The sequence below is a fragment of the Rhizobium sp. BK602 genome, from assembly GCF_014195095.1.
Classification (GTDB): domain Bacteria; phylum Pseudomonadota; class Alphaproteobacteria; order Rhizobiales; family Rhizobiaceae; genus Rhizobium.
Genome location: NZ_JACIBC010000005.1, coordinates 169,368 through 284,710, shown reverse-complemented (window position 1 = coordinate 284,710; position 115,343 = coordinate 169,368). Strand labels below are relative to the sequence as shown.

Below are 115,343 nucleotides of genomic sequence, written 5' to 3'. Positions count from 1 at the left end.
GCTCTTCAGCTCGGCCACCGTGCAAAAGACTCGCAGACTCGTCAAACTATCCATCAATCATCAACATATAGGAAATGTTACTTCAATGTAAGGCGCATTGATCAACATTCACGAAAGGCTAACTTTGCCGGCAAGAAGGCGGGCAAGGATCGTTTCCCCGCGACTTCGCACCCGTGACCGGTGCGGCTCAACAAGGATGCAGCAAGGTGAACAAGTTTCGGCTCCCGACTTATTTCGTCAGTCACGGCGGCGGTCCCTGGCCCTATATCACCGACGGATTTCGTCGCAACTTCGATAAGCTCGAACAATCGCTGGTCGAGATGCGTGCCGAACTCGGCAATATGCCCAAGGCGGTGCTGGTGATCTCAGGCCATTGGGAAGAGCAGGGTTTCGCCATCTCCTCCGGCGTCAGGCCGGGGATGGTCTACGACTATCACGGCTTTCCCGAGTACCTCTATCATATCAAATATGGCGCGCCGGGCTCGCCGGAGCTTGCCCGGCGCGTTCAGGATCTCCTGCAGGCACGCGGAATCGACGCCAAGCTCGATCCGACACGCGGCTTCGATCATGGCACGTTCAGTATCATGAAGCCGCTTTACCCGGACGAGGACATCCCGCTGGTGCAGCTTTCCCTGGATATCGGGTACGATCCGGCCTTGCATCTCGAGGTCGGGCGGGCCTTGGCACCGCTGCGCGACGAGGGCGTGCTGATCATCGGCAGCGGCCTCAGCTATCATAACCTGCGGGAGATGCGGGGCACCAGCGGCCATGAGCCGTCGCGTCAGTTCGACGCCTGGCTCCAGCAGACGCTGGTCCACTCGTCTCCCTATGATCGCGCCGAGCGGCTGCTTGAGTGGGAGCAAGCGCCCTGCGCCCGTGCCGCACATCCGCGCGAGGATCATCTCATCCCGCTGATGGTGGTGGTCGGCGCGGCGAGGGACGAACCCGGCGCCGTCACCTACCATCAGACCGACTTCGCCGGCGGCCTCACCGCATCCAGTTTCCGCTTCGGCAATGTGCCCGAAACCGTTTGATCCAAGGAAGATCCGTGCTTTTCGGGCGGCAAAGGCGGGCTGCGCGTACGCCCAAGCCGATGATGACGTTCACGAAAGAAGATTTCGCTCTCAAGGCAGCAAGGCCGCTTGAGCGCATCAACAGTCAATCAGGAGAAATGCCATGCCGAACATAACCAAATGGACACCTCATGTCCTCGCCATTCTGCGGATCGTAACCGCGCTGCTGTTCCTCGAACATGCCACGATGAAATTCTTCCAGTTCCCGGCGGCGATCCCGGGCGTGCCCTATCCGCTGCCCACCATCATCTTCATCGCCGGTGCGATCGAGGTTGTGACCGGGCTGCTGATAGCGGCCGGGTTCTACACACGCATCGCCGCCTTCGTCGCGTCCGGCGAGATGGCTGCCGCCTATTGGATGGCCCATGCGCCGCAGGGCTTCTGGCCGACACTCAACATGGGCGAATCCGCCATCATGTTCTGCTTCATCTTCCTCTATCTCGCCTTTGCCGGGGCTGGCAGCTGGGCTCTCGACAATGTCCTGCGCCCGTCCACGAAGCAGGTGCCGTCTACCCAGGGCGCATAAAGCAGATCGTCCCCTCCCGCGGCGAGACGGCTGGGCCTTCTCGCCGATCGATCCAACATGCAAACCTTTAAAGGAAGAACCATGAAACTTCTGCATATCGATTCCAGCGTTCTCGGAGACGACTCCGTTAGCCGCAGTCTGTCGGCGGAGATCGTGGCGAAACTGAAAGCCCTGCACCCTTCGATCGACATCGTCTACCGCGACCTCGCCTCGGATGTCGTTGACCATCTGTCCATCGGTCACATTGCCGCCCGATACGGCGCACCGGTCGAAGAGAAAGGCTTGCTGGGCGACATCGCGAAAGGAGAGGAATATCTTGCCGAATTGGCCGATGCCGACATCATTGTCATCGGTGCTCCGATGTATAATTTCTCGGTCTCGTCGCAATTGAAGGTTTGGATAGATCGCATCGTCGTGGCGGGCCGTACCTTCAAATACAGCGAGACCGGCGAGGTTCAGACCCTGCTCCCGGCGGCGAAGAAGATCTTCATCGCCTCCACGCGCGGCAGCGCCTACGCTTCCGGTTCCCCTTACGCCGCATTCGAACACCATGAAAGCTATCTGAAGGGTGTCTTCGCCTTCCTCGGCCTGCACGATGTTACGATCGTCCGCGCCGAAGGGCTGGCCTACGGCCCCGATGCAAGATCGGCCGCGATTTCTCAGGCCCGGGGCGAGATATCCGCGATCTCGGCATAGTGCCAGATCAAGGACAAGCATAAGCGAGAGGCCGCGCCAAACGCGCGGCCTGCATCTTTACTTGGGAAGGTTTCGAGCAGCCGGCCGCTGTCAAGTGGCAATCGGCGCAGGAATGCTCCTGTTGCACTCAGTGGTGCAAGTCGATCGGTGCCTTGTGGAAGATGTCGTCGGAGGGAGGAATGGCCTGGCGTTCGATCATGCGATGGACATGCGGTGGTTCGTCGCCGCCATGGAGCGCCCGCAGTCGGTCGGTATTGTCCGCATCCGCCTGGGTTCGTCGTTGATTGTGGCGGATATATTCCACCCAGGTCGGCGTGTGGTAGGTTTCCGTCCAGATACCCGGATTTTCCAGATCGCGCATCAGCGCCCAGTTTCTGGCGCCGTCGCGGATACGGATTCTCCGGCGCTCGGCCATCAGCTTCAGGAATTCCGGCAGGTCCGCATCGCTGATCTGATAATCGACGAGGATGACGATCGGGCCGCTGCGCGGTGTGATGTCCAGGCCAAGGGCCGGTTCGATGAAGCGGTTGAGCGGATCGAGATTGAGCGAGGCGAAGGCCGGCATGGCGAACCGCAGGCCGACGACGATGCCGATCAGCATAACGGCGGCTGAGCCGTAGAGCGCATTGGAAACGCCGAACCGATCGGCCGCGACGCCCCAGAGCCAGCTGCCGCCGGCGATGCCGCCAAACGTCACGGTCTGATAGAGCGATAGGGCACGGCCGACGACCCAGCGCGGCGTCGAGAGTTGGACGATCGTGTTGAAGAGCGAAAGCGCCAGCACCCAGCAGGCCCCCGACACGAGCAGGCCGGCGCAAGTGAGGGACACGAAGGGGCTTGAAGCGGTCAGCGCCATGCTGCCCGCAAATCCCGTAAAGGCATAGCGGATGATCAGCTCACTGCTCAGCGCCTCGCGAAGCCGGGCATTGAGCGCGGCGCCGCCGATCGCCCCGATGCCGAAGGAACCCAGCATGAAGCCATAGGTCAGCGGTCCGCCGGAAACGAGATTGATCGCGACGATCGGCAGCAGGGCGAGTACCGAACTCGCTCCGATCCCGAATATGAAACCGCGGACGAGCACTTTTTCGAGGTTGGGCGACATCGAGATGTACCGCAGCCCGGCAAAGATCGCGCTGCCCAGATTTTCACGTGGCAGCGTTGATATGGGCAAGGCCGGTTTCCAGCGCATCAGCGCGTGGATGAGTGCGAAATAGCTGACGGTATTGACCGCAAAGGCGGCCGCGGCGCCGGCAGCCGCAACGATGATGCCGCCGATGGCCGGACCGACGCTTCGGGTCATGTTGAAGCCCATGCTGTTCAGCGTCACGGCATTGGGCAGATCCTCACGGGGCACCATGTCGCCGACCGATGCCTGCCAGGACGGATTGTTGAGCGCCGTGCCGCAGCCGATCAGGAAGGTGAAGAGGAGAAGCAGCCAGGGTGTGACCCAGCCAAGCAGCGCGCATAATGTCAGGATCGCCGAGACGGTCAGCATAAGACATTGTGCGGTCAGCATCACGCGGCGGCGATCGAAATTGTCGGCAAGGGCGCCGGAAACCAGCGAAAACAGCATGATCGGCAGGGCGGTCGAGGTTTGCACCAACGCTACCATGTCTTCCGACGCCGTGATGGTGGTCATCATCCAGGCGGCACCGACGGCCTGGACCAGCCCGCCGAAATTGGACGCAAGGCTCGCGAACCAGATCCTGCGATAGGTCTCGTGCTGGAGCGGCGCGAGCGTTGGTGAATATGATGACAAGGTTCCCCCCGCATGTCTTGTTCTCCCTCCGCTCCAATATATGACGAAGCTTTCGGGTGGCTAGGCGGAATTGACAGGGACCTGCCATACCGTGAGTTACGAGAGGAGGCGCGACCAATCCGCCCGGCATGTTCTTCCGGGCATCGCAGCTCTTCAGTATGAAAATGAAATGATCGGTAGTGCTGACGAAGTTCTTGCGCATTTGATGCGACGCGCGACAAGATCCGCTGCCAGCGTTGGGGTAGGGGACCTCGGCTGGATATCGGTTGCGAGACAGGACAATCGATTGGCGAGGCGGTCCTGTTCGATGCGCGCGTGGATCATCACCGCTTGCGAGGGGGCAGGATAGCCCATGGGTTGCCCGCGCTCTATGACACGCGGGCCCCCATGGATCGGACGTCATTCGCCGGATTTATGCCCTACTGGCTGTTCGGAGACGTCACCATCTGTTCGGGCTGGATGGTGATCTCGAGAATGTCGTCCGGCCGGATCGGCGTATCCTCCTGGGCGGTGATCTGCATCGTTTGCTCGCCGTTCTTGCGGTAGATGACAAGCGAGGGACCGCCCTGGCCGCCGCGCAACTGGGCCTTGATCGCGCCCGTATAGAGCAGCTTTTCACTCGAAGCGCGAATCCGGCCTGCAAGCTTCTCGATCTCGATCGAGGTATCGCGCAGGGAGTCGTTCAACTGCGTATTGTGTTGCTCGTCCTGGACTTCGATGTTGCGGGCGAGTTCGTCCCTGTCGTGCCGGGCCTGCACGAGCCTTGCCTCGGTGTCGCCCTGCTGGCTGCGAATTTCGGCGAGCGAGCGGCGCTCGTCATCGACGCGGTTTGCCATGACGAGCCCCTTGGTGGCGGAAATGTTCATCCGGTCGACCGCGTCCTGCTGAAGCCTGATGCTTTCCTCGTTGCGCGCCTGCCTGTCCTCCAGGGACTTCACGGTGTTTTCGGCGTTTTTCAGCGCAATCTGCAGGAATGTGCGCTGCTTCGCATAATTGTCGAGCCGCATGCGCAGATCGCTTTCCTCGAAGGCGGCGATTTCGTCCAGCGTCTTGCGCTGCAGAGGCGCCGCGTAAAGGCTGTTGAGATCGATCTCGGGCCGCTTGTTCAGCTCCGCCTTCAGGCTGATGGCGCGGGCCTTCTGCCGGGCGAGGTCGATCCACAGACCCTCGTTCTCGCTCTTGAGATCCGGAGCGGCCATCAGGGGGTTTTCGGTTCGAAAGCGCAAGGCATCATAGCCGCCGGCAAGGGCAATCGCATGCCTGACGGTCAATCCGGGCCGATAGGGCACAGCGCCTGGACGCGATACGTCACCGGAAATGTAAAAGGGCCGGAGTTCGACCATTTCGACGGAAACATCGGCCGACTGTATCCGCCCGTCCTTCGTCAGGCCGTCGGTCAGCGCCGCGCGCAGATCCCGGATCGTCAAGCCTTCGCCATGCAGTTCCCCGAGGAATGGGACGGAGATGTTGCCGTCGATATTGACGGTCACGCGGCGCGTGAAGTCGGCGACGCCGAACACGCTGATCTGCAAGATATCACCGGGACCGAGCTTGTAGGCATCCTGCTCGTCGCAGAAACCCTTTTGCGGCAACAACGAAAGTGCGGCGACAAGGCTGAACGCCGAAAGGCTGATGATCTTCATTGTGTGATCCCCTTTTCTTGTACTGCGTTACTCAACTCGGGCTGTTCAACCCGTATCCAATCGACGAAGAGATTTGCGGGCAGACGTGTCGATTCATCCGGCGATCCAGGCCAAGAGCCTCCGACGGCCAGATTGACGAGGAGGTACATCGGCTTGTGCATGTCCGGCGGCGTTGGGGCCGAGAAGACCGTCTGGCCGTCCAGAGACCAGACGAGGCTCTCCTTCGTCCAGGTGACGCCATAGACGTGGAAGTCGCGGGACAGATCCGTGGTGGCGATCTCCGCGCTTTTTTGCGCCGATCTCGCGCCGTTCGGAACGTCGATGCCGCTATGGGCGGTCACATGCAGCTTGCGCGTATCGTGACCGAGCACTTCGAGCACGTCGATTTCCGGCGGCCAGCTCCTGTCGGCGGGCAGCAGCCAGAAGGCCGGCCACAGGCCCTTTCCGCTTGGCATCCGGGCACGGATCTCCACCCGGCCATAGGTGAACGAAAAGCGGCCGGCCGTGGTCAGCATGCCCGAGGCATAGGCGAACCCTCCCGCGTGGATACGGAGGTTTTCGGGAATTTTCGACGCCCGGATGGCGAGGATGCCGTCGTCGATCGTGAAGGGCGCCAGGGCTTGCAAGCCGGCATGGTCGCCGTTCGGTCGCGGATCGACGTAATATTCCATCTCCGCGTTGCTGGCATTGCTGCGTGCGCCCCATGGATAGAAAGGTTTCCAGGTCCCCTTGCCGTTCGCCTGAAGATCCAGCGTCGAGAAATTGTCGGTGAAGATCGTTTTCCAGCCAGTGGCCGAGGCTTGCGCCGGGTCCTGCTTGACGGTGGCCGCCTGTGCCGAGCCCAGGAAAGCGAGACACGCCAGCGTGGCCGCCAAAACGCCTTGCAGGCCGACGATGCGCCATGACGCGGTCGTCGTCAGCATGCCCAAGCGGCGCATCAGCGCGACCATCGCGGCCAGCATCAGCAGGCCGGCGGCGACATTGCCCCAGGCCTGCCCGTCGATACCAGCCAAACTGTTGCCGATTGTCATTGCGATCAACAGCGTGCCCAAACCGACACCCAGCAATTTCATCGAATCCAGGCCCGGCGATTGCGAGCGCACGATGATCATCGGCACGATCCAGACCATCGCGCCCAGGGATACGCAGGAGACGGCCAGGGCGATCGTCGCCGGCACGGCCTCCATATAGGCCGGAAAGATCGTGGCGATCGTGCGATCGCTGACGAAGACCGCGCAGCAGGCAACGAGACCCAGTGCCAGCGTGACGACGACGACCTCCTTCTCGACGACGGCTGAATCCTTATGGAGGGACTGGCCGCTCATTTTCGCCAGCATCTTGGGATAGCGAACCTGTGCGACGGCGGCCATGATACCCAGGCCGATCATGGCCAGGCTTGCGCCGAACGACAGCAGCCCGAGATCGTGCGGCGAAGACAGGACGGACGATATCCATCGGTTGGCGCTTAGATAGAAAGTCCACGAGGCGTTGAAGGCGAAAAGCGGCAGCGCGGCTTTTGCCATCGAGGCAAGCGGCGGCCGTTTCTTCAGGTGCGGCAGTGGACGGGCCAGCAGCAGCGCACAGAGCGTGTAATAAATCGCGACCGCGGCAAAGGAACCATCGACGCCGCCCAGAAGCAGCCCAGCAAGGCGTGGCACCGTCATGGCCAACTGCAAGACAAGGGCGAGGACGGTGAACTCCCAGATCCGCGACGCGGCGCGGAACAGGGTGACCGGCCCGTTGGCAATCATGCCCGTGATGCCGCCGATGATGGCAAACGTCGCCCCCATGACCGGCAGGTCCACCCCGAACCCGTCGATGAGCAGCACGATGGACAGACTGCCCGCCAAGGCGATCGCGCCGACGAGCCAGAGCGTGACGAGGATTTCGAGACCGGCATGGGCGGCAACGTCGTTCGATCGCCCCGGAATGCGCTTGTCGGCCAGTTGCGACATGCCGAGATCGGCTCGGCTGGCATAGGTAAACAGGCTTGTGAGAAGGGCGAAAGTTCCGAACTGCACAGGATCGAGCAACCGGGCTGCCATCAACGTCGTGCCGCTGCCGAGCATGGTCAGCAGCAAGGTGCCGACGGCGTATGTAATCGGCCAGCCGAACCAGGCGAGATGACGGGACACGCGCAGCCGGTAGAATATGGCCGGCACGCGGCTGGTGGCGAAGCCGGAAATCTCCGGCGTGGAGTTCGTGTCGAAGGCGGTCGTCATGACGTCACCGCATCGTGTAACGAGCCGGCAGCGCAAGACGATCCACAACCATGCGCGAATAAAAAGATCATGGGCTGGCAGCCTCCCGGGAAGCGGCGGTATGGCCGGGAAGTATGGCGGGTTTCGGCGAAGCGCGGATTTCGCCGGCCAGCACCATGAAAAAGGCAAGTGTCAGAAGACCGGGAGTGGCAAACAGGCCGACTTCGGCAATGCCGATGATCAACACCAGCAGGACGACCTGATCCCGGATGGCGTCGGGCCTTGTCACCATCCGCTTGAGGGCGATGCCGAGAAAGGCGAATGCAGGGAGCGATCCCAGGAAGCCCATGCAAAGAAGCGTCTGGACGTACATGTTGTGGGCATTGACGGGATCGCCGGCGAAGTTGCGTCCGACGCTACCCACCATCAGTGCTTCCGTGCCGTTGAACCCCCAGCCCAGGAGCGGTTTGCGTGCGATGAGATCGGATGCCACCGCCCAGAGTTCCGTGCGTCCGGTCAGCGTCATGATCTCCGTGGCGGAGCCGGAACGTGACAGCGAGCCCAGGAACGACGCCATGCTCGGGAGCCCCGCGATCGCAATGAACGGAAGCGCGATGGCGCCGGCGACGAGGGCGATCGCCGCCATTGGCCGGAGGTAGTGCCTCTCGCGCAGTTCAATGATGATGCCGGCAGCGATGGCGGCGGCCGCGCTTGTGCGGCTGTCGGCGGCGATCAGCGTTCCGAAGCCTGTGATCAGCATCGCGATGAAAACCCAGCGGCTGAGGATGCCGCGGCGATGGCAGATGATCGCGAAGGTCACCAGTACCGCCGCCTGCTCGCCCAAGACGTTGGGATGTCCGGAAAGACCACGAAGCCGGAAGCTGGCCTCAAAAGCCGATGGCGGCAGCCAGGCGGCACCCGGCAGGACGATTGCCGCCGCCAGTCCCAAGACGACAAAGGCCAGCAGCGTCAGCGTTGCCAGGCGCAACGTAGCGGCAAGCCCAAGGACGGAAACGGAGAGGCATGCCAGCATCAGATAGGCGACAAACCCCAGGGCGTTGGCGACGGTATAGGCTGGCGTCAGCGACCAGACGCCCGAGGCGATCGCCAGCAGGCCGTAGAGGGCGCCGAGAACGATGGTCGGCTCGCGGATATAGGCAAACAGGCGCTGGAAATTGGCAAGGCAGACGAGCGGGATCAGCATCCAGGTGACAAGCTTCAGTCCGTTCTGCCAATCCAGTCCCGTCTCGCCCGAGGCGCGTTGGCGCAGGCTGAGGTTCAGGCCGAAAATGACGAAGACCAGCAATGCGGCCACGGCCCAGCGCCTGCCAAGGGCGGCGGCGACGATAACCAGCGCAAATCCGGCGGCGCCGATAATGCCGAAGGGCAGCATAGCGGCAGCCGGACTTTGCGGCATGGCAAAGCACAAGCCGAGCCAGGCCAAGCCAATCGCAAGCGGGATGGCAAGCGCAAGACCCGGCCCGGCCCGGCGGGCGACTGAACTGTCTGCGGGCGCAGTCATATTTTCAACAGCCGTTTTGCATCGCGACGGATCGCGGATGCATTCATGCCGGCGCCTGCGAGAAACGCCATGCCGAGAGAGCCCGCTACATAGAGAGGCAGGATCGGGAAGACCGGCTTGACGGGAACCGTTGCCGGCGAGAGCACCTCGGCATCAGGTTTCAGGGCCTCCAGCGTCGGCGCCCGCGTCTTCAGCCGGGTCTGGGCGTCCGCCAGAACCTGGGCATCGTTTTCGGCTTCGCGGCGCAATTGATCGAGCTGCAGGCTCGCCTTGCGCCGCTCGATCATATCCTGCCGGATCTTGTCGATCTCGGCGGAGAGAAGTTGTTCGCGCCTATCCCAATTGTCGGCTTCCACCCGAACGCTGGCAACGATCCGGTCGCGCTCGACCTGAGCCTGCTCCATGATGTTGCGCGATTCCGTCGACATGACCGCAAGCCGCGACATGCTTTCGGTAAGGCTTTGGTTCAGGCGCTGTATCGTTGGGGATGCCAGAACTTCGGGCGCGCTGTCCAATGTGCCTTTCGACTTCATCAGTTCGAGATTGTCCGCGCGGGTTCGTGCGTCGATGGCATGCGCCCGCGCCGTTGCCAGCTCCGTGCTGAGGGCGCTCAGCTGGCTTTCGAGCGAGATCTGGGCGCCCTGATCGATGAGACCCGATTTTTCGAGGAAAGCCTCCATCTCGGCGGCCGATCTGTCCGCCCGGTCGCGGGCTTGGCGTACATGATCCTCGAGAAGCCGGTTCATGCCGTCGACATTCTCGGCCTTGCGCCTGACCTGGGTGTCGAGGTAGGCCGACACCAGCGACCTGGTGAGCATGGCCGCCTTTAGCGGATCGTTGGAGCGGAAGCCGACATTGACCGTGTAGGACAGGCGGTTCCGGTTGACGACCAGCTTGGCCCATAGATTGTTCCTCAGCTTGGCGGCGTCGGGTGCATCCTCGGGGGACGCATTGCCCGCCATCAGGTCCTTCGCGGAGGGGGCGGGCGTATCGCGTGCCAGGGTTTGCGGCAGTACGCCGTCCAGCATGGTGACGATCGCATTGTGAACCCTGCCGGTCAGCCCCTGCTTCACCTTGAATTCGTCGTCCATGGCGAGCTGGTTGGCGTCGATCACGCTCTGGGCAAGCGCGACGGAGCCGAAGGCGTCGAGAGCGGAGACGATGGAGTTTTCGTCCAGGGGCTGCCGCATGGCCTGGGCGTAGTCGGTCTGGCCTTCATTATCGGTTGGACGCAGCACCAGGGTGGCAGTCGATTCATAGACGCGAGGAAGCATCGGCCAGGCAAACAGGGCGAGCGCGATAACCGCTGTTCCACCGAGGAGAAACCGGCGAAGCGAGTAGCGAGCCTCGCGGTCTCCCGCCGCGGCCTGGATCGCATCGGCGCCAACCGAATGGTTCTCGGTTGCGGGAGTAAGAAGCGCGATCGAAGAGATGGGATCGACTGAGTTTTGTTTGGTCATTGCGTTTCATTGCCTCCCTCAATTGTTTCAGTTGCGAACGAAGGCATACATTCTGCCGCGCAGAGGCCCGGAGATCATGCGGAAGCCGGTGTAGAGTGTCGTCACGACCAGAAACTGGCTGAAGGACAGGAAGCCCGCCTTCAGGAAATGCAGCCTGAAACGCACTTCGTTGGTGACATAGCGCCACCCGCCGCGGCGCTCGTTCAGTCCCATGCCGGTGCGGGCTTTGATCAGCACCTTCGGGATCACGTGAAAGCGCACGCCTGCCAGCACCAGCCTTATCCAGAGGTCGTAGTCTTCCAGAAGGCCGAATTTCGAATTGTAGCCTTCGGCCGATCGCAGGAAATGCGCCCTCATCGCCACCGATGGATGCACGATGACGTTGCGCCAGCGCAGGGCCTGCACGACGGCATCATGCGTTGTCGGCGCCACGCGCAAACGCGTCGATTGGGGATTCTCATGATAGAATTCTTCGGCCCAGCTTGCGACGAGACCGATCTCCGGATGGGTTTCGAGGAAGTCGACCTCGACTTCGATCCTGTCCGAAAGGCAGATGTCGTCACTGTCCATGCGCATGATCACCGATCGCGTGCAGACGCCAAGCCCGGCATTGAGCGCGCGGGCGAGCCCCCCGTTCTTTTGCAGCCGCAACACGGTGAACTCCCAGGGTGCGTCCAGGGCGGCAAAATTCGCGATGACCTTTTCCTGGGCCTCGTCTATCGCACCGTCGATGACGAGCACGATCTGATCGGCGGGTCGCGTCTGGACGCGCAGGCTTTCGAGGCTTGCATAGAGATTGGCCGCTTCTTCCCGTGCGTAGGTTGCCATGAGAACCGATACGCCGGCTGTTTCTGTGCGGGTGCCATCATCGGTGGCAGCGGCATCGGACGTAACGACGGTCTCCATGGCTATCGAGCTCCCTTGCGGGAGAGAAGAACGCCGGCGGTCCGTATCAGGATTTTGAAATCCATCAGGAATGTGTGTCGCCGCACATATTCGCAATCGAGTTCGACACGCCGCTGATAGGAGAGATCATTGCGTCCGCTCACCTGCCATAGGCCGGTAATGCCAGGCAGCACGCTGGCATATTCGCTGACATGCCGGTTGTAGTGGCTGAGCTCCGCGCTGGTGACCGGGCGCGGCCCGACCAGGCTCATATCCCCGCGCAGTACATTGATCAGCTGGGGAAGTTCGTCGAGGCTGGTTGCACGCAGAAATTTTCCCGTCGGCGTGACGCGCGGATCGAAGAGGAGTTTCTGATCGCGCACCCATTCGGCCCTGGCCTGCGGGTGGTACGACAGATATTCTTGCAGGCAGCCGTCCGCATCGAGCATCATCGTACGGAACTTGAGGCAATTGAACGGCACGAAGCCCTTGCCGACCCGCGCATGTCTATAGATGACGGGGCCGCCATCAAGAGCGACCAGAAGGCCGATGATGGCGAATAGCGGCGCGCTGAGCACGAGCAGGGCAAGCGAGGCGGAGATATCGAAAGCCCGCTTCATATGCGCGCTGAACACTCCTTGTCGCGGCGTGTATCTCGTCACCGGTATTGTCTGCGGCGATCTGATGTCTTGACCGAGTTTCGGCAGCTGGTTCACGGGACGCTCCTCTATGGGTGTGGTTACGGCAGAGATTGTCGGCCGATCCGTGTTTCCTCGGGCAAAGCACACCATTTGTGGCGTCAGGTTTGCAAGGAAACAGAGGGGGTAACTCCAAGGGGCATCGTTCGAACGAACTAATACGAGTTATGACGCGAATATTGTTTCTAATGAAATAGGTATAAATACAATATAATAGCGTGGTTTTTGATCATTTTTGGGTTGTTTTGAGGATATTCAATGTTTCTGTTTTATAAAAGTATTTGACAACACCGATAAACTATTTATTAATTCAGATGCGCGTAATCGTTGCATGGCGGGCTCAAATAAGATCGAAAATTGGGATTGTTCGTCTTTCTTGTCGGGAAAGGGGGGTATATCTATGCTCAGCCCGGCCTATATATTTGATTCCAGCCGCTTATTCCGGGAGGGTGCGCGGCTAATTCTCAGACTGTCATCCTTCGATGTCGTCGGAATGGGGGAAACCCTGGAGGATCTCCATGAGCTGCCAAGGATGGAGCCTCTTGCGGTATGCGTGATCGGAACGGTTGTCGATGTGGCGGTCCTGGATTTTGTGACAGCCGTGCTGGCAATCAATCCAAATGCGCGCGTCGTGGTGCTTGCCGATGTCTATAACCATGACGAGGCGGCCGCTATTCTTGATCGCGGTGCGAAAGGCTATCTTCACAAAGGGCTTTCGTCGGAGAGTTTTGTGAAAGCTTTGCAATTGATCTCCGAGGAATGTTCGGTGATCTCCGGCTGGTCCGTTTCGCACGGGAGCAGTCGGGAGGATTCGCGGACGGCCGCGTTGTCTGATGACAAGCCGGGTTCGCGAAGTCTGACGTTCGATGCTGCGGCTTCCTTTGCCGAGAAACAACTTGCGCCCGGTGACGTGGTCGTCTGCCCGGATGCCGGCTCGGGTGTTTTCGACGTTCATGAGCATGACACGCGGATGGCTGCGGCAGCCGTTCAGGTGACGAAGGTCGCCAACGGCGTTCGCAATCTCTCCCCTCGGGAAAAATCGATCCTGAAACTGGTCATGGGCGGAGAATCGAACAAGCAGATCGCGCGCAGGCTGGAAATCACCGAAAGTACCGTCAAGGTCCACATCAAGACCATATTGCGCAAGATCGACGCCAGAAACCGCACTCAGGCGGCGATATGGGCAATGGCGGATCCGGATTTTCTGGAGTTCCGTCAGCACAGCTAAACGGCAAGCCCTGCTCGGGTGGTCGGTTCATGCATCCTGCAATCTCTTCTCATGCATCGGATGACTCTACTGACCACCCGCCAGCTTGACGGCAATCGCTACGCGCGGAATGCCCGATGGATCGAGAATGAACTGAACGGGCGCATAGGCGCGTGTCCGTGCGAGCAGCACCGCGGCCTGTCGCTCCTGTCCTTCGCCAAATTCGAAAGCCAGGCAGCCGCCAGGCTTCAGGAATAGCAAAGCATCCCGGATGAGGCGCTGCTGGATCGAAATTCCGTATGGGCCGCCATCGAAAGCCTCGCGCGGTTCGTTTTCCAGGAGATGCGCGCGATCCGCCTCCAGACGGCTGGTCGAAATATAGGGCGGGTTGCAGACGACAAGATCGACCCGACCTTCCAGCCCGATCCCGCTGATGTTCTCGAACATGTCGCCCTGGACGACGCTCATCCTGTCCTGCAGGCCAAAGCGTATGACATTGCGCCAGGCGACCTCGACCGTCGCCGATGTCAGATCGCAGGACCAGACCTGCGCGTCGGCTATCTTCATCGCAATGGCAATTCCCAGATTGCCGCAGCCGCAGCACATGTCGACGACGGTCGGCGTGACGACGCCCTGACTGAGGCGATCGACGCAGACCGCCCCCAGGAGTTCCGTCTCCTGGCGCGGCACGAGAACGTCCGGTCCCAGCTCGAACTCGAGATTCATGAAGGTCGCGGTGGCTTCTTTTCCTGTCGGCATGATGGGAAAATCCTCGGTCTGTCCAGTGAAGTGAGGTTTGACGTTCGCCGTCCGCGTATGGTTCGCTCTCGCATCGTCTGTCACGGTTTTTATCCTTCTTGTCCTGTGCGCTGGACGAGCCCTTCGCCCCATCCGAATGTCGGTTGAGCGGATGTTCCCACCGCAGGCCGGGTGCGTAAAGGCGATGGGGCCGGGGCATGCGGGTTACCTACCTTCGGCCGAGCACGCTTATGTCTACTCCCGCCAGTCGGGGTAGTCCGATTGCGCCATTGCTTCCCCCCGCTCACACCGACACTCTTATGGCCGACGGGAGCGTTGCATGGGGCGTTTTTCAATGCCTCAGTTCCAGCGGGGAAACTGTATGTGCGGCATTCTGGGATATTTCGGACATGGCATGGCGGCGGATGATGCCGTGGGCCTGCTGAGGCGAATGGCCGGGTCGCTAGAGCACCGTGGCCCCGATGACGCTGGCGTATTCACCGGTGCCGGCATTGGATTCGGGCATCGTCGCCTTTCCATCGTCGGTCTGGCCGATGGTCAGCAGCCGATGTCGAATGCCGACGGCTCCATTTCGATCAGTTTCAACGGTGAGATTTTCAACCATGTGGAACTGCGCCGCTCCCTGGAAGCCAGGGGATACGTCTTCCGCACCGCCTCTGATACCGAAGTCATCATTCATCTCTATCGGGATTTGGGTGCCGATTGCGTCCATCTGCTGAACGGCGATTTCGCCTTCGCGATCTGGGACGCCAACAAGCAGCAGATGTTGATCGCACGCGACCGCATGGGCGTGCGTCCGGTTTTCTATACCGAACATGCGCGGATGTTGTTCTTCGCCTCCGAGGTCAAGGCGCTCCTGAAGGTGCCGGGGATCGATGCGGAAATCGATCCGTTCGCATTGGATCAGGTGTTCACCATGTGGGCACCGGTGCCGCCGCGCACCATGTTCAAGGGTATCTCGGAATTGCCCGCCGGCCATCTCATGATCGTCGATAGCAAGGGTGTGGCGATCCGCCAATATTGGGATGTCGCCTTCCCGGATGCCGGGGAGAGGGTGGATCGGCGCGAGGAAGCGGATGTCGCCGAGGAGTTGCTTAGCCTGCTCGGCGACGCCACGGCAATTCGCATGCGGGCCGATGTTCCGGTGGGCGCCTATCTCTCCGGCGGGCTTGATTCATCGATCACCTGCGCCCTGGCCAAGCCGCATGCGACCGCGGGCCTGAGGACCTTTTCCGTCACCTTCGACAGCGCCGAATACGATGAGAGCCCTTTTCAGAACGAGATGGTCCGGGCGCTCGGTACGCGCCATTCGGCTGTCGCCTGCGGGCCGGAGGAGATATCCGGCATCTTTCCCGCCGTCATCGCCCAGACGGAAAAGCCGATCATCCGAACGGCACCCGCGCCGCTCTATCTGCTGTCGCGTCATGTGCGCGAGGAGGGCATGAAGGTCGTGCTGACCGGCGAGGGGGCCGATGAGGTGTTCGCGGGCTATGATATTTTCAAGGAGACCCGCGTTCGCAGCTTCTGCGCCAGGCAGCCGGCCTCGTCCCGCCGGCCGCTGCTGTTCCGGCGACTTTACCCCTATCTGCCCGGTCTGAACCAGCAGACGCCGGAAGCGCTCGCCGCCTTCTTCGGCGCTGGCAGTGCCGACGTCGACGATCCGCTGGTCTCGCATCATCCGCGCTATCGCAGCACGGCGGCGGCGAAGATCTTCTTTTCCGCGGGCCTCAAGGCGATGCTCGCCGGCTATGATGCGACGGAGGAGGTGCGCTCTCGCCTACCCAAGGATTTTGCGCGTTGGCATTGGCTGCACCGGGCGCAGTACCTGGAAACGAAGTTCCTGCTTCCTGATTATATTCTGTCCAGCCAGGGCGATCGCATGTCGATGGCCCATGGCGTCGAAGGGCGGTTTCCATTTCTGGACCATCGCCTGGTGGAGTTTGCATCGCGGATTCCGCCGGGAATGAAACTCAAGGGCTTCGTCGAGAAGCATATCCTGCGCAGGGCGACCGCCGCTCTTCTGCCGCCATCGATCGGAAACCGGACCAAGCAGCCCTACCGCGCACCCGACAGCCGTTCCTTCTTCGCCCGGCAGGAGCCGGCCTATGTCGACCGCCTGTTTTCACAGCGGGCGCTGCAGGAGACGGGCCTGTTCAATCCGGCCGCCGCCGAAAAGCTGCTCGCAAAATGCAGGCGGCAAACCGATGGCTTTCGGGACAATGCGGCCTTCGTCGGCATCCTGTCGACGCAGCTATGGAACGAAACATTCGCAACGCGATCGGCCGGGCAAAGGGGTGATCGCGGAATGGCAGCCGTGATCTGAAGGGAGAAACATTATGATTCCGCTGAAAGAGCAAATCAGAGCCTTCGTCATCGAGAGCTTTCTGTTTGGAGACACGACGAGGCCGATCCCCGACGATGCGTCGCTGATCGAGAACGATATCGTCGATTCCACCGGCATTCTCGAGCTGGTCGCCTTCGTCGAAGACAATTTCGGCATCACTGTCGGCGACGCGGAAATCCTGCCAGCCAACTTCGATTCGATCTCCAAGGTCGCGGCTTTCATCGTGAGCAAGCGATCGGCAACCGATCCGATCGTCGCGGTCGCCTGAGAAACATGGATTGGAGGGGACAATGCGCGTCGAAAATTTCCTGCGATGCAGTGCCAGACGGTGGGGAGACAAGGTAGCGCTTGTGGCGGGCGATATCCGGCTGAGCTTCGGCGATCTCGACGCGCTTTCGGATCATCTGGCGGCGGATCTGCAGAACAAGGGCCTGCAGCCCGGTGACCGCACGATGATCTTCATGGACAATTGCTGGGAAGCGGTCGTCTCGATCTTTGCGGTTCTGAAGGCCGGCGGCGTCTTCAGTCCGGTCAACCCCTCGACCAAGGCGGACAAGCTCGCCTTCGTACTGCGCAATTGCCGCGCCCGCGCGGTGATCACGCAGGCGCGGCTCGCCGGTGTCCTCGATCAGGCTCTGGCGGAAAAGACCAATGTGGAAGTGGCGATCATATCAGGCGATTCCGCATCGCTTCCGCCCGGCGCTTCGCGCTTTTGCGACAGTATTGCCGGATTGGCGCAACCGGTTGCCAGCGGGATCGATATGGATCTTGCCATGCTGATCTACACATCGGGCTCGACCGGACGGCCGAAGGGCGTGATGATGACGCATCGGAATATCGAAGCGGCGGCGACATCGATCACCACCTATCTGAAGAATACCCCCGACGATGTGATCCTGAACGTGCTGCCGATCGCCTTCGACTACGGGCTTTACCAGATCCTGATGGCGATGAAGGTCGGCGCGACGCTCGTTCTGGAGAAATCCTTCGCCTTTCCGCAGGCCATTTTCGATGTCATGCGCCGCGAGAAGGTCACGGGATTCCCGCTGGTTCCAACCATGGCCGCGCTGATCTTGAACCTGCGCGACATGCATCCCGGCTCCTTGCCCGCACTTCGTTACATCACCAACACCGCCGCCGCGCTGCCGACCGAGCATATCGAACGTCTGCGCAAGCTGTTTCCGGGTGTGACGCTGTTTTCGATGTACGGCCTGACCGAATGCAAGCGCTGCACCTGGCTGCCGCCGTCGCAACTCGACGTTCGCCCCGGTTCGGTCGGCATCGCCATCCCGAATACGCAGGCCTATGTGGTGGACGATCAGGGCCGAAAGGTCGCGCACGGCATCATCGGCGAGCTCGTCATTCGCGGCCCGCACGTCATGCAGGGCTATTGGGAGAATGAAGAGGCGACGGCGAAAGTGCTGCGGCCCGGACCGAACCCGTGGGAGCGCGTCCTCTACACGGGCGACCTGTTTCGCACCGATGTCGATGGCTTCCTTTATTTCGTCGGCCGCAAGGACGACATCATCAAGACACGCGGCGAGAAGGTCGCGCCGAAAGAGGTCGAGGCTGCCATTCACGCCTGCCCGGGCGTGGCCGAAGTCGTCGTCTTCGGCAGGCAGGACCCAATTCTGGGAGAGGCAATTCATGCCGTGGTCGTTGCCTGCGATCCGGCTTTGGACGAGCAGGCGGTCATTCGTCACTGCCAGAAGAACCTTGAGGATTTCATGGTGCCGCGTTCCGTTTCTTTCCGTGCGGCACTGCCGAAGACCGATACCGGGAAGGTAAGCCGCAGGCTTGCCGCCGAGGAATTCGAGCATTCAACGGAGGCTGCAGAATGAAACCAACGTCTCTCTCCGTCCGCCGCACGCTGTCCGCGAATTCCTTGCGCATAAATGCCGCTGCCGAGGTCAATCGTATCGTGGAGGCCATGCGCGATCAGGTGCATAACAAAATGCGCCGCCGCGGTTTGGTCGTCGGCCTGTCCGGAGGCGTGGATTCCAGCGTCTGTGCGGCGCTTGCAGCCCATGCGCTCGGCGCGCGCAATGTCTTTGCCATCTTCATGCCGGAAAACGATTCCGATCCGGAAAGCCTGGCGCTTGGCCAGAAGGTTGCCGAGACCTTCTCGCTTGACGGAACGATCGAGGATATCGGCCCCGCTCTTGCGGCGATGGGCTGTTACGAGCGGCGCGACGGCTTCATCCGGCAAATCGAACCCGCCTATGGTCCCGGATGGTCGTGCAAGGTGGCGATTTCCAGTCCGCTGGCCGGCGAGGGATATGCCATCTCGACCTTGGTGCTTCAGGCACCGGATGGATCGCAGACGCGGCACCGCATGCCGGCATCCGTCTATCTCGGCATTGTTGCGGCGACCAACATGAAGCAGCGAACCCGCAAGCAGATGGAATATTATCATGCGGATCGCCTGAACTACGCGGTTTTGGGAACGCCGAACCGGCTCGAATATGATCAGGGTTTCTTCGTGAAGAATGGCGATGGGGCCGCCGACCTGAAGCCGATCGCGCATCTCTACAAGTCGCAGGTCTACCAGATCGCCGAATATCTCGGCGTGCCCGACGAGGTCCGCCGCAGGCCGCCGACGACCGATACATGGTCGCTCGCCCAGACCCAGGAAGAATTCTATTTCGCATTGCCCTACGACCGCATGGATCTCTGCCTCCATGCCTTGAACGAGGGGCTGGGAGTGGAAGAAACCGCGAGGGCGACGCAGTTGACGACCGATCAGGTAGAGCGGGTGTGGCAGGATATCCATTCCAAGCGAAAGGCCACGCGGCCGCTGCATCTGGCGCCGCTCTTGGTGCAGCCGGTGTTCTGAAGCGCGCCGCGATCTCTCGGATTCGCTACCCGCGCTTTAGGTTCTAGATTTTGCGCATGTCGTGGTCGCAAAACCGCTCCACACTGTTGCGCGACGTGCTTTAGAGCGGGTGACGGGGGGAAACATGAATGACGAAGACAGGGTAAAAGACGACATCAGGGGCCGTCGTCTTGAAAAATTGAGATTCTGGCGCAGAGCCTGCGCGCAGGAAAGTGAAACGCTCAAACTCTACAATGCCGAGATGGCGGGCAACCCGCTGATCTTCCTGCATGGTGATTTCGAGATGGGCGGATTTTATGTTCGCCGCCTGGCCGCCGAGTGCCGCTATCCCATTGCGGCGCTTGCACCGCACGGACTTGACGATCCGGGCTTGCACCCGAGCATCGAATGGATGGCAAGGGAGCGCGTTAAGGACATTCTCGCCTACCGCCCCGCTGGGCCCTACAGGCTCGGCGGTTATTGCAACGGCGCGCTGGTCGCCTATGAATGCGCCAGGCTGCTCAAGCAACAGGGCGGGGAGGTCGAGTTCGTCTTGATGATCGAGCCGCCGGCGCTGAACACATGGCCCTTCTACAGGCGCCTGCATGAAGCGATCGGCGTGACTCTTGCCACGGTGGAAAGGCGCTCGCCCGCGGTGCAGAAGGTCTTCGGCCACCTGATGAATGCGTTCTGGAATATCGGCCGAACTCTCCACCTGCCGCGGGACGAGATCGTGCGGCTCATACGCACGCTTGCAAGGCAATATTTGAAGCGCGCCGCCAGGACCGCGGAGACGGCGCCGACCGAGGAGCGCCGTATCCGGGAAACGAGCGCGGCGTTGCGCAGTGTCTATCTGGCTGCCAGCGCGGCCTATCTGCCACCGCCGACGACAACGCCGATCGTCGTTCTTTCGACCGGGCTCGATCACAGCGGGCGGCGATGCGGGCTTTATGACGGAATGCAGTGGCAGCGCCTGGCCAGCAGCTTTCGCCATGTCCAGCTGCCGGGCCATCATTTGACATGTCTGTCTGATCATGCCGGCGCGCTGGCGGCAAATCTCGCCGAGCTTCTGCGCGATCCGGTGCGCGTATCGGCGCAAATGCCTGCCTTCAGGGATCGGCTGAATCTTACGGTCGTGCATCGAGCGTAAGGGAATGGCGTTGCGAGCCGTGACCGTGTCACCGTCTGATTGTCGATGGCGGTGACGCGGTTTGTTTCGCTCTTACTCTCTGGCCAGGATGCGGCAGACGCTGTCGGTGAATTCCGCCGCCGATCCTGCGATCGTGAGCAAGCCGTGCGGGGGGATGCCTTCCGCGCCGACAGGCGTTGTAATCGTTGGAATGCCGGCCGCGATCGTCTCGATTACTTTGATCTTGACGCCCGAACCGAGCCTCAGCGGAACGACGGCGACCTCGGCCTGGGCAAACAGTTCCATCGGCGATTCGACGAATCCCGTCACCTGGATCGATGGCCCTGACAGCGCCAATACCTCTTCCGATGGATGCGCGCCGATGATCCAGAGATGGGCTTGCGGATGGCGCTTGCGAATGGCCGGCAGGATGTCGCTCGCCATCCAGACGACGGCGTCGATGTTTTCCTGGCGTGACATGTTTCCGAAGAAAATCATGCGTCCGGGCACGATCGTCGCCGCGGTGCGCATTTGAGGGTTGAGCGCTACGGTCGTCATCGGCGGCACGCATTTCACCGGCGTCGACGGATGCGCATGGCGGATGAGTGCCGCGTCCTCCTCCGAAAGAGTTTCGATCCCGGCGACGCTCGCCCACATGCCGCGCTCCCATGCCCGGGTCTTTGCCTTTTCGATCCGGTAGAAGAGTTTCTTCAGCCGGCCGGCATTGTCGGCCTGCCGTGCGTAAAGCTTCGAGACGACGTCATGCTGCCGAACGGTGAAGCGCGCCAGCTGCCGGCGCGACAGCACGGCCGCGCCTTGAGAGAAATCGCTATAGAAATCCGTGTAGGCGGGATCGGACAGGCGCCGCGCGATTTCCCGTCTTGCTGCGAACCGGCGCACCGACACGAACATCGGCAGATGCGGCATCAGCAGGCCGGCCGCGATCCGCATGCCTTTCGTGATCGGTATCGCGATCTTGTCAGCGACATTGGCGGGCCAGGGAGGGGAGGCACGACCGGCGTCAAGTTCTTCCAGCTCATTGATGAAATACAGGACATCGATCCTGGCGAAGGATCTGGAAAATTCCTCGATCTTCGCAAAGGCAATTTTCTGTCCCGAGGAGCTCGAATTGGGATGGGGTGCGAAGCCGCAAATATAGAGGAGCCGGCGCTCTGTCTTCGGTGCAGCCTCATCTCGTGACCGGCCTGCGGAAGAATAGGTTTGGTATTCGCGCAAGGGTATGCTCAGTATTTTGTGAATACGAGCGGAAACGCTGGGTGAGTTCGAAATATTGCTCATCGCTATCCTTCAAATCCACATATTGCGTTTTCTGATATCGAGAACAGTCGGAAGAGAACTTAATGCATCGTCAGTCAGAGGATCAAGCCGGGGAGTGGCGACGGCGGAATATTATTTTAGAGGAGTTGGTTTTCTACTGGATGTATCCCTCGCGTTCGCCTGCGACGTTTCCAGGGCCGCTGACGATCCATTCGTCGGGATCGTGGCCCCTTGCGTCCTCTGCCTCGAACCGTCTATTGAAATTCGCCATGATGGAGATATTTACGGCGGCCGGCCTGACGGCACTATTGCAGGTCATTGCGATCGACCTCGTTCTCGCGGGCGACAATGCCGTGGTCATCGGTCTGGCGGCCGCTGGTCTGGAAGCCTCGCAGCGGCGAAAGGCCATTGTCGTCGGCATCCTGGCCGCGACGGTTCTGCGTATCCTTTTTGCCAGTGTCGCCGTTTACCTGCTCGCGGTCATAGGCCTGCTTCTTGCCGGTGGCCTGCTCCTGCTTTGGGTCTGCTGGAAGATGTGGCGCGAGCTTCGATCCGGCAATGAAGAAGCCGAGGCCGCCGACGCCGCAGAGGCTTCCAAGAAGACTTTCCTTCAGGCCGCGACCCAGATCGTCGTCGCCGATGTTTCCATGTCCCTCGACAACGTTCTGGCAGTGGCGGGAGCCGCACGCGAGCATCCGGGCGTGCTGGTCCTCGGACTTGGGCTCTCGATCGCGCTCATGGGCATTGCGGCAAATCTGGTCGCTCGGCTCCTCAATCGGCATCGCTGGATTGCCTATATCGGCCTCGCGATCATCCTCTATGTCTCGCTTGACATGATCTATCGCGGCGCCATCGAGGTCATGCCTTATCTTGCCGGAGGAGCAGGCTGAGAGAGGAAGCTTGCGGCGTATCGGGCAGCAAGCTTCGTCAGCCGGTCGAGGCGGCGGTGAAGACCGCCAGTTGAGCGGCGAATGCGCGCTGGTAGGCGGGCCTTTCTTCGCCGCGGGCGACATAGGCGAAGAGGTTCGGGTATTCCTCCAATATGCCCGATCCTTGCAGCCTGAGCAGCACGGATACCATGAGAAGGTCACCGGCGCTGAACGCGCCGTCAAGCCAGTCGTCCGTGCCAAGACGGACGGAAAGTTCGCTCAGCCGGGTGCGAATACGGTCGTCGACCATGGACAGGCGCTGTTCGTACCAGCTCTCGTTACCCTCCGCGAATCTCGCGATTGCGCGATCGACGATCGGCGGCTCCATCGTGGCGAGCGCGGCGAACATCCAGGTGATTGCGCGCGCCCGGGCCTTCGCGTCATCGGGCAAGAGGCCTGCGTGATGCTCTGCGATATGGAATACGATGGCCCCTGACTCGAATAGCGCGAGATCGCCTTCTTCATAGGTCGGGATCTGTCCGAAAGGCTGAAGTGCCAGATGCGCGGGTTCCTTCATCGCCTTGAACGACAGCAGTCGGACGTTGTAAGCCTGCCCCACTTCCTCGAGCGCCCAGCGGACGCGCATGTCACGCGCAAGACCCTTGCCGCGATCAGGTGACCGTTCGAAGGCGGTAATTGTAATCGTCATCGTCATCGTCGTTCTCCATAGCCCGTCTGTCTTGAAGACGTTCGGCTAAACGCGATTCCGACACGCTATGTTCGGGATAATTCTCATGCCGAGCGCGGATGCCGCTCAAGGCATTGCGTTGCCGTTGGAGAATGTCAGGCTTCTCCACCGATCTTGCCACTGGCTGTGGGAACCGTATCGATGGTCAACCACCCACCGGCTCGCTGCAACGACCAATCGAGAACGTCGAGGGCGGCGTTGCGGGCTGCCAGAACATGAGCGGGATCACGATGGACGGCGACTGTCGCCAGCGCCCCCTCGTAAAGCAGGGCCAAATGGGCGACGGGGGCCGGCGCGGAGATGCCGGCGCGCGCCAGCACGGTGGCGAAGATCTCACGCACCGACCGCTTGTGCTCGCGTGCGATCGTCACCACGCGCTCGGAGCTGCCATGCTCAGCCACGGCCAGCGCGAAGGCGCAGCCCCTGAACTCCGGACTGTCGGCCTTCTCGTGCAGCTGCTCGAAGATTGTCCGCAGCTGGCCGCGCGCGTCGGGAATGCTCGACAGAACCTCCTGCAGCGAGCGCAGCACACGCTCGTGCCGTTCGCTCAGATAGGCAGCCACCAGATGTTCCTTGGAGGGGAAGTGGCGGTAGAGCGTCGCCTTGGCGACACCCGCCTTCTCGATGATGCGTTCCACGCCGACCGCGCGGATACCTTCCTTGTAGAACAGAGCGCCGGCCACAGTCAGTATTTCGTCGCGAATGGAAACTCTCATAGAACTTTCCGGATAATCCGGTTCTCCTTGGGATCATGGCTGCGAGGTCCCGGCCGGGACATCAGGGGTGGGCATGACGCTCTTCGACGATGGCGCGTACCTCGTCCAGCGAGATCGAGCCGGGCCGTCCCCGCACGAAGGCGAGGCGGGCGGCGGCCTGCTGGACGGCGAGGTTATAGGGCGTGGCGAGGCCGTGACGCCGGCCGAGCTGCACGATTTCACCATTGAGGTAATCCACCTCGCTTGGAACGCCGCGGACGAAACTCTGCCATGTTGACTGCTGCCCGGCTTCGATGCCGCTGTCGGGCGCTCGGCCCCAGCCGGCAAGGCTGACCTGGCGCTCCGACTGCTCGGCGATCTCGTAGCCTGCAGCGGTCAGAACTCGAATCGCCTCCTGCGATAGGGCGTCGCCGAATGTCCGGATCGCCTCGGGGGTGCCATCGAAGACTTCCAGGACGTTCCCGACATTGTAGACGAGCTTGGCGGCCTTCCAGCGCAGCACGTCGTCGCGAACTTCGACCAGATAATTCGCTCTGGCCAGATCGGCGCCGATTGCCTCGGCGATCTTGTCCGTACCCGTCGGATAGATGCCGAGAACGAGCGCCCCGACCTGCGGGGAGCCGCCGCAGACGACGGTGCCCGTTTCGGTAAACCGGGCGGGCGTCAAGATGCTGGCGCCGTAGACATGCGCGAAACGCCGGCTTGCCAGCGCCTCGGCCGCAAGCCCGTTCTGGAGCGTGACGAGCGGCAGGCGATGGCCCGCCGTTTCGCGCCTGCCGGCGACGGGGCGATGCGCCCAGAAGGCCGTCGCGGCCTCCACGTCCTGCGCCTTGACGGCAAGGACGAGAATATCATCGTCGGTCAGGCCCGGCGGCTCCTGTGCATCGAAGACGTTGAGGCGGATCTGCCGCGTGCCGGACGGCCTGCGATAGGTCAGGCCGTGTGCCTGGATGTGGCGGACCTGCTCCCCGCGCCCGACAAGCGCATAGGCAATGCCCGCACTCTCGAACTCCGCCGCGAGACTGGCGCCGACAGCGCCCGCGCCGATGATGACATACCGGCTCATGATGCCGTCCTCTCTATCCGGTTTGCGGATGCGTCTGGATGGTGAGGGCTGACGAATTTGACCGGCATGCTGATACCTATCGAGGTCATGTTGATGTGCGGAATGGGCTTACGCGGCAGGCGCCCAACCGAGGTTCGGGGCCACCGTCTCGGCAAGGTCTGTCAACAGCCGCACGTTCTCGGCGAGACCGAAGGCGGGTGGCAGGAAGAGCACGATCTCGTCCGCCGCAGCAAGGCCCGGATCGTTGAGCACCGCCCCGATCACCTGATCGGGGGTGCCCTGGAAGACCGGGGAGATCTGAGCGCCGACGGGCTGATTGGCCGGCGCGAGAGCCCCCTTGGGACGGGACGCCGCGATGCCCAGCGTGCGGCGTTCCAAATCGTAGGCGGCGTATTTCTCCCGTAGCTCGGCGGTGGTGCCGACTAGGATCGATGCGGCGACGGTGACCGGCGGCGGTTCTGTGCCCCATGTCTCGCGCCAGGTGGTGCGGAAAGCCTTGATGCTGCGGGCCTGGTACTCCCCGAAACTCTCGCCCTCGGCATGGTCGTGCTGCACGGTGCCGGAAATGAGACCGATGCCGAGCTCGGCTGCCTGCACCGCCGAGCCAAGGCTCGCCGAACCTTGCCGGATGCGGGAGCACAGGGTCGGGCTATGCGGCGTCACGCGCAGCTCTGCGCCTTCCGGGGCGCCTTGGCCCGATCCGGTGACGGTGTGCAGGACCTCGCCTGAGATTGCGGCGAGGAAGCGCGCCTGGCGGCGCTTGGCCTCTGTGCGGGCATCGGTGTCGACCGCGCCGAACACGGCGTCGAAGGCCGCATTGGCGCCGGTCGAGATGGCCAGCTCCAGCCGGCCGCCGATCAGCAGGTCGGTCGTACCGGCGGCCTCCGCAAGCAGGATCGGATCCTGATAGCGCATCGGGATAACAGCCGAGCCCAGCGTGATATGCCGTGTGTGCTGTCCGGCGGCAGCAAAGAAGGGAAGCGGTGACGACAGGTAATGGTCGAAATGCCGCTGATAGGCCCAGCCCGACTGGTAACCCAGCCGCTCCGCCGCCTTGAACAGCTCGATCCCGTCGCGCAGCCCCTGCGCCGGCCCGGCATCGTCGTTGAAGGAGACGCGGGTGTTGAAGCCGAGCCGCTGTTTGGGGCGAAACGGCGTGGACAAGGCGCCGGCAGGCACGGTGATGGTCATGCGATCTTTTCCTCGTTGACGAACCGCCGGGATTGCGGCTGGGGAACGTGGCCGCCGCCGCCGAGGCCGGACGGGATCGAATCCAGCAACGACACGGTATAGGGTTGCCGGGGGTTGTCGAAGATGTCGCCGACCGTCCCGTATTCGACGATGCGGCCACGTTGCATCACCGAAACCGTATGGGCGAGCTGACGCACCAGAGCGAGGTCGTGCGAGACGAACACATAGGTCAGGCCAAGATTGGCCTGCAGCGACAGCAGTACCTCGATGATGTCGGCCTGGACGCTGACGTCAAGCGCGGAGGTGGGCTCGTCGAGCACGATCACATCAGGTTTGAGGACCAGCGACCGGGCGATGGCCACGCGCTGGCGCTGGCCGCCCGATAGCGCCGTCGGCTTGCGCGAGAGCAGGTGTTTGCCGAGCCCGACATTGGCCAGCGCCTCGCGGACGCTGTCGGCCCGCTCCTTGGGCGTTCCGATCTTGAACCGGTCGAGCGGCTCGCGCACCAGCTGTTCGACCTTCCAGGCCGGGTCGAGCGAGGTGAACGGGTTCTGGTAGACGAGCTGAAGGTGGCGCCACACGGAGCGCAGCGACTGGTGCGAGCGGCCGGTGAGCTTTTCGCCCGCCACCGAGATGGTTCCCGTGTCGGCTTCATCGAGCCCGAGCAGCAGCCGGATCGTCGTCGTCTTGCCCGAGCCGGACTCGCCGACCAGCGCATGCGTGGTGCCGGCCGGGACGGAGAAGGACACGTCATTGACGGCCGTCAAGACCTTGCCGTCGACCGCGAAGGTCTTGGTGACGCCGCTGACCTCGATCTTCGGCGCCTTGGCGGCATCGTTTCTCAGGAAACGGAAGCCGGGGTCGCGCAGCCTGGCATAACGGTCGGGATTGAGGGCTGGGACATCGGCGTGCAGCTTCTTCGCGTAGGCTGACGCCGGCGAGGAGAAGACCGCCGCGGTGCGGCCGGCCTCCTGGACACCGCCGTCCTTGAGTACCACCAGCGAATCCGCCCGCTCGGCGGCGATCGCCAGGTCGTGGGTGATGAGGAGCAGGCTGATGTCCAGCTCGTGCTGCAACTTGGAAAGCAAGTCGAGGATGCGCTTCTGGATCGTGACGTCGAGCGCGGAGGTCGGCTCGTCCGCCACCAGCAGCAGCGGCCGCGGCAGGACTGCAAGGCCGATCAGCACGCGCTGCAGCATGCCGCCTGACAATTGGTGCGGATAGGAATCGTAGACGCGCTGGGGATTGTCGAGCCCGACCTGGGCGAAGGTCTCCAGAATGAGCGCCTTGCGGACGGCCTTGTCCGGCTCGTCGAGGAGCGCTGCCGCCTCCATCGCCTGGGCGCCGATCGTCCGTACCGGGTTCAGCGAGTTGCCGGGGTCCTGCGGGACGAAGCCGATGGCACGGCCCCTGAGCGGCCGGAAACGACGCTCGGAGAGCCCAAGCACCTCCTGGCCGTCGAACTCGACGCGGCCGGTGGCACGCGCGCCACCGGGGAGCAGCCGCAGCACCGTGCGCGCAATGGTCGATTTGCCCGAGCCCGACTCGCCGATGAGGGCGAGGCTCTTGCCACGGCCGAGTTCGAACCCGACGCTGGTCACGACCCGGTGCGGCCCGTAGGAGACCGAGAGGTCGTTGACCCGAAGCAGGGGAGCCAATCTGCGTGGTGCCGCGGTGATCTCGGTGCGGGTGAGGGTGGCGGTCAGTCTGTCTTGCGGAGCCATCGGCTGATCCTGTTTACAGAGAGGACGGTCGCGATCGTGACGAAGGCGGGGGCGTAAACCAGCCACGGCCATTTGAGGTAATCCTTGCCGATCGAGATCAGCAGGCCCCAGTCGGAAGCCGGCGGCGGGTCGCCATATCCGAGGAAGGCGAGGCTGGCGATCACCAGGATCGAGTCGCCGAACTGCAGCACCGCCAGCGGTAGGACCGAGCGCGACGCGTTCGGCAGGACGTGGCGCCACAGAATGTGCCAGCGCGACCCACCCAGCAGAAAGGACGATTCGACGAAGGTCGCCTGCCGGGTTTTGATAACCTCGGAGCGCATCACTCGGGCGAACAGAGCCACCGCCGATACACCCGTCGCGATGGCGGCGTTGGTGGTGTCGAAGCCGATCGCGGTGACGACGATGACGGCCAGCAGGAATTTGGGGATGGCAAGCAGCACGTCGACCAGGCGGGCGAACAGGATGTCGACCCAGCCGCCGAAGAAGCCGGACAGAAGACCGATGAAGCCACCGGCGACAACGCCGATGACCACGGCGATCAGCGCACTCGCCACCGACGAGGCTGTGCCGTAGACGACGCGGGCATAGAGGTCGCGACCCAGATGATCGGTGCCGAACCAGTGCGCCGCGCTGGGGCCGAGCAGCTTCTGGGCGGGAACGCCGTTGACCGGGCTGTAGCTCGTGAACAGGCTGGGGGCGAGCGACCAGGCAATGGCGAGCGCGACGACGGCGAAGGAGAGGACGACGACCGGCGGCACGCGCAGCGCCGTCAGCCGGCCGATCGTGGTGTCGCGCGAGGGAGAGGAGACTGAGGCGAGGGTCATGACGTCACCGCCTTGGAGATGTTCACGGAGCCGTCGTCGGCCGTGGTTGGACGACGCTCGGGCGCGCCGAGGAGTTTGACGCGCGGGTCGAGCAGCGGGTAGGTCAGATCGGCGATCAGGTTGACGATCACGAAGACGACGGCTGCCAAGGAGACGACCGCCTGAAGCACCGGCAGGTCCTGCGTGCTCACTGACCGCTGCACCAGACTGCCAAGGCCGGTGCGTCCAAACACCGTCTCAGTGATCAGCGAGCCTCCGAGCAGTTCGCCGATCGTCAGCGCAATGACGGTGATGACCGGGAGCGAAGACGGCTTGAGCAGGTGCTTTACAAAGAGGCGCATCTGCCCAAGGCCACGGCCGCGCGCGACGGCGGCATAGTCCTGTCCGGACTCGTGGTCGAGATTGGCGATCAGCACTTCGGCGATTTGGGCGGAGATAGGGATGCCAAGCGCGATCGCCGCAAACAGGGTCGCCCAGAAACTGTCGGGCTCGATCACGCGAAAGATGCCAAGCTGGAAACCGAAGAGGTGGATCAGCACCAGGCCGATGACGAAGTTCGGCACCGACAGAAACAGGGACGGAAAGCCTCGCAGCAATCCCTGGCCGAGCCGCTTCGGCAGAAACTGCGTGCCGTAGGCGATCACTGCCGCGAGTATGAGGGCGACGGCAAGGCCCGCGGAGGCAAGGATCAATGTCGACGGGAGGACCTCGGCGATCAGGGTCGATACGGGCCGATTGGTCCGCATCGACAGGCCGAGATCGCCGGTCACGAAGCCGGAAAAGGCGGTCCACAGCTGGACCGGGATCGGCTTGTCCAGCCCCTGCGCGGCGATGATCTCCTTGATCTCGTCCTGCGTGAACCCATTCTGGGGGTTGTTCAGCACGTTGGTGATCGGGTCGCCGGGCAGGATGCTGACGACGACGAAGGTGAAGACATAGGCCAGCAGGATCACGACGATCGCCTGCACAAGGCGTTTTGCAGCATAGTTCAGATAGGCTTTGCTCATGCCGGTCACCGTCTCGCGTTGCTCGGTCGCATTGCGGATTACTCGCTCTTCGTCGCCGTGTAGTAGCTGGCATAGGCGACGCCGTTGTAGACGACGCCCGTCAGCTTGGGAGATTGGGCATAGATCCGCTGGACGATCTGCGTGCGCGGAATGAAGTAGCCCTGGTCGAGAACGTATTTCTGCAATTCGTCCAGCAGCGGTTTGCGGCTTTCGATGGAACCGGCACCGGCGATCTTGTCGCGAAGTTCGTTGAGCGTCGTGTCGCGTTCGTCGAGGGCGAACCAGTTCTCGCCGTTGTTAGCGTTCGTCAGGATGCTGGCGACGGTGCCGGCGTCGATGAAGCTGCGCGTCACCTCGTAGGCCGGCACGGCCGGACCGCCATACTTCACCTTCTGACCGTATGTCACGACGTCATAGGCCCGGATATCGACCTTCCAGCCGATCTTGCCGAGCTGCTGGGCGATCAATTCGTCGATCGCTTTCGAGGTTGCGAGATAGGGATTGGAATTCAGGATCAGCGACAGTTGCTTGCCGTTCTTCGCGCGGATGCCGTCGGCGCCCTTGGCCCATCCCGCCTCGTCGAGAAGCTTCTCGGCCTTGTCGGGGTTGTAGGCGAGCAGGGCGCTTTGATCGGTCGCTCCCGGCACGTTGCTCTGGATGAAGGATGTCGCGAGCTTCCAGTCGGGCGTATAGACGGTATCGATGATTTCCTGTCGGTTGATGCCGGCCTGGAGGGCCTGGCGCACCTTCACATCGTCATATGGCGCGAGCTTGGTGTTGATCGCCCAGCCGTTGACGAAACCGAGATAGCGTGGTGTCGCCACGGTGAAACCGTCTGCCTTGAGAGATTCCAGCTCCTGCGGAGAGGCGTTGTAGGCAACATCGGCCTGTCCAGATTGAACGGCCGAGACCCGCAGCGACGGCTCGGACACCAGCTTGTAGGTAATGGTGTCGAGATAGGCCGGACCGGTATGACCGACCGCCTGGGGACCCCAGTTGTAGTCCTTGCGCTTGGTGAGCTTGACGAAGTCGCCCTCTTTCCAGGAATCGACTACATAGGGGCCGCTGCCGGAGGTCTTGCTGAGATCGGCCTGCTGCGCTGCCGGCTGCGCGAGGGTCTTGGGTGAGATCAGGATCGAGCCGTGGTAGCCGAGGGTCGGGATGAAGCCGAGTGTCGGCTTCTTGAAGAAGACCTTCACCGTGGTCGCGTCAACCGCCTCGGCATGGTCGTAGGTTTTCGGGAAAAGACCGATCGGGTTGATGCCCTCGCTCTTGCGGCCGGCATACCAGATATCGAGATTGGCGACGACGGCCGCAGCATCGAGCGGCGTGCCGTCGGAGAAGGTCACGCCCTTCTTGAGGTGGAGGGTGAACTCGGTGGCGGTGTCGTTCTGCTCCCAGCTCTCGGCGATCCAGGGGCTGACCTTGCCGTCGGCATCGACATAGAGGAGCTTGTCGGTCACATGGCCCCAGATATGGCCCTGAAAGCTGGAAATCGCGCTGTTGTTGGGTATCCAGGTATCACCGAGCGAGTCGATGAGGAAGGTGATCTCGCCACCATCGCGCGGGCTGTCGGCACCCTGTACCGGCGTCAGACCCGTTATCGCCACCAGGGCCGTGGTTGCCACCGCCGAGGTGGTGATCAGCAGACGGCGCCGGGAAAGGGAAAGCAGGGACAAGCGTTCGGTCATGAAGAAATCCTGATGTTCGGGTTGTGTCTTGTATTTGCGGCGGCGCAGGTCGCTGCCGTTGTGTGTGTTTTCATCTGGCGCGGTCGGGCGTTGCGCGCATCGGCGGCAGCACGTCACGTCCGTCATCGATGGCGTCATTGAGCTTGTCGTCGCCACGGACCGAGATGAGATCGGCGCCAAGGTCAGCATGATCGAGAATGGAATCCGCGATGGTCTGCGGAGAGCCGACCAGTGCCGCCGACGCACCGCGCGCATAGATCGAGGCGTTCGCATAGCTGGCGCTGATGAATTCTACGGTCATGATGCGGTCCCGCGCTGTTTGACAAGGAGATCATGACAAAAGCCTAGACGGCTTCGAGCGGCAGGAGAAAGACCAGTTGTTCTTTTTCTATTAAATCTATAGATTATTATATCTGATTTTCGCATCCGGACGGATCAGCTTTTCCGGGCATGCTGGCGATCGAAACGGCCGTCACCATTGTCTGTGGCCTGCCGGCCGGGCTGAATCGTTCCCCCGTGCCTTCTTCATTTCTGTCGGTCTTCCCTGGTTTCCGCGTGGTGATCATGCGCGCTGACCGAATATCCGCTGCAATGATGCGGCCCGGAAGCTGACCCGAGAGGGCTGGAGAAACCCGAGAGGGCTGGAGAAAGATGATCGTCGCCTTACTTCAGGAAGAGGAAAAGCAGAGCGGGAGGACATGCATATGGCAAAGAACACGATCTGTCTCTGGTACGACAAGGACGCCGAGGCCGCTGCCCGGTTCTACGCGGAAACCTTTCCCGACAGCGCTGTGGGCGCCATCATTCGCGCGCCGGGGGACTATCCGGAAGGCAAGCAGGGAGACGTGCTGGTGATCGAGTTCACCGTTGCGGGTGTTTCCTGCATCGGCTTGAATGGCGGCCCCATCTTCAAGCACAATGAAGCTTTCTCATTTCAGATCGCGACGGAGGATCAGGAGGAGACTGACCGCTACTGGAACGCCATCGTCGGCAATGGCGGCAAGGAAAGTGACTGCGGCTGGTGCAAGGACAAATGGGGTCTCTCCTGGCAGATCACCCCGCGGGTGCTGACCGAAGCGCTTGCCGCGGGTGGCGATCAGGCAAAGCGCGCCTTCGACGCGATGATGACCATGCAGAGGATCGACGTCGCGGCGATCGAGGCGGCCCGGCGCGGCTGAGCGCCCTTCGAGATGGTGAGCCGCCGCAATTCCCGCTGCGTTAGCCGGAGCGCTTCGTCAGACCTCCATCACGTCTTCGAACGACTCGGGAAAACTGTCGCGCGCCACTTTCTCGTTGATCACCAGCATGGCTTCATAGGAGATCGGATCGAAATTCTTGTCCACGGCGACCACTTCGCGTCCGAAGAGCAGGTTCAGGCGGGCTGCGTCCAGGTTACCGCGCTCGAAGGGCTCGGCGCCGAAATAGTGCCAGAGCGCGTGCAGGAAGGCCGCATCGATCCGGTGTTCCTGGGTTCCCGGGCGCGCACGGCGGGGTAGCTGCTTGATCGGCGTCACGCCCTTGGGATTGGCGCGGCGAATGGTGAATTGAACGCCTGTCCCTGGCATGCCGGATGGAAAGCCGCGGTGTTTTATCATATCGGGAAGCTTGCCCATGATGATTGTTTCTCCCTCGCTATGCGATTACGCCGTTGCATTTCCGATGCCAGGTCACCCCGTCGGAAGGGGCTCGTGGGGTTGCCATCTGTCGCAATTTCGGTCTTCTCGTCAATCCCGGGATCAATATCGAGGGCGCGATATCGAGCGATACCTTATGGCTTTCATTCCCGTTTCAAACTAATCACTGTTCATCCGTCCGGATCAAAGGGACGTGTGTGCCATGTCTGGTGTTCAGGAAGTGCTCAATGGACAGATTTCTTTCCAATGCCAAGCCGGTTTCGTGGTTTGACAATGGTGCACTCTCCGTCTTTCAGGCCGATTTCGATGTCGATCATTATTCCGACGCATTGATCCCCCGTCTGAACGCCGGCTATGGTGCATTGATCCAAAATGCAGTGGTGAAGCGGAAATCCGAGTTCATTGCCGGGCGCTATTGCGCCCATCAGTCACTGCGAGCCTGGGGAGTGTCGGACAGTTTTATCGGCATCGGTGAGGGACGTTGCCCGGTATGGCCGACAGGGATCGTCGGGTCGATCAGTCACTGCCACGCCTATGCCATGGCGGTAACGGCGAAAGCCGACAATCTCTTCGCTCTCGGTCTCGACGTTGAAGATCCCGTCAGCGAGGAGACGAGGAACAATATTCAGAAGGTCGTGGTGAACCAGAACGAAATGTTTCTGCTCGCGCAATCTGAGCGGCCCGACATCGCCTTCACGCTGATTTTCTCAATGAAGGAGAGCTTCTTTAAAGCGGCCTATCCTCACGTTAAATTCTATTTCGATTTCCCGGCCATTTCTCTGACCCGGATCGATTGGGAAGAGGGGCGTGTTCTGTTCAAAATCAATCAGCCGCTCGGACCCGTTTTCACGGCGGGGTCCGTTTTTTCCGGACGGTTCACGGTCCTCGAAAACAAAAAGGTCGTGACGCTCTTTCAAATCGGAAATCAGGAGGCGTATCCAACGGCCGGCGCATGAGAAGCCATAGATCTTGAACAGCCTGACAGAGAGCGAGCGATAGGAGCGATGCGCGTTTTTGCAGTGTCCGATATCCATCTGGATTATGAAGAAAACCGGCATTGGCTCTTAAACTTGTCCGATGTCGATTATCGATCCGACATCCTGATCCTGGCGGGCGACATATCGAATGAGACAAGGCTGATCGAATGGTGCTTTATTTCATTGCAGCGCAAGTTCCTGAAAGTGTGTTTTGTTCCCGGCAATCACGACCTGTGGGTAAGCCGCAACCAGGGCATGACGTCCTTCGATAAGTTTCGTTCGCTGGGGCAACTCGCGAAGGAGCATCAGATTTGCACCGAGGCCTATCACGACGGGCCTTTGTCGATCGTCCCATTGCTCGGCTGGTATGATTATTCTTTCGGCTTGCCGAATGAGCAGCTGCTGCGAAGCTGGGTCGATTTTCGTGCGTGCCTCTGGCCCGACAAGATGAGCGTGGCGGATATCACCGCGCATTTTCTGCGCCTCAATCAGCCCGTGCTGTCGGTACAGAATGACGTGGTGATTTCATTTTCGCATTTTGTCCCGCGTATCGACCTGATGCCCGAGCAGATTCCCATGCGTTACCGTTATGTCTATCCGGTTTTGGGAAGCGCTGCCCTGGATCGGCAGATCCGTCAATTACAGGCGGACAGGCATCTGCATGTCTATGGTCACAGCCATGTCAATCGCGACGTCGTCATCGACAGCATCGAATACACCAACAATGCGTTCGGCTATCCTTCAGAGCAGCGCATCTCAAGAAAGCAATTGCTCTGCATTTACGAACGATAAATCAGCTGACGCGGCCCTTTCAGGCGGCAGCGAACCGCTCGAGCATTTTCTTCAGCTGTAAGTTCTCCGCGCGCAGCCGTTCAGCCAGCAATTCCTTGAGGCGTTTGTTTTCCGCGTCGAGAACCGCCATTTCATCCAGGGAAATCACGATCCCGATCGTCTCGGATCGCGCATCCTTATCCTTGCGAAGTTCCGCTTTTGCAGTCCTGCGGACAGGCGCGCGCTTGGCGCGAATTCGAGCGGCGGTCGGTGCGATCTGCTGCTGTTGCGGCGCGTCCGTCTCTGCTCCGCCGGCCGGAGATGGTGTTGCTTGCACAAGACCGGGCTCATCGGGCTTTTCGCCGGCTGAATTCACATTCAGGAGATTGGGCGGCATAGCGCTGCTCGCCTCGGGTCGGCTCGCTACGCTATTGGAATTGGAGAGATGGGGCGCTTTATCATCGACTTCCTGGGCCAGAGCCTTGAGGTCTGCATCGCCCCAAATCGATTTTGTCAGCGTCTTTGAGGCCCGTCGCTTCGATTTGATTTCGACAACGAAGCTCCGCCGTGGCGTTTTCATATAAACTTGACCTTAAGCAATCGATGGAAGCCTGAGCCGGTCGGCGTAACGGCGGTTTGGTAGCGGACGAGTATAACGTCTTCTGGCATGTGGCAACTAACCGACGCGAGAGGCTATGACGCCCTTCGCGTCCCGACAGACCGCAGCAGCCGGCCCCAGGATCTCGCAAGGGGCTGGCCGCATACGCAATTCTGACGCTTGATCAGTTCAGCCCAAGCTTCTTGCGCAGCTCGGCATTTTCCGCGCGCAGCTTCTCCGCCAGGACTTTGCGTAGTCTCTGGTTTTCCTTTTCCAGCTGAACGAGATCGCTCAGCTCGTCACCAATCGCGGCAGGGCTGGTTACAGCAGGCTTATCTTTCCTCGGAGCGACCGACTTTACGGCCTGCTTCCATAGATAATAGGTTTTTTCAGATATGCCGGCGTTTTTGATGGCATCCTTGAGCGTGCTTATGCTTTCGGAGACTTGCGCTTCTATCAGCTTGAGCTTCTCGTGCCTCTCGGTTGCGCTATGCCTTTTGGACTTCGCATTCGAGGGTTTTGCGGTTGCCGTCTTGACGGCTGGCTGAACCAACTCGGCAACCGCTTTCTGGCGCCGTGGAGATTTCTGTCGTTTCGCCGCCTGTGCATTTGCTTTGGTATCGGCGCCTGCAATAACAGCAGCCGTTTCCCCATTGTTTTTGTCAGCCATCAGTATGTCCTCGTTAGCGACCAGCTATTTTCAGCTCAGTGAAATACAGAGTCAATACAAGCACTGTCTACCTAATTTTCAGACAATGCCGCTTGCTCATCTGTAACTTTGTCGGCGGCCGGATCCAAATCATTCGTCGAGCTGCTGGCACCCCGTCCGGATCGGACATCAACCACCCACGACCCGAAGCCTTTTACAGGTCGATTGCAACCCCGCCCGCATCGGTCTGTCCCTTGACGTCGATAATCATCATTTCGAAGAGATCCGTGTTCAGCAGCCTTCACAGTGATCACGCTGAACCCGTTCGATGTCGTCGATTGGCATCGGATGCTGACCGTCCGGACCGCGCCGGCCCGAGATTTGGATGTAAGTTCATATGCGGTCATGAACTGGTAATTTTGCTGGCAATAGTGTTGCGGTTAACTCCAGCCTTTCCTTCGGGCACGCGTGGGTTGTTCGAGATAAAACTACCAACAATACCGGTAGAATTTTAGTATTTCGTCAGTCGAAGAACGAGATTTGACGGAACGTTAAATATGTTTGTCTATCATTTTCCCATTGAGGTGGAGACCTTTTTAGACATGGCGTCGATTCAACAGAAAATCATTATTGCGAGCGTAGCAATCTTTGCCATTGCGGGCGGCGCGACAGGCGTCGGCATATGGTCCGCATCGACATTGACGGCGAATGCCGCGGATGTAACGCGGTCGGCACAGATCCTGCGCAATCACATGCAGGCGGATATGATGCATGATGCGCTTCGCGCGGATGTGCTGGCCGCCCTGCTGGCATCGAACCCGGCCGCCGGCATCGGTTTCGATAGCGTTAAGGCGGATCTTTCCGAACACGAAGGCTCGTTCCGGGAGATGATCGCCGCCAATCGGTCGCTCGCCACCGATCCGGCGATCCAGAAGGTGCTCGCCGGGGTCGAGCCGCCGCTGCTCGCCTATATGCAGAGCGCCACCAAGATCATCGATCAAGCCGAAAAAGATCCGTCCGGTGCCATGAAGGCTCTCCCCGATTTCATGCAGCAGTTTTCCGCGCTGGAAACGGCGATGGAGGAGGCTGGCGATCAGATACAGAAAGCTTCGGAACAGATCTCCACGCAGAGTGCCGCGACCACCGCCATTATCGAAACGCTGCTCAGGACCCTGCTCGGGCTCACCGTCCTCTTCGCCGTCGGTCTCTACCTGGTTTTCCGCAGGACGGTAACCAAGCCGATCCTTGCCCTCTCCGCCGACATGTCTCACCTCGCTGAGGGCCAGACGGATTTCGCTTGCACCGGCATAGGGCGCAGGGATGAAATAGGAACGATGGCCTCCGCGGTGGAAGTGTTCCGCAAGGCGGCGATCGCCAACAAGCAGTTCGAAGTGGAGGCGGAAGACGGACGCCGCCAAGCCGAAGCGGATCGGATCGCTGCCCAGGAGAGCGCGGAGGCCAATGCGGCCGAGCGCCTGCGCGTCGCGACCTCGGGCCTTGCGGCCGGGCTGAAGCGGCTGGCGTCCGGAGATCTTGCCTTCCAGCTCGACGAGGCATTCGCGGCGGATTTTGAAGAGCTTCGTCACGACTTCAATCTGTCGGTCAAGCAGCTTGGCGACACGATGGGTGCGATTTCCATCAGCATTTCGACGATGGACAACGGCACGCAGGAAATCTCTTCCGGCGCCAGCGACCTCTCACGCCGCACAGAACAGCAGGCGGCTTCGCTGGAGGAAACCGCTGCGGCGCTCGACGAGATCACCGCAAATGTGTTGAACTCCAGCAAGCGTACGGAAGAGGCGCGCTCTGTCGCCGCCGAGGCCAATGTGAGTGCGGCAAAATCGACGGAGGTCGTCAGCCGCACCGAAGAAGCCATGCAACGGATCGAGACATCCTCGCAGCAGATCTCGAACATCATCAGCGTGATCGATGACATCGCCTTCCAGACCAATCTGCTGGCGTTGAATGCCGGTGTCGAGGCCGCCCGCGCCGGCGAAGCCGGCAAGGGTTTCGCCGTCGTTGCCCAGGAGGTCCGGGAACTCGCCCAGCGGTCGGCAAGTGCGGCAAAGGAGATCAAGGCGCTGATCAACGCGTCGTCGGCGGAAGTCGATAACGGCGTGAAGCTCGTTCGCGAAACCGGCCTGGCGCTGAAGGAGATCGGCGAGCGCATTGCCGGCATCAATCAGCATATGGATGCGATCGCCACCTCCGCGAAAGAGCAGTCGAGCGGGCTTGCCGAAGTCAATACGGCGGTCAATGCGATGGACCAGACGACGCAGCAGAACGCCGCGATGGTCGAGCAGTCGACCGCTGCATCGACGAGCCTTGCCCATGAAGCGGCCAAATTGCGCGAACTCGTCTTGCAGTTCCGCCTCCAATCGGTCCCGACGGTGACATCGGCTGCGCTTCGGCAAACCGCGCGCGTCATGGCCGAACAACCGTATCATCCTCCCGTCACCCGGCGCACCGCCTTGCCCAAGGTCGCGTCTGCCGGCGGGCATGCATCTTCCGCAGGCGAGTGGGAGGAGTTCTGACATTGTGCGAGCAGGCACGGGAAGATCTGCCAGGACACAGACCTCACTTTCGCAAGCCGACCCACCTCGGATGAACCCGCATCGACGGGGAGGCGGTCGTGGTGTTCCGCGCAATGATACTTGATGAGATCGACGTCGAACCCGCAACCGTGAGCGATGTTTTCGAATGTGAAGCCGATAAGCCGGTCAAACCGCATGACTTGGTCAAGTTCTGTGTATCCAGCACCTGCTATATGGCCAATGATGACGATGCCGACCGGAAGTCAGTTCGACGAAATGCGTATCCTTTTACAGTGGGCAGAAAAATAGGCCGCCGTTTAGGCCGCTATCGCGCGATGACCGCATGAGCCAAACTCTTGTCAGCGCCACCTTGAGGATGTGTTTCGGTAACGTCCATGATAACACCCAGTGCACGACTTGGCGCGCCAGCTTCCCCCTCGATCAAGCATGCGGTCGAGCGCAGCCAGCGGATTTGGCGATCGGGCCGGACAATCCGGAAAATATTACCGTGTTGTCGATTGCCCGCAGCCAATTCCTTCAGGGCTGTCAATTCCAATGAGGTGGCATGCGCAACATCATCCGGATGAACCTGTCGTTTGAAATCCTCAAGTGATGTAACAGGTACATTGGGGTCGCGTCCCATGATCCGATACCAGCGCGGATCGCAATAAAGCGTGTCGGTGTCGATATTGTAGTCCCACACGCCAAGACCGCCGACTTCCGCTGCCAGTGTCAGGCGGTCGCGTTCGCTCCGCAGCAGCGTCTCCGTCGCTTTACGATCGGTGATATCGCGCGAAATTCCGATAATGCCGACGATCTGGCCTTTTTCGTCCCGACGCGGACAGCGTGTCACGAGAAAGGTGCGAAGCCCGCCGGCCGTTGGCAGAGTTTCCTCGTCGGTCGAAACCTCGCCGCTTTCGAGGATCCGCGCTTCCAGTTCTCGGGTCTTGTTTCCCGTTTCGTCGCCAAATAGATCCGTGGCGGTTTTGCCCACGACATGACAGGCCTGGTGTCCCGATATCCTTTCCGCCGCGCGGTTGAACAATAGAAAACGACCCTCGATATCCTTCAGGAAAATCGCGTCGCTGGCATCGTCCATCACAGCCTGAAGCATCCCGGCGGTGCGGCGCAGCTGTCGCGTGCGCTCCGCCACTTTCTGCTCGCGTTCGGCGATCAGCCGCTGCAGTGCCTGTTCCGCCTCGACGCGCTCCGTAATATCGCGAACGAGACCGAGAAACAGCTTTTGTCCGTTGATGAAATGACAGGAAACCCGGATCTCGACGGGAAAGGTGCTGCCGTCCTTGCGTCGGTGATGCGAATAGACTGTAACAGCCGTACCAGGCTGCATTCGATTCCAGATCGTTTCCTTTTCGGCCTGCGTGAGGTCCGTCGAAACATCGATCACCGACATCTGCAGAAGCTCTTCGCGCGAATAGCCGAGGCTTTTGCAGGCGCGTTGATTGACGTCGAGGAAACGGCCCTTGTCGTCGTGGAGGAAAAAGTCGTCCAGCGCGTTTTCGACCAGCAGCCGAAAGCGTTCCTCGCTGACGCGGAGAGCCTCATCGCTGCGGCGGGCGAGGGCTGAAAGACCGCCGTGACCGGCCGCATATTCCCAAATGAGAATGAGATGCTCTTCGATGCAATCCCTGAACTGGATCATCAGGCGCCGGTGCGCGTCGGAATATCGAATGGCCTTGCGGTTATAGATGTCGATCACGCCGAATGCCGAGCCATCCGGCCAGAAGATGGGCATTCCGAGATAGGAAATGGTGCTTTGGTCGCCGCCGAAGCTGTCGAGCGGCGGGCTGCTTTGAACGGCGCCCAGAATCTCCACGACCGTGGCTCGCTTCAAGACTTCGGCGGGAAAGGCACCGGGATGCGCTGGAAATGCCTGTTCGCGCCGCAAGTCGTCATTGCCGACGCTGCAGAGGACCTTTGCCTCCCCTGCGCCCGCCCGCAAAATACCACCGGCATCGGCGGCCGCCAATTCGATCAGACTGGACAGCAGAGCCTGCCAGCGCTCGAGCATCCATTCAGGCACTTTTGCATTCGGCGACACGTTCATTTCCTGATCCCAACAAGCTGGCTATGATCAAAGAACAGATGCTTGTTGTAAATGGTAAGAAGAACTATAGCGCGCGCCACAATGGCTTTGTCCAGCCCGAGATTCGCCCCAGGGCTGTGCAAAAGGCCCTCAAGTGACGTTTCACGCATTCTTTTTCGGAAGCCCGCGGAAGGACGGCTTTCTGCACGGCCGCATGCTTCACGTCTGGAAAGCGGCGGTTTGGGTGGATCGAAAGCCTAGAAAACGGTCATCTCTTTCAGAATGTGCGGAAGCAATGCATCCTATGCATGGGTGGAATGAGGGATTATCACTGTTTTAAACCGATTGAAACGACTATATTCCAACCATCGAAACGACGCCGGAGCCAAGCAAGGTTGCTGACGTCATAAGCCCTCAGGAAAGGGGATTATCATGAACGTAGCACGCTCTTTCAACAACTGGCGCAAGTTCCGTCAGACCGTTAACGAACTTGGCCGCATGTCCAGCCGCGAACTGCAGGACCTCGGCATCGACCGCGCCGACATCCGCAGCGTTGCCCGCGCATCGATCGCACGCTGATTACACGCTTTCATTTCCAAGACCGCTTGACGCCCGCTGATGACGCGGGCGTTTTTGCGTCGATCTCCCGCATCGGGGATTGGTTTGGCCCTCATTTTTCGCCGCCGAGCCGTCAGGCTTGTGTTTTCTGCATAGCTGCAGTGCAGCATAAGCGATATGAACTGCGATCGGTTGGTGTATGATCAGACCCATCGAAGCGATGCACCTCCTCCCGCAAAGCTTCGTGTTTCAGACGGCCCGCTCCTCCTCCCAGGGACGTCTGTAGGAACAGCGGCACTCCTCCTCCCAGTCGCTGTTCGGTTCTTTTCGAAAAGCCTGCCGCACCTCCTCCCGCGGCAGGCTTTTTCGTTTGTGGGCCTGGGAACTGAAGCCGGATTGTGGCTGATCACGATCGCCATGCGATCGGCAAAGCCTTCGCGACCTTGATTTTTCCGTTGTGTCTGCCAGCCTTGTCGCGTCCTTAACCTGCCCGAAGGGCCATTCTGGTGTCTGTTCGCCGCCTCAAAAAAGTGTGCATCATGTCTTCCGTCCTGGCGCGATTGCGGATGGAATGGTGATATCGTCACCTCCGCGATAATATGGCGACAATCATGATGGGTGAGGCAGGGGCATGACCGGCAGACTGAAAGGCAAGATTGCAATCATTTCCGGCGGGGCGACGGGCATGGGAGGGGCGGCCTCCCGATTGTTCGCACAGGAGGGGGCGAAGGTTGCGATCATCGACCGGAACGGCGACGCGGCTGCGCAAACGGTCAAGGACATTCGCGACGCCGGAGGTGTCGCTGCATATTGGGTGGCGGATGTTTCCGATGAAGCGGCCGTAGCCGAAGCGGTGAAGGGCGTGGAAGCTGCATTCGGCCCGGTCACAGTGCTGTTCAACCACGCGGGAACGATCGTCATCAAGCCGTTCCTGGAGACGACGGTTCAGGAGTGGGACTGGCTGCACGCCGTCAATGTCCGCTCCATGTTTTTGATGACGCGGGCGGTGCTGCCGGGCATGATCGCGGCCGGCGGCGGCTCGATCGTTTGCACCTCGTCGATTTCCGCCGTGGCCGCAACGCCGATGGAAGTGCTCTACGACACCACGAAGGGTGCCGTTCATATGTTTGCCCGCGCGATCGGCGTCGAGTTCCGCGACCGCAACATCCGCTGCAATGCCGTGTGCCCGGGCTTTATCCGGACGCCGCATGGTCTGCGGGAGGTTTCCGAACTCCAGGCTTTGGGCGTCGACGTGTCTGAGGCCGCCATCGCCGCCCAGCAGGGCCGCATCGGCGAACCCGAGGATGTGGCGCAGGCGGCGCTCTATCTTGCCAGCGATGAATCCCGTTTCGTGAACGGTGCCCATCTGTTTGTCGACAACGGCTTCACCGCAATCTGACGGCGGCGGCTAGATTTCCTTATGTCTTTGCGGGAAGACGGCTGACCATTCCTTCAGCGCGGAGGCGGCTTTGGTATAGTCGAGGCCGGAAATCGCCTCGCGCACGATCGTGAATTTCTCCTCGTCCGCTTGACGGCCAAGCGCTTGCTCCAGCAATTCAAACACGCGCCGCGCCTGCTGCTGGCGATGTTCGAGAAGGTCGTACAGCTCGATGACCAGGCCGGCCACCGAGGGAATGTCCACTGCCACATCCGCTCTCGCCACGGGGGCCGGCATCGGGCATGGCGTGAGGCTGGCAATGGCGGCGAAAGCCGGTTTCAGCGCCTCGGCCAGTGTCGTGAGCAGTGAAGCGTCGGGCAGGGGGGCCGCCCGCGCCAACATCTCTTCCAGCATCGACGCATGGCTTGCGACCTCCCGCAGTCCCAGAGTAGCGGAAACGCCTTTCAGCGTATGGGCGAGGATGCGTCCCTGTTCGAAATCGCCATTGTCGATATGCAGCGCGAGCGTCGGCACGACATCGGCGAATTTCCGGCCGAAATCGACGATCAATTTGCGCAGCAGCGCCTCCTTGCCGTTCACCCGGACAAGGGCTGCCTCAAGATCGAAAGGCGGCAACGTAGGTGGCAGCCCGCCGTCGACCGAGACTTCGGGTACGGCCGCCGCGCCGACGACGGGTTGGGCAGCCGCGACCAATGGCAGTCTGATCCAGCGGTTGAGCACCTCTATCATCTGCGCGGGGTCGACGGGTTTGGGAATGTGATCGCTCATGCCGGCCGCCAGGCAGTTTTCGCGTTCGGATTCGTAGGCATGCGCGGTCATGGCTATGATTGGCGGCGAGCTGTCCGCCAGACCCGCGCGTATCTCGCGCGCAGCATCAAGTCCGCCAAGCTCCGGCATCTGCAGATCCATGAGCACCGCATCGTAGCGGTTGCCGGCCTGCAGCACCTTGCGTACGGCCACCACGCCATTCTCGGCAGTATCGACGACAAGTCCGGCATCGGTCAGGATGATCTGGGCCAGTTCGAGATTGATCTCGTTGTCCTCGACCAGCAGCACCCGCGCGCCGCGCAGTTCCGGCGCGATCATCGCGGCGCCTTCGACGATGCTTCCCGCCATGGCTTCGTCGGCGTGGTTGAAGATATGCGCCAGCATGTCGAACAGCGAGGAGGCGCTGACCGGTTTTGATAGAAATCCGTCGACACCGAGCGTTTCGGCTTCGCCGATTGCCTCCTCCTGCCCATAGGCGGAGATCATGACGATGCGTGGCCAAAGTTCACGCGGCAGCGTGTCGCGGATGACCTCGATCGTCTCCATGCCGTTCATGCCCGGCATCTTCCAGTCAAGCAGCACCAGGTCGAAGGGGTGGTGCTTGATAGCGCCACGCAGGGCGTCGAGCCCTTCTTCGGCGGATGCCACCATTTCCGGCGTGATCGACCATGCCTCGCAGAAATCGTGAAGGATCTCGCGAGCGCTTTCATTGTCGTCGACGACCAGCACACGCAGGTTGCCGAGCACTCCCGGCGCGGGGGCGATCTCCGGCGTCGGCGCTTCGCCTTCATCCAGCATCACGGTAAAGACGAAGGTGCTGCCATGACCTTCCTTGCTTTGCACCGTGATATCGCCATCCATCAGGGTGATGAGCTGACGGCTGATGGCAAGGCCCAGTCCGGTGCCGCCGAAACGCCGCGTGGTGGAGCTGTCGGCCTGAGCGAAGCTCTCGAAAAGCTTGGCGACCTGCTCGGGCGACATGCCGAGACCGGTGTCGCGGACCGTGACTTCGATGACGCAGTGATCGCCACGCCGCTCGCGCAAGGCAAAAGCGAGCGAAACGTTACCGCTACTGGTGAATTTTATCGCGTTGCTGACAAGGTTCAGTATGACCTGGCTCAAGCGCAGTTCGTCGCCATAGAGCGTGGCGGGAATTGCCGGCTCCACCTGCCAGGTCAAGGCAATGCCCTTCTCCTGCGCTTTCAGGGTGACGATTTCCATCGTGCGCTCGATCATCGCGCGCGGATCGAAGGGCGCGCGCTCCAGCGTCAGCTTGCCGGCTTCGATCTTGGAAACGTCCAGGATGTCGTTGAGCAGGCTCAGCAAGCGGTCGCTGGCACCGCGGATCTTGGTGATATAATCATGCTGCCGGGCTGTGAGCTCGGTCCGTCCGAGAAGATGGCTGAAGCCGAGGATCGCATTCATCGGTGTGCGGATCTCATGGCTCATATTGGCCAGAAACAGGCTCTTCGCCGCATTGGCCTGCTCGGCCTCATGCGTGCGGATCTCCAGCGTCTCATTCTGCATGGTAATGGCATGGCCCATGCTTTCGATGCGTTCGAAGGCGTTCACCAGCTTGTTGCTGAGCCAGACCAGGACCATCGTCTGGAAGACGACGATGGTTGCATGCAACAAGACGCGATCGATATCCGCATCATTGACGAAGACCGCCGCCGGCACGGTATAGTTCAGCACCAGATGATGCAGGGTAATGGCTGCGGCCGCCAGCAACAGGCTGCGCGCATCGCACCATGCCATGATGAGCGCGAGAGCCGCGAAGAAGTACATATGCATGTCCATCTGCCAGCTCAGGCCGGATGTCAGATAGACCAGCAATGCCGGTTCGCCCATCAAGGCGACCGAACTCAGATAGCGTGTCATCGCCGCCGCGCCGTTGAAATGCCAGCACAGATGGGTGGAGACCGCCAGCAATCCCGCCAGTAGGGTCGGCATGACAACCGGCTTGCCGACATAAAGCGCGACGGCGGCAATGAGGGGAACGTGCAGCCAGAGAATGGGAACGAGCAAACGGCCGAAGCCGGCCCGCAGCCGGGCGATCTCGCTCATGACGCGGCCTCCCTGCCATTATTTTCGGCAAGGCCAAGACAGCTTCGCGTCCCCGGCGCGTCCAGCACCAGCCAGGCGCCAGCGGCATAGAGCGCTGCAGAAAGATCTTCCGGTTCATCCGGAGCCCGCTCGCCTTCAGGCGCGCGGCGCACAATGATGATATTGGGCAGCGTTCCGCCGGCGATCACCCGCCCGCCGGCCGCGGCGATCAGGGAGACCATCTGATCTTGTGTCCACCAGGGTGGGCCGACGACAGCCATCTGTGCGTCAGGCGCCGGATTGCCGTAGGTCATGGCGCCGATGCCCAATGCGCTGACGAGGAGAAGCGCCAATGCCGGCAGTAACGCCGCCAGCCCGCCATGCTCGGAAGAGGCTTTGGGTGTCATGTGAGGCAAATAAACATGGAACTAGCTAATATAGGGTTGATTTGATGCCTAGCATTGAAGGCATCGGCGATCTGTCGATCGCCAGCTCCTGCCTGGAGGCGATCTGCTATTCGATGATTGTATGATCGAAAAAAATGCACGATAGAACCTTTATGAAGAATCGGCAGCAAGATGAACCAAATATGCCATCACCCGATCAGTCATCGCAGCAGCGCCGATCCCTGACGATTGGCCTTCTGCGTGCTCGCGAAGCGGTGATGAGCCATTTCCGGCCGATCCTCGCTGCGCATGATGTCACGGAGCAGCAGTGGCGGGTCATCCGTGTTCTTTCGGAAGCGGGAACGCTGGATGCGAGCGAAGTGGCGGACAAGGCTTCGATCCTGGCACCGAGCCTGACGCGGATGATCCGTTCGCTCGAGGAGCGCGGCTTCATTACCAAGCATAAGGACAAGACCGACGGTCGGCGGGTGCTGTTGCGGATCACGCCCGCCGCGCGCACGGTCATCGAGGACGTGATGCCGGAAAGCCGGAAAGTCTATGCCGACATCGGAGCGCGCTTCGGGCCGGAGCGCGTGGAACAGTTACTGGATATGCTGGAAGAGCTGGCGATGCTGGGGCTCGGTGGCACGATCGGTGACGACGAATAAGCTGCATCAGGCATGCAGCCGCGCAAAACATGGAGAGGCGTCGCGTCCAGCTCTGCAATCCGTTTTGACTGAGCGTGTGTAACTGAGCCCGCCGCGCGCAAGATCCGCATGATCGACAACAGCCGGTTGGACGATATCCAAGAAGGCCGGTCTCTGAAAATCAGTAGACTTTTGCGTCCGCCGGCGGTTTGGCGGCGTCCGCCTTGTTGAAATCGTCGAGGAGCTTGGTCGTCGCATTGGCAAGCAGGGTGACGTCGTTGCCGATCGCGACGAAGGTGGCGCCGAGTTCGAGATAACGTTTGGCAAGCGAGAGATCGCCGATCAGAATGCCGGCTGCCTTGCCGTGTGACTGGATCTTCGCAAGCGCAATCTCGACCTCCGCCTGCACTTCCGGCGCACCGGGTTTGCCGAGATAACCCATGTCGGCCGCAAGATCGGCAGGGCCGATGAAGACGCCGTCGACGCCCTCGGTCGAGGCGATGGCGTCCAGCGCTGCGAGCCCAGCCCGGCTTTCGACCTGCAGCAGCAGGCAGATTTCATCATTGGCCGTCTGAAGGTAATCGGGAATGCGGTTGAAGGCGGAGGCGCGGGCAAGGGCCGCGCCGACGCCCCTCACACCATGCGGCGGATATCTGACCGCCTTGACCATGGCCTCGGCCATCTCCTTGCTGTCGACCATCGGGATGAGCAGGGTTTGGGCGCCGATATCGAGCATCTGCTTGATGATCCAGGTTTCGCCGATTGGCGGGCGGATCACCGCATGGCTGGCCGTGCCTTTCATCGCCTGCAGTTGCGAGACGAGAAGCGGCACGTCGTTCGGCGCATGCTCGGCGTCGAGCAGCAGCCAGTCGTAACCAGCTCCGGCCGAGATTTCGACGGTGTATGGATTGGCGAGCGCCTGCCAGAGGCCGATCTGCGCCCGCCCTTCCTTCAGGGCCTGCTTGAAGAGATTTTTCGGCGCGGGCATGGTTCACTCCTTCATGCAAAGAACAGGCTGACCGATCCATAGGGACCGAAATCGGCATGGATCGTATCGCCGTGCCGTGCCTCGATCGGGCGGATGAACGAGCCGGCCAGCACGATCTGACCGGCCTCGATGCCGTCGCCATATTGCGACAGCCGATTGGCAAGCCAGGCGATGCCGCGTGCGGGCTGGTTGAGCACGCCGGCGCCGAGGCCGGTTTCCTCCACTTCGGCATTGCGGCTGACGATCGCGCCCATCCAGCGCATGTCGATCTCACCGGGCCGCACGGCGCGGCCACCGGTGACGATGCCGGCATTGGCGGCGTTGTCGGAAATGGTGTCGACGATGGTGCGCGCCTTCTTCGTCTCGGGATCGACGCGAAGGATGCGCGTGTCGAGGATTTCGAGCGCTGGCGTTACATAGTCGGTGGCATTCAGCACATCGAAGATCGAGACATTCGGCCCCTTCAGCGGCGCCTTCATCACGAAGGCAATCTCGGCCTCGATGCGTGGCTGGATGAAGCGGTCGGCCGGCACGGTCGCGCCGTCCTCGAACACCATGTCGTCGAAGAGGACGCCGGAATCGGGGATGTTGATGTTGAGGGCATATTGCATCGCCTTCGACGTCAGCCCGATCTTCCAGCCGATCGGCTTGCGGCCGGCTGCGATCTTCTTCTTCACCCAGGCGCCCTGGACGGCATAGGAATCGTCCATGGTCATTTGCGGGTGCTTGAGCGACAGCAGCCCGGTCTGGACGCGTGTCCTCTCGGCCCGATCGAGGCTTTCGGCCGCGGCCTGGATTTCGTCATGCGACAGCATCAGCGCACCTCGTCGGCGATGGTGTTTTTCAGGATGCCGAGGCCATCGGCTTCGACTTCAACGACATCGCCGGGCTTCAGCCAGATCGGCGGATCGAAGCGGGCGCCGGCCCCAGTCGGCGTGCCCGTGACGATGACGTCGCCGGGAACGAGCGTGGTGAAGGTGGAGATGTAGTTGATGATCTTGCGGAAGGAGAAGATCATTCGGCTGGTGCGATCGCTCTGGCGCACCTCGCCGTTGACGCGGGTCGTGAGCGTGATGTCCTCGAGCTGCGCTGGATCCGTGAAGGGGATCAGCCAGGGGCCGATCGCGCCGGTGCGGTCGAAATTCTTGCCCTGAGTGACGTTGAATTTCGCATGGCGCACCCAGTCGCGGATCGTGCCTTCGTTGCAGAGCGACAGGGCTGCGATATGGGACAGGGCATCGGCTTCGGCGATCCGCCTGCCGCCCTTGCCGATTATGATGACGATCTCGCCCTCATAATCGAGCTGCGGGCTTTCCGGCGGACGGATCAGCGGCTGGTCGTGCCCGGTGAAGGAACGCGGAAAGCGGATGAAGAGGGAAGGGTTGGAGGGGGCAGCCTGCCCATCCTTGTATTCCTCGTTGCGGTCGGGGAAATTGACCCCGACGCAGATGATCTTTTCCGGCGACGGAATGGGAATTTCGAAGCGGATCTCGTTCAGCGCGTAATCCGGCGGCAAATCATTGGCTTCCTCGACAAGCTCGACGAGCCGCCCGGCCTCGATCACCTCGCGCAAGGTCGGCCATGTCGCGCCGTGGCGGGCCGAGAGGTCGACGACGCCTTCGGTCTTGACGAGACCATATTTCAGAGTGCCATGGTGGGAAAAGCTGGCGAGGCGGGGCCTTACGGTCACGATGGTCTCCTATGTCAGACTGCGGGCGATCTCGGTAATCACGGCGAAGGCCGTTTCGGCGTCATCGCGGGTCATCTCGAACTGGCCTGCCTGGAATCGAATGGCGATATGCCCGTCGACGCGGGTTTGCGTCAGATAGATGCGGCCATCGTCGTTGATGGCGTTGACCAGCGCGATATTGTGCCGGTCGGCGTCCCCGCTGCTTCTGTGGCGGAAGGAGAAGAGCGACAGCACCGGCTCGCTGACGAGCTCGAAATCCGGTTCGGCCGCAATCCGTCCAGCCAATTCCACCGACCAGGCCACATGGTTGCGGATCATGGCGCGCAGTCCTTCGAGCCCATGATAGCGCATCAGGAACCAGAGTTTCAGGGCACGAAAACGACGGCCGAGTGGCACGGACCATTCGGAATAGTTGATGATGCCGTCATGGCCATGCGTCTTCAGATATTCCGGCTGGATGGCGAGCGTGCGTACCTGATCTTCGGGGCTGCGGATGAACTGTACCGAGCAATCGAAATTGGCGCCGAGCCACTTGTGCGGGTTGAAGACGATGGAATCGGCCGTCTCGACACCCTCCCAAAGCGCGCGGAACTCCGGGCAGATCATCGCCGAGCCGGCCCAGGCGGCGTCGACATGCAGATAGAGCCCATGCGCCTTCACGACGTCCGCAACCGCGCGGATTGGATCGCAGGCGCCGATCGAGGTGCCGCCGGTGCAGGCAATGACGCCGGCCGGAATATGGCCGGCGGCAAGGTCGGCCTTGATCGCGGCATCCAGCGCTTCCGGGTCCATCCCGTTGAGCGGCCCCTTGGTGGGAATGCGCACGAGATTCGCCTCGCCGATGCCGGCTATCCAGATCGCCCGGTCAATGGAGGTGTGCACCTGTTTCGAGGCATAGACGCGCACCGCCTTGTGCGCCGAAAGCCCCTCGCTGTTGCCCTTCCAGCCGAGTGCCTTTTCGCGCATGACCAGCACGGCCGCGAGCGTCGCGGTGGAGGCGGAATCCTGGATGACACCGGCAAAACCATCCGGAAGTCCGATAGCTTGCCGGAGCCAGTCGACCACGCGGGTTTCAAGCTCCGTCGCCGCCGGCGAGGTCTGCCACAGCATGCACTGCGCGGCGACGGAGGTGACGAGGTAATCCGCGATCACCGAGACGGGCGCGGCATTGGCCGGGAAGTAGGCGAAGAAACGAGGATGCTGCCAGTGCGTCAGACCATCCGGGATGATGCGCTCGAAATCGGCGAAGATCGCCTCCATGGCTTCGCCCGCTTCCGGCGCCGCATCGGCTATTTGCCGGGCGATGTCGCCGGGCTTCGTCTGCGCCCGTACGGGCCGCTCGCGCAGGCCCGCGCGATAATCGGCGCCCCAATCGGCAACCTTTCGCGACCACTGACGGAATTCTTCGCTATCCATGTCTCATTCCCTGTTTGGAACCGTATTTTTCCGGCGTTGTGCCATTCAACCGAGTTTCCCTGACCTCAGACGACGCCGCCGAGGCAGACATATTTGATTTCGGTGAACTCCTCGATGCCGTAGCGGGACCCCTCGCGGCCGAGACCGGAGAGCTTGACGCCACCGAAGGGGGCTTCTGCCGTCGAGATCAGGCCGGTATTGACGCCGACCATGCCATATTCCAGCGCCTCGGCGACGCGGAAGACGCGGGCGAGGTCCCTGGCATAGAAGTAAGAGGCAAGGCCGAACTCGGTATCGTTGGCCTGCGCGATGACATCGGCCTCGTCCTTGAAGCGGAACAGGGGAGCCACCGGCCCGAAGGTCTCTTCCTTGGCAACGGCCATGGATGGAGTGACGTCGGCAAGCACCGTCGCCTCGTAGAAGCGTCCGCCAAGTTGGTGGCGATGCCCGCCGGCAACGACACGGCCGCCCTTGGAGAGCGCGTCGGCGACATGCTCCTCGACCTTGGCAAGGGCCGCCTCGTCGATCAGCGGGCCGAGATTGATGCCTTCGTCGAAACCGTTGCCGGTTTTCAGCGATCCAACGGCCTTGGCCAGCTTCTCGGCAAAGGCGTCATAGACGCCGTCCTGCACGTAGAGACGATTGGCGCAGACGCAGGTCTGGCCGTTGTTGCGGAATTTGGCGATCAGCGCGCCTTCGACGGCGGCATCGAGATCAGCGTCATCGAATACAATGAAAGGCGCGTTGCCGCCGAGCTCCAGGCCGAGCTTCTTGATGGTCGGCGCGCTCTGCTTGTAAAGCTCGGCTCCGACTTCGGTCGAGCCGGTGAAGGTGAGCTTGCGCACCACCGGGCTTGCGGTCATCTCGCCGCCGATGGCGCGAGCGGAACCCGTCAATACGCTGAACAAGCCCTTGGGCAGTCCGGCTCGTTCGGCGAGGATCGCGATCGCAATCGCCGAAAACGGCGTCTGCGAGGCTGGCTTCAGCACCATGGCGCAGCCGGCGGCGAAGGCCGGGCCGGCCTTGCGGGTGATCATGGCATTCGGGAAGTTCCAGGGTGTGATCGCCGCGACGACACCGATCGGCTGCTTCATGACCAGAATGCGCTTGTCCTTCTGATGGCCGGGAATGATGTCGCCATAGATGCGGCGGGCTTCCTCGGCAAACCATTCGACGAAGCTGGCGCCATAGGCGATCTCGCCCTTGGCTTCGGGCAGCGGCTTGCCCTGTTCGGCCGTCAGGATGCGTCCGAGATCGTCCTGATTTTCCATCATCAGCTCGAACCAGCGCCTGAGGATACCGGAGCGTTCCTTGGCGATGCGGGCGGCCCACTCCTTCTGTGCGGCTTCGGCCGCGGCAATCGCCTTCTTGGTCTCGGCAGCGCCGAGATTGGGAACGAGGCCGATGATCTCGCCGGTTGCCGGATTGTCGACCTTGATCGGATTGGACGGATCGGCCTCGATCCACTCGCCACCGACCAATGCGGCCTGCCGGAACAATGTTGCGTCTTTCAAATGCATGACTGCCTCCTCGCCTCGCGAACGTTGATGAGAGCGGCGTCTTTCAACCGCTCTCGAGGGTAACGCTTAAGGCGCGATAATCGGCTGTGCCTTCAGGTCGGGCTCGGCCACTTCCGCACCGGCAAACAGGCTACCATGTTCGAACCAGGATTTGGGAGCGGGTGCACCCCAAAGCGTCTGGCGCTGCGGATCCTTGAGATCCCACTTGATCGGCTCCAGATCGGGATCGACCGTCTGATAGTCCGAGCAATAGATCTCGATACGGTGGCCATCGGGATCGAGGATATAGAGGAAGAAGGCGTTGGAGATGCCGTGACGTCCCGGACCGCGCTCGATATTGGCAACCCAGCCGGTGGTCGCCATCAGGTCGAGCAGGTCGATGATGTTGAGCGGCGTCGGCACCCAGAAGGCGGTGTGGTGCAGGCGCGGACCGCGGCCATTGGTGAAGGCGATGTCGTGGACGCCGCCCTTGCGATGTGTCCAGGCGGCCCAGAGGCGGCCGGTTTCCTCGTCCTCGGTATATTCCGTGACGCGGAAGCCGAGCTCGTTATAGAAGGCGACGCTCTCGTCGACATTGGTCGAGAAGCAGTTGAAATGGTCTATGCGCAGCGGCTTCACGCCCTTGTAGAGGGCGTATTTCTGATGGATCGGCGGCAGGCGATCCATCTTCGAATAGAATTCAAGGGGAATGCCGTGCGGATCGCGGGTGCGGAAGGTCCGCGCCTGGTAGGGACGCTCGACCCATTCGACCGGCAGGCCCTTGCCCTTGAAGAAATGCGCCGCCTTGTCGAGGTCTTCGTCGCTGAACACCTTGAAGCCGAGATCGCGGGCTTCGGCCTTGTCGGATTTCTTGAGCACGATGCAGTGATGGCCGCGCTCCTCCATTGCCCGGAGATAGATCGTATCCGCGGTCTCGTCGGTTACCTGCAGGCCGAGCGTATCGACATAGAAGGCGCGCGATTTGGCAAGATCGGTGACGCCGAATTCGACATGGCTGAGGCGCACGATGTTGAAGGGCGGATAGAGATTGGGTTTCGGCAGGGGCATTTGTTCCTCCTCTTATGCGTGCTTATGGATATTGGCGGCTCAGCCGCCGAGTTTCTGGATAGCGTGCGGCCTGGTGGCAAAGGCGACGTTCTTGGTTTCCATGTAGAAATCGAAGGACCAGTCGCCGCCGTCGCGGCCGATGCCGGAGCTCTTGACCCCACCGAAGGGGGTCGGCAGGTGGCGCACGTTTTCCGAGTTCACCCAGATCATGCCGGCTTCGAGATGATCGGTGAAACGGAAGGCGCGGGTGACATCCGATGTCCAGAGGTAGCCGGTCAGGCCATATTGGACGTCGTTGGCCAGCGCCAGCGCATCGGCTTCGTCCTTGAAGGGGATGGCGGTCAGCACCGGCCCGAAGATCTCTTCCTGGGCGATGCGCATCCGGTTGTTGGCGCCGGTGAAGAGCGTGGGGGAGACATAGCAACCGCCGCCAGGGCCGTTGACCTTCTCGCCGCCGGCGGCAAGGATTGCCCCCTCCGACCGGCCGATCTGGATATATTCCAGCACCTTCTGTTCATGCACGGGATGCACAAGCGGGCCGACGACGGTTTCCGGGTCCAGCGGATGGCCGACCTTGATGCGCTTGGCCTTCTCGGCGACGATCGCGGTGAACTTGTCATAGACGCTTTCCTCCACCAGCAGGCGTGAGGAAGAGGTACAGCGCTCGCCGTTCAGCGAATAGATCATGAACACGGCGGCGTCGGCGGCACGCTCCAGATCGGCATCGGCGAAGACGATGACCGGGTTCTTGCCGCCGAGCTCGAAATGCACCCGCTTCAGCGTGTCGGCACCCTGCTTCATGATCATCGAGCCGGTGCGGCTTTCGCCGACGAAGCCGATCGCCTTGATCAGCGGATGTTCCGTCAATGCGCGGCCGGCATCCTCGCCAAAACCGTTGACGAGGTTCCACACACCCTTCGGCAGGCCGGCTTCCTCGGCGATCTCCACCAGCAGGCGTGCCGTCAGCGGCGAGAATTCGGCCGGCTTGTGGACGATGGTGCAGCCGGCGGCGAGCGCCGGCGCGATCTTCCAGGTCGACAGCATGAAAGGCGTGTTCCAGGGCGTGATGATGCCGACCGGGCCGATCGGCACGCGCGTCGTCAGGTTCACCTGGCCCTCGGCGCGCAGCGTCTTGCCGTCGCGGGCTTCTGGCGCGCGGTCGGCGAAGAAGCGGAAGTTTTCCGCGCCGCGTAGGGCGGCCTTGGCCATGAACTTCATGGACTGTCCGGTATCCATGCATTCGACGAAGGCGATCTCTTCGGCACGCGCAACGATCGCGTCGGCGATTTTGTGCAGGAGCTTCTTGCGCGCATCGCCCGGCATCGCGGCCCATTCGGCAAAGGCAGCCTTTGCGGCCTTCGCGGCGCGATCGATATCGGCGGCCTTGCCGCGGGCAACGGTGGCGAGCGGCTTCAGATCGACGGGCGAAATGGTCTCGAAGGTGGAACCGTCATCGCCGGGCACATCCTCGCCATTGATGCGGTTCAGAACGCCGCGATCCTTGAAGCGGGCGAGATAGGCTTCCGCCTTTGCGATGTTTTCCTGCAGTTTGGACATCGTCTATTCCTTTGGTGTTACGTCGTCCCGCGAAGGGAGGTGTCACTTGCCGCGCAGCCGCGGATGAATGGCGTTTTTCTTCCAGCTCAACTCCGCATCGATCTCGCGGATCTCCAGCGAGAGAGCGAAATGCGGGGTGTCGAAGAGGGGGCCGAGAACCTCGATAGCTGCCGCGAAGATCGCTTCGCCGGTGCGCTTTTTCTCCTCGTCCGTGCGCCCCTTGCCGATGCGGAAGTTCAGATCGACGAAGGCGTTTTCGGGCAGCGTGTCGGCAATGGCGTAGTGATCGGCGCGAAAGGCGCGCACGCGCACGGCACCGACCTCGAACAGGCCGGTGTCCAGCACCGTCTTCAGCAGCCGATCGCAGAGCGCGCCGATATCGGCGCGGCCCTCCAGATTGGCCGAATATTCGATGGCGAGATGCGGCATCAACTCCTCCCGAATTTTTATTTACTTAACACGTTAACAATTATGCGTGAGATGTCAAGCGGTAGCCTTGAGCTTTCTTGCCATCTCCAGACTTTCATTGACGTAACGCGACAGGCGCGCGGCGGCGTCCGGTGTTTCCGGACGCTCGGCGAGCCATCCGATATAGGTGAGGCTTCTGAGCACCATGAAAAGCGGCAGGCTTGCCAGCGCCGTGTCGGAAAGGGCGCGTCGGCTGCGATAGCCTGATATCAGCCCTTCTTCGATGGCGGGATAGGCCGGCTCGCTGCGATTCTTCAGCAGGGCTGTCGCGAGATCGAACAGGCGGAAGCCATGTCCCGCATCGTCGAAATCGATGAAGGCAATATTGCTTCCCTCCTCGGTCAGGAAGATGTTTTCCCGCACGAGATCGGCATGGATCAAGCCATAATCGAGGGTGTCCGGAGCTATGGCTGCTAGCGCCTGACGCAGCTCATCACGTAAAGCCAAGAGCGCGGCAATGCTGCTGGATGGAAGGCCGGGGCAATCCCAGAAACGCCCCCAAAGCGGCGTTTCGCCAAGCAAGCCGTCTAGGTCCCATGCCGGGCGGCTAAAACCTTCCGGCGGTTGCCAGGCATCGGCAAGCTCGTGCATCGCGGCCATACCTTGGCCGATACGGAAGAAGATGTCCGCCTGCATCTCGGTCGAATGCGAGAGCGGGGTTCCGCTTTGGCCAAGCGGAATGCCGTCGATCCAGCTCACCACATCGGCGTGCTGTTCGGGAAAGTGCCCGTTCGCCGGCAGGAGGAGGAGGTTCTGCCCGTCGCTCGTCGCAACCGGCCTCGGCACATTAAGTCCGCCACGCTTGAGGGCGGCCATGAAATCCAGCTCCGAGCGCAGGCTCGTCTCGTCATGATAGCCCGGCCGATGCAGCCGCAAAGCGGCGAACTGCCCGTCTTCCAGCGTAATGCGGAAGACAGCATTCTCCCGATATTTCATCAGGACGGGTTCGTGGGCCTGCACCGGCCAATGGTCGAGTGCCTCCAGCGCACGTTTCTGCAGAGCCTCGCGGATGGTCTGCGGCAGCTGTTCAGCCATGTCAGCCTCACAGACCGGCCAAGACATCGTCGAAGATCGACAACATGAAGTCGGCATTGTCCCTGCTGAACGGCATGGGCGGGCGGATCTTCGTGGCGCATTGGTGAAGGCCGATCTTGCCCATCAGCACGCCGCGTTCGCGCATGGCGTTGACGATCCGGGTTGCCTCAGCGGTGGCCGGCGCCTTCGTCTGCCTGTCGAGCACGAATTCCGTGCCCATGAAGAGGCCGCCACCGCGCACATCGCCGATGATCGAATGCTTCTCGGCAAGCCGCTTGAAGGCATCGCGCGTATATTCGCCGACATTGCGGGCATTCTCGATCAGGTTCTCGTCCTCGATGACGTCGAGCACGGCCATGGCCGCCGCGCAGGAGACCGGATTGCCGCCGAAAGTGTTGAAGTAGCGGAACGCCTTGCGGAAGCTATTTATCGTGTCGACATTGGCAACGACGCCGCCGACCGGATGACCGTTGGCCATCGGCTTGCCGAGCGTGACGATGTCCGGAATGATGCCGGCGCGCTGATGGCCCCACATATGCAAGCCGGTGCGGCCGAAACCGGGCTGCACCTCGTCGGTGATGACGAGGCCGCCGGCCTTGCGCACGGCCGCGACCGTCTTGTCGAGAAAGCCCGGCGGCAGATCGGGAAAGCCTTCATTGGCGAAGAAGGGATCGATGATGATGGCCGAAAAGCCGTGTGGGCCCTCCTGCAGCGAGGCGATCGCCTTTTCAACTTCTGTCGCAAATGCTGTTGCAAAGGCATCGCCGCCTTCGCCGCCAAGCGGACGATAACTGTCCGGCGCCGGCACATGCCGGACATGGCCGCCGAAACCGCCAACCGGCGGCATGCGGGTCGACAGCTGCGACACGGCCGCCGTGTTACCGTGATAGGTGTGGTTGGTGGCGATGACGCCGGTCTTGCCGGTCATGGCCTGCGCCATGCGCAGCGCCACGTCGTTCGCCTCGCTGCCCGTGCAGGTCAGGATCGCGGCATTCAGGCTCTGATCGAAGGTCGCCGTCAGCCGCTCGACATAGTCGAGAATGCCTTCGTGCAGGTAGCGCGTATGCGTGTTCAGCGTCGAAGCCTGCCGCGTGATCGCCTCGACCACGTGGGGATGACAATGGCCGACATGCGGCACGTTGTTATAGCAGTCGAGATATTTGCGGCCGTCGGCGTCCCAGAGCCAGACGCCGTCGCCGCGCACCAGATGCACCGGGTCGTCGTAGAAGAGCGACATGTTTCGGCCGAGAAGCCGGTCGCGCCGCGCGATAAGGGCTGCGTTATCGGACATGATCAGGCCCTCGCGGCGGAAAGGCCCGCGTCGAGCGCGGTCAGGATGGTCCGGACATTCTCCGCCGTCAGGATCAGCGGCGGCGACATGATGACGTTGGCGCCGGAGGTGCGGATCAGAACGCCGGCGTCATAGGTCGCATCCTGAACCTTCTGGATGACATCCTTGGCGGCGGCGCTCTTCTTCTTGCGGTCGCCGACGAGTTCGAGAGCACACATCAGGCCCTTGCCGCGCACGTCGCCGATGAGCTCATGCTTGTCCTGCAGCTTTTTCAGCCCGGCCAGCAGCTCTTCGCCGCGGGCAGCCGCATTGGCGGCGACGTTGAGCCGCTTGGTTTCCTTCAAGGTGGCAAGTGCTGCGGCCGCGCCGACCGGATGGCCGGAATAGGTATAGCCGTGGCCGATGCTGCCGACCGCGCCCTTGCTGCTCTCGAAGACCTGCGCCACCTTGTCCGAGATCATCACGGCGCCGAAGGGGAAATAGCCGTTGGTGATCGCCTTTGCCGTCGACATCATGTCCGGCTGCACGCCCCAGAGGCGCGATCCGGTCCAGGCGCCGGTGCGGCCGAAGGCGGTGATGACCTCGTCGGCGATCAGCAGGATGCCGTGCCGGTCGCAGATCTCGCGCATCAGCGGCAGGAAGGTTTCGTGCGGGACGATGACGCCGCCGGCGCCGAGCACCGGCTCGACGATCAGCGCGGCGATGGTATCGGCGCCCTGGAAGGCGATTTCATCCTCGAAAAGCCTACCGATGGCAGCCGCAATCTCCGCACCGTCGGTGGTGTTGAACGGGTTACGGTAAGGGAAGGGAGCCGGCAGATGGATGACGCCCGGCAGCAGTGGTTCGTAGTTGCGGCGGAAGTTCTGGTTGCCGTTGACCGAGGCGCCGCCGAAATGCGTACCGTGATAGCCCTTCTTCAGCGCGACGAACTTCGTGCGCTCCGGCTCGCCGTTGACCTTGTGATACTGGCGCGCCAGCCGCAGGCAGGTCTCGACCGAATCCGAGCCGCCGGAGGTGAAGAAGGAACGGCTCAATCCATCCGGCTTGAACCACTCGGCAAGCTCGTAGGACAGTTCGATCAGCGGCGAATTGGTCGTACCGCGGAAGGTCGAATAATAGGGCAGCTCGTCGAGCTGGTCGCGGATCGCCTTCTTTACCGGCTCGCAGGAATAGCCGAGATTGACGTTCCAGAGGCCGCCGACCGCGTCCAGCACTTTCCTGCCCTGGATATCGACGATTTCGACGCCTTCGCCGGAATTGATGATGCGCGGCGGATTGGCCTGCATTTCCGCGGGGTGGGCCATCGGGTGCCAGAGGTGGCGGGCGTTGTTTTCGATGATGAAATTGGTTTCACGCATGTCAAATTCCTCTTGGTTCAGAGACCCAGCATGGCAAGGGCGCGGGCATAGCTTTCGGCGGGGCGGGTGACGTCGAAATGCACGTAAGGCAGCTTCACGGCTTCGGCGCCCTCGATGTTCTTCTTCTGGTCGTCCACGAAGACGCAGGCCCCGCGCGGCAGACCGAGCTCGGACAGAACGAGCTCATAGGCGCGGGGATCGGGTTTCAGGATCTTCGTATAGGTGGCGTCGACGATGACGTCGAAGAGGTCGATCAGCGGGAAGCGCCGGCGAAACTCGATGCCGTAGAAGAGGTCGAGTTCGTTCGACAGGATCGCCAGCTTGAGGCCGGCCTCCTTGGCGCGCAGGATGGCGTCGCGGGCTTCCGGGCGCAGAACCAGCTCCGGCTCGGCGCCGCGTGCCCGGCGCACGAAGGTCTGCATATCGGTCCAGGTCTCGCCGACCAGCCTGCCGACCTCGCCGGCCCGCGTCAGCCAGTAGTCGCGCTCGGAGATCTCGCGGTTCTGCATCGCGACCCAGAGCGGGTCCGTCGTCGTGTCGAACGGGCCGAGCCAGGTCAGCGATCCCTTGGGAAGGCCGAGCGTGCGTTCGGTGATGTCGTGGGTTTCGAACAGGGTGCGGGTCACGACGCCGCCGAAGTCGAGGATAAGCGCGCGGTCCTGTGTCATGGCCGTCCCTCCGGAATGATGCCCTCGACGACCCATTGATCGAAGATGGCGAGCGCTGCCGCCGAGAAGGCGGGCGCGTTGATATGGGCATCGACCTCCTGCAGGGCGACGGAGGGCGGAATGGCGCGGCGCATCTCGTCGAGAAAAGCGTCGAGGCCCTCCGGATCATGCAGCGGCTCATCCGGCTTGTCCCATTCCTGCAGCCCTTCGGTCGGCAGAAGGAAGGCGACCTTGGCTTCGGCGCGCTGCAGTTTCTGCCCGATCAACCGGGCGACCTCTCGCCGGCCTTCCGGCGATGTCGTCACCGAGCCGATCAGCCGGTTATGGGCGTGATAGGGACGGTCGGCAAAAATCGCGGGCAAAGCCTGCCATGCCTGTAGATCGACCATGTCGACCGCACCGGGGGCGACGATCTGTGGAATGCCGGCGCGCCCGGCATTCTCCAGCCTGTCCGGCCCGGAGGTGACGACGGTGCCGTAATGATGATTGCTGACTTCCTGGATGCAGAAGTCGAAGACGGCGGCAAAGCCCCCCTGGGACGCGACGGCTTCATAAGCCCGTCCGCCCATGCCGGTGGAGTGGAAGACGGCGACGTCATAGCCGCGCTTTTCCAGCTCGGGCCGCAGATACTTCATATATTTCAGGCAGGACGAGCCGAGCGAGGTCATGCCGACCAGCGGCCGTTCGCGATCGGGCCTGGTGCGGTGCTTCGCCGCTCCGACGACGGCGCCGCAGGCCTGCGAGAGAACCGAGCGGCAGATGCCGTTGAGGCCGTAGAGACCGCCGGCCCAGAGGATCATCATCAGGTCGGGCGCGATGCGTTCGGGCGGGATCAGGTGGGAGTAGGCGATGGTCGAAACCACGAATTTCGGCACCCCAAGCGGCAGGACGGCGGCGACATCGAGCGCCAGATCCGTGCCCATGGAACCGCCGAGCACGATGACGGCGTCGACCAGTCCGTCGTCATAGAGGCGCCGGGTCAGTACCGATGCGCCCTTTGCCATGGCTGCCATGGCGCTGTTCTCGTCGCCGCTTTCGGCGATTGCCGCGATCGTGGTTGCGGCGGCCTTTGCGATGTCATGCTTTGAATAGTTCGGACTATAGGGCGGGTCGCCCAAAATGCTGACATCCATCATGACCGGCTGGCCGCCGGCTTCTTGAATGACGGATGCCATGAATTGCAGTTCGTCGCATTTGGTGTCACCGGTTCCGATGACGAGTATCTTTGGCGAGGGAGCCGTGGGGCTCATCGATCTGTCCTCCTGACTTTGGACTGGTTCCCATGGGTCTTTCCGACCCGTAATATTTTTCTGAGATCGCATTGGCGGCGGCGATGGCCTGCGCGCCGAATTCGTGAACGGCCGTCTTGGTCGTGCGCGAGAGCGGCGCGGCGACGGCGACGCAGCCGATCGGATGACCGGTGGGCGTGCGGATAGGGGCGGCGGTGCTGATGACGCCGGCTTCGAGACCCTGGTCGCTGATGGAAAAGCCGCGTGCCGCCGTCTCGTCGAGCAGATTGCGCACCAGCCGGGGATCGACGACGGTGTGGTCGGTAAATTTCTCGAGCGGCTTTTCAAGCGCCGCGTCGATCTCCGAGCGTGGAGAGAAGGCCAGAAAGGCAAGACCGGACGCCGTGGCATGAAAGGGCAGGAGGCTGCCGACATCGACGATAATGCGATGCGCGCGGGGCGCATCCTCCACATGAATGGTCGAAAGCTGCCCACCGGAGAACTCCGAAAGGTGCACCGTCTCCGTCGCCGTTTCAGCAAGCGACTTGATGAAGGGGATCGCGACCCGCAACAGCGGAAAGCGTGCTTCGCGGATGCGGGCGAGACGAACCGGTGCCGAGCCGATGCGATAGCGGCGCGTATCCTGATCCTGCTCGACGAAACCGTGCTTTTCCAGCTCCACCAGGAAGCGGCGTGCCGTCGCCTTGTCCAGCGCGCACAGGCGGGCGATGTCGGTCAGGCCCGCCTCCTTGTCCAGCCGTGACAGGGTATCCAGCAATGAAAGCGCCTTTCCGATCGTGCTCATCGTTCCTCCTTGGGTTGGTCGGGGTCTGAGTCTGTGCGTCCAGCCGTGGCTTCCGTCAGATCTGATCGCCGACCCCGCGCCGCGGCACGATGGCAGCGACCCAAGATACTTAACATGCGAAATAACTTGACAGAGGCCGGGAATGTTTGCAAGTCTATATTTGAAGCTATGGTTCAAATAATGAACCTTAAGCGCTGACGGCGGTAAAATCAACAAAAGCATAAGCCCCGCTGTCGGTCCGGTTTTGATGGAGGTTGCCTGCGCGCAAACGCAGCGATGATCGGATATTCTCAACAAGGGGAACGAACGCAGATGAATACGCAAAATTCGCAAGGTGCGGCTGAGAACCAGCTGCGCAAGAACAGTCTCGGCGTCGGTGCCGTGACCTTTCTGGTGGTCTCGGCCGCAGCGCCGCTGACGGCGGTTGCCGGCGGCGTGCCGCTCTCGATGATGCTGGGCAACGGGCCGGGTATCCCGCTGACCTTCCTGTTGGTGACGGGCATCTTGCTGCTGTTTTCCGTCGGATATGTCGCCATGGCGCGCCATATCCGCAATGCCGGCGCCTTCTATGCCTATACGGCCCAGGGCCTTGGCGGCCTCATGGGGGGTGCTGCGGCGCTGATCGCCATTCTCGCCTACAATGCCATGCAGGTCGGCGTTCTCGGGCTTTTCGGAGCGGCAACGAAGGGCTTTTTCGCTGAACAGCTCGGTCTCGATCTGCCCTGGTGGGTCTGGAGCTTCGTCGGCATCGCCTTCGTCGCCGTCTTCGGCTACCGCCGCGTCGATCTGTCGGCCAAGGTGCTGACGGTGCTGGTCATTCTCGAATATCTCGTCGTGCTGGTCATCGACGCCGCCATCTTCGTCCAGGGCGGCGATGCCGGTCTCTCTGCTGCCCCCTTCACGCCAGCCGCCTTCTGGAGCGGAACGCCGGCGATCGGTCTGCTGTTCTGCTTTGCCGCCTTCATCGGCTTCGAGGCAACGACCATTTACAGCGAAGAAGCCCGTGAACCGGAAAAGACGGTGCCGCGCGCCACCTATATTTCCGTTCTCATCATCGGCCTCTTCTACATGCTCACCTCCTGGCTGATGGTGAACGGCGCCGGTGTCGACAAGCTCGTTCCGGCCCTTCAGGGCCTTGCCGATCCCACGACTTTCCTCTTTGGCCTTGCCGAGCGCTATGTCGGACACTGGATTACCGTCGTGATGAGCCTTCTCTTCATCACCAGCCTCTTTGCCGGCATTCTCGCCTTCCACAATGGCGTGGCCCGCTACATGTACGTCGCCGGTCGCGAGGGCCTGTTGCCGAAGTCGGTCGGCGTCACGCATCCGGTCTTCCAGAGCCCGCATGTCGGCTCGATCATTCAGACGGTCATCGCCGTGCTCGTGATCGCACTCTTTGCGGCGACAGGTCAGGACCCGGTGCTGGCGCTGTTCTCCTGGCTCACCAATGTTGCCACGCTCGCAATCATTCTGCTGATGGCCTTTACCGCCTTTGCGATCGTGGTGTTCTTCACCCGTAATCCGGAGCTTGAGCGCAATGTGCTGGCAGTCAAGATATTGCCGGTCGTGACGGGGCTCATTCTTCTGGCGCTGGTCTATTATATCTCGGCGAATTTCGGCGCGATTGCCGGTGCCAATGGCGTGCTGGCCGTGCTGCTGCCCGGCCTGGTGCTGATCGCGGCGGTCATCGGCTTTATCGCAGCCGCTCGCCTGAAGTCGTCGGATGCCGCAGGCTATGCTCGCCTCGGCGCCGGCCAGGAAGCCTGAACCAGTTCCAATCGTGGTGGCGGGGAAAACCCGCCACCCTCTTTGTGAGACCTACCTCTTTGTGAGATAATGAGATGCAGGACAAGATCGACCAGCTCCGGACTTTATCCGTTTCCCCGCAGGCATTGTTCATCGGCGGCGCATGGCGCCAGCCGGTCAGCGGTGCTGCGATGGACGTCATTTCGCCGATCGATGGCACCAGGCTGACCACGATTGCCGATGCCGGCACGGAGGATGTCGATCTCGCGGTCAAGGCGGCACGGCATGCGTTCGAAAAGGGCAGCTGGTCGAGAGCGGCTCCGGCCGAGCGCAAGAAAGTGCTGCTGAAGATCGCCGAGCTGATCGAGAAGAATGCGCTCGAACTGGCCGTGCTCGGCGTGCGCGACAACGGCACGGAAATCTCGATGGCGCTGAAAGCCGAGCCCGGTAGTGCCGCGGGCACGTTCCGCTACTATGCCGAGGCGATCGACAAGGTCTATGGCGAGATCGCTCCGACGGCGGAGAATATTTTAGGCCTTGTCCATCGCGAGCCGATTGGCGTCGTCGCCGCCATCGTGCCGTGGAATTTTCCGATGATGATCGGCGCCTGGAAGATCGCGCCGGCGCTTGCCGCCGGCAATTCCGTCGTGCTGAAGCCCGCCGAAGGCGCGTCGCTGACGCTGCTGAAGCTTGCTGAAATTTGCGCCGAAGCCGGCTTGCCCGAGGGCGTGTTCAACGTCGTCACCGGGCGCGGTGCAATCTGCGGCGAGGCGTTGGGGCTGCATATGGATATCGATGTGCTGGCCTTCACCGGCTCTGGCCCGATCGGCCGGCGGCTCCTGGAATATTCGGCGCGCTCGAACCTGAAGCGCGTCTATCTCGAGCTTGGCGGCAAGTCGCCGAACATCGTTTTTGCCGATGCGCCGGATCTCGATCAGGCGGCCAAGGTCTCGGCCTATGGCATCTTCCGCAATTCCGGACAGGTCTGCGTCGCCGGTTCCCGGCTGCTTGTGGAGAAGTCGATCCATGCCGCCTTCTCGGAGAAGGTCGCCCGTATCGCCGAAAATATGAAGGTCGGCGATCCCCTGCTACTGACGACGGAAGCGGGGGCGATTTCCAGCGAGATCCAGCTGACGAAGGATCTCGGTTACGTCGCCCAAGCGATGTCGGAAGGCGCATCGTTGCGCAGCGGCGGCGCTCGCATTCTTGAGGACACTGGAGGCTATTACATGCGGCCGACCGTCTTCGATGTCACCCCGTCGATGACGCTGGCGCGCGAGGAAGTCTTCGGGCCTATCCTGTCGATCATACCCTTCGAGACCGAGGCGGAAGCCTTGCAGATCGCCAATGCTACCGAATATGGCCTCGCTTCCGCCGTCTGGACCTCGAACCTGTCTCGCGCCCATCGCATGGTGCGGGGAATCCGCGCCGGCGTGGTGCATGTCAACACCTATGGCGGCGCCGACAACAGCGTGCCGCTTGGCGGCGTCAGGCAGTCGGGCAACGGCCACGACAAGTCGCTGCATGCCTTCGACAAATATGTGGACCTGAAGACGGCGTGGATTCAGCTTTGACGGGAGACGACGCTGAGGTCGTCAAACGGGTCTCTTCCCAAGCAAACAGGGTGCCGGCGATAGCGGCACCCTGTTTTGTTTCCAGTGATTATCGGCCGTGCTTCGGCATCTACCCGCCGAAGCTGCCCGCCTGGGTTGGCACATGCACATAGTTGCGGTCGAAATAGAGAAGCGCGTGCCCGTCCTTGCGGCTACGGATGTCGATCACCTCACCGATGAAGATATGATGCGTGCCGACGAGGCGCGCTTCCGTCAGGCGGCAATCGAAAGAGACGATGGCGTCTGAAAGCGCCTGGCTGCCGGAGCGAAAATCGATCCATTGCGCCGCGGCGTAGCGGTCTTCCATCTCGGCGCGCTGGCCGGCGAAATAGCCGGCCAGTTCCTTGTGCTCCTGCGTCAGGACATTGACGCAGAAGCGGCGGTTTTCGAAGAAGAGGCCCGTCTGTGCCGAGCGGCTGTTCATGCAGACGAGCAATGTGGGCGGCTCATCGGTGACGCTGCACATGGCGGTCGCGGTAAAGCCGCCGCGGCCGGCCGGGCCGTTGGTGGTGATCACGTTGACCGGCGCGCAGACCCGCGCCATGGCGTTGCGGAATTCGGTTTTCGAGAGTTGTTCCTCCATGGCGATGGCCTCACTCGGCGGCATTGCGGACGGGGGAGGTCTGCCCAAGCGGCGGCAGCCAGGTGTCGCCGGTCCAGCCGTTTTCGTCGTAGTCGCTCATGCAGGTGTCGACCAGCGCTTCCATCTCCTTCAACCGTCCGCCGCGCTCGGCACCTTTCAGCACCTGCAGGCGGACTTCCTCCGGCGCACCGGCATAATTGAGCTCGTAGAGCGCATGGCGTCCGCCGAATTCGGTGCCCGTGGCATCCCAGAGCAGCTTCATGATCTTGATGCGCTCGATATGGCCCATGTCGTTGGAGCCACGCACATATTGGGCGAGGTAGCGATCGATATCCGGATTGCCGAAGTCCTTGGTCGAGGAGGGCAGGTAGATGAGGCCGGAGGCCACGACCTTGCGCACGGTTTCGATGACGCGCGGATAGGCCTCCGACATGAAGGTGCGGTAGGAGAGGGCGGCCTCCATGTTCGGCAGCACCGCGCCATTGGCCCAGGGTTGCGGATTGTAGGCCATGGCGTTGGAGAAGGACCAGAACATATGGCGAAGCGCGATGACTTCGCCGAGGGCGGCCTGATTGCCGCGGAAGGCATCGCCACCGGTCGCACGCAGCGCCTTGGCGAGCAGCCCGGCGATGAAGTCGAGCTTGACGGCAAAACGCGTGCAGCCCTGGAAGCAATAGCCATGCATGAAGCCGGAGGCCGGATGGAAGGACAGGATCTTGGCGGCATCGCGCAGCACAAGCACGTCCTCCCAAGGCACGAAGACATTGTCGAGCACCAGGATCGCATCGTTTTCGTCAAAGCGTGACGATAGCGGGTAGTCGAAGGGGTGTCCGACGGTGTTGGCAGTCTGCTCGTAGGAGACGCGGCAGAACATCTTGATGCCCGGCGCATTCATCGGAACGATGAACATCACCGACAGCGACGGGTCTTCCGTCACCGTCGCCGAGCTTTGGGCGAGGAAATTGTAGTGGGTGAGCGCCGAGGACGTCGCCACCACCTTGGCGCCGGAGACGTAAATGCCCGCATCGGTTTCCTTGGTGATGTGGACGAAGACGTCCTTGACGGCATCGGCCGGCTTGTGGCGGTCGATCGGCGGGTTGACGATCGCGTGGTTCATGAAGAGCACGGATTCCTGCGCCCGCTTGTGCCAGGCGAGCGCATTGTCCTTGAATGGCCCGTACCAATCGGCATTGGCGCCGAGCGTGTTCATCAGCGCCGCCTTGTAATCGGCGGTGCGGCCCATCCAGCCATAGGACATGCGAGCCCAGTCGGCGATGGCGCCCTGTTGGGCCACGAGATCGGCAGAGGATTTCGCCACGCGGAAATATTTATGGGTGTAGCCGCCCGATCCGGTGTCGGTCGGCGAGGTCAGGCGATCTTTGGTCTTCTCGTCATGCAGCGCGTCATACATGCGGGCGATCGAGCGCGCGGAATTGCGCATGGACGGGTGTGCCGTGACATCGGCGATGCGTTCGCCATTGATGTAGACTTCGCGGCCGTCGCGCAGGCTCGCCAGATATTCGGCGCCGGTAAAGGGTCTGGTCTTGTCGCTGCGGTAATCTTCGGCATTCATGTCGTGTTCCTCCCTGAGACAATGACAAAGCCTAAGTGGGAACGCGATGCGGGGCCATGGACAAAGCCCATAATTCGCTGGTACTTTTTCCGGTATGGCGATACGAAACGCGGTTCCGAATTTCTTTGTCTATGGCGAGCCGAGCCGTTCGCTCGAGGTCGGATTCCTGCATGTCGAGACGGTCATGGACCGGAAAACGCTGCATTTCGGCCAGGTCGCGCCGCATATGCATCCATTGATGGGGCAGATCACCTATTGGTTTCAGGGCGGCGGAACCTATCGGATCGAAGATCGGACTTGGAATTTTTCCGCTCCGACTGTGAGCTTCGTGCCGAGCAATGTCGTGCATGGATTCGAGGTCGGCGATCAGTCCGACGCGATCGTGGTGTCGGTCTCCGACGACATGCTGAAGGCGATCGCGCCGCAGGTCGCCCTTGATCTCGATATGCCGACCTTTCTGAGCGGTCAGCCTGCCGATCCGGTATGGTCGAGGCTTGGAACGCTGCTTGGCATGATTGCCGAAGAGTATCGCGAGAGGGGCGCGGAGGGTGAAAAAGTGCTGGGCGGGCTGATCGGCGTCGTATTGTCCCTGATGGGCCGGATCGGCGGCCGAATGGCGCTGCCCTCCACATCGCCGACGGTATCGCTCGGGCTTTCGCTGCGCCATGCCATCGATCTTCACTACAAGAAGGATTGGCCCGTCGCTGCCTATGTCGGCCTGCTGGCGACCACGCCGCATCTCCTCGACAAGGCCGCCCGCGACGTCTTCGGCTTGTCCGTCAAGGAGTTGCTGTTGGAGCGGCGGCTGCTGGAGGCGAAACGTCTGCTGATGTTCACCGTCCGATCGGTGGAAGACATCGGCCGCGAGATCGGCTTCGAGGACCCGGCCTATTTCTCTCGTTTCTTTCGCAAGCGGACCGGCGAAGCCCCGGCCGCCTGGCGCCGGCGCCACCTGCAGCCGGAGAGGGAGCCGCCATCGAGCTGAGGATGGAACTCGACGGTCGGGAGGCGCTCCAACCTGCCGTGGTAAAGGAGGCTTTTCGCTCGCCATCTCCTGGCCTCGGGCGCTGGGTCACAAGCGCGGAAGGCCGCTCACAGTGTCTTTGGTCCGCCCTTTGACCGGGTTCGCATGGCCCAGGAGGCGACGGCATCGCCGGAGCGTCCATTGGCAATGTCGAACTCATTGACCATCAGAGCCGGCAGGAAGGACGCATTGTGCGCCTGGGCCGCGAAGTTGCTCTCATAATGCGACGGCGTGAGTGCGTAGGTGGCGAAGAGGCCCACATTCCGGCCGCGAAAATCCGTCCGCTCGAGAAAGCTCATGACCGGCGCGGCCACCGTATTCCACCACACCGGACCGCCGACGAGGATCAGATCATAATCCGATATGTCGTAGGGATCGCCAAGCAGCATGGGGAGCTCGCCGGTTTCAAGCTCCCGTTTCGACCGCTCCGCCGCCTGGCGGATATCCGCGGAGTAGGGCTCTTCCATCCTGATCTCGAGAAGCTGTGCGCCAATATCGGCGCGCAGCCTTTCCGCCACCGACCTGGTGTTCCCCGTATAGGAATAATAGGCGAGCAGGGTTCGGCGCGGTTCCGCTGCGAAGCTCCAGCGTGGAATGGTCGCCATCGCGGCCATCGAGGTAAGCATTGTACGGCGAGAGAGTTGCATTGCCCCTACTTTCTGTTTCAAAGGTCCGTTTTCAAACCGGACGGTCAGCAGGCCAAGGCCGTGGACGGCCTAACGGTGTGAGGCAGATCGGGCGCCGATCGCTGCCGTCCTTATCGTCGGCGGTTGACGAAGATAGGGCGGCATCGCCTCGGCGAGACGGAGCGCAAGATTTGCGGGATCGCTTTCCCCTTGGTCCGCAAGCCGCATGAGCTCCCGCGCGGCGATGATCGCCGGCTGATCGGAAAGCCCCAGATCGTGGCGGGAGCAGAAGTCTTCGAGCACTTTGCGCAAGATTGCGATTTGCGATAGCTCAATGGCCAACAGCCTATCCTCCTTTTGGTGCCGACATCGTCGAACATCCAGTGAATTTCGAAGCGGAAGATAGGCCAAGCATGTCGCAGCTTTGTGCCGAAGATGTAGACGCATGTCGCGGCGGAGGACGCCGTTCGGCGAAGGCGTGACGGAGGGCTCCCATCGGCAATGTGCGAGCATTGCTGGCCACAAGCGCATGCTTCGCAGGGTTTGGGGCTGTATCGGTCCTTGCCATTGGGGTGCAAGGGTCTTGCCGCGTTGCAATATCGGCCTGTGTGGCAGTTGCGATAAAGTTGCGACAGCTTGTTACAAATTGGCCCGTGCCGGGCACATCCTTGCGACAGCCGCCGTGTAGTTTGCCGGCTCCAAAGTCCCCACGAGGTGAGGAAAGGCCGACCGCTGCCCATGCCGGCAGGATAGCCACTCCCGTCCGTTAGATATGGAGATCCATATGCGCATGCTATTCGTTCGCCTGGCCGCCGCTTGCATTACGACCGCGAGCCTGACCGCCTGCGAACAGGGTGAGGCTTCCGCTCCGCAGACCCCACCGCCGCCGGCCGTCGGCTTTGTAACGGTCACGCCCGAGACGCTGCCGATGACCACCGAGCTTCCCGGCCGGGTTGCGGCGACGAGGGTGGCGGAGGTGAGGCCGCGGGTGACGGGCATCGTCACCGAGCAGGTCTTTCAGCAGGGCACACTGGTGAGCCAAGGGGACGTGCTCTATAAAATCGACCCCGCGCCCTTCCAGGCGCAGGCCGACAGCGCCGCAGCTACCCTGCGCCGAGCCCATGCGGTGCAACTGGATGCGAGGCAAACGGCCGAGCGGCAGGAACAGCTCCGCAAGTCGAACGTCACCAGCCGGCAGGATTATGATTCCGCTGTCGCGCGCCTCGCCCAGGCGGACGCGGATGTCGCCGTTGCCGAGGCGGGGCTCGTCTCGGCCAGGCTCAATCTGCAATATTCTAATGTGACGGCGCCCATCTCCGGCCGGATCGGCCGCGCCTTGATCACGGAAGGCGCGCTGGTCTCGGCCAACGGTTCCGACAATCTGGCGACGATCCAGCAGCTGGACCCGATCTATGCCGATTTCACCCAACCGGCATCCGATCTCATCCGCCTTCGCAAGGCGTTGGCCGATGGCAGTCTCACCGCCAGCATCAACGAAGCTCGCGTCGGACTGCGCCTGGATGACGGAACGGAGTATCCGTATCCCGGACGGCTGCTGTTTTCGGAAGCCGCGGTCGACGCGACCACCGGGCAGGTGACGCTCAGGGGCGAGTTTCCAAATCCTGACGGCCTGCTGCTGCCCGGCATGTATGTGCGTGTCGAGGTCGAGCAGGGGGTGCGCAACGCGGGCCTAGCGGTGCCGCAACAGGCGGTCCAAAGGGATGCCGCCGGCAATGCGAGCCTTCTCGTCGTTGCCGACGGAAACAAACTGGAGCAGCGCAGCATCGTGGTCGGCCGCGCCGTCGGCCAGCGCTGGATCATAGAACAGGGCGTTCAGGCCGGAGACCGTATCGTCGTCGACGGCTTCCAGCGGGCGCGTGCCGGCGCGACGGTGGCGCCTCAGCCCTGGACCGATCCCGCCGCCGCCGCCGCCAAACCGGCTGTCGAAACGGCCGAGCGTGCGGCTGCCCAAGCCAACCTGCCCATGCAAAGATAAGGTGCCTTCATGGTCAATTTCTTCATCGAGCGCCCGATCTTTGCCTGGGTCGTGGCGATCTTCATAACGCTCGCGGGCATCCTCACCTTGCCGCTGATGCCGATCGCGCGCTATCCGCAGGTCGCGCCGCCGCAGATCACGGTTTCGACGAATTACCCGGGTGCCACGCCGGAGGACATCTACCAGTCGGTTACCCGGCCCATCGAGGAGGAGCTGAACGGCGTTCCGGGGTTGCTCTATTTCGAATCCGTGTCGGAAGCGTCCGGGCGTATCGCGCTCAACGTCACCTTCGAGACGGGCACGAATGTCGGCGAGGCGCAGGTCGAGGTGCAGAACCGCATCGCGCGCGTCGAGCCGCGCCTGCCGAGCGCGGTGACGCAGCAGGGCATCAGGGTGGATCGGGCCGGCACCTCGTTCCTGATGATGGTGGTGCTGCGGTCGCAGGACGGCAAGACCGATGCGGTCGGTCTCGGCGACTATCTGAGCCGAAACGTCATCGGCGAGTTGCGGCGCGTGCCGGGTGTGGGCAACGCGCAGCTCTTCGCCACGCAGCGCTCCATGCGCGTCTGGATGGACCCGGACAGGATGCTCGGCTTCAACCTGACCGCGGCGGATATTACCAATGCGATTACCGCGCAGAATGCCCAGGTGACGGCGGGGCGGGTCGGCGCCAGCCCGAATTTGCCCGGCCAGCAGACATCGGCCATCGTCAATGTCCAGGGGCAGCTGCGGTCGCCGCAGGAGTTCGGCGAGATCGTCCTTCGCGCCAATCCGGATGGCTCCACGGTGCGACTGCGCGATGTCGCGCGGGTCGAAGTCGGGGGCGAGAACTATAATTTCGCGAGCCGCCTCAACGGTCAGCCAAGTGCGAATGTCGGCATCCAGCTCACTCCCACCGGCAATGCGCTGGCCACGGCCGAGCAGGTCCGCGCGACGATGGAGGGTCTCTCCCGCTATTTCCCGCCCGGTCTCAGCTACGAGGTGTCCTACGACACGACGCCTTTCGTGCAGGTTTCCATCGAGAAGGTCGTGCACACGCTGCTCGAGGCGATCGTCCTGGTCTTCATCGTCATGTTCCTGTTCCTGCAGAACATCCGCTACACTATCATTCCGACGCTCGTGGTCCCGGTCGCGCTTCTCGGCGCATGCGCCGTGATGTATGCTGCCGGCTTCTCGATCAACGTGCTCACCATGTTCGCCATGGTGCTGGCGATCGGCATTCTTGTCGATGATGCCATCGTCGTGGTCGAGAATGTCGAGCGCATCATGGCGGAGGAAAAACTGTCGCCAAGGGAGGCGACGAAGAAAGCGATGACGCAGATCACCGGGGCGATCATCGGCATTACCCTTGTGCTGACGGCGGTGTTCGTGCCCATGGCGTTCTTTCCCGGCGCGGTGGGGGTCATCTACCAGCAGTTCAGCCTGACGATGGTCGTCTCCATCCTGTTCTCGGGCCTGCTGGCGCTGACCTTCACGCCCGCGCTCTGCGCATCCTTCCTCAAACCCGTCTCCCATGGGCACGAACGCAGAACCGTCTTCTTTCGCTGGTTCAATCGCGGCTTCGATAGCCTGACGCGGCGGTATTCGCTCGGCGTCGGGGCAACGGTCAGGCGTGCCGGCCGTTTCATGCTCATCTATCTCGCCCTGCTCGGCGGGCTGGGATGGGCTTACCTGCAATTGCCGAACTCGTTTCTGCCGAACGAGGACCAGGGTTACCTGATCGCCGAACTGCAGGCACCCGCCGAAGCAAGCACCGACAGGACGCGCGAGGCGATCAGGCAGATGGAAGGTATCCTCATGGAGGAAAGCGCCATCAGGAATGTCGTCGCCGTCTCGGGCTTTTCCTATTCCGGTTCCGGACAGAATGCCGGTCTTGCCTTCATCACGTTGAAGGATTGGAGCGAGCGCGGTCCGAGCGATTCCGCCGCCGCGATCGCTGCGCGCGTGAATGCGAAATTTGCCACGATACGCGATGCTTCGGTGCGCGCGCTTTCGCCGCCGCCGATACAGGGGCTCGGCACCTCGAACGGATTTGCCTATCGCCTTCAGGATCGAGCAGGTGTCGGGCAGGCGGCGCTTGCCGCCGCCTCGGCGCAGGTACTGGACGCGGCCCGGGCAAGTCCCGTGCTTGCCGGGGTTCGTATCGAGGGGCTGCCGGACGCCGCGCAGATCAACCTGATGATCGATCGGGAAAAGGCAAACGCCTTCGGCGTCGGCTTCAGCGATATCAACGCGGCGCTGTCGGCGAACTTCGGGTCATCCTATATCAACGACTATCCGAATGCCGGCCGGATGCAGCGCGTGACCGTGCAGGCGGATGCCGTGCAGCGCATGCAGACCCAGGACCTGTTGCGACTGAACGTCAGGAACAGTCATGGCAGCATGGTTCCGTTGTCCGCTTTCGCATCGATCGACTGGGTTCGCGGTCCATCGCAGGTCGTCGGCTATAATGGCTATCCCTCGATCCGTATCGGCGGGCAGGCGGCGCCTGGATATTCCTCGGGCGAGGCCATCGCCGAAATGGAGCGGCTGTCGCGGCAATTGCCCGCCGGGTTCGGCTTCGAATGGACCGGCCAGTCGTTTCAGGAGATCAAGTCCGGGTCGCAGGCGCCTTTCCTGATCGGCCTCAGCATTCTCTTCGTCTTCCTGCTGCTGGCGGCCCTCTATGAAAGCTGGTCGATCCCGCTTTCGGTCATGCTTGTCGTGCCGCTCGGCGTGCTCGGCTCGGTCCTGGCGGTGATGCTGCGCGGGCTGCCGAACGACATCTACTTCCTTGTCGGTCTTATCGCGATCATCGGCCTTTCGGCCAAGAACGCCATCCTCATCGTGGAATTCGCGCGGGAACTCGTCGCTGAGGGGCGCCCGGTGCGGGAGGCCGCGATCGAGGCCGCACGGATGAGGTTCCGGCCGATCCTGATGACTTCGCTCGCCTTCGCCCTGGGCGTCGTGCCGCTGGCGATCGCGACGGGCGCAAGCGCGGCGAGCCAGAATGCCATCGGAACCGGGGTGCTGGGCGGCATGATTTCCGCAACCCTGCTCGCCATCTTCTTCGTGCCGGTGTTTTTTGCCTTCGTCGTCGGATTCTTCCGCAAGCCCGATGAAAACCCGCAGCCGCGCAAGTCGGAGCTTATCGGCCCGGCCACAACCGGCCGGCCGGTGTGAAACTTTGATACACTTTTTTCGATGCGAACGGGGCTTGGCTTTTGTAAAGTGGCTCAACAGGGTGGAAACTGTATATGCAAAAAGCTGCGCATATCGCTGTCGTCGATGACCATGCGGATATAAGAGACCTTGTCGGCCAGTATCTTGAGCAGCAGGGCTACAGGGTGAGCGTGGCCGACAGTGGCGCGGCATTGCGACGAATTCTCGAGCGCAGTGCGGTCGATCTCGTCGTTCTCGATGTCATGATGCCGGGCGAGGATGGCCTCTCCGTCTGCCGCCACCTCAGGGCGACGATGGACGTTCCGATCATATTCCTCACGGCGATGACCGAAGACACCGACCGCATCATCGGCCTCGAGCTCGGCGCCGACGATTATCTCATAAAACCGTTCAATCCGCGGGAACTGCTGGCCCGGATCAGGGCTGTCCTGCGCCGGGCCAACAGCGTGCCGCAGCAGCAGCGGGAAACGCTGAAAAAGGCCAAGGTCGTGCGCGTCGGCCACTGGCGCGTCAACATGGGCCGGCAGGAGCTTTCCGGGGACGATGGCGTCGGCATTCCGCTGAGCACGGCGGAATTCAGGCTTTTGCGGGTCTTTCTCGAACGTCCGGGCCTGGTGCTCAGCCGCGAGCAGCTTCTTGACCTGACCGTCGGCAAGACGGCCGATATTTTCGACAGAAGCATCGACAATCAGGTGAGCCGGCTGCGCAAGAAGATCGAGCCGGACCCGAAAAATCCGTCAGTCATCAAGACCCATTGGGGTGGCGGCTATAGCCTGTCGGTGGATGTGGGGTTCGAATGATCTACTGGTGGAGGAGAAGCCTTGCCGCACAGTTCATCGGGTTCACGCTGCTTGCGCTCGTGGTCTCGCAGGTCCTGACATTCTCGATTTCCTGGGATGAGCGGACCAAGGCGCTGCACACCGCCATGAAGAGTGAGTTCTTCAGCCGGTGCGCCTCGGTGACGCGACTGATGGAATCCGTGCCGGAGCCGCTGCGCGAGCAGGCTCTTCTTGCCAGCGAGACCAGCTATTCCCGGTTCTGGCTTTCCACCGAGGAGCCGGCCGATGCCAATGCATGGCGCGCCCGCGCGGCGACCGAGTTGACCCGTCCGATCGAGAATTTCATCGATCTGGCCGGGAAATATGGTTTGCGCCCGAATCCGAATGCCGGACGGCAGCTGTCGAAGGACGTGGCGACGGCAAACGCAACCGAGACATGGGCTACGCCTCCCGCCGTACTATGGAGCCAGCCGCAACCGGCCAAGTTCGTCTATTTCGGTGGCCACAACGGCTATGGCCTGACGGTCAAGCTCGATGATGGCGTCTGGTTGAACACGGCCTTCTACAAGGCCGACAGCGACCAATGGTGGGGTCTCAAGTCCATCACCTCCCTGGGCATGACCGCGTTGATTCTGTCGCTGATCGGGGTGTTCATCGCCAGCCGGATCGCGCGTCCGCTGCGGCGGCTTGCGGTTTCCGCGGAGGCTTTGGGCAGGGGTGAAAACCTGCCGCCACTGCCCGAGGAGGGGCCTGACGACATCAGGCGAACCGCCGAGGCGTTCAACAGGATGCAGGAGCGTCTTCATCGCTTCGTCGACGACCGTACCCGGATGCTGGCGGCGATCGGTCACGATCTCAGGACGCCGCTGACCTCGCTGCGGCTGAGGGCCGAATTCGTCAAGGACGCCGACATCCAGCAGAAGATGCTGTCGACCATCGACGAGCTGCAAAGCATGACGGAGGCGGCCATTTCCTTCGCGCGCGGGGAATCCACGGCGGAGGAAACGCGGGCCATAGAGCTGGAGGCGCTGGTTGGCAGCATCTGCGACGATCTTGCCGATCTCGGCCTGCCGGTGGAGTATATCGAAGGGCCGAAGACGACCTATCGATGCCGTCCGGACGGCCTGCGCCGCGCGGTGCGCAACCTCGCGGAAAACGCGGCGCGCTATGGCGGCCATGCGAAGGTCTATATCCGCCATTCTGCGACCACGATCGATATCGTCGTGGAGGACAACGGCCCGGGCATTCCGGAAGGCATGCGGGAGAAGGTCTTCGCGCCCTTCTTCCGCCTGGAGGCGTCCCGCAGCAGGGATACCGGCGGCGTCGGGCTGGGCCTGTCGATCGCCCGTGCCATTGCGCGACAGCATGGCGGAGACATTCAGCTCACCCCCAACGATCCCGGCCTCAAGGCGATCATCTCGCTACCGCAGGAAGGCCATGTGCAGGCGCCTGCAAAAGAGAGCCGGCGAAAGAAGCGGGCTCGCTCGTTCAAGCTGGCCGGTCAGGAAGGATAGGCGGAAAAGCCCTGCCGGCATCGTGCCGGCGATCTCCCGCGCTATCGCTTACTATACTCGCGCATAGGGTCTGGTTCCGTCTCTTGGTGATCTTATACGGCTGATTTCTATCAGGTTTTTTCTCGCGCTTCTCAAATTGGAGACATCGATGCCGCTGTCGGGCTAGACCTCGGTATAGCTGCACCGTTTTGTCACGGGGCTTACCTCTGTCGTGTTCAACGGAGGAGGTTGTTCCATGACGGATCTTTCAAGACGGAATGCGCTTTTTACTATGGCCGGCGGTGCTGCGCTTGCAGCGAGTGCCGCTTCGGGGGCTGAGCTTGCCCAGCCCCGGCGGCCGGGATTTGGCGGCGACGATCCGGGTCCGCGAAATGCGGCACGCGATAGTTTGAGCCCGGACATGCTCAATCAGCCCGTGACCGACTCCGGCACATTGCCCAACTTGAAGTTCTCTTTCGCGGATGCCCCCACAAAGGAATATCCCGGCGGCTGGACGCGACAGGTGACGGTTCGCGAACTCGGGGTTTCAAAGAATATTGCCGGCGTCGACATGCGCCTCAATTCCGGCGGCGTGCGCGAATTGCACTGGCATAAGGAAAGCGAATGGGCCTTCATGCTCTACGGCAATGCGCGCATTACCGCCGTGGGAGCCGACGGCAAGAGCTTCGTGGATGACGTCGGTCCCGGCGATCTCTGGTATTTCCCCTCGGGCGTCCCGCATTCCATTCAAGGCCTCGGACCTGACGGATGCGAGTTCCTGCTCGCCTTCGACGATGGTGGCTTCGACGAGGACAGCACCTTCCTGCTGACCGACTGGTTCAACCATGTACCGCCGGCCTTGCTCGCCAAGAATTTCCAGGCTCCGGCTGAGGCGTTCGCGCATCTTCCCAAGGAAAGCGAGCGCTACATATTCCCGGTCGCCCTTCCGCCCGCCGATGTGCAGAAGGACAGAATCCCCGACACTGAAATGGTCGGCAACAGGTTCAGCCATCGGATGATGGCGCAGGAGCCGATCAAGACGCCGCACGGAACCGTCCGCATCACCGATTCAAACAATTTCCCCGCCGCCAAGACCATAGCGGCGGCTCTGGTGGAGATCGAGCCGGGCGGCATCAGGGAGCTGCATTGGCATCCCAACACCGATGAGTGGCAATATTATATCGAAGGGCAGGCCCGCATGGGCGTCTTCGCCGCCAATGCGCATGCCCGCACTTTCGATTTCGCGGCCGGCGACGTCGGCTATGTGCCGTTTGCAATGGGTCACTATATCGAAAATACCGGCAGCACGACGCTGCGCTTCCTGGAGATGTTCAAGAGCAGCTATTATGCGGATATTTCGCTCAACCAATGGCTGGCGCTGACGCCGCCGGAGCTGGTCCAGGGACATCTCAATCTCGATCCGCAGAAGGTGTCCTTCCGCAAGGATAAGCTGCCGGTCGTCTGAACCGGACGAGCATCGGCATCGAGCCGGCGATGGGCCGGCTCGACCTTCGTCAGTCGCCGAGCAGGGAGGCTTTCCGTACCAGTTCGGCAAGGGAGGATGCTTGCATCTTCCGCATGACGGCGCCACGGTGCAGCTTCACGGTTATCTCCTTGATGCCGAGATTGTGGGCTATCTGCTTGTTCATGAAGCCCGCCACGACGGCCCTCATCACCTCGGCCTCCCGTGGCGTCAGCGTCGTTGCAAGCAGGCGCAGATGCTCGACCTGATGGTTCGCGACTGATCGCGTTCGGTCCTTCGCCAGGGCTTCGCTGACGGCTTCGAGCAGGGCGTGCTGACGGAACGGTTTCTCCAGGAAATTGCTCGCCCCCGCCTTCAGGGCTCGCACCGTCATCGGGATGTCACCATATCCGGTCATAAAGATGATCGGCATACGGTTGCCGACGCGATCGAGATGGTCCTGCAGCTCCAGGCCGTTGAGCCCGGGAAGCCGGACATCCAGGAGAATGCAGCCATGTCCGTCGCTCGGCAGCGACGCCAGAAACGAGCGGCTCGAGGCAAAGCACCGGGCCTCCAGGGACACTGAGTTGAACAACTCCATCAGCGCGGCACAAAGGTCGATATCGTCATCGACGATATACACCACCGCACCGTCCTGAAGCGGAACGGAGTGGGCTGACAAGCGGCTTCTTTCCATGTTCCTCCCATACAGAAACGGAAACCCCCGGCGCGGGAAGTTAAGTGCGCTTGAGCAAAAAATTCAAGCGGCAGCTTGTCGCCCCGCGAGGTTTGGACGCCATCGATCCGCCAAGGTCTGTCGATGCGCCCCAAGGCCTCTCATAGTTCAAATTGCTCCGCGGCCTTTGTTGAAGCGCGTTCCGCCCCTCCCGCCAGCGGCAACTCGATGAGAAAGCTGGCGCCTGACGTTGCCTGATTGTTGGTGGCGATGAGACGGCCACCTCTGGCCTCCAGCGCGGATCGCGATATGGCGAGGCCCATACCCATTCCGTCGGCCTTCGTCGTAAAGAAGGCATCGAAAAGCTTGTTGAGATGGCTTTCGTCGATGCCCGGACCGGTATCGCTCACCTCTATCCATGCCTTGCCGGCATCGGAGCGGGAGATGAGAATTGTAATGACGCGGTTCGATGATCCCGCGTCATTCATGGCCTGCATGGCATTCGTCACGAGGTTGATGACAACCTGCTGGAGTTCGTGACGCGCTATTCCCACATGCACGACGTTTCCGACGGATTCTATTCGCAGCGTTGCGCGGTTTCGCCTGAGCTCATGCTCGAGAAGGCCTGCCGTTTGATGGATCAGGGCAACCGCATCGACCGTTTCGGCCGAGGCCGGCCGCTTGGCAAGCAACGTCCTCGTGCTCTTGACGATGCCGCTCGCCCGCTCCGCGTCGCTGACCATCCGTTCGACCGCCCTGTGGGCTGCCGCAAGATCGGGAGGATCTGTTTCGAGCCAGCGGAGGCATGTTTCCGCATTGACGGTCAGGGCCGCGAGCGGCTGGTGAAGCTCGTGCGCGATCGAGGCGGAGACGACACCAACTGTCGAGATGCGTGCGGCGCGGGCAAGTTCCATTTGGGCGGCGAGAAGGGCTGCATGCGTCTGCTCGCGCTCGGTGATGTCGACGAGGCCGACGACCACGCGGCGCAAGGCGGCTTCGTCATCGGGAAATTTGAGCACCGTCAGCACCGACTTGGTGGAACCATCCACCGCCTGGATGCTGCCCTGAGCCTTGACGTATCGTCCGCCGTTGAAGAGCGTATGAACGACGTCGAGAAATCTGATGTCGCCGTCGGGAATGAACTTGCTCAATGGTCCGAGAAGCTCGGATGCCGAGGCGGCATGGAGGAGCTCGACCGCGGCGTCGTTGACCGCAACGGTCTCCACCATCCCGGCGCATGTCGCAACGAAACCTTCCGTGGTTGCCGCATGGTGCCCGATATCGACCACGCCATCCTGTGCCAGGGATCGCAGATAGGCACGCAGGCGCGAATAATCCTGTTCCCAGATGGCCACACGCGAATCTTCGAAGATCGATCGGTAACGATACTCGCCGCGGGCCGTCTCCGCATGCGACTCGATGAGTTCGCGCCGGGCGGCATCGTTTTTCAGGAGGAGAGCGGCCGTTATGGTGATGGCGGACAAGCTGACCAGCAGCCTCAGCATGGTGGAAAGATCGCCATTCAGGCCATGCGTGAGGGCGTAGGACAAAAGGCAGAGCGAAAAGCAGATCGACGCGGCTGCAAGGATGCCCGCTCGCGACAGCGCATCCGAGGAGACCAGCAGCGCGACGACATAGAGCACGGCGATCGCGCTCTCGATGGGGGTGAATGTATCGATACCGAACACGATGAGCGCCATCACGGCGCCAAGCAATGTGAAGCGGATGTCGTAGAGACGCTGCTGCCTGCTTTGGTCGCTCCTGTCGAATTTCCAGAAGTGACCGCTCCTGGGCGGATTAAACAATGGGCGATCCAGCGTTTTGCTCATCTTCCCTCCGCGACGATGGCTGTCGATATCGTTCTTCATTCGATATCGGCCATCGAGGATATGTCGTGTTGTCGCCTCTTCGATGTCGTTCTTACCATCGCAATGCGTGACCAGCCATGATTTGTTGATCTCTAATAAAGACGCATTGCAAAAGCTGCCCGACATGCGGCTGTTGCGTGTGTTTCATGGCTTTCCGGCTTGCAGAGGAGCGAGACGGCGGTGGTGTTGCGAGCAATCGCAACGGCAGGCAATTCAACCAAGGAGGAGATGGATATGAGCAGGAACAGAGGCGTCGTCTATATGCGCCCCGGCAAGGTGGAGGTTCGCGACATCGACGACCCGAAGCTGGAGGCGCCGGATGGCCGCCGCATCGAGCACGGTGTCATCCTCAAGGTGATTTCCACGAATATTTGCGGCTCCGACCAGCATATGGTGCGCGGCCGCACCACGGCGATGCCGGGCCTCGTCCTTGGTCACGAAATTACCGGCGAGGTCATCGAAAAGGGTATCGATGTCGAGATGCTGGAGATCGGCGATATCGTTTCGGTTCCCTTCAACGTCGCTTGCGGCCGTTGCCGCTGCTGCAAGTCGCAGGATACCGGCGTCTGCCTCACCGTGAACCCGTCCCGCGCCGGCGGCGCCTACGGCTATGTCGACATGGGCGGCTGGATCGGCGGGCAGGCGCGTTACGTGACGGTGCCCTATGCCGATTTCAATCTCCTGAAAATTCCGGATCGCGACAAGGCGATGGCGAAGATCCGTGACCTCACCATGCTCTCGGACATCCTGCCGACGGGCTTCCACGGCGCGGTTCGCGCCGGTGTCGGCGTCGGCTCCACGGTCTATGTGGCGGGTGCCGGTCCGGTCGGTCTCGCAGCGGCCGCGTCCGCCCGCATCCTTGGTGCGGCCGTGGTGATGATCGGCGATTTCAACAAGGATCGCCTTGCCCATGCCGCGAGGGTCGGCTTCGAGCCGATCGATCTCTCCAAGAGCGACCGGCTGGGTGACATGATTGCGCAAGTGGTCGGCACCAATGAGGTCGACAGCGCCATCGATGCCGTCGGCTTCGAGGCGCGCGGCCATACGGGCGGAGAGCAGCCGGCGATCGTGCTCAACCAGATGATGGAGATCACCCGCGCCGCCGGTTCGATCGGCATTCCCGGCCTCTACGTCACCGAAGACCCCGGCGCGGTCGACAATGCGGCCAAGCAGGGCAGCCTGTCGCTGCGTTTCGGCCTCGGCTGGGCGAAGGCGCAATCCTTCCATACCGGGCAGACGCCGGTGCTGAAATACAATCGGCAACTGATGCAGGCGATCCTGCATGACCGGTTGCCGATCGCCGATATCGTCAACGCGAAGGTCATCTCGCTCGATGATGCCGCACAGGGCTACGAGAGTTTCGACCAGGGCGCTGCGACCAAATTCGTCCTCGACCCACACGGCGATCTGCTGAAAGCCGCGTGATCGAACGTCATCGCAGCCAAGGCGCGGGTTGAGCAGCAATGCCAGTTCTGCGCCTTGGCGATATCCCTTCGGAATGACGAAATGTCTACCGAAACCGCAACGGCAGCTGGAGCTGTCGTTACGATCCCGCGTCCGTCCTGATGCGATTACGCCGCGTCGAGCGCCTGTGCGATGTCGGCGATGATATCGTCGGCATGTTCGATGCCGATCGACAGCCGGACATAGCCGGGCGTCACGCCGGTTGCCAGCTGGTCCTGTTCCGATAGCTGCGAGTGTGTCGTGGTGGACGGATGGATCGCCAGCGAGCGGGCATCGCCGATATTGGCGACGTGATAGAGCAGTTGCAGGGAATCGATAAAGCGGCGTCCCGCTTCGCGACCGTCTTTCAGCTCGAAGCCGACCAGCGCGCCGAAATAACCGTTGCGCAGGTACTTGCGCGCCCGTTCGGCCGCGACACCGTCCTGAAACTTCGGGAAGATGACCTTCGACACCTTGGGGTGGGATTTCAGGAATTCCGCGACCTTGATGGCGTTTTCATTGTGCTGGCGCAGACGCAGCGGCAGGGTTTCGAGCCCCTGGATGAACTGGAAGGCGTTTTGCGGACTGATGGGAGCGCCGATGTCGCGCAACAGCACGGCGCGGATGCGCAGGATATAGGGATGAAAATCGATGAGGGCGGCTTTCTCGATCCAGCTCTTGCCCTGATAGCTCGGATCGGGCTCGTGCAGGGCCGGCTGCCGATCGCTCAAGTCCTTCCACGGAAACGTACCGCTATCGACGATCGCTCCGCCGATGGCGGTGCCGTGGCCGCCGATATATTTGGTGGTGGAGTAGACGACGACGGCCGCGCCATGCTCAAGCGGGCGGATGATCAGCGGTGCTGCGGTATTGTCGACGATCAGCGGTATGCCGAAGCGCCGGCCGACCGCGGCCACCTCGGCGATCGGGAAAACCTCAAGCTTCGGATTGGGCAGGGATTCGGCGTAATAGGCGCGGGTCCGCTCGTCGGTCGCACGGGCAAAGGCTTCCGGATCGTTGGCGTCGACGAAACGGACCTCGACGCCGAAGCCCTTCAGCGTCGCCGCAAACAGCGCCCATGTTCCGCCATAAAGGCCGATAGCGCTGACGATGTTGTCGCCGGCGCGGGCGAGGTTGAGGACGGCGAAGGCGGATGCCGCCTGGCCGGAGGCAAGCGCCAGGGCGGCCGCGCCACCTTCGAGTTCGGCCAGCCGCTGTTCGAAGGCGTCCTGGGTCGGGTTGGAAACCCGCGTGTAGAGATGGCCGGCGGCCTCCAGCGCAAACAGCTTGTCCGCACCTTCGGTGCCCGGCAGCTGGAAGGATGTGGTCTGGTAGATCGGAACCGCGATCGCACCGGTCGTCGGGTCGAAACGAAAGCTGCCGCCGTGAATGGCGATGGTTTCCGGATGCCGGCGCAGGCTGCGCGGCCCGGAGGCGCCTGGGGTAAGCGGGATGGCTTCGGGGGCTGGGGTCGGCGGATTATGGATCGTCATGGAACTTCGCCTTTCTGTGCCTGTTGCTTGGATACGATTATTCACTCCCCGGTCGCGCCGAGGTGGCGGGCCGGAGCCTTTGACTTCACGTCTGCTTTCAGCGCGGCGGATCAGGCCGGCGTCGACTGCCGTTGCGGTTCCTCCAGCAGATCGGCGTGATGGGCGCGCGCGACATCGGGATGGGAACGCAGGCGCGACTTGAGCACGTTGCGTCCGACCTCGCGGAACAGCGGATTGAGCGGGTCCTGCGTGACGCCGCGCACTTCGGCTGAAAGCGCAGGCGGCAGGTCGAGAACCGGGATGCTCGCCGCCAGATTGGCGCCGAGGAAGAAGGGGATCGACAAACGGTCGCCGCCCGCCGGCGGCGTGACCACGCGATGGATATTCGCTTTGAGATAACCGTTCGATGCCAGTTCCAGCAGTTCGCCGATATTGACGACGAAGGTGCCGCGGATCGGCGGCGCATCGATCCAGCCGCCCTTGCCGTCATCGACCTGCAGGCCGCCCACGACATCCTGCAGGAGGACGGTGACGAAGCCTCCGTCCTTGTGCGCGCCGACGCCCTGATCGCTTTCGGTCTGGTCGCGGCCGGGATAGCGTACGATCTTGAGCAACTGGTTCGGCCCATTGCTGTAGATCGGTGAAAAGACGTCCGGCTTCTGTCCCAGCGCTTCCGAAAAGGCTTGCAGGATCTTGAGGCCGACAGCGGTGACGCTGTCGATCCACTTGAGCACGGCCGGCCGCAACTCGGGTAGCGCCGAAGGGAACTGGTTCGGCCCGATCAGCCGCTTCCACGGCGGATCGCCGGTGGCAACGGTGAGCTTCTCGCGCTCGGCGCCGAAATCGACCTGCTCGCGCCAGTCCTGGCTTCCCCGCGTATATTCGAAGCCGGCGCGATTGTAGCCGCGGAAATGCGGCGACTTGCGCATCTCGATTTCCAGTTTCTTGTCTTCCGGAAGAGAGAAGAACCGGCGTGCCAGCGCCGTCAGGCCGTCGATCTCGGCCTGCGGGATGCCGTGGCCGGTAAGATAGAAGAAGCCGATCTCGCGCGAAACCCGGCGCAGCTCATCCAGTGCTTGCACGCGCTCGGGATGATCCGGCGCAAAACGGCCGAGATCGATGATGGGCAGGGTCCTTGCGGTCTCGGGCATTGGTGCGCTCCCTCTTCTTTCTGTCTTGTCGCTGGCGGCGGTTCCGCCAGCGACGTGTTGTTTGCCGTGGCCTAGTAGTCGAAGCCGCCGCCGGGGGCGGCCGGAATCGGCGACTTTTCCTTGGGCAGTTCGGCGATCAGCGCCTCGGTCGTCACCAGCAGGCCCGCGACGGAAGCGGCGTCCTGGAGGGCGGTGCGAACCACCTTGGCAGGATCGACGATGCCTTCCTCCAGCAGGTCGACATATTTCTCCGTCTGGGCGTTGAAGCCGAAGGTCGGCGAGTTGCTTTCGAGGACCTTGCCGACGACGATCGAGCCTTCGACGCCGGCATTTTCGGCGATCTGCCGGATCGGCGCTTCGAGAGCCTTCTGGAGGATATGGATGCCGGCCTGGATATCGGGATTTTCGCTCTTCAGCGCGTCGACCGCGGTCTTGGCGCGAAGCAGGGCAACGCCGCCGCCGGGCACGATGCCCTCCTCGATTGCCGCGCGCGTCGCATTCAGCGCGTCATCGACGCGATCCTTCTTTTCCTTGACCTCGATTTCCGTCGAGCCGCCGACGCGGATGACGGCGACGCCGCCGGCCAGTTTCGCCACGCGTTCCTGCAGCTTCTCGCGGTCGTAGTCGGAGGTGGTCTCCTCGATCTGCGTCTTGATCTGCTGCACGCGGGCATCGATCGCGGTCTTGGCGCCGGCGCCGTCGACGATGGTCGTGTTTTCCTTGTCGATGCGGATCTTCTTGGCGCGGCCGAGCTGATCGAGCGTGACGTTTTCGAGCTTGATGCCGATATCTTCCGAGACGACCTCGCCGCCGGTGACGATCGCGATGTCTTCGAGCAAGGCCTTGCGGCGGTCGCCGAAGCCGGGCGCCTTGACGGCGGCGATCTTCAGGCCGCCGCGCAGCTTGTTGACCACGAGCGTCGCGAGAGCCTCGCCTTCGACATCTTCGGCGACGATCAGCAGCGGCCTGCCGGTCTGGATCACGGCTTCCAGCAATGGCAGCAGCGGCTGCAGGGTCGCCAGCTTCTTCTCATGCAGCAGGATATAGGCATCCTCGAACTCCACGATCAGCTTTTCGGCGTTGGTCACGAAATAGGGGGAGAGATAGCCCCGGTCGAACTGCAAGCCTTCGACGACGTCCAGTTCGGTTTCGGCGGTCTTGGCCTCTTCGACGGTGATGACACCCTCGTTGCCGACCTTCTGGACGGCTTCGGCGATCAGCTTGCCGATCTCGCCTTCGCCATTGGCGGAGATGGTGCCCACCTGCGCGACTTCGTCGGAGGAGGCGACCTTGCGGGAGCGTTCCTTGATGTTGCGGATGGCCTCGGTCGTGGCAAGATCGATGCCGCGCTTCAGGTCCTGCGGGTTGAGCCCGGCGGCAACCGCCTTCGCACCTTCGCGAACGATCGCCTGGGCAAGCACGGTTGCCGTCGTGGTGCCGTCACCGGCAAGATCGTTGGTCTTCGAGGCGACTTCGCGCAGAAGCTGGGCGCCGAGATTTTCGAACTTGTCCTCGAGCTCGATCTCCTTGGCGACGGAGACGCCGTCCTTGGTGATGCGCGGCGCGCCGAAGGATTTTTCGATGACGACGTTGCGCCCCTTCGGTCCGAGCGTGACCTTCACGGCATCGGCGAGAATATCGACGCCGCGCAGCAGGCGCTGACGGGCATCGGTGGAGAATTTGACTTCCTTGGCAGCCATGGATGAATTCCTTCCTAAAACGCCGCGTTAGGCGACAATGCCGAGAATGTCGGCTTCCTTGAGGATCAGCAGGTCTTCGCCGTCGATCTTGATCTCGGTGCCAGACCACTTGCCGAACAGCACGCGGTCGCCGGCCCTGACGTCGAGCGGCGTCAGCTTGCCGCTGTCGTCGCGCAGCCCCGGCCCGACGGCAACGACGGCGCCTTCCTGCGGCTTTTCCTTGGCGGTGTCCGGGATGATGATGCCGCCGCGTGTCTTCTCCTCGCTTTCGAGGCGTCTTATGACGACGCGGTCATGCAATGGGCGAAATGCCATTTTTGCGTTTCCTTCCTGATTCCAATTCAAACTCGCCTGGTAGCAATCCGATGAAGGTGCCAACGGTGATATTGTCTTGAGGAGGGTGGCGATTGGCAAAGTGCAACGCTGCGGCTAAGCCCATGGGCCGGAGAAGGTAATTTTAATTTTCTACTAAATTTGTAGAATATATATGTTCGTTCCGGTGAAATGAGGTGGAAAGCGCTACCTGCGGTTCAGGCGGCAACGCGATATCGCTGCAGCAAAAGAGCTGGGCGTTGCGCGGGCGACGATAATGGTGGCAATCAAGGGCATTTATGGCGCTTTCGGACCGCCAGCCTTGTGATGCGCGCACGGACATCGGTCGCGCTGCGTCATTGCCGCGCATTGCGCTCAGCCGAGTTCCTGGGCGAGGCCGATGAGAAGCCCTTCAGGCCCGCGGATGTAGCAGAGCCGATAAATGTTTTTATAGTCAACCACTTCGCCTACGAGTTCGGCGCCGCGGCTGCGGAGCCTTTCAAGCGTCTCGTCAATGTCATCCACGGCGAACATGACGCGCAGATAGCCGAGAGCGTTGACCGGGGCGTTGCGGTGATCCGCGACGACGGGCGGCGCGAGGAAGCGGGACAGCTCAAGCCGACCGTGGCCGTCCGGCATGCGCATCATGGCAATCTCGACGCGCTGATCGCCCAATCCCGTGACGCGTCCGGCCCATTCTCCTTCGATCGTGGCCCGCCCTTCGAGTTCGAGGCCGAGTTCGCGAAAGAAATCGATGGCCCCTTCGAGGTCATCGACGACGATTCCGATATTGTCCATTCGTTTGAGCGCCATGCGTCCAATCTACAGCGTGTCGTCCGGGCCGTAAACGCGTGAAACTTGTGTGCCGCGTGAGCGGGTGGGAGCCGATACGACAAGCGCGCCGGCAATTTGGCCGCCGTCGTCACGTTCTTCACCACGCCTATCCGGACTAAAATTTCGAGCCTCAGGCCCGGGGATTTTCTTTCGATAAAATCGCTGTCATTGTGATTTTAAGATGTTATTCTGAGATATATTGGATATCTCCGGCCGGATAGAGAAATAATCATATTTAAATCGACGGAAATAGATGGTTTTATTTTCAGTCAGCTCGCGTCTTGCTTGCTTGGCGATCCGTCGGCCGTTACCGACTGGGAGCCGGTATTGGCTTTCGCGAACAATACTCTCTTAACGCCTGCGATCTGGTCGTCGATGCTGGAGCGGAGGCAACAGGATATGCTGCCGCAGGATGTGGCCTCGTTCCTCGGCTATATTCACCATTGCAATGTCGAGAGAAATAGACGTCTTCGCATGCAGCTCGAGGAGTTGGTCGGGGCAATGAATGCGTCGGGGATAGTGCCGACGCTCACCAAAGGCGCAGCGCTCCTGGTGTGCGAAAAGGCAGAACGGCCGACGTCCCGCATCATGCGGGACCTGGATATCACGGTGGCGGACGAGGAAAGACAGATAGCGGAAAGATGTCTGCTTCAGCTCGGCTATGCACCGATTGAAGCGCTCGGCTGGGGCAGATCCAAAGATGTCGGCGCTGTCGATCTGCACTTTCCGCCCGGCCGCTATCCGCAATATTGGCCCTCTCCAAGCCTGGCTGAACGGCACCGACGGGAGGTCGAGGTCGGTCGGGGGAGGGCTTGCGTTCTTTCAGCCACGTTGCAGGCCCAGCACTGGATCGTGCATGACATGCTGAAGGACGGGCATCTGTGGAATCTTCACATCGATCTGCGCAACCTCTTCGAGCTCTATCGTCTTTCGACAGGAGATAGCGCAATCGATTGGAGCGAACTGCGTATCCTCTTGTCGGACCCTTTGGGCCGCGCGATGCTGACGGCGCAGAGGCTGGCTCTCGCTTCGGTCTTCGCAATCGACCTCGGCGAGGACGCGACAATTCCCGCCTGGCTGAAACTGCATCACACTTTGCGGCGCAACGAATATCACCCGCAACTGGGCTATGTCGTCCGCTCTGCCGGAAGCGTTGCCTGGACTATGCGGACCGCCCAGATCCAATGGCGGTTTCGTGGCCCATGGCGGGAGCTGCCGGCGCGCTTCATTCGCAAGGGACAAAAGGTCTTGGCGACCGGGCGATCGAAAGAGATCTAGAGGTCGCCTATGGTCGTGACGGCATCCCGCAGGTCGCCCACCGCCATTTCGAACGCTCGAGATCTTTTGACAAGCTCCGCCAAGGCACCGAAAGCACGATCGCTCAGCCTGTGCGTGGGCGAGGCGGCTTCCGCCAGCAATCTTTGAAATGCCATCAGAGGTGACATTGTCGATAGGGAGCATCGCCCGTCCGTGCTCCGGCGAATAAAGATCATGGTCGTGGCGGGTTGCGTCGAACCATCATCGCCCTCACAGGCAAGAAATTTGACGATCTTGCCGTCGGAGCGAATATGCGTGGGGCACGCTGCGAGTTCCGGGTAAAACTCGTGTAGGAGCGGCCAGCTGCCGTCCTTTACCGCGATTGGAAACGGAATGCCTCGCAGTCGGCTTGGCTCATCCACCATGACGATATCGTCCGCGAGGATTGTACACCCGCTTTGCGCCGCCAGGGCGAGCGCCAGCGTTGTTTTCCCCGCGCCCGACGCTCCGGCGATCAACAATGGCGCGTCGCCAATGCGCAGAAGGGCGGCGTGCAGTGCAAGCATGAAATCCGTTTGCAGCAAGGCGTCCGTCAAAAAGGCTTTGACGGCCGGCACCACCTCGGCCGATCCGAAGGTCCCCAGGCATTTGTCGCCGGCAAGCAGGTCGTATCGATCGGAGTTGCTTTTGATGGCGAGGTGATGATGTCGCCATGGTCGCTCGGCCGGTGCGGCGATCCCGCGAAAGAGCGCCATCAATTCCGCGGCGAAGGCCGGCGGACACTCGATCACCCATCTGGCGTCGTTCAAACGGACGGTGAAGCTCGATGTTGGATCGATGCGGGAGGCGAGAACACCCAATTCGACATATCGGTCGAGCAGTGCTTCAGCATCCGCATTTGCCAGCCCGAAACGCGTCGACAATTGAGCCGATACATGGCAGCGGTCCACGCCCGCATCACTCCTGAAAACAAAGTGCCACGCCCAAGCCGCCTGCTCATCGATCTCATAGAGGCGCTGCTCATCGCAGTTGAACAACGCAAAAGCATCGCCCAACTGCGTGATTGACGTTCCCCTCGGTGGCAGGAGCATCATTTTGCTGGACGAGCCGATCAGCGATCCACGTCTTCCTTGCCGGAATTGCCCGGTACGCCGTCGCCGCCGCCATTGCCAAAGCCGTTATTGCCTTTGCCGGACTTGGCGATCGCGCCTGACGTCATCGTGGTCGAAAGCAGAAATGTCAGCACCGGCGGCGCAACCACCGCATATTTCCCGCAGCCTTCGACAAACTCGCGCCGGCTGGGGCCGACATTTTCTGATTGATCTTGCCTGTCCATCGAAATCTCCCCGAAGTCACAGTGGTTGTAAGTATTGTCTTGAGTTATTGCAATTGGCGCCCGCCTCCCTATTTATAAAATCCCGGCAGGCGCGAGATGTACATTGTCACAATAGATTGAAACTTGCAAATGGTACTAAAATACATGGGATTTTGGTTGAAAATCCCATTTGTTGTGATTTTGAGACAAGTATTAACATTGCTGTCGATCCGCTGCTCCGTGCTCTCATCGCCAGCGCCGTCGATCAGCCACAGGAATTGCAAGAGCACCGATGACGGGCATGCTGGTTGCCGACACAGAGGTCGAGCGATGAGCAAGACTTATTTCTTTTAAGTTGCAAACGTGCCGAGGGTGCCTGCAATTATAAATATTCGTGGGACCGCAATTTTCCGACTGGACAAATAGATCCGGCTCCCTACTTCCTCGGTGTCAAAGCACGCATAGATCGCATTGGCGACGCTCGGCAGCAATCGCCGGCTGGAAAATCTTGAAATTTGATAGTCGCCATTCGCCAGAAGATCGAAATATGGGAGGCCAAATATGGGATTAGCACCGCTCACCAGGCCAATGGGCCAGACGTCGCAAACTGATTCAAGCCGTTTCAATCTGATCCCGCTGAGCAGCTGCCCGATTCTGGGCGGCGACATGAGATCCGGGCTGCCGTCGGGCGTCGTCTTTAGCGGCCGTTCCTTCGAGGCGGCAAGCACCAATTCCCTGTCCTGCTGCGGCAGCTACAATGTCAGGAACAGCCTGCATCAGGGCGCCGCGGGGATCACCGATGACGGATATCTGATCTTTGCCGTCAACAGCTGGGTCGGCGGCCGCCGTTGCACGGTCATCGGTGCGTTCGACCCGTCGGGCAAGCCGTCGGCACCGACGAAGCCGCAGCAGGATCTGCTCGGCAAGTATTTTCCGACGACCGAGCGCCCTATCGTTCTCGACACCAAGGCCAAGAGCGATATCGGTTTGAAAACGACGGGGCTCAATCCGAATGTCGGTGTCTATGTCGGCAACAAGACGATCATTTTTGACCTCAACGGGAAGTGGTCGGATGGTGCGTTCGAAGCTGGCGCGACGGTAACGACCGATTTCGACGGCAGGCTTCAGAGCCAGGCTTACAAATTCGCCGCCAGGGACAAAGAGATGAAGGCTGCGTTGAGTGCCGGCTATGAACGCAAGGGCACCCAGACGACCGAGACCCTGGAAGCGTCGCTGGATCGGTGGTCCCTGGCGGGTAAACGCACCAGGGATGGAGCAAGCAGGGATCGGCAGGTCGATCTTTCTTTTCGCGCTACCGACAAGATGACCATCAAGGCCTCTTGGAAACCGGACGTGAAGCCGCCATCCACGCCGCCGCGCGTGACATCCTATGCGTTCGACAATCCGCCGGCGGTTCCGAACTACAGCAATTATATGATCACATTGGAGATAAAGTTGCCCTGATGGCGGCTATGCGTTGTCCGCACGGGATTTCGCTGAAGCGTGCCGCCACCGCGCCGGCGGCACCTGTGGGTCGTGCTATCTGAGGATGTTCTGATGCGGCTTGATCGCATCGGGCAGTTCTTCATGTCCGAGCAGCGCGAGCAGCTCGCGCTCGATGGTGCGCCGCATGGCTTCCAGCGGCAGGGCGTTCGGTTCCAGGCCGAACGGATCCTCGAGCTGGTGACCCAGGGCATCGAGGCCGAAGAACGTATAGGCGACGAGCAGAACGGGCAGAAGGGTCCACCAGTCCAGCGAGCCGGCCAGCGCAAACGGCAGGGTCACGCAGAAGACAAGCGCGGTGCGATGGAGAAGCAGCGAATAGGCGAAGGGCACCGGCGTAAACGCGATGCGCTCGCACCCGCCTTGTACGGTGGCGAGTGTCGCAAGCTGCGTTTCGAGCACCGAATATTGGATTTCCCCGATCTGGTGCTCACGCGTCAGTCTCAGGCAATGTTTGCCGATGTGATCGAGCACCGTATTCGTCGGGTTCGGGTCGTTCGGATTGAGGCTGATATCGGACCACGCCTTGATCGCGGCATGCTCGTCCTCGCCTCGTAGCCGCGCGGCCAGTCCGGCCGCGAAGCCGCACAGGCCATGAAGAAAGACGTGCCGGTCGCGCTCTTCCAAGGCCGAGGTCTGGCGCGCGAGCGAACGACAGCTGATGATCAATTCGCCCCACAGCTTGCGTCCTTCCCACCAGCGAGCGTAACAGGCATTGTTGCGGAAGCTCATGAAGACCGAGAGCGCAATGCCGATCAGCGTGAACGGAATGGCGCTGATCCGCGCGAATATGCCGGGATGGGCCTGCGCCGCAAAGATCGCGACGATGCTGATCAGCGAGATCGCGATGAGATGAGGAGCGATCCGCGGCAGGATCGAGCCGTTGATGGCAAAGATGATGTCCTTGAAACTGGGCTTCGAGCGTAAGATCATTTCGATATCCGTGGTGTCGCGCCATTGCATATGCACCCGGCGTCGCGTCGCTGGAAGAGCCTCTTTGAAGCAAAGCGCAAGTTTTCGCGTCGTCCGGCGTTTCGAGGGCCGGTCGCATGATATGCCGAAAGGCACCAGCATCCTCAAATTCGAGCGGCCGCACAAATGAGCTTGCTCCAAATGTCTCAACTTTGAGACATTCTCGGCCTCTGCGTTCAAGGACGGCCGCCGCACGGCATCTTTGGAATTGCAACCACGCCAGTTCCGCGACATAAATATTCGATGTGCTTTGGGAGGAGCCGATGTCGAGCGAGATGGCTCATGCCGAGCGTGTCTATGCCAGTGCGCAGCACAGATCGGCTGCCGCCAGTTCCCCGATCGTTGCGTCCTGGTCCCGATGCCTGTCGATTCACAGGCTGTCGCCGGATGACGACCGCGTACCCCTTCGCTTGACCGAGCACGAATTCCACGACACCCGGCTTCGGTCCGAACGGCTGATCGCCGAGGCCGCCGATGAGCTGGATCGGCTGTTTTCCACGGTCGGCAAGGCCGCCTGCTGCCTGCTGCTGACCGATCGCGATGGTGTCGCGCTCGACCGGCGCGGCGCCGGTGGCGACGACAAGGAGTTTCACCGGCTTGGCCTTTGGCCCGGTGCAATATGGACGGAAGCCAGCGTCGGTACGAACGGCATCGGCACGGCCATCGCCGACGAGCGTGCGGTGACGATCCATCGCGACCAGCATTTCCTCTCTTCCAATATCCGCCTGAGCTGCACGACGGCGCCGATCCGCGACCATCGCGGTGAACTGGCGGCGGCGCTGGACATTTCGACATGCCGCGAGGATGCGAACGAGATGACCCTGGCCATCCTGTCGCAAGCGGTGCGGGACACAGCTTTGCGCATCGAGATCAATCTCTTCCGCAGCGCCTTTCCGGGCGCCCGTTTCATCATGGTGCCTGCGGGCTGCCACTCCGCCATGGCGCTTTTGGCCGTCGACAAGGACGATCTCGTTCTTGGCGCTACGCGTGCCGCCCGCATGGCGCTCAAGCTCGACGACGCGCGCATCGCGGCAGGACTGGCGGCTTCCGACGCATTGCAGGAAGATCGCCAGGATCATGGCTCGGATCTTATCGAGGCGGAGCGAGCGGCGCTGCGCCGCGTCCTGTCGCGTACCAACGGCAAGGTCTCGCAGGCGGCATCGTTGCTTGGAATCAGCCGCGCGACCATGCATCGCAAGATGAAGAAGCTCGCCGTTCAATAGAGCCATGTCCGGCTTGCGCCCAATCTCAGCTCTTGTCGTTCCTCGATCGCGGAATCCTGTCGCATAAGTGAAACAGTGTGCGCTGCGGCATTGGTGTGGGCCTCTCCTCTTTGCGGCAAAGCTGGCGCAGATTTCCTCCATCGGTCCGGATGGGCCTGTGCTTCAAGGGAGGATGACATGCTGCACCAGAAGATCGTGGAATCGCCGTTCAAACTGAAATACGGCAACTATATCGGCGGCGAATGGCGCGAGCCGATCAGCGGCAGATATTTCGAAAATGCGACGCCGGTCACTGGCGGCAAGCTCTGCGATATTCCTCGTTCCGACGAGAAGGACATCAATGCGGCACTCGACGCCGCCCATGCCGCCAAGGAGAAATGGGCCCGCACATCGGCTGCCGAGCGCTCCAATATCCTGATGAAGGTGGCGCAGCGCATGGAAGACAAGCTGGAGCTTCTGGCGCAGGCCGAGACCTGGGACAACGGCAAGCCCATCCGCGAAACCATGGCGGCCGACATTCCGCTGGCGATCGATCATTTCCGGTATTTCGCGGCCTGCATCCGTGCCCAGGAAGGTTCGATCGGCGAGATCGACCATGATACCGTCGCCTATCACTTCCATGAGCCGCTCGGTGTCGTCGGCCAGATCATTCCCTGGAACTTTCCGATCCTGATGGCTGCGTGGAAACTGGCGCCGGCGCTCGCCGCCGGCAATTGCGTCGTCATCAAGCCGGCGGAACAGACGCCGGCCTCCATTCTGGTCTGGGCCGAAATCGTCGGCGATCTGTTTCCGGCCGGCGTGCTCAATATCGTCAACGGCTTCGGGCTTGAGGCCGGCAAGCCTTTGGCGACCAGTCCGCGCATCGCCAAGATCGCCTTTACCGGAGAAACCTCGACCGGCCGGCTGATCATGCAATATGCCAGCCAGAACCTCATTCCGGTGACGCTGGAACTGGGCGGCAAGTCGCCGAACATTTTCTTTGCCGATGTGATGGCGGAAGACGATGATTTTCTCGACAAGGCGCTGGAGGGCTTCGCGATGTTTGCCCTGAACCAGGGTGAGGTCTGCACATGCCCCAGCCGGGCGCTCGTGCAGGAATCCATTTATGACCGCTTCATGGAAAAGGCGGTCAAGCGCGTCGAGGCGATCAAGCAGGGCAACCCGCTCGATCCGGCCACGATGATCGGGGCGCAGGCGTCTAGCGAACAGCTGGAGAAGATCCTCGCCTATCTCGACATCGGCCGGCAGGAGGGCGCCCAGGTGCTGGCCGGCGGCTCGCGCAACGACCTCGGCGGCGACCTCGCCGGCGGCTATTACGTCAAGCCGACCATCTTCAAGGGCCACAACAAGATGCGCGTCTTCCAGGAAGAGATCTTCGGGCCTGTGGTCTCGGTGACGACCTTCAAGGATGAGAAGGAGGCGCTCGAAATCGCCAACGACACACTTTACGGGTTGGGCGCCGGTGTCTGGAGTCGCAATGCCAATCGTTGCTACCGCTTCGGCCGCGAGATCCAGGCCGGCCGCGTATGGACCAATTGCTATCACGCCTATCCGGCCCATGCCGCCTTCGGCGGATACAAACAGTCCGGCATCGGCCGCGAGACGCACAAGATGATGCTCGATCACTATCAGCAGACCAAGAACATGCTGGTGAGCTACAGCCCGAAGGCACTCGGCTTCTTCTGAGGCATTTTAGACTGCGAAGACGCGGTGGGGCACTGTTGTCGTAGGGTGTTCCGCCGCGTCTTCGTTCCAGCTCCTCCGGCAAGGGGTAGGAGCGATGGGCCAGCCACCGTCGAGGATAGGCCGATGACCGATGATATCACCAGGAGCGAGCCGCGGGTTCTCGCAACCGCCGCGGCGCTTACGCTCATAAGAGAAATCCAGCGGGATCATCCGAATATCCTGTTCCATCAATCGGGCGGCTGCTGCGACGGTTCGTCGCCGATGTGTTACCCCTCGGATGAATACCGGGTGGGTGAGACGGACGTGAAGCTCGGGGAAATCGGCGGCGTGCCGGTCTATATCAATGCAAGCCAGTTCGAACTGTGGAAGCACACGCAGCTGATCATCGATGTGGTGGCGGGCAGAGGCGGAATGTTCTCACTCGACAATGGTCGGGAACGACGATTTCTGACGCGCTCGCGCCTCTTCGGAAACGGATAGGATCAGCGCGATCCGGTCGGCCATCGGGCGCTCTGGTTCGATCCCATTCATTGTCTGAATTTCTCCGTCGCCGGCTGGAATCGCTCCAGCCGGCGTTTTCGCGCCGACAATGTCGCAACGCCTTCGCTTTCGGTCGGTGCTGTGGATCGAAACGGGGAGGAGCTGCCTGCGCGGCACGACCTTCTCGGCTCATAACCATGCCGAAGGCCGCTTCCCTCAATGCGTCAATGCAATGCTAGGTGGAATAAATATACAATGTAAAGTAGATAAAAATTATTATGCTCGAAATAAAACTAGAATAATTTAGTCATATTTTATTCACATAGCAATACCCATTATTCTCGCGAAGATTTCATTTGAAATTTATACCGCCTGGTTCCAAAAAATCGGCGCCGGATGTCATGCTGTTACCAGCGTCCCGCGCCTGATTCCCATCTTGGGACAGGCCAGATTGCTCATGAAATCAAAAGAAAATTCGCAATAACTACACTTTATAGTCGATTAAAATAAGAATACTCGCTGCCACAAACTCGCCAAAATTCATCATCCTTATCGCCCGCGTCAGCGATCGCTGTCCAAGGAGGTGGATGGATGAAATACGGCTTCTTATGCCCAGACCAATTGGTCCCAACGGAGGAAATCGATCCAAATCGCGTTGCGGCCCTTGAGGTGCAAATTCTCCAGGCGGGTTACTGGACCGCGCCGATCATGGTGGAGAAGGATGCGCTTCTCGTCATGGATGGCCACCATCGCCTGTCCGTCGCAAAGCGCCTGCAGTTGAGCACCGTTCCCGTCTTCTTGCTGAGCTACGATCTGGTCAGGGTCGAAGGCTGGCGCAGCGGCGAGATCATCACGCCCGAGACGATTTTTGCCATGGCTCGAAGCGGCGGCAAGTTTCCGTTCAAGACCACGCGCCATATCGTCGATGAGCCTCTCCCATCCTGCATGGTGCCGCTCGAGCATTTACGCCCCGAGTGGCCAGCAGGACATGCCTCCTGCGTGGCCTCCGGGGCAGGGGCATCGCTATGACGCTATATCGGCAGAATTCCGATGCCGGCCTCTCTCCCATTTTGAGGCCGGGAACAACCGATCTTCTTAGCCAGAATGGCAAGCTGCTGCTCGAATGGGTGGAGACGCATGGTTCCCCGCTGCATCTGGTAAGCCCCGAGGCTCTCGGCGAGAATGTGCGGGGATTGACCGCGGTGCTGGCGCAAAATGGCGTCGATCACACGATCTATTATGGCGTGAAGGTCAACAAGTCGCCGGGCCTGATGCACGCCGCGCTCGAAGCCGGGATCGGCCTCGACGTCTCCAGCTTCTATGAGCTGCGGGACGCGCTGGCGCTCGGCGCCATCGGAGAGCGCATCGTCGCGACCGGTCCGGCAAAGACGCCAGCTTTTCACGACGCGCTCGTTGCCTGCAGGGCGCTGATTTCCGTCGATTCGCCGGAAGAGCTGGAGGACCTGTCGGACCGCCTGCCGGATGATGGCGAGCCGCAGCCCGTGCTGTTGCGCCTGCGTCCCAGCGATCAGGCGGGCAGCCGTTTCGGCATGGATGCGGATCAGGTGTTGGTCTGCCTGTCCGTCATCGCCGCCGACAAGCGGTTCCGCTTCGACGGCCTGCATTTCCATCTTTCCGGTTATCGCTGGGAAACGCGCGCCGCCGCCATTCGCGAGGCTTCGCGCCTGATCCGCGAGGCGCGCGCCATCGGCCTTGCTCCGAGAATGATCGACATCGGCGGCGGGCTACCGATCCGTTATGTCGACACGGTCGCCTATCGGAAACATATCGAGGGGCAGAGCGCGGCGGACTATCGCAACGGGAAGCTGCCGTCTTCCTTCTATCCCTATGGCGGCGACATTTCCGCCGCCGATTGGCTGCAAAGCCTCCTTGCCGCGCCGATGGACGCCAGGCGAAGCATCGCCGACTATTTCAGGGACGAGAAACTCGCGATCGCGCTCGAGCCCGGACGTGCCCTGGCCGACCAGACGGCCATCTCCGTCTTCAGGATCATCCGCGTCAAGACACTGGGACCGGACACCGCCGTCATCTTCGTGGAAGGCAGCAGCTTCAGCGCCTGCGAGACCTGGTTCGCATCGGAGTTCCTCCTGGATCCGATCGTCGTTCCCGCAGTCGCGATGCCGGCCGCCGCACAGCCGTTCAAGGCCTATCTTGCGGGCCATAGCTGCCTCGACGAGGACGTGCTGACCAACCGCTGGCTGGATTTTCCGACCGCGCCCCGCGCCGGCGATCTCCTGGTCTATGCCAATACCGCCGGCTACCAGATGGATCTGCTCGAAAACGAATTCCATCGCCACCCAATGCCAAAGCGCTTCCGCCTGCATCACGCTGTCGGCGGCGCGCCTTTTCTCACCACCGACGATTTGGAGATGTATCTATGACCTACACGACGATAACCCAGCTTATCGGCCAGACGCCGCTGATGTCGATCAAGCTGCCGGAACGGGACACGACCCTGTTTCTGAAGATCGAGAAGAACAATCCGGGTGGCTCGATGAAGGATCGCATGGCGCGCAGCATGGTCGTTGCCGCGCTGGCGGACGGACGCCTGAAGCCGGGCGGCACGATCGTCGAATCCTCCTCCGGCAATACCGGCATCGGTCTCGCGCTCGCCGCTCTCGAATTCGGCCTGCGTTTCATCGCCGTGGTCGACCATCACGCCGCTCCCGACAAGATCCGCACGATGCGCGCATTCGGGGCAGAGATCCGCTATGTCGAGGGCACCTATCGCGAGGATGAGGTTGCCGTGGTCGAACGCCAGCGCCTTGCCGCGCAGCTCGGCGCCCAGCTTCCGGGCGCGCTGTTCATGAACCAGTCCGACAATCCTGCCAATCCCGAAGGCTATGCCGGTTTCGTCGAGGAACTCTTGACCCAACTGCCTGACGGCATTGACGCCTTCGTCGGTTGCGTGGGCACCGGCGGCTCGATGACCGGCATTTCCCAACGCCTCAAGAGGCATGATGCCCGCATCAAGACGATTGCCGTCGAGCCCGCGGGATCGATCGTCTTCGGAAAGCCAGGCTATCCCTATTACCAGTCGGGAACGGGAACGCCTGCCGGCGACGAGGTCGGCAAGGTTCTCGACTATGCCTGCATCGACGAAGGTGTGCAGGTCACCGACACCCAGGCTTTCGAAACGGCCCGTTACATTGCCCGGCACAAGGGGCTGCTGGTCGGCGGCTCCACGGGCGGCGCCATCTACAAGGCACTGGAATTCATCGTCTCCGGCAAGCTCAGCGGCAATGTGGTGACGACCGTCGCCGACGGCGGCGAGAAATATCTCGGCTCCATCTTCGACGACGAGTGGATGGAGAAGCGCAGCCTTCTCGATCCTTCGATCGCCGACCAGCTCGACAGCTGGCTGACGAACAGGGCGCGCGCGGCATGAAGGTCACGATCTGCGGGGCCGGTCGCACCGGCCATCTGAACGCCGTTCTCTTCAAGCAGCGGCCGGAGACGGTGGTCTCCGTGCTCACGAGCTCCGCTTCCGTGGCCGAGCAGTGGGCGGCCGGAGACGGTATGTGGCAGGCGCTGACTCCGGAGGGCCATGTGCTCTCCGGACGGCCCGACTATGTCGGCACCGACCCTGGCCGGGCTCTCGAAGATGCGGATATCGTCGTGGTCACGCAGCCGGCTCATGTCCGCCCCGAACTGCTGGCAAGGATTGCGCCGCATCTGCCGCGTGGCAAGGCCGTCTATGTCGGCGCCATTCCCGGCTTCTGCGGCTTCGACTGGCTGGCCGCGGGGGCATTTGCCGGGCGGGAGAATGTGGTGATCTGGGGCATGAAAGATGTGCCGCATACCGCTTTCGAGCTGGTCGCCGGCAAGCAGGTCCGCATGGGCGGCGCAAAGGCGGAGCTGTTTGCCGCCTTGCATGCGCGTGAAAGCGCCGTCGACCGCGACAGGCTCGGCGGCTTCCTCGGACAGCTCTTCGAAGCACCAGTAACCATGCTCGACAACTATCTCGAGATCACCTTGACGCCAGGCAACGCGCTCATGCATCCAGCCGTGCTGTATGGCCTTCTCGGTCCCGATGCACCATGGCGCGACAAGCCGTTCGAAACGCCAATATGCTGGTGGAGCGATTGCCCGCGCGAAGGAGCAGAGTTGCTGGAAGCCTGCGATGCCGAAAACCAGGCGATCCGCAATGCGGCGCAGGAGCGCCTCGACATCGACCTGAGTTCGGTCAAGCCGTTGCGCCAGGAGCTTATCGAAGCCTATGGCGATCAGATCGAGGATGACCGCACCATGTATTCCCTGCTGCGCACCAATCGCGCCTATGCCGGAATCCAGGCGCCGCTCATAGCCAATCCCCACGGCGCCGGCTACCTGATCGATCGCGACAGCAGAGCCTTTCACGAGGATATCGCCTTCGGGCTCGCACTCCTCGTCGAGGTGGCCTCCCGGCTGCGCGTCCCGATCCCGGCGATTGCGAAAACCTATTCCTGGGCGCGGGAGTATCACGGCGCATTGCCGCAGCCCTCGCATGCCCATATTCCCACCAACTGGCCGGGGGTTGCCTGATGACCGAAATCATTTTTGAAAGAAGCCAGGACATCTCGGCCGAAAAGCGGCTTTGGGAGGCCGCCGCGCGGAATGCGATCCGGCGTCTGGTTCGCTGCGCCTTTGCCGAAAAAATGCTCGACGCCAAGGCCCTGCTATGGGCGGAAAACGGCGAACAGGCCTGGTTGCCGCTTTGGGCGACACGCCGGGTCCTGCATTTCACCAGCCTCAGGCGGGCGCCGGCCGACACCTTGCTCAATCGTGGCGCCATCGAGGTGATCGAGGACGGCGGCGTGCGCCGCAGGCTGGACGATCCCGCCGCTCTCCTCAAGGAGATCGCTCCCGTCCTTGACGTCTCGGCCGCATCCGACGGTTTCGAGGTTCTCTTGCGGGATATCGAAGACAGCATGAAAAACGACGTGCTGGCGCGTGGGCATCGCGAGAGGTGGAGCGACGAGCTGCGCCAATCGATAGCGGCGACTGGCGCGACCGGCTTCATCGACCACCTCGAAAAAAGCCTGCCGACGCATCTGACGGCGATGACGCTCGACCAATGGGGTTCGCTGGAGGGGCATCCCTTCTATCCCACCTGGAAGGCCAAGCCGGGATTGTCTGCGGCGGAAATCAGCGCTCTTTCGCCGGAGTTCGGCGCCCGCGTCCCGCTGCGGATCGCCGCCTTGCGCAGGGATTGGGCCTATGTCGAGACGATGCCGCATGTCGCCGACTATTCCGAATGGTTCGCGAATGCCTATCCGGACCTGTGGGAACAGTGGAGCGACGGCCTTCGCGGTCGGGGGAAGGAGGCGGGCGACTGGCTTCCCTTGCCGATCCATGCATGGCATCTGGAAAACTTCGTTCGTCGCGAGTTCGCCTCCCTGATCGCCTCGGACATTCTCGATGTAGAGGGTCCGGATATCGTCACGCTTCCCGCCATGTCCTTCCGCACCATGCTGCCGGATACCCAGGAGCCGCAGCCGTTCATCAAGCTGCCGGTCGCCATCTGGATGACCAGCGAGCAGAGGACCTTGCAGGCGAAATCGATCCACATGGGGCCGCGTCTCAGCACCTTGATCAGCGATATCCTCGCGAAGGAAGATGAGCTCAAGGCGTCCCTCGAGATTTTCACGGAGGAGCTTGGCGCGATCCTGCACGATCCCGAGACCGGCGACGAGCATCCCGGCCGGTTCCTGTCGGTCGTCTATCGCGAGGTGAATGCGCTGGCCCGCAAGGACGGCCTTATCCCCGTGACGGTTGCGTCGCTTCTCGCCGAAAGCCCGCTGGCGCATCGGCCGCTTGTCTGCGAGTTGATCGACCGCATTCCGGCGGCCGAAGAGGAGAAGGCGGCCGTCTTCTTCAGGGCCTATGCCCGCACGGTCGTTCGGCCGGCGCTTGCCATGTATCTGCTTTACGGCATCGCCTTCGAGGCGCACCAGCAGAACAGCACGATCCTCTTCGACGTCTCGGGCAATCCGCAAAAGCTGCTCATTCGTGACTTCGGCGACGGGCGCAGTTTCGCGCCGCTTTTCGAGGAGCGTGGCTATCGGCTCGCGCCGTTCAGCCGCAAGGGTATCCTGCCGACGACCTTCAACGACGACATCAGCCTCGTGCGCTCCTTCGTGATTGATGCCTGCTTCGTCTGCCATCTTCACGAGCTGGCCCTGTGCCTTGCCGAGCATTGCGGGCTCGACAATCCCTGGCGGATCCTGCACGAGGAAACGGAGGCGGCTTTCGAGGCCCTGAGGCCACGAATGCTCTCCGATGCTTTCTGGGTGGAGGAGCGGCAGGCCTTTCTTGAAAAGCCCTGGCCGACGCGCTCGGTGTTGCGGATGCATCTCGAGCGGTATCGCGACTACCGGGTCGAGCATGGCCTCGACAACCCGTTGGCGGCAACGCAATGAAGCAAGCCGCCGCCGTCGTCCGCAGTTTCGGACCCGTCTTCCTGCTTCTGTTCGGATTGCAGTTCATCTCCATGGGCGCCATGGAGATGAGCGGCCCGTTCTGGCCGATTCAGATCGAGACGCTCAGCACCTCGGAGAGCGTCTTTTCCCTTGCCAGCATCGGCGTCTATGTCTGCCCGATGATCGGCATCTCGCTTACCAGCGCCTTTTGGGGCCGGATGGGCGATCGCTATGGCAACCGGCTGATGATGGTGCGCGCACTTGCCGGGCTTGCCGTCACGCAACTGTTCGTCGCCTTCGCGCAGGACGTCTGGACCATCCTCGCTCTGCGCTTCCTGCAGGGCGCCTTCGCCGGCTATATCGCGCCGGCGCAGGCCTATGGCGTGGAGATCACCGGCGGTCGTGACCGGGCAGGGCTGTTCGCCTGGCTGCAGGTCGCGACCAATGTCGGCTCGCTCGGCGGTGCGTTCTTCGGCGGCCTTATCCTGGACGCCGCTTCTTTTTCGGACATCAATCTCACGGCCGGGGCCGTCTGTGCGCTATGCGCGATCGTCGCCTGGGCAACGCTTCCCGTGCCGTCCAGCCGGGCGGCGCCCTCTGCTGCCGCCCAGGCGCAAACCCAGAAATCCGTACCTGCCAAGGATCCCTCGGTCACCGGGCTCCTCTGGCTGATCGGTCTGCTGCTTGCCAGCCGCATGGTGCTGCAGGTGCCGTTCTCCCTGTACATGACGCAGGTCTTCGGCGCCCGTCACTGGATGGCAGGCTTGAGCTACGGACTGCTCGCCCTCGGTTTCGTGATCGGCGCGCCGCTCTGGGCCAGGCTGTTGAAAGGCAGTCCGAGGACGATGGTTCTCGGCTGGATGATCGCAATATCAGCGGGCTGCGCCCTGGTGTCGACGCTGGCGGGCCTGACGACATCGATCGTTCTGTTCGCCGTCATGTACCTGCTCTGGGGCGCGCTCCTGGGCGGCACCACCCCCATGCTGCTCGCGCAGATATCAGCCTCGACGCCGACGGACCGGCAAGGCTCCGTTCTCGGCCTTGCCCAGACTTGCCAGCAGGTGGCGTCCATCGCCGGCATCGCCGCCGGTGTCGGCGCGACCCAGCTGCTCGGTCTGGAAGCCGCATTTCCGTTGGTTGCGATCCTTTACACATTGTCGCTTTTCCTTGCGCTGGCTCTATGGCTTAAGTCGCGCAGGACATTCGAAGAAGAGGTTTATTCGTGAGAAGACGGTGCTCGATATATCAGGCTGTAATGGCGGTGCTGGCGATGCTCATGTTTTGGCACGCCCCGGCCATGGCGCAGGAAGGACAGTCTCCGATCACCGTGACCGACGTCGCCAATCGCACGGTGACGATCAATGCGCCGGTCAAGCGCATCCTGCTCGGCGAAGGCCGGCAACTGTATCTGATCGCCTCGCTGGAGCCCAAGGATCCGCTGTCGCGTATCGTCGCCTGGCGCAATGACCTCATCCAGGCCGATCCGGGAACCTATGCGCAATATCTGGAGGCTTTTCCCGACCTTGCGAAACTGCCGACCTTTTCGGGGCAGGAGGGCAGCCTGATAGACATCGAGTCGGCTATCATTCGCAAACCCGATGTGGTGCTCCTCAACATCGAGGCGATGCGTGCCAATGAGGATGCCAGATATGTCGACAAGCTCGCCTCCCTGGGTATCCCGGTGCTCTACGTCGATTTCCGGCACCATCCGCTGGAAAACACGGAGCGGACCATTCGCCTGCTCGGGGAAATCATGGATCGCAAGGAACGCGCCGAGGAGATCATCGCCTTCCGCCGGCAGGCGGTCGCACGCGTCACGGACGTGCTCGACAAGGCGAAGCCCGACCGCCCGCGCGTTTTCGTCGAGCGTATCGGCGGCTACTCGGACGATTGCTGCCTGACCTTTGGCGCGGAAAACTTCGGCAGATATGTCGAGGTGGCGGGTGGCCACAATATCGGCAGCGACATCATCCCGACGACCTTCGGTCAGCTCAATCCGGAGCAGGTCATTGTTTCCGACCCGCAGCATGTGGTCGTCACCAGTTCCGACTGGCAGGCTTATGCTCCCGGCGGCCACTGGATTCCGCTCGGCCCCGGCGCCGATCCCGCGATCCTGCGGCAAAAGCTGGAATGGTATCTGACGCGGAATGCCTATGCCGGGACGCAAGCCCAGAAGACGCGCAGTTTCCACGGTATCTGGCACCAGTTCTACAATAGCCCCTATGAGTTCGTGGCCATTCAGCAGCTGGCGAAATGGTTCCACCCCGATCTCTTCGCCGATCTCGACCCCGATGCGACCTTCGCGGAATATCACCGGCGTTTCCTGCCGATCGCCTACAAGCCGGGCTATAGCGTCAGCCTGACGGCAAAGGCGCCTTAACAAGCTGCTTTTCAGACGATGTCACGGCCGACGGGGTTTCATTACCGCGTCGGCCTTCTTGTTTTGTCGGACCCAACCCAAAAACAAAAAGGCGCGCCTGCCATCAATGAGCAGGCGCGCCGATCTTACAGCTGCGATTTGGGACGCCTCATCCTTAGAAATCGGTGGTCATCGACACCTTGACGGTCAGGGGCGCACCCTGCGAAATCGTGCCGAAGCTTGCAACGCCCGACCAGTAATCGGTGTTGAAGACGTTCTCGACGGACGCGCGGAAGGTCACCGGCCGATCCTGGATCTTGGTCGCATAGCGCGCCCCGAGATCGAGCCTCGTCCAGGACGGAAGCTCCTGCTTGTTGGCGGTGTCAGCGAATTGTTCGTCCGTGAAGATGACGTTCGCGGCCAGCGTCAGGCCCTCCACGAAGGGCGTGTCCCATTCGGCGCCGAGATTGGCCTGGATGGTGGGAACGCCGATCGGCCTGTTGCCGACGGTTGCGGCACTGTTGGTCTTGGTAAGTTCGCCGTCGATGAGGGTTACCCCACCCAGCAGCCGCAGATCCGAGGTGACCTCGCCGGCGACATTGATCTCGAGGCCGCGATTGCGCTGCTCGCCGCCCTTCACGAAGACCAGACTGGAGCCCTGGCTTTCAAGCTGTCCGAACGGCTTTTCGATCTGGAAGAGCGCAGCGCTCAGCATGACCCGACCGAGGTCGAATTTCGCGCCGATTTCATATTGCTTGGTCCGATAGGGCGCCAGTGTTTCGCCGGCGTTGACCGCGGTGGCGGGCGCCGTATCGCCGACACTCAGGCCCTCGATATAGTTGGCGTAGAGCGATACGTTTTCCCATGGCTTGACCACGAGACCGACGAGCGGGGTGACGGCCGTCTCATCGGACGACGAGGTGACCGCGCCCGTCGTTGCGGAGTAATTCTTCGAGTCGATCGACTGCCAGCGGCCGCCGACCGTCAGCTGGATGCGCTCGTCGAGAATCGAGAGCGTATCGGACAAGGCAACGCCGGAGAGGTCGCTTTTCGAGGCTCGTCCCACGTTTCGCGGCGCCGGAACGTTCTGCTCGGGGCGTAGCACCGGATCGTAGATGTTGGTGCGTTGCGCCGTGCCCGAATTGGATCCACGATCCAATGTCTGCCGCAAATAGCTGGCTTGCAGCGTGACGGAGTGCGAGACCGGCCCGGTGTCGAACTTCGCGCGCACACCGGTTTCCGCCGTCGTCCTGTCGACGTCGAACACGAAGTTCTGCGGCGTAACGCTGACATCGCCGTTCGAGTTCAGAAGGGTTGGCGTGCCGAACAGTCGAGCCACATGCGAATTGCCGCCGCCGACCGCGCCGAAGATCGTAACGGAATCGCTGACGTCATATTCGGCGCGGCTGAGCCAGGACAGATCCCGGCTCGTCGACCACTCCCAGGGCTCCTGGATATTCAGCCGGCCGTCGGGCGCGTCGGGAAGACTGATCCCCGCCACGGGAAAGAAGGGGCGCTGCGGCGCTTCGAAATGCTGCTTCTGACCGATGACGTCGAGGCTCGCGCGGAAGTTTTCCCCCTGATAGTCAAGGCCGAGCGAGCCGACATAGGCTTCCTGGGTCTGATCGTCGATCGGAGTGTTTCCGCCCTGCAGGCTGCCATTGAAGCGCATGCCGAACTGCCGTTCTTCGCCGAAACGGCGGGCGAAATCGAGATGCGTGCCGCCCTGCAGGTCGGAGGTATACTCGGTGGTCACCCGCGTCAGATCTTCGTCCGGGGCGCGTTTGGGCACGATATTGATCGCCCCGCCGACGCTGCTGTTCGGCGAAATGCCGTAAAGCAGGGCGCTCGGACCCTTGAGCACTTCGACCCGTTCGACATAATCGGTGAAGACGCGATAGGTCGGCGCGATGCCATAGATACCGTCGAAGGCCACTTCCCCGAAATTACCTTCATTGACGGGGAAGCCACGAATATAGAAGGAGTCGAGCATGCCGCCGGAGGCATGGGTGTTCCTGACGGAGGGATCGCTCGCAACCACGTCGGCGATGGTGCTTGCCCCCTTGTCCTCGATCATCTTGGCCGTGTAGCTCGTCGTGCTGAAGGGTGTATCCATCACGTCACGGTTGCCGAGCATCCCGACGCGGCCGCCCTTCGCAATCTGCCCGCCCGGATATTCCTCCGGCAGGGCAGTCGGGTTTTCCGATGCCTTGACGACGATGGGTTGCAACTCGGTTGCATTCTGCGCCATCGCAGGAGTGCACACTCCCGCCAGCAGCGCAGACAGAAGTCCAATACGCTTATTCACACTTTGCCCCCTTAAATTCGCTGCGGACGCGAGTTTTTGATCCCCACACGCGGCAATAGGGAGCTATATAACATGATGGATTGAGTCAAGATAAATGGGATGGGAAAACGGGCTCGTACCCATAACGATGAAGTGAATTAATATTAGTGATATCAGACGTATAGCGGATGTTCGGAACTATTCGGCTATGCTCCGTTCGGCCGCCGCCGCCTTCGATATCGGAGCCGGTTCCGATGAGATCTTCCCTTTTCGGAAGGGCTGCCAATATTCTCCAATTGAGATTGCAGCCGGAAGATGGTCCTATGCAGCCTGTCCAGCTGAGTCTCCGTGTCCTTCTCCCGATTTTCGACCCGAGCGGCCCATGTCGATTTCAGATATGATCTACCGTCCCTTCGAGACGCTGATCCGGCCGCTCGACATCCCCTACCGGCCGTTGCCCTCCAAGGGCCCTGTTGCGGTCCTTCTGCACTTCATCTCGATGTTTCGCGGTGTGCTGATTACGCTTGCCCTTTGCTCCATGGCGATGGAGGTGATCAATCTGACGATCGTCTGGGGGCTTTCGGTCATCGTCGATGGCGTCACGCAACAGGGCGCTTCCGTCTTTCTGGAGAGCAAGTGGCCGCTGCTGACTTTTCTCGGCCTGCTGATCTTTCCGATCATGCCGATCGCCTCGTTCCTGCTCAACACGCTTATGTCGCATACGCTCGGTATCGGCATGCCGGCCGCCATCCAGTGGCAGGGCCACAAGGCGGTGGAGCGGCAGGATCTCGCCTTCTTTCATGATCTTTTTGCCGGTCAGGTTTCCTCGCGGCTGCAACAGGTCTCCTCCGCCGTTCAGCAACAGATCCTCGCCGCCTTCCAGTCCATCCCGCGTTTTCTGATGCAGTTGGTGGGCTCCGTAATATTACTGAGCGCTCTGGCCTGGCAACTTGCCGTGCCTGTCGTCGTCTGGGTCGCGCTCAACGTGGCGTTCACCGTCAGGATCGTGCCGATCTTTGTCGAACGCTCGCGCCGTACCGCCAAACAGCGCAGCCTCGTCGCCGGCGCCATCACCGATCTCTATACCAATATGCAGATGATCAAGCAGTTCGCGGCCGAAGACAGCGAGGCCGGCGCAATCCGCCGCACCATCGAGAAGGCCGTGCAGACGCAGCACAACGAACAGCGCATCTATCGCTCGTCGGAAGTGACGGTCGTGGTGTTGAACACGCTGCTATGGCTGACCATGCTGTCGATCGGATTTTCCGGCCTCGTCAAGGGTTTCCTCACGGTCGGAGAGTTCGTTGGCGCGGTCTACATCCTCAACAGGCTGTCGACGCAGATCTTCGTCTTCCTGCAGATGGGCCAGCAGATCTTCCAGGCGATCGGCACCATCAAGGACGCCATGCCCGTCATGACGACGCCGCCGACCATCGTCGACCGGCCGGATGCGACCGACCTGATGGTTACGAGCGGCGAAATCCGTTTCGACAATGTCCGGTTCGCCTATAAATCCGGCAAGCCTGTCATCGACAAGCTGTCGCTGACGGTGCGGCCCGGCGAAAAGGTGGGGCTGGTCGGCCTCTCCGGTGCCGGCAAGACCACGCTGGTGAGCCTGCTGCTGCGCTTCTATGACATAGGCGAGGGTGCGATCCGGATCGACGGGCAGGATCTTCGCGCGGTCACGCAGGCAAGCCTTCGCCGCAATATCGGGGTCATCGCGCAGGATGTCGCGCTGCTGCACCGTTCGGTGGGCGACAATATCCGCTACGGCCGGCCGGAAGCAACGCAGGGCGAGATCGAGCAGGCTGCGAAAACCGCAAAGGCCGATGCCTTCATCGCCGACCTCGCCGATGGCGAGGGCCGCAAGGGCTATGAGGCTTTCGTCGGCGACCGTGGCATCAAGCTCTCCGGCGGCCAGCGGCAGCGTGTTGCGATAGCGCGCGTCCTTTTGAAGGATGCGCCGATCCTGGTTCTGGACGAGGCAACCTCCGCGCTCGACAGCGAATCCGAGGCCGCCATCCAGGAAAAGCTCAATGTGGTGATGGAGGGAAAGACGGTGATTGCCATCGCACACCGCCTCTCGACCATTGCCAGCATGGACCGCATCATCGTGCTCGATCAGGGGCGTATCCTGGAGGAAGGCAGGCCGGATGAACTGGTCGAGCAGGATGGGCTGTTCGCCCGTCTCTGGAAGCGCCAGACCGGCGGCTTTATTCCCGAGGAAATCGATTAGTCTTTATCGGTATCGTCTGTGGCTTGGCCAATTGTATATTGGAGGTCGACATGGCCCTTCAAACATCCGCTCGGCTTGTTATTTCCGCCTCTGGCGTTATATGTAGGTAATTACCTACACTGAGGTGTCGCCATGAGCATCACGACCCTATCCAGCCGCGAGCTGAACCATGACGTCAGCCGCGCCAAGAAGGCAGCGAACAGCGGTCCGGTTATCATTACGGATCGCGGCAGGCCTTCCCATGTTCTCATGACCTATGATGAATTCGAACGCTTGAGCGGCAAACGCCGCAGCCTGATCGACGCTCTCGCCATGCCTGGCCTCTCGGCAATCGATTTCGAGCCACAGCGCGTTGACATCAAGCCGCGTGAAGTGGATTTGTCTTGATGTATCTGCTGGACACCAACGTCGTTTCCGAGCTGCGCAAGATCGGTGACGGCAAGGCCGATGCCAATGTGATAGCGTGGATCGGAGCCGAAGATGCAGCGCGCTTCTTCATGTCGGCCATCACGATTCTTGAATTGGAGCGGGGCGTGCTCGGGGTGCAGCGGCGGGACGCCGCACAGGGCGCCCGGTTGCGCTCCTGGCTCGATAGTCATGTGCGCCCGGAATTCGCCGACCGTATCCTGCCCGTTGACGACGCAGTTGCGACCCGCTGCGCCCACCTGCACATCCCAGACCGACGCAATGAGGCCGACGCGCTGATTGCCGCGACCGCTTTGGTCCACGATATGGTCGTCGTGACGCGCAATATCAGGGATTTCGAGGGCACCGGCGTGGTCGTCGTCGATCCCTGGCAAGGCTGACCGTTTCGTCTCCCTCGGATGTCGCACTTGATCGGATACCATTTCGCACGCTCCTTCCATATCGGGAAGAATACTGCCATTGTGGGTTTGAGCTGCAATTCATGGCGGCGACATTGCGGGACGGGGAGGGGCAAGACCCTACGGCCATTGTCAGCATATGGTTCTATGCGGAAAGTTGGGCGATGACCGATCTCGCATCTCGCCAAAACCAGTCTCCGCAGCCGCCGAAGGCGTCACTGATCCAGACCAAGCGGGCCGCGGTGCAGGCGCTGCGGGTGATGATCGCCTGCACGGTTACTTACGCTCTTTCCCAGCTTCTCAATCTTCAGCAGGGCTATTGGGCCGTCTTCACGGTGCTCATCGTCATGCAGGCCTCGGTAGGCGCGACGGCCGGAGCCGCCGTCGACCGGCTGGTGGCGACGGTCGCGGGCGCCGTGCTTGGCGGTATCGCCGTTGTCGTGACGCCGCACGAACCGCTGGCCATCGGGATCGCCCTCATCATCGTGGTGGGCATCGCCAGCTTCGCGGCGGCTCGCGCGCCTCGTTTGCGCAATGCCGGGCTGACGGCTGCGATCGTCATGCTCACGCATTCTCCGGCGATCCCGGTGGGGATATTCGTGGTCGACCGAATTGCCGAGATTACCCTGGGCGGCGTCGTTGGTGTTCTCGCCAGCCTCTTCATCCTGCCGACCCGCTCGCGGACGATGGTGCTTGACCGCTTCGGGTCGGCACTCGGCGTCATCGCGCAAATATTGCGAAACCTGGCGGCCGCCGCCGAAAAGGGAGAGGCCATATCCGCGTCGGAGGCCAATATCGCGCTTCGGCAATCACTGATGGCAACGGAAACTCTGTTGACGGATGCGCAGCGCGAGCGGGCCTTTTGGTTGACGAGGCAGGGTATTTCAGAGGCCATTCCCCGCTCCCTTTGGCGAATCCGCAATGACCTGACCTATGTCAGCCATTTGCTCGAAGCGCCTTTTCCGGCAAGTATCGTCGAGGCCATCGGACCTCAGGCGGCACGGGTCCTGGAGGCTCAGGCGAATTTCGCCGAGGCATGCGCTCGTGCGCTTCGCGTCGGTGGAGAGATCGATTCCAAGTTGATCTCGCAAGCAGACGAGGCCTTTGAAACCGCGTTCGATACCCTGCAACATTCACAGGCTGCCCAGTCGATCGGCTTTCGCGAGACCGGGCGTCTCTTCGGGCTCGATTTCACGCTGCGCCGCATGCGCCAGAATTTTCTCGACCTCGCCGACCGTATTCGGGAAAGCCAGATCGCTTGAAGACGCTCTCGGCGGACCGGCCGTCGAACTTATGAATCGGATTCATAAGCGTATGCAACTTTCCGGTATTAATGAAAGCGGCCGCACTCCTTTACAATACCCGTTGCAGCCGTGGCGAGGGTCACGCGCGATGGCTGGCGGCTGAAATAGGAAAGTGAGTGAATACCATGCTGGCAACAATGCTCTATGCCCCCGGAGATGTCCGCTGCGAAGACGTCTCCGAGCCGAAAATCCTTCATCCGACCGATGCCATCATCCGGCTCTCGGCCAGCTGCATCTGCGGCTCCGATCTTTGGCCCTTTCGCGGGCTGAACGATATCAAGGCGCCGATGGCGATGGGGCATGAATATTGCGGCATCGTCGAGGAAGTCGGCAGCGCCGTGACCACGGTCAGGCCCGGCCAGTTCGTGGTCGGTTCCTTCTGTATTTCGGACAATACCTGCCCGCACTGTCGCTTCGGCTTTCAATCCTCCTGCGAACAGCGGGAATTCATGTCGGGCGCCCAGGCGCCGCTGGCTCGTGTTCCGCTTGCCGACGGCACGCTGGTGGCGACGGCGGAATTGCCCGCCGACGATCTGATCCCCAGCCTCCTGGCAACGTCGGACGTTCTGGGAACCGGCTGGTATGCAGCGGATGCGGCGCGGGTTCAGCCTGGCTCGACGGCGGTCGTCGTCGGCGATGGCGCGGTCGGCCTCATGGGCATTCTTTCGGCCAAACAGATGGGGGCCGAGAGAATCATCGCGATGAGCCGCCACAAGACGCGTCAGGATCTCGCCCTGGAATTCGGCGCAACCGATATCGTCTCGGAAAGAGGCGAAGCCGGCGTCGCACGCATCAAGGAGTTGACCGGCGGCGTCGGCGCGGAATCGGTCCTCGAATGCGTCGGCACGCAGGAATCCATGATGCAGGCCATCAATTGCGCGCGCCCAGGCGGATCGATCGGCTTTGTCGGTGTCCCGCATGGCGTCCAGCTTGACGGGCAGGGTCTGTTCTTTGCGCAGAAGAGCCTGCTCGGCGGTCCAGCTCCGGTTCGGCGTTTTCTGCCTTATTTGATGGACCTGGTTCTGGAGCGCAAGATACAGCCAGGCAAGGTCTTCGATCTGGCCTTGCCACTGAGCGATGTCGCCGAAGGCTACAAGGCCATGGACGATCGTCGCGCGATCAAGGTGTTGTTGCGCGTCTGATCCCTCTGCCGGTCGCGCAAGATCAGGGCGGGCCCGCAGCAAAGAGGCGTGACCTAACCATGGGACGATCAACGCGTGCGATGAGCTCGCCCGGCCCAGTTCGGGTGAGCTTTCGTGGTGACCGATAATTGATCACATAAATTGGATCGCTGCTGCTAATATAACGTTTGCGTTCACCGTCGTGTCCAATCTCGAGGAAGGGCCATGAAACTTCAAATCAACAATCAAACCTATCAGGTCGAGTCCGGGGACGACACGCCGCTTCTATGGGTGATCCGGGATGAACTCGGGCTGACCGGTACCAAATATGGCTGCGGTCTGGCGCAATGCGGCGCCTGTTCCGTGCTTGTCGATGGTGAGATCGTGCGATCCTGCGTGACGCCGGTGGAGAGCGTGGTGGGCCGACATATCACCACGATCGAAGCCATCGAGGATGACCCGATCGGCAAAAAGGTGGTTGCCGCCTGGGTGGAGCACCAGGTTCCCCAATGTGGTTACTGCCAGTCGGGCCAGGTCATGGCGGCGACGGCGCTGCTCAAGCAGACGGCCAAACCGTCCGAAGAGGATATCGCGGCGGCGATGATCAACCTCTGTCGTTGCGGGACGTATAATTCGATCAAGGCCGCCGTCCAGGACCTCTCTGGCCAGAAGGTACAAACGCTATGAACGAGATCGACCGCAAACTCGCTTTGGAAGGCGAATTTCCCAACGGCGCGCCAGTCAACATTTCCCGCCGGGGCTTTCTCCTCGGCGCTGTGGGAACGACGGCGGGCGCCCTGGTGCTTGGTTTCGGCATACCAGTCGGCTCGGCGCGCGCCCAACAGGCGGCCGCCATGGCGCCGGGCACGCGGGTTCCCGCGTTTCTCGAGATTCGGCCCGACAACACCGTGCGCTTCATGAGCCCCTTCGTCGAAGGCGGGCAGGGCGTCTTTACGGCCATGGCGCAGATCGTCGGCGAAGAGCTCGACATGGACCCCGCTTCGTTCATCGTCGAAAACGCGCCGACGGGCCCGGACTATCTGGTCATCGGCGGCAAGATGCGCATCACCGGCGGCAGCATGTCCGTGCGCATGAGCTATGAGACGATGCGCCGGCTGGGGGCGCTGGCGCGGGCGATGATCCTGGAGGCGGCGGCAACGCGCCTGAACGTTCCGGTTGGCGAGCTGACCACCGAACCGGGCGAGGTCATCCATGCCGCATCCGGCCGCAAGCTGGCCTATGGCGATGTCGCCACGATTGCGATGGGCCTTCCCGTGCCGGCTCCAGAAAGCGTTTCGCTGAAGGATCGCAGCCAGTTCCGCTGGATCGGCAAGCCGGTGAAGCGGCTCGATGTTCTCGACAAGTCGACCGGCAGGGCCGTCTATGCCATCGATTGCAAGGTCGACGGCATGCTGCACGCCGCCGTTCAGCATGCGCCGCGCCTGGGGCTGTCCGTCGGCAATATTCGCAACGAAGCCGAAGTGAAGGCCATGACCGGCGTGCATTCGGTCCACCGGTTGCCCGGCGCTGTCGCGGTTGTCGCGGAGAGATGGTGGAATGCCAAGCGCGCGGTCGAGGCGCTTCAGGTCGATTGGGCCGAACCGGGTGCGCAACCGCTCATACCGGGTGCGCGCAACATGCCCGCCGATTTTTCCACCGCCGCCTTCAGCCAGCGCCTCGCCACCGAGGCTGGGGAAGGCAAGGATGCGGAGAAGGAAGGCGATGCGGCGGGCGTTCTGGCGAGCGCCAAGACCATCGTGTCCGCCACCTATCACAGCCAATATGTGCATCACGCGCAGCTGGAGCCGCCATCGACGCTGGCGCGGTTCAACGATGACGGGACGCTTGATCTGTGGATGCCCAACCAGGCACCGGAAATGTTCCAGGCCGTGATCGCCAAGCTTGCCGGCCTCGACCCCTCGAAGGTCAATATTCACAGCCCGTTGCTGGGTGGCTTCTTCGGCCGCCATTTCCTCTATGCGGCAGCCAATCCCTTTCCCCAGGCCATCCAGCTCGCCAAGGATGTCGGCCGGCCGGTCAAGGTGATCTGGACCCGCGAAGAGGAATTCCTGCGTGATCCGCTGCGCCCGATGGCGGCGGTTCGCTTCCGGGGGGCGCTCGACGACAAGGGCATGCCGATCGCGCTTGAGGCGATCACTGTTTGTGAAGGGCCGACCGAAGGGATTTCCGGCCATAACGCCGAGAAAATCGACGATACGGCGGTCGAGGGGCTGACGGGCAAGGCCTATGCCATTCCCAACCGCCGCATCGCACAGATCTACGTGGAAAACCCGACAATGCTGGCCTACTGGCGATCCGTCGGCAATTCCATGAACGATTTCCTCTACGAGTCCTTCCTTGACGAGTTGGCGGACAAGGGAAAACAGGACCCGTACGAACTGCGCCTGCGGCTCCTTGAGGGCAATGAGCGGCTCACCAATCTGCTCAAGGCGGTCGCGGATCTTTCCGGCGGCTGGAAGCGGGGGCCGTTCACGGCCGACGACGGTTCGCGCCGGGCGCGGGGCGTGGCGATGGCGTCCCCCTTCGGCAGCCACACGGCCGCCATCGCCGAGGTCTCGATCCGAAAGGGTGAGGTCGTGGTTCACGATGTCTGGGAAGCGATCGATCCCGGCAGCATCGTCAATCCGGCGATCATCGAGGCCCAGATCAATTCGGCGACGGCGCTCGGTCTCTCCCAGGTGCTGATGGAGGAGGCCGTTTACAAGAATGGCGAGCCGGTCGCGCGCAATTACGATCTCTACCCCATCCTGCCGCCCGATCGAATGGCGCGCGTGCATACGCGTATCGTCGAAAGCGGCGCGCAGATGGGCGGCATCGGGGAGCCGGGACTTCCCGCCATTCCTCCTGCCGTTGCCAATGCGGTCTCTACCCTGACGGGACAG

At 61.6% G+C, this 115,343-nt stretch carries 98 protein-coding genes and 1 pseudogene (2 of these 99 cut by a window edge); 46 read left to right on the top strand and 53 right to left on the bottom strand.

Annotated features, from left to right (window positions below; translation table 11 throughout):
- On the bottom strand, positions 1 to 54 hold the start of the coding sequence (locus FHX11_RS17980; RefSeq protein ID WP_184359019.1) for a LysR family transcriptional regulator. 873 nt of this gene lie to the left of the window's left edge; the window shows 54 of its 927 coding nt (coding positions 1-54); the start codon lies at positions 52 to 54; its stop codon lies beyond the left edge, outside the window.
- Positions 55 to 206: 152 nt separating this feature from the next.
- Here FHX11_RS17980 and FHX11_RS17975 point away from each other — a divergent pair, with 152 nt between their 5' ends.
- The 3 genes from FHX11_RS17975 (at position 207) to FHX11_RS17965 (ending at position 2,295) form a co-directional block, all read left to right on the top strand.
- Entirely contained in the window at positions 207 to 1,034 is an 828-nt protein-coding gene (locus FHX11_RS17975; protein ID WP_184359018.1) for a class III extradiol ring-cleavage dioxygenase, read from the top strand.
- Between the two features lie 142 nt (positions 1,035 to 1,176).
- Positions 1,177 to 1,599, top strand: coding sequence for a DoxX family protein (locus FHX11_RS17970; RefSeq protein WP_184359017.1), 423 nt, complete (start codon positions 1,177 to 1,179; stop codon positions 1,597 to 1,599).
- An 81-nt stretch (positions 1,600 to 1,680) separates the two neighbouring features.
- Positions 1,681 to 2,295 carry an NAD(P)H-dependent oxidoreductase gene (locus tag FHX11_RS17965; protein ID WP_184359016.1) on the top strand — a complete coding sequence of 205 codons (615 nt, stop codon included), beginning with the start codon at positions 1,681 to 1,683 and terminating at the stop codon, positions 2,293 to 2,295.
- Between the two features lie 127 nt (positions 2,296 to 2,422).
- On the opposite strand, the gene FHX11_RS17960 is transcribed toward FHX11_RS17965, so the two are convergent.
- The 7 genes from FHX11_RS17960 to FHX11_RS17930 form a co-directional block, all read right to left on the bottom strand.
- Positions 2,423 to 4,054 (bottom strand): MFS transporter, encoded by a 1,632-nt coding sequence (locus FHX11_RS17960; protein WP_184359015.1) that lies wholly within the window; start codon positions 4,052 to 4,054, stop codon positions 2,423 to 2,425.
- Positions 4,055 to 4,473: 419 nt separating this feature from the next.
- Positions 4,474 to 5,697, bottom strand: coding sequence for a polysaccharide biosynthesis/export family protein (locus FHX11_RS17955; protein WP_184359014.1), 1,224 nt, complete (start codon positions 5,695 to 5,697; stop codon positions 4,474 to 4,476).
- The gene (locus FHX11_RS17950) at positions 5,694 to 7,919 is read right to left on the bottom strand and encodes a family 16 glycosylhydrolase (protein WP_184359013.1); all 2,226 of its coding nucleotides are present in this window, start codon (positions 7,917 to 7,919) and stop codon (positions 5,694 to 5,696) included. The genes FHX11_RS17955 and FHX11_RS17950 overlap by 4 nt, the downstream gene beginning before the upstream one ends.
- 67 nt (positions 7,920 to 7,986) lie before the next feature.
- Complete coding sequence (locus FHX11_RS17945) at positions 7,987 to 9,420, bottom strand: O-antigen ligase family protein (protein ID WP_184359012.1); 1,434 nt, start codon at positions 9,418 to 9,420, stop codon at positions 7,987 to 7,989.
- On the bottom strand, positions 9,417 to 10,880 hold the full coding sequence (locus tag FHX11_RS17940; RefSeq protein WP_184359011.1) for a polysaccharide biosynthesis protein: 1,464 nt from the start codon (positions 10,878 to 10,880) through the stop codon (positions 9,417 to 9,419). Before FHX11_RS17940 ends, FHX11_RS17945 begins: the two co-directional genes overlap by 4 nt.
- Positions 10,881 to 10,907: 27 nt before the next feature.
- Complete coding sequence (locus tag FHX11_RS17935; RefSeq protein ID WP_184359010.1) at positions 10,908 to 11,786, bottom strand: glycosyltransferase; 879 nt, start codon at positions 11,784 to 11,786, stop codon at positions 10,908 to 10,910.
- A gap of 2 nt (positions 11,787 to 11,788) precedes the next feature.
- Entirely contained in the window at positions 11,789 to 12,385 is a 597-nt protein-coding gene (locus FHX11_RS17930; RefSeq protein WP_246781060.1) for a sugar transferase, read from the bottom strand.
- Between the two features lie 478 nt (positions 12,386 to 12,863).
- Between FHX11_RS17930 and FHX11_RS17925 the strand changes: the two genes are divergently transcribed.
- Positions 12,864 to 13,691 (top strand): response regulator transcription factor, encoded by an 828-nt coding sequence (locus tag FHX11_RS17925; RefSeq protein WP_184359008.1) that lies wholly within the window; start codon positions 12,864 to 12,866, stop codon positions 13,689 to 13,691.
- Positions 13,692 to 13,757: 66 nt separating this feature from the next.
- Here the strand turns inward: FHX11_RS17925 and FHX11_RS17920 are convergent, their stop codons facing one another.
- Positions 13,758 to 14,429, bottom strand: a complete 672-nt coding sequence (locus FHX11_RS17920; RefSeq protein WP_246781059.1) for a HemK/PrmC family methyltransferase — start codon at positions 14,427 to 14,429, stop codon at positions 13,758 to 13,760.
- A 361-nt stretch (positions 14,430 to 14,790) separates the two neighbouring features.
- On the opposite strand from FHX11_RS17920, the gene asnB reads away from it, so the two are divergent.
- The 5 genes from asnB (at position 14,791) to FHX11_RS17895 (ending at position 20,738) form a co-directional block, all read left to right on the top strand.
- Entirely contained in the window at positions 14,791 to 16,752 is a 1,962-nt protein-coding gene (gene asnB, locus FHX11_RS17915) for an asparagine synthase (glutamine-hydrolyzing) (protein ID WP_184359006.1), read from the top strand.
- A 10-nt stretch (positions 16,753 to 16,762) separates the two neighbouring features.
- Positions 16,763 to 17,041: an acyl carrier protein gene (locus FHX11_RS17910; RefSeq protein ID WP_184359427.1), complete on the top strand. Its 279-nt coding sequence runs from the start codon at positions 16,763 to 16,765 to the stop codon at positions 17,039 to 17,041.
- Positions 17,042 to 17,063: 22 nt separating this feature from the next.
- A complete protein-coding gene (locus tag FHX11_RS17905; RefSeq protein WP_184359005.1) occupies positions 17,064 to 18,614 on the top strand; it encodes an AMP-binding protein in 1,551 nt (516 codons plus the stop codon).
- Positions 18,611 to 19,609, top strand: coding sequence for an NAD(+) synthase (gene nadE, locus FHX11_RS17900; RefSeq protein WP_184359004.1), 999 nt, complete (start codon positions 18,611 to 18,613; stop codon positions 19,607 to 19,609). The genes FHX11_RS17905 and nadE overlap by 4 nt, the downstream gene beginning before the upstream one ends.
- A gap of 61 nt (positions 19,610 to 19,670) precedes the next feature.
- Complete coding sequence (locus tag FHX11_RS17895; protein ID WP_348649714.1) at positions 19,671 to 20,738, top strand: thioesterase domain-containing protein; 1,068 nt, start codon at positions 19,671 to 19,673, stop codon at positions 20,736 to 20,738.
- Positions 20,739 to 20,810: 72 nt separating this feature from the next.
- Here the strand turns inward: FHX11_RS17895 and FHX11_RS17890 are convergent, their stop codons facing one another.
- Entirely contained in the window at positions 20,811 to 21,953 is a 1,143-nt protein-coding gene (locus FHX11_RS17890) for a glycosyltransferase (RefSeq protein WP_246781058.1), read from the bottom strand.
- Positions 21,954 to 22,267: 314 nt separating this feature from the next.
- Here FHX11_RS17890 and FHX11_RS17885 point away from each other — a divergent pair, with 314 nt between their 5' ends.
- The gene (locus tag FHX11_RS17885; protein ID WP_184359423.1) at positions 22,268 to 22,885 is read left to right on the top strand and encodes a TerC family protein; all 618 of its coding nucleotides are present in this window, start codon (positions 22,268 to 22,270) and stop codon (positions 22,883 to 22,885) included.
- A 37-nt stretch (positions 22,886 to 22,922) separates the two neighbouring features.
- Here FHX11_RS17885 and FHX11_RS17880 read toward each other — a convergent pair whose 3' ends face one another.
- The 9 genes and pseudogenes from FHX11_RS17880 to FHX11_RS17840 form a co-directional block, all read right to left on the bottom strand.
- Positions 22,923 to 23,573 carry a glutathione S-transferase family protein gene (locus FHX11_RS17880; RefSeq protein ID WP_184359421.1) on the bottom strand — a complete coding sequence of 217 codons (651 nt, stop codon included), beginning with the start codon at positions 23,571 to 23,573 and terminating at the stop codon, positions 22,923 to 22,925.
- A 134-nt stretch (positions 23,574 to 23,707) separates the two neighbouring features.
- Positions 23,708 to 24,328, bottom strand: a complete 621-nt coding sequence (locus FHX11_RS17875; protein WP_184359002.1) for a TetR/AcrR family transcriptional regulator — start codon at positions 24,326 to 24,328, stop codon at positions 23,708 to 23,710.
- A 61-nt stretch (positions 24,329 to 24,389) separates the two neighbouring features.
- Positions 24,390 to 25,394, bottom strand: a complete 1,005-nt coding sequence (locus FHX11_RS17870; protein WP_184359001.1) for a ketopantoate reductase family protein — start codon at positions 25,392 to 25,394, stop codon at positions 24,390 to 24,392.
- Positions 25,395 to 25,502: 108 nt separating this feature from the next.
- A complete protein-coding gene (locus FHX11_RS17865; RefSeq protein ID WP_184359000.1) occupies positions 25,503 to 26,585 on the bottom strand; it encodes an LLM class flavin-dependent oxidoreductase in 1,083 nt (360 codons plus the stop codon).
- Positions 26,582 to 28,309, bottom strand: coding sequence for an ABC transporter ATP-binding protein (locus FHX11_RS17860; RefSeq protein WP_184358999.1), 1,728 nt, complete (start codon positions 28,307 to 28,309; stop codon positions 26,582 to 26,584). The genes FHX11_RS17865 and FHX11_RS17860 overlap by 4 nt, the downstream gene beginning before the upstream one ends.
- The gene (locus FHX11_RS17855) at positions 28,288 to 29,136 is read right to left on the bottom strand and encodes an ABC transporter permease (protein ID WP_184358998.1); all 849 of its coding nucleotides are present in this window, start codon (positions 29,134 to 29,136) and stop codon (positions 28,288 to 28,290) included. The genes FHX11_RS17860 and FHX11_RS17855 overlap by 22 nt, the downstream gene beginning before the upstream one ends.
- Positions 29,133 to 30,143: an ABC transporter permease gene (locus FHX11_RS17850; RefSeq protein ID WP_184358997.1), complete on the bottom strand. Its 1,011-nt coding sequence runs from the start codon at positions 30,141 to 30,143 to the stop codon at positions 29,133 to 29,135. The genes FHX11_RS17855 and FHX11_RS17850 overlap by 4 nt, the downstream gene beginning before the upstream one ends.
- A 38-nt stretch (positions 30,144 to 30,181) precedes the next feature.
- On the bottom strand, positions 30,182 to 31,834 hold the full coding sequence (locus tag FHX11_RS17845) for an ABC transporter substrate-binding protein (RefSeq protein WP_184358996.1): 1,653 nt from the start codon (positions 31,832 to 31,834) through the stop codon (positions 30,182 to 30,184).
- A 70-nt stretch (positions 31,835 to 31,904) separates the two neighbouring features.
- Positions 31,905 to 32,120 (bottom strand): annotated as a pseudogene (locus tag FHX11_RS17840) (hypothetical protein); the annotation flags it as partial.
- Between the two features lie 418 nt (positions 32,121 to 32,538).
- Between FHX11_RS17840 and FHX11_RS17830 the strand changes: the two are divergent.
- The gene (locus tag FHX11_RS17830; protein ID WP_184358994.1) at positions 32,539 to 33,012 is read left to right on the top strand and encodes a VOC family protein; all 474 of its coding nucleotides are present in this window, start codon (positions 32,539 to 32,541) and stop codon (positions 33,010 to 33,012) included.
- Between the two features lie 57 nt (positions 33,013 to 33,069).
- Here the strand turns inward: FHX11_RS17830 and FHX11_RS17825 are convergent, their stop codons facing one another.
- The gene (locus FHX11_RS17825; protein ID WP_184358993.1) at positions 33,070 to 33,447 is read right to left on the bottom strand and encodes a hypothetical protein; all 378 of its coding nucleotides are present in this window, start codon (positions 33,445 to 33,447) and stop codon (positions 33,070 to 33,072) included.
- A 248-nt stretch (positions 33,448 to 33,695) separates the two neighbouring features.
- Between FHX11_RS17825 and FHX11_RS17820 the strand changes: the two genes are divergently transcribed.
- The gene (locus tag FHX11_RS17820; protein ID WP_184358992.1) at positions 33,696 to 34,424 is read left to right on the top strand and encodes a 4'-phosphopantetheinyl transferase superfamily protein; all 729 of its coding nucleotides are present in this window, start codon (positions 33,696 to 33,698) and stop codon (positions 34,422 to 34,424) included.
- 48 nt (positions 34,425 to 34,472) lie between these two features.
- Positions 34,473 to 35,237: a metallophosphoesterase gene (locus FHX11_RS17815; protein WP_184358991.1), complete on the top strand. Its 765-nt coding sequence runs from the start codon at positions 34,473 to 34,475 to the stop codon at positions 35,235 to 35,237.
- Between the two features lie 19 nt (positions 35,238 to 35,256).
- Here the strand turns inward: FHX11_RS17815 and FHX11_RS17810 are convergent, their stop codons facing one another.
- Positions 35,257 to 35,796, bottom strand: coding sequence for a hypothetical protein (locus FHX11_RS17810; RefSeq protein ID WP_184358990.1), 540 nt, complete (start codon positions 35,794 to 35,796; stop codon positions 35,257 to 35,259).
- Between the two features lie 202 nt (positions 35,797 to 35,998).
- Complete coding sequence (locus tag FHX11_RS17805) at positions 35,999 to 36,484, bottom strand: transposase (protein WP_184358989.1); 486 nt, start codon at positions 36,482 to 36,484, stop codon at positions 35,999 to 36,001.
- A 581-nt stretch (positions 36,485 to 37,065) separates the two neighbouring features.
- On the opposite strand from FHX11_RS17805, the gene FHX11_RS17800 reads away from it, so the two are divergent.
- Positions 37,066 to 38,997, top strand: a complete 1,932-nt coding sequence (locus FHX11_RS17800; RefSeq protein ID WP_184358988.1) for a methyl-accepting chemotaxis protein — start codon at positions 37,066 to 37,068, stop codon at positions 38,995 to 38,997.
- A 98-nt stretch (positions 38,998 to 39,095) separates the two neighbouring features.
- A complete protein-coding gene (locus tag FHX11_RS17795; protein WP_184359481.1) occupies positions 39,096 to 39,344 on the top strand; it encodes a hypothetical protein in 249 nt (82 codons plus the stop codon).
- Here FHX11_RS17795 and FHX11_RS17790 read toward each other — a convergent pair.
- On the bottom strand, positions 39,323 to 41,062 hold the full coding sequence (locus tag FHX11_RS17790) for a PAS domain S-box protein (protein ID WP_184358987.1): 1,740 nt from the start codon (positions 41,060 to 41,062) through the stop codon (positions 39,323 to 39,325). The two genes, FHX11_RS17795 and FHX11_RS17790, sit on opposite strands and share 22 nt — an antisense overlap.
- Before the next feature lie 411 nt (positions 41,063 to 41,473).
- Here FHX11_RS17790 and FHX11_RS17785 point away from each other — a divergent pair, with 411 nt between their 5' ends.
- Positions 41,474 to 41,620, top strand: coding sequence for a DUF1127 domain-containing protein (locus FHX11_RS17785; protein ID WP_080739486.1), 147 nt, complete (start codon positions 41,474 to 41,476; stop codon positions 41,618 to 41,620).
- 610 nt (positions 41,621 to 42,230) lie between these two features.
- Positions 42,231 to 42,998, top strand: a complete 768-nt coding sequence (locus FHX11_RS17780; RefSeq protein ID WP_184358986.1) for an SDR family oxidoreductase — start codon at positions 42,231 to 42,233, stop codon at positions 42,996 to 42,998.
- A gap of 9 nt (positions 42,999 to 43,007) precedes the next feature.
- On the opposite strand, the gene FHX11_RS17775 is transcribed toward FHX11_RS17780, so the two are convergent.
- Positions 43,008 to 45,833: a response regulator gene (locus FHX11_RS17775; protein ID WP_184358985.1), complete on the bottom strand. Its 2,826-nt coding sequence runs from the start codon at positions 45,831 to 45,833 to the stop codon at positions 43,008 to 43,010.
- On the bottom strand, positions 45,830 to 46,219 hold the full coding sequence (locus tag FHX11_RS17770; RefSeq protein WP_184358984.1) for a hypothetical protein: 390 nt from the start codon (positions 46,217 to 46,219) through the stop codon (positions 45,830 to 45,832). Before FHX11_RS17770 ends, FHX11_RS17775 begins: the two co-directional genes overlap by 4 nt.
- A gap of 134 nt (positions 46,220 to 46,353) precedes the next feature.
- On the opposite strand from FHX11_RS17770, the gene hpaR reads away from it, so the two are divergent.
- Positions 46,354 to 46,866 carry a homoprotocatechuate degradation operon regulator HpaR gene (gene hpaR, locus FHX11_RS17765; RefSeq protein WP_184358983.1) on the top strand — a complete coding sequence of 171 codons (513 nt, stop codon included), beginning with the start codon at positions 46,354 to 46,356 and terminating at the stop codon, positions 46,864 to 46,866.
- Between the two features lie 160 nt (positions 46,867 to 47,026).
- Here the strand turns inward: hpaR and hpaI are convergent, their stop codons facing one another.
- The 14 genes from hpaI to FHX11_RS17695 all read right to left on the bottom strand — a co-directional run bounded on the left by hpaI (position 47,027) and on the right by FHX11_RS17695 (position 61,917).
- Positions 47,027 to 47,833 (bottom strand): 4-hydroxy-2-oxoheptanedioate aldolase, encoded by an 807-nt coding sequence (hpaI, locus tag FHX11_RS17760; protein WP_184358982.1) that lies wholly within the window; start codon positions 47,831 to 47,833, stop codon positions 47,027 to 47,029.
- Positions 47,834 to 47,844: 11 nt separating this feature from the next.
- The gene (gene hpaH, locus FHX11_RS17755; protein ID WP_184358981.1) at positions 47,845 to 48,648 is read right to left on the bottom strand and encodes a 2-oxo-hept-4-ene-1,7-dioate hydratase; all 804 of its coding nucleotides are present in this window, start codon (positions 48,646 to 48,648) and stop codon (positions 47,845 to 47,847) included.
- Positions 48,648 to 49,523, bottom strand: coding sequence for a fumarylacetoacetate hydrolase family protein (locus FHX11_RS17750; protein WP_184358980.1), 876 nt, complete (start codon positions 49,521 to 49,523; stop codon positions 48,648 to 48,650). The genes hpaH and FHX11_RS17750 overlap by 1 nt, the downstream gene beginning before the upstream one ends.
- 9 nt (positions 49,524 to 49,532) lie before the next feature.
- The gene (locus tag FHX11_RS17745) at positions 49,533 to 50,939 is read right to left on the bottom strand and encodes a pyridoxal-dependent decarboxylase (protein WP_184358979.1); all 1,407 of its coding nucleotides are present in this window, start codon (positions 50,937 to 50,939) and stop codon (positions 49,533 to 49,535) included.
- Between the two features lie 65 nt (positions 50,940 to 51,004).
- Positions 51,005 to 52,459, bottom strand: coding sequence for an NADP-dependent succinate-semialdehyde dehydrogenase (gabD, locus tag FHX11_RS17740; RefSeq protein WP_184358978.1), 1,455 nt, complete (start codon positions 52,457 to 52,459; stop codon positions 51,005 to 51,007).
- A 66-nt stretch (positions 52,460 to 52,525) separates the two neighbouring features.
- The gene (hpaD, locus tag FHX11_RS17735; RefSeq protein WP_184358977.1) at positions 52,526 to 53,506 is read right to left on the bottom strand and encodes a 3,4-dihydroxyphenylacetate 2,3-dioxygenase; all 981 of its coding nucleotides are present in this window, start codon (positions 53,504 to 53,506) and stop codon (positions 52,526 to 52,528) included.
- A 39-nt stretch (positions 53,507 to 53,545) separates the two neighbouring features.
- Complete coding sequence (gene hpaE, locus FHX11_RS17730; protein WP_184358976.1) at positions 53,546 to 55,063, bottom strand: 5-carboxymethyl-2-hydroxymuconate semialdehyde dehydrogenase; 1,518 nt, start codon at positions 55,061 to 55,063, stop codon at positions 53,546 to 53,548.
- Between the two features lie 42 nt (positions 55,064 to 55,105).
- Positions 55,106 to 55,492 (bottom strand): 5-carboxymethyl-2-hydroxymuconate Delta-isomerase, encoded by a 387-nt coding sequence (locus tag FHX11_RS17725; protein ID WP_184358975.1) that lies wholly within the window; start codon positions 55,490 to 55,492, stop codon positions 55,106 to 55,108.
- 54 nt (positions 55,493 to 55,546) lie between these two features.
- A complete protein-coding gene (locus FHX11_RS17720; RefSeq protein ID WP_184358974.1) occupies positions 55,547 to 56,566 on the bottom strand; it encodes a homoserine kinase in 1,020 nt (339 codons plus the stop codon).
- A gap of 7 nt (positions 56,567 to 56,573) precedes the next feature.
- Positions 56,574 to 57,857: an aspartate aminotransferase family protein gene (locus FHX11_RS17715; protein WP_184358973.1), complete on the bottom strand. Its 1,284-nt coding sequence runs from the start codon at positions 57,855 to 57,857 to the stop codon at positions 56,574 to 56,576.
- 2 nt (positions 57,858 to 57,859) lie between these two features.
- Entirely contained in the window at positions 57,860 to 59,215 is a 1,356-nt protein-coding gene (locus tag FHX11_RS17710) for an aspartate aminotransferase family protein (RefSeq protein WP_184358972.1), read from the bottom strand.
- A gap of 17 nt (positions 59,216 to 59,232) precedes the next feature.
- Positions 59,233 to 59,883: an HAD-IA family hydrolase gene (locus FHX11_RS17705; protein WP_184358971.1), complete on the bottom strand. Its 651-nt coding sequence runs from the start codon at positions 59,881 to 59,883 to the stop codon at positions 59,233 to 59,235.
- Positions 59,880 to 61,133 (bottom strand): Tm-1-like ATP-binding domain-containing protein, encoded by a 1,254-nt coding sequence (locus FHX11_RS17700; protein ID WP_184358970.1) that lies wholly within the window; start codon positions 61,131 to 61,133, stop codon positions 59,880 to 59,882. The genes FHX11_RS17705 and FHX11_RS17700 overlap by 4 nt, the downstream gene beginning before the upstream one ends.
- Positions 61,084 to 61,917, bottom strand: coding sequence for an IclR family transcriptional regulator (locus FHX11_RS17695; RefSeq protein WP_184358969.1), 834 nt, complete (start codon positions 61,915 to 61,917; stop codon positions 61,084 to 61,086). The genes FHX11_RS17700 and FHX11_RS17695 overlap by 50 nt, the downstream gene beginning before the upstream one ends.
- Positions 61,918 to 62,229: 312 nt before the next feature.
- Between FHX11_RS17695 and FHX11_RS17690 the strand changes: the two genes are divergently transcribed.
- Together FHX11_RS17690 and FHX11_RS17685 are read left to right on the top strand one after the other, a co-directional pair.
- Positions 62,230 to 63,684, top strand: a complete 1,455-nt coding sequence (locus FHX11_RS17690) for an APC family permease (protein ID WP_184358968.1) — start codon at positions 62,230 to 62,232, stop codon at positions 63,682 to 63,684.
- Between the two features lie 74 nt (positions 63,685 to 63,758).
- Positions 63,759 to 65,237 carry an aldehyde dehydrogenase gene (locus FHX11_RS17685; protein WP_184358967.1) on the top strand — a complete coding sequence of 493 codons (1,479 nt, stop codon included), beginning with the start codon at positions 63,759 to 63,761 and terminating at the stop codon, positions 65,235 to 65,237.
- Between the two features lie 109 nt (positions 65,238 to 65,346).
- Here FHX11_RS17685 and FHX11_RS17680 read toward each other — a convergent pair whose 3' ends face one another.
- Positions 65,347 to 65,859 (bottom strand): flavin reductase, encoded by a 513-nt coding sequence (locus tag FHX11_RS17680; RefSeq protein ID WP_184358966.1) that lies wholly within the window; start codon positions 65,857 to 65,859, stop codon positions 65,347 to 65,349.
- Positions 65,860 to 65,869: 10 nt separating this feature from the next.
- Positions 65,870 to 67,432 carry a 4-hydroxyphenylacetate 3-hydroxylase N-terminal domain-containing protein gene (locus tag FHX11_RS17675; protein WP_184358965.1) on the bottom strand — a complete coding sequence of 521 codons (1,563 nt, stop codon included), beginning with the start codon at positions 67,430 to 67,432 and terminating at the stop codon, positions 65,870 to 65,872.
- Positions 67,433 to 67,526: 94 nt separating this feature from the next.
- Here FHX11_RS17675 and FHX11_RS17670 point away from each other — a divergent pair, with 94 nt between their 5' ends.
- Entirely contained in the window at positions 67,527 to 68,417 is an 891-nt protein-coding gene (locus FHX11_RS17670) for a helix-turn-helix domain-containing protein (protein WP_184358964.1), read from the top strand.
- Between the two features lie 107 nt (positions 68,418 to 68,524).
- Here the strand turns inward: FHX11_RS17670 and FHX11_RS17665 are convergent, their stop codons facing one another.
- Positions 68,525 to 69,061 (bottom strand): flavodoxin, encoded by a 537-nt coding sequence (locus tag FHX11_RS17665; RefSeq protein ID WP_246781057.1) that lies wholly within the window; start codon positions 69,059 to 69,061, stop codon positions 68,525 to 68,527.
- A gap of 805 nt (positions 69,062 to 69,866) precedes the next feature.
- Here FHX11_RS17665 and FHX11_RS17660 point away from each other — a divergent pair.
- The 5 genes from FHX11_RS17660 to FHX11_RS17640 all read left to right on the top strand — a co-directional run bounded on the left by FHX11_RS17660 (position 69,867) and on the right by FHX11_RS17640 (position 77,977).
- Entirely contained in the window at positions 69,867 to 71,078 is a 1,212-nt protein-coding gene (locus tag FHX11_RS17660; protein WP_184358962.1) for an efflux RND transporter periplasmic adaptor subunit, read from the top strand.
- 9 nt (positions 71,079 to 71,087) lie between these two features.
- Positions 71,088 to 74,240, top strand: a complete 3,153-nt coding sequence (locus FHX11_RS17655) for an efflux RND transporter permease subunit (protein ID WP_184358961.1) — start codon at positions 71,088 to 71,090, stop codon at positions 74,238 to 74,240.
- Positions 74,241 to 74,314: 74 nt separating this feature from the next.
- Entirely contained in the window at positions 74,315 to 75,040 is a 726-nt protein-coding gene (locus FHX11_RS17650; protein ID WP_184358960.1) for a response regulator, read from the top strand.
- A complete protein-coding gene (locus FHX11_RS17645) occupies positions 75,037 to 76,533 on the top strand; it encodes a HAMP domain-containing sensor histidine kinase (RefSeq protein WP_184358959.1) in 1,497 nt (498 codons plus the stop codon). Before FHX11_RS17650 ends, FHX11_RS17645 begins: the two co-directional genes overlap by 4 nt.
- A 235-nt stretch (positions 76,534 to 76,768) precedes the next feature.
- On the top strand, positions 76,769 to 77,977 hold the full coding sequence (locus FHX11_RS17640; protein WP_184358958.1) for a cupin domain-containing protein: 1,209 nt from the start codon (positions 76,769 to 76,771) through the stop codon (positions 77,975 to 77,977).
- 49 nt (positions 77,978 to 78,026) lie between these two features.
- Here the strand turns inward: FHX11_RS17640 and FHX11_RS17635 are convergent, their stop codons facing one another.
- Both FHX11_RS17635 and FHX11_RS17630 read right to left on the bottom strand, forming a co-directional pair.
- Positions 78,027 to 78,671, bottom strand: coding sequence for a response regulator transcription factor (locus tag FHX11_RS17635; RefSeq protein WP_184358957.1), 645 nt, complete (start codon positions 78,669 to 78,671; stop codon positions 78,027 to 78,029).
- Positions 78,672 to 78,811: 140 nt separating this feature from the next.
- On the bottom strand, positions 78,812 to 80,479 hold the full coding sequence (locus FHX11_RS17630) for an ATP-binding protein (RefSeq protein ID WP_184358956.1): 1,668 nt from the start codon (positions 80,477 to 80,479) through the stop codon (positions 78,812 to 78,814).
- 273 nt (positions 80,480 to 80,752) lie between these two features.
- Between FHX11_RS17630 and fdhA the strand changes: the two genes are divergently transcribed.
- Positions 80,753 to 81,943, top strand: a complete 1,191-nt coding sequence (gene fdhA, locus FHX11_RS17625) for a formaldehyde dehydrogenase, glutathione-independent (protein WP_184358955.1) — start codon at positions 80,753 to 80,755, stop codon at positions 81,941 to 81,943.
- 146 nt (positions 81,944 to 82,089) lie between these two features.
- Here the strand turns inward: fdhA and FHX11_RS17620 are convergent, their stop codons facing one another.
- The 5 genes from FHX11_RS17620 to FHX11_RS17600 form a co-directional block, all read right to left on the bottom strand.
- On the bottom strand, positions 82,090 to 83,454 hold the full coding sequence (locus tag FHX11_RS17620; protein ID WP_184358954.1) for a PLP-dependent transferase: 1,365 nt from the start codon (positions 83,452 to 83,454) through the stop codon (positions 82,090 to 82,092).
- Positions 83,455 to 83,564: 110 nt separating this feature from the next.
- The gene (locus tag FHX11_RS17615) at positions 83,565 to 84,605 is read right to left on the bottom strand and encodes an isopenicillin N synthase family oxygenase (RefSeq protein ID WP_184358953.1); all 1,041 of its coding nucleotides are present in this window, start codon (positions 84,603 to 84,605) and stop codon (positions 83,565 to 83,567) included.
- Positions 84,606 to 84,676: 71 nt separating this feature from the next.
- A complete protein-coding gene (gene groL, locus FHX11_RS17610) occupies positions 84,677 to 86,305 on the bottom strand; it encodes a chaperonin GroEL (RefSeq protein ID WP_184358952.1) in 1,629 nt (542 codons plus the stop codon).
- Positions 86,306 to 86,332: 27 nt separating this feature from the next.
- A complete protein-coding gene (gene groES, locus FHX11_RS17605) occupies positions 86,333 to 86,620 on the bottom strand; it encodes a co-chaperone GroES (protein ID WP_184358951.1) in 288 nt (95 codons plus the stop codon).
- Positions 86,621 to 86,992: 372 nt separating this feature from the next.
- Positions 86,993 to 87,430 (bottom strand): VOC family protein, encoded by a 438-nt coding sequence (locus FHX11_RS17600; RefSeq protein WP_184358950.1) that lies wholly within the window; start codon positions 87,428 to 87,430, stop codon positions 86,993 to 86,995.
- Positions 87,431 to 87,736: 306 nt separating this feature from the next.
- Here FHX11_RS17600 and FHX11_RS17595 point away from each other — a divergent pair, with 306 nt between their 5' ends.
- Entirely contained in the window at positions 87,737 to 88,729 is a 993-nt protein-coding gene (locus tag FHX11_RS17595; RefSeq protein WP_210292499.1) for a nucleotidyltransferase family protein, read from the top strand.
- On the opposite strand, the gene FHX11_RS17590 is transcribed toward FHX11_RS17595, so the two are convergent.
- Together FHX11_RS17590 and FHX11_RS17585 are read right to left on the bottom strand one after the other, a co-directional pair.
- Positions 88,726 to 89,763, bottom strand: coding sequence for a transporter (locus FHX11_RS17590; RefSeq protein ID WP_246781055.1), 1,038 nt, complete (start codon positions 89,761 to 89,763; stop codon positions 88,726 to 88,728). The two genes, FHX11_RS17595 and FHX11_RS17590, sit on opposite strands and share 4 nt — an antisense overlap.
- Before the next feature lie 56 nt (positions 89,764 to 89,819).
- Positions 89,820 to 90,044, bottom strand: coding sequence for a hypothetical protein (locus FHX11_RS17585; RefSeq protein ID WP_184358949.1), 225 nt, complete (start codon positions 90,042 to 90,044; stop codon positions 89,820 to 89,822).
- Positions 90,045 to 90,689: 645 nt separating this feature from the next.
- Between FHX11_RS17585 and FHX11_RS17580 the strand changes: the two genes are divergently transcribed.
- A complete protein-coding gene (locus tag FHX11_RS17580) occupies positions 90,690 to 91,487 on the top strand; it encodes a hypothetical protein (protein WP_184358948.1) in 798 nt (265 codons plus the stop codon).
- Between the two features lie 75 nt (positions 91,488 to 91,562).
- On the opposite strand, the gene FHX11_RS17575 is transcribed toward FHX11_RS17580, so the two are convergent.
- A complete protein-coding gene (locus FHX11_RS17575) occupies positions 91,563 to 92,459 on the bottom strand; it encodes a bestrophin family protein (RefSeq protein WP_184358947.1) in 897 nt (298 codons plus the stop codon).
- 302 nt (positions 92,460 to 92,761) lie between these two features.
- Here FHX11_RS17575 and FHX11_RS17570 point away from each other — a divergent pair, with 302 nt between their 5' ends.
- From FHX11_RS17570 to FHX11_RS17525, 10 genes are all read left to right on the top strand, one after another.
- A complete protein-coding gene (locus FHX11_RS17570) occupies positions 92,762 to 93,721 on the top strand; it encodes a GAF domain-containing protein (protein WP_184358946.1) in 960 nt (319 codons plus the stop codon).
- A 177-nt stretch (positions 93,722 to 93,898) separates the two neighbouring features.
- Entirely contained in the window at positions 93,899 to 95,407 is a 1,509-nt protein-coding gene (gene adh / locus FHX11_RS17565) for an aldehyde dehydrogenase (protein WP_184358945.1), read from the top strand.
- A gap of 123 nt (positions 95,408 to 95,530) precedes the next feature.
- Complete coding sequence (locus FHX11_RS17560; protein ID WP_184358944.1) at positions 95,531 to 95,887, top strand: DUF779 domain-containing protein; 357 nt, start codon at positions 95,531 to 95,533, stop codon at positions 95,885 to 95,887.
- Positions 95,888 to 96,478: 591 nt separating this feature from the next.
- Positions 96,479 to 96,916 carry a ParB N-terminal domain-containing protein gene (locus tag FHX11_RS17555; RefSeq protein WP_184358943.1) on the top strand — a complete coding sequence of 146 codons (438 nt, stop codon included), beginning with the start codon at positions 96,479 to 96,481 and terminating at the stop codon, positions 96,914 to 96,916.
- Positions 96,913 to 98,289 carry a Y4yA family PLP-dependent enzyme gene (locus FHX11_RS17550; protein WP_184358942.1) on the top strand — a complete coding sequence of 459 codons (1,377 nt, stop codon included), beginning with the start codon at positions 96,913 to 96,915 and terminating at the stop codon, positions 98,287 to 98,289. Before FHX11_RS17555 ends, FHX11_RS17550 begins: the two co-directional genes overlap by 4 nt.
- Entirely contained in the window at positions 98,286 to 99,296 is a 1,011-nt protein-coding gene (locus tag FHX11_RS17545; protein WP_184358941.1) for a cysteine synthase family protein, read from the top strand. Before FHX11_RS17550 ends, FHX11_RS17545 begins: the two co-directional genes overlap by 4 nt.
- The gene (locus tag FHX11_RS17540; RefSeq protein ID WP_184358940.1) at positions 99,293 to 100,432 is read left to right on the top strand and encodes an NAD/NADP octopine/nopaline dehydrogenase family protein; all 1,140 of its coding nucleotides are present in this window, start codon (positions 99,293 to 99,295) and stop codon (positions 100,430 to 100,432) included. The genes FHX11_RS17545 and FHX11_RS17540 overlap by 4 nt, the downstream gene beginning before the upstream one ends.
- On the top strand, positions 100,432 to 102,309 hold the full coding sequence (locus FHX11_RS17535) for an IucA/IucC family siderophore biosynthesis protein (RefSeq protein ID WP_184358939.1): 1,878 nt from the start codon (positions 100,432 to 100,434) through the stop codon (positions 102,307 to 102,309). Before FHX11_RS17540 ends, FHX11_RS17535 begins: the two co-directional genes overlap by 1 nt.
- Positions 102,306 to 103,535, top strand: a complete 1,230-nt coding sequence (locus tag FHX11_RS17530; RefSeq protein WP_184358938.1) for an MFS transporter — start codon at positions 102,306 to 102,308, stop codon at positions 103,533 to 103,535. The genes FHX11_RS17535 and FHX11_RS17530 overlap by 4 nt, the downstream gene beginning before the upstream one ends.
- Before the next feature lie 44 nt (positions 103,536 to 103,579).
- Complete coding sequence (locus FHX11_RS17525) at positions 103,580 to 104,689, top strand: ABC transporter substrate-binding protein (protein ID WP_184358937.1); 1,110 nt, start codon at positions 103,580 to 103,582, stop codon at positions 104,687 to 104,689.
- Positions 104,690 to 104,843: 154 nt separating this feature from the next.
- Here the strand turns inward: FHX11_RS17525 and FHX11_RS17520 are convergent, their stop codons facing one another.
- On the bottom strand, positions 104,844 to 106,976 hold the full coding sequence (locus FHX11_RS17520) for a TonB-dependent siderophore receptor (protein WP_184358936.1): 2,133 nt from the start codon (positions 106,974 to 106,976) through the stop codon (positions 104,844 to 104,846).
- A gap of 361 nt (positions 106,977 to 107,337) precedes the next feature.
- Between FHX11_RS17520 and FHX11_RS17515 the strand changes: the two genes are divergently transcribed.
- From FHX11_RS17515 to FHX11_RS17485, 7 genes are all read left to right on the top strand, one after another.
- Positions 107,338 to 109,191 (top strand): ABC transporter ATP-binding protein, encoded by a 1,854-nt coding sequence (locus tag FHX11_RS17515; RefSeq protein WP_184358935.1) that lies wholly within the window; start codon positions 107,338 to 107,340, stop codon positions 109,189 to 109,191.
- A gap of 132 nt (positions 109,192 to 109,323) precedes the next feature.
- On the top strand, positions 109,324 to 109,578 hold the full coding sequence (locus FHX11_RS17510) for a type II toxin-antitoxin system Phd/YefM family antitoxin (protein WP_184358934.1): 255 nt from the start codon (positions 109,324 to 109,326) through the stop codon (positions 109,576 to 109,578).
- Positions 109,575 to 109,997 (top strand): type II toxin-antitoxin system VapC family toxin, encoded by a 423-nt coding sequence (locus FHX11_RS17505; protein WP_184358933.1) that lies wholly within the window; start codon positions 109,575 to 109,577, stop codon positions 109,995 to 109,997. Before FHX11_RS17510 ends, FHX11_RS17505 begins: the two co-directional genes overlap by 4 nt.
- Before the next feature lie 182 nt (positions 109,998 to 110,179).
- Positions 110,180 to 111,277 carry an FUSC family protein gene (locus tag FHX11_RS17500; RefSeq protein WP_184358932.1) on the top strand — a complete coding sequence of 366 codons (1,098 nt, stop codon included), beginning with the start codon at positions 110,180 to 110,182 and terminating at the stop codon, positions 111,275 to 111,277.
- A gap of 167 nt (positions 111,278 to 111,444) precedes the next feature.
- Positions 111,445 to 112,461, top strand: a complete 1,017-nt coding sequence (locus FHX11_RS17495; protein ID WP_184359416.1) for a zinc-dependent alcohol dehydrogenase family protein — start codon at positions 111,445 to 111,447, stop codon at positions 112,459 to 112,461.
- Positions 112,462 to 112,665: 204 nt separating this feature from the next.
- Positions 112,666 to 113,127 (top strand): (2Fe-2S)-binding protein, encoded by a 462-nt coding sequence (locus FHX11_RS17490; RefSeq protein WP_184358931.1) that lies wholly within the window; start codon positions 112,666 to 112,668, stop codon positions 113,125 to 113,127.
- Positions 113,124 to 115,343: the 5' portion of a xanthine dehydrogenase family protein molybdopterin-binding subunit gene (locus FHX11_RS17485; protein WP_184358930.1), read on the top strand. 45 nt of this gene lie beyond the right edge of the window; 2,220 of the gene's 2,265 nt are visible here — the first part of the coding sequence; it begins with the start codon at positions 113,124 to 113,126; its stop codon lies off the right edge, out of view. The genes FHX11_RS17490 and FHX11_RS17485 overlap by 4 nt, the downstream gene beginning before the upstream one ends.

Coding starts and splice junctions, on each gene's coding strand:
- FHX11_RS17970 (WP_184359017.1), top strand. CDS start 1,177: ATGCCGAACATAACCAAATGGACACCTCATGTCCTCGCCATTCTGCGG.
- FHX11_RS17965 (WP_184359016.1), top strand. CDS start 1,681: ATGAAACTTCTGCATATCGATTCCAGCGTTCTCGGAGACGACTCCGTT.
- FHX11_RS17955 (WP_184359014.1), bottom strand. CDS start 5,697: ATGAAGATCATCAGCCTTTCGGCGTTCAGCCTTGTCGCCGCACTTTCG.
- FHX11_RS17950 (WP_184359013.1), bottom strand. CDS start 7,919: ATGACGACCGCCTTCGACACGAACTCCACGCCGGAGATTTCCGGCTTC.
- FHX11_RS17945 (WP_184359012.1), bottom strand. CDS start 9,420: ATGACTGCGCCCGCAGACAGTTCAGTCGCCCGCCGGGCCGGGCCGGGT.
- FHX11_RS17940 (WP_184359011.1), bottom strand. CDS start 10,880: ATGACCAAACAAAACTCAGTCGATCCCATCTCTTCGATCGCGCTTCTT.
- FHX11_RS17935 (WP_184359010.1), bottom strand. CDS start 11,786: ATGGAGACCGTCGTTACGTCCGATGCCGCTGCCACCGATGATGGCACC.
- FHX11_RS17930 (WP_246781060.1), bottom strand. CDS start 12,385: ATGAAGCGGGCTTTCGATATCTCCGCCTCGCTTGCCCTGCTCGTGCTC.
- FHX11_RS17925 (WP_184359008.1), top strand. CDS start 12,864: ATGCTCAGCCCGGCCTATATATTTGATTCCAGCCGCTTATTCCGGGAG.
- FHX11_RS17920 (WP_246781059.1), bottom strand. CDS start 14,429: ATGCCGACAGGAAAAGAAGCCACCGCGACCTTCATGAATCTCGAGTTC.
- asnB (WP_184359006.1), top strand. CDS start 14,791: ATGTGCGGCATTCTGGGATATTTCGGACATGGCATGGCGGCGGATGAT.
- FHX11_RS17905 (WP_184359005.1), top strand. CDS start 17,064: ATGCGCGTCGAAAATTTCCTGCGATGCAGTGCCAGACGGTGGGGAGAC.
- nadE (WP_184359004.1), top strand. CDS start 18,611: ATGAAACCAACGTCTCTCTCCGTCCGCCGCACGCTGTCCGCGAATTCC.
- FHX11_RS17885 (WP_184359423.1), top strand. CDS start 22,268: ATGGAGATATTTACGGCGGCCGGCCTGACGGCACTATTGCAGGTCATT.
- FHX11_RS17880 (WP_184359421.1), bottom strand. CDS start 23,573: ATGACGATTACAATTACCGCCTTCGAACGGTCACCTGATCGCGGCAAG.
- FHX11_RS17875 (WP_184359002.1), bottom strand. CDS start 24,328: ATGAGAGTTTCCATTCGCGACGAAATACTGACTGTGGCCGGCGCTCTG.
- FHX11_RS17870 (WP_184359001.1), bottom strand. CDS start 25,394: ATGAGCCGGTATGTCATCATCGGCGCGGGCGCTGTCGGCGCCAGTCTC.
- FHX11_RS17865 (WP_184359000.1), bottom strand. CDS start 26,585: ATGACCATCACCGTGCCTGCCGGCGCCTTGTCCACGCCGTTTCGCCCC.
- FHX11_RS17860 (WP_184358999.1), bottom strand. CDS start 28,309: ATGGCTCCGCAAGACAGACTGACCGCCACCCTCACCCGCACCGAGATC.
- FHX11_RS17855 (WP_184358998.1), bottom strand. CDS start 29,136: ATGACCCTCGCCTCAGTCTCCTCTCCCTCGCGCGACACCACGATCGGC.
- FHX11_RS17850 (WP_184358997.1), bottom strand. CDS start 30,143: ATGAGCAAAGCCTATCTGAACTATGCTGCAAAACGCCTTGTGCAGGCG.
- FHX11_RS17845 (WP_184358996.1), bottom strand. CDS start 31,834: ATGACCGAACGCTTGTCCCTGCTTTCCCTTTCCCGGCGCCGTCTGCTG.
- FHX11_RS17830 (WP_184358994.1), top strand. CDS start 32,539: ATGGCAAAGAACACGATCTGTCTCTGGTACGACAAGGACGCCGAGGCC.
- FHX11_RS17825 (WP_184358993.1), bottom strand. CDS start 33,447: ATGGGCAAGCTTCCCGATATGATAAAACACCGCGGCTTTCCATCCGGC.
- FHX11_RS17820 (WP_184358992.1), top strand. CDS start 33,696: ATGGACAGATTTCTTTCCAATGCCAAGCCGGTTTCGTGGTTTGACAAT.
- FHX11_RS17815 (WP_184358991.1), top strand. CDS start 34,473: ATGCGCGTTTTTGCAGTGTCCGATATCCATCTGGATTATGAAGAAAAC.
- FHX11_RS17810 (WP_184358990.1), bottom strand. CDS start 35,796: ATGAAAACGCCACGGCGGAGCTTCGTTGTCGAAATCAAATCGAAGCGA.
- FHX11_RS17805 (WP_184358989.1), bottom strand. CDS start 36,484: ATGGCTGACAAAAACAATGGGGAAACGGCTGCTGTTATTGCAGGCGCC.
- FHX11_RS17800 (WP_184358988.1), top strand. CDS start 37,066: ATGGCGTCGATTCAACAGAAAATCATTATTGCGAGCGTAGCAATCTTT.
- FHX11_RS17790 (WP_184358987.1), bottom strand. CDS start 41,062: ATGAACGTGTCGCCGAATGCAAAAGTGCCTGAATGGATGCTCGAGCGC.
- FHX11_RS17785 (WP_080739486.1), top strand. CDS start 41,474: ATGAACGTAGCACGCTCTTTCAACAACTGGCGCAAGTTCCGTCAGACC.
- FHX11_RS17780 (WP_184358986.1), top strand. CDS start 42,231: ATGACCGGCAGACTGAAAGGCAAGATTGCAATCATTTCCGGCGGGGCG.
- FHX11_RS17775 (WP_184358985.1), bottom strand. CDS start 45,833: ATGAGCGAGATCGCCCGGCTGCGGGCCGGCTTCGGCCGTTTGCTCGTT.
- FHX11_RS17770 (WP_184358984.1), bottom strand. CDS start 46,219: ATGACACCCAAAGCCTCTTCCGAGCATGGCGGGCTGGCGGCGTTACTG.
- hpaR (WP_184358983.1), top strand. CDS start 46,354: ATGCACGATAGAACCTTTATGAAGAATCGGCAGCAAGATGAACCAAAT.
- hpaI (WP_184358982.1), bottom strand. CDS start 47,833: ATGCCCGCGCCGAAAAATCTCTTCAAGCAGGCCCTGAAGGAAGGGCGG.
- hpaH (WP_184358981.1), bottom strand. CDS start 48,648: ATGCTGTCGCATGACGAAATCCAGGCCGCGGCCGAAAGCCTCGATCGG.
- FHX11_RS17745 (WP_184358979.1), bottom strand. CDS start 50,939: ATGGATAGCGAAGAATTCCGTCAGTGGTCGCGAAAGGTTGCCGATTGG.
- gabD (WP_184358978.1), bottom strand. CDS start 52,459: ATGCATTTGAAAGACGCAACATTGTTCCGGCAGGCCGCATTGGTCGGT.
- hpaD (WP_184358977.1), bottom strand. CDS start 53,506: ATGCCCCTGCCGAAACCCAATCTCTATCCGCCCTTCAACATCGTGCGC.
- hpaE (WP_184358976.1), bottom strand. CDS start 55,063: ATGTCCAAACTGCAGGAAAACATCGCAAAGGCGGAAGCCTATCTCGCC.
- FHX11_RS17725 (WP_184358975.1), bottom strand. CDS start 55,492: ATGCCGCATCTCGCCATCGAATATTCGGCCAATCTGGAGGGCCGCGCC.
- FHX11_RS17720 (WP_184358974.1), bottom strand. CDS start 56,566: ATGGCTGAACAGCTGCCGCAGACCATCCGCGAGGCTCTGCAGAAACGT.
- FHX11_RS17715 (WP_184358973.1), bottom strand. CDS start 57,857: ATGTCCGATAACGCAGCCCTTATCGCGCGGCGCGACCGGCTTCTCGGC.
- FHX11_RS17710 (WP_184358972.1), bottom strand. CDS start 59,215: ATGCGTGAAACCAATTTCATCATCGAAAACAACGCCCGCCACCTCTGG.
- FHX11_RS17705 (WP_184358971.1), bottom strand. CDS start 59,883: ATGACACAGGACCGCGCGCTTATCCTCGACTTCGGCGGCGTCGTGACC.
- FHX11_RS17700 (WP_184358970.1), bottom strand. CDS start 61,133: ATGAGCCCCACGGCTCCCTCGCCAAAGATACTCGTCATCGGAACCGGT.
- FHX11_RS17695 (WP_184358969.1), bottom strand. CDS start 61,917: ATGAGCACGATCGGAAAGGCGCTTTCATTGCTGGATACCCTGTCACGG.
- FHX11_RS17690 (WP_184358968.1), top strand. CDS start 62,230: ATGAATACGCAAAATTCGCAAGGTGCGGCTGAGAACCAGCTGCGCAAG.
- FHX11_RS17685 (WP_184358967.1), top strand. CDS start 63,759: ATGCAGGACAAGATCGACCAGCTCCGGACTTTATCCGTTTCCCCGCAG.
- FHX11_RS17680 (WP_184358966.1), bottom strand. CDS start 65,859: ATGGAGGAACAACTCTCGAAAACCGAATTCCGCAACGCCATGGCGCGG.
- FHX11_RS17675 (WP_184358965.1), bottom strand. CDS start 67,432: ATGAATGCCGAAGATTACCGCAGCGACAAGACCAGACCCTTTACCGGC.
- FHX11_RS17670 (WP_184358964.1), top strand. CDS start 67,527: ATGGCGATACGAAACGCGGTTCCGAATTTCTTTGTCTATGGCGAGCCG.
- FHX11_RS17665 (WP_246781057.1), bottom strand. CDS start 69,061: ATGGCGACCATTCCACGCTGGAGCTTCGCAGCGGAACCGCGCCGAACC.
- FHX11_RS17660 (WP_184358962.1), top strand. CDS start 69,867: ATGCGCATGCTATTCGTTCGCCTGGCCGCCGCTTGCATTACGACCGCG.
- FHX11_RS17655 (WP_184358961.1), top strand. CDS start 71,088: ATGGTCAATTTCTTCATCGAGCGCCCGATCTTTGCCTGGGTCGTGGCG.
- FHX11_RS17650 (WP_184358960.1), top strand. CDS start 74,315: ATGCAAAAAGCTGCGCATATCGCTGTCGTCGATGACCATGCGGATATA.
- FHX11_RS17645 (WP_184358959.1), top strand. CDS start 75,037: ATGATCTACTGGTGGAGGAGAAGCCTTGCCGCACAGTTCATCGGGTTC.
- FHX11_RS17640 (WP_184358958.1), top strand. CDS start 76,769: ATGACGGATCTTTCAAGACGGAATGCGCTTTTTACTATGGCCGGCGGT.
- FHX11_RS17635 (WP_184358957.1), bottom strand. CDS start 78,671: ATGGAAAGAAGCCGCTTGTCAGCCCACTCCGTTCCGCTTCAGGACGGT.
- FHX11_RS17630 (WP_184358956.1), bottom strand. CDS start 80,479: ATGAGCAAAACGCTGGATCGCCCATTGTTTAATCCGCCCAGGAGCGGT.
- fdhA (WP_184358955.1), top strand. CDS start 80,753: ATGAGCAGGAACAGAGGCGTCGTCTATATGCGCCCCGGCAAGGTGGAG.
- FHX11_RS17620 (WP_184358954.1), bottom strand. CDS start 83,454: ATGACGATCCATAATCCGCCGACCCCAGCCCCCGAAGCCATCCCGCTT.
- FHX11_RS17615 (WP_184358953.1), bottom strand. CDS start 84,605: ATGCCCGAGACCGCAAGGACCCTGCCCATCATCGATCTCGGCCGTTTT.
- groL (WP_184358952.1), bottom strand. CDS start 86,305: ATGGCTGCCAAGGAAGTCAAATTCTCCACCGATGCCCGTCAGCGCCTG.
- groES (WP_184358951.1), bottom strand. CDS start 86,620: ATGGCATTTCGCCCATTGCATGACCGCGTCGTCATAAGACGCCTCGAA.
- FHX11_RS17600 (WP_184358950.1), bottom strand. CDS start 87,430: ATGGCGCTCAAACGAATGGACAATATCGGAATCGTCGTCGATGACCTC.
- FHX11_RS17585 (WP_184358949.1), bottom strand. CDS start 90,044: ATGGACAGGCAAGATCAATCAGAAAATGTCGGCCCCAGCCGGCGCGAG.
- FHX11_RS17580 (WP_184358948.1), top strand. CDS start 90,690: ATGAGATCCGGGCTGCCGTCGGGCGTCGTCTTTAGCGGCCGTTCCTTC.
- FHX11_RS17575 (WP_184358947.1), bottom strand. CDS start 92,459: ATGATCTTACGCTCGAAGCCCAGTTTCAAGGACATCATCTTTGCCATC.
- FHX11_RS17570 (WP_184358946.1), top strand. CDS start 92,762: ATGTCGAGCGAGATGGCTCATGCCGAGCGTGTCTATGCCAGTGCGCAG.
- adh (WP_184358945.1), top strand. CDS start 93,899: ATGCTGCACCAGAAGATCGTGGAATCGCCGTTCAAACTGAAATACGGC.
- FHX11_RS17560 (WP_184358944.1), top strand. CDS start 95,531: ATGACCGATGATATCACCAGGAGCGAGCCGCGGGTTCTCGCAACCGCC.
- FHX11_RS17555 (WP_184358943.1), top strand. CDS start 96,479: ATGAAATACGGCTTCTTATGCCCAGACCAATTGGTCCCAACGGAGGAA.
- FHX11_RS17550 (WP_184358942.1), top strand. CDS start 96,913: ATGACGCTATATCGGCAGAATTCCGATGCCGGCCTCTCTCCCATTTTG.
- FHX11_RS17545 (WP_184358941.1), top strand. CDS start 98,286: ATGACCTACACGACGATAACCCAGCTTATCGGCCAGACGCCGCTGATG.
- FHX11_RS17540 (WP_184358940.1), top strand. CDS start 99,293: ATGAAGGTCACGATCTGCGGGGCCGGTCGCACCGGCCATCTGAACGCC.
- FHX11_RS17535 (WP_184358939.1), top strand. CDS start 100,432: ATGACCGAAATCATTTTTGAAAGAAGCCAGGACATCTCGGCCGAAAAG.
- FHX11_RS17530 (WP_184358938.1), top strand. CDS start 102,306: ATGAAGCAAGCCGCCGCCGTCGTCCGCAGTTTCGGACCCGTCTTCCTG.
- FHX11_RS17525 (WP_184358937.1), top strand. CDS start 103,580: ATGCTCATGTTTTGGCACGCCCCGGCCATGGCGCAGGAAGGACAGTCT.
- FHX11_RS17515 (WP_184358935.1), top strand. CDS start 107,338: ATGTCGATTTCAGATATGATCTACCGTCCCTTCGAGACGCTGATCCGG.
- FHX11_RS17510 (WP_184358934.1), top strand. CDS start 109,324: ATGAGCATCACGACCCTATCCAGCCGCGAGCTGAACCATGACGTCAGC.
- FHX11_RS17500 (WP_184358932.1), top strand. CDS start 110,180: ATGACCGATCTCGCATCTCGCCAAAACCAGTCTCCGCAGCCGCCGAAG.
- FHX11_RS17495 (WP_184359416.1), top strand. CDS start 111,445: ATGCTGGCAACAATGCTCTATGCCCCCGGAGATGTCCGCTGCGAAGAC.
- FHX11_RS17490 (WP_184358931.1), top strand. CDS start 112,666: ATGAAACTTCAAATCAACAATCAAACCTATCAGGTCGAGTCCGGGGAC.